The 114,590-nt window shown below is 63.5% G+C and carries 101 protein-coding genes and 2 riboswitches (2 of these 103 cut by a window edge); of the genes, 62 read left to right on the top strand and 39 right to left on the bottom strand.

The window, feature by feature from the left end:
- From M1D87_RS24170 to trhA, 3 genes are all read left to right on the top strand, one after another.
- Nucleotides 1–55 carry the 3' end of a hybrid sensor histidine kinase/response regulator gene (locus M1D87_RS24170; RefSeq protein ID WP_123084786.1) on the top strand. 4,898 nt of this gene lie to the left of the window's left edge, so only the last 55 of its 4,953 coding nucleotides appear in the window; the start codon falls outside the window, past its left edge; the stop codon is at nt 53–55.
- Nucleotides 48–521 carry a chemotaxis protein CheW gene (locus M1D87_RS24165; protein ID WP_123084785.1) on the top strand — a complete coding sequence of 158 codons (474 nt, stop codon included), beginning with the start codon at nt 48–50 and terminating at the stop codon, nt 519–521. The genes M1D87_RS24170 and M1D87_RS24165 overlap by 8 nt, the downstream gene beginning before the upstream one ends.
- 158 nt (nt 522–679) lie before the next feature.
- Nucleotides 680–1,297, top strand: a complete 618-nt coding sequence (trhA, locus tag M1D87_RS24160) for a PAQR family membrane homeostasis protein TrhA (RefSeq protein ID WP_013974522.1) — start codon at nt 680–682, stop codon at nt 1,295–1,297.
- Here trhA and M1D87_RS24155 read toward each other — a convergent pair whose 3' ends face one another.
- Together M1D87_RS24155 and M1D87_RS24150 are read right to left on the bottom strand one after the other, a co-directional pair.
- On the bottom strand, nt 1,298–2,017 hold the full coding sequence (locus M1D87_RS24155; protein ID WP_013974521.1) for a 16S rRNA (uracil(1498)-N(3))-methyltransferase: 720 nt from the start codon (nt 2,015–2,017) through the stop codon (nt 1,298–1,300).
- Between the two features lie 129 nt (nt 2,018–2,146).
- On the bottom strand, nt 2,147–3,553 hold the full coding sequence (locus tag M1D87_RS24150; protein WP_123084784.1) for an adenosylmethionine--8-amino-7-oxononanoate transaminase: 1,407 nt from the start codon (nt 3,551–3,553) through the stop codon (nt 2,147–2,149).
- Between the two features lie 265 nt (nt 3,554–3,818).
- Here M1D87_RS24150 and M1D87_RS24145 point away from each other — a divergent pair, with 265 nt between their 5' ends.
- The 3 genes from M1D87_RS24145 to M1D87_RS24135 all read left to right on the top strand — a co-directional run bounded on the left by M1D87_RS24145 (nt 3,819) and on the right by M1D87_RS24135 (nt 7,057).
- Complete coding sequence (locus tag M1D87_RS24145; RefSeq protein WP_123084783.1) at nt 3,819–5,678, top strand: flavin monoamine oxidase family protein; 1,860 nt, start codon at nt 3,819–3,821, stop codon at nt 5,676–5,678.
- Between the two features lie 214 nt (nt 5,679–5,892).
- Entirely contained in the window at nt 5,893–6,444 is a 552-nt protein-coding gene (locus tag M1D87_RS24140) for a cytochrome b (protein ID WP_123084782.1), read from the top strand.
- A 34-nt stretch (nt 6,445–6,478) separates the two neighbouring features.
- Nucleotides 6,479–7,057: a YceI family protein gene (locus tag M1D87_RS24135; RefSeq protein WP_013974517.1), complete on the top strand. Its 579-nt coding sequence runs from the start codon at nt 6,479–6,481 to the stop codon at nt 7,055–7,057.
- 140 nt (nt 7,058–7,197) lie between these two features.
- On the opposite strand, the gene M1D87_RS24130 is transcribed toward M1D87_RS24135, so the two are convergent.
- From M1D87_RS24130 to ahcY, 5 genes are all read right to left on the bottom strand, one after another.
- Entirely contained in the window at nt 7,198–9,084 is a 1,887-nt protein-coding gene (locus M1D87_RS24130) for a DEAD/DEAH box helicase (protein WP_024087836.1), read from the bottom strand.
- Between the two features lie 219 nt (nt 9,085–9,303).
- Complete coding sequence (locus tag M1D87_RS24125) at nt 9,304–10,092, bottom strand: substrate-binding periplasmic protein (RefSeq protein ID WP_039612481.1); 789 nt, start codon at nt 10,090–10,092, stop codon at nt 9,304–9,306.
- Nucleotides 10,093–10,258: 166 nt separating this feature from the next.
- Complete coding sequence (locus M1D87_RS24120; RefSeq protein ID WP_039612480.1) at nt 10,259–11,329, bottom strand: hypothetical protein; 1,071 nt, start codon at nt 11,327–11,329, stop codon at nt 10,259–10,261.
- Nucleotides 11,330–11,421: 92 nt separating this feature from the next.
- Complete coding sequence (gene metF / locus M1D87_RS24115) at nt 11,422–12,267, bottom strand: methylenetetrahydrofolate reductase [NAD(P)H] (protein ID WP_039612479.1); 846 nt, start codon at nt 12,265–12,267, stop codon at nt 11,422–11,424.
- Between the two features lie 166 nt (nt 12,268–12,433).
- Nucleotides 12,434–13,843: an adenosylhomocysteinase gene (ahcY, locus tag M1D87_RS24110; RefSeq protein WP_013974512.1), complete on the bottom strand. Its 1,410-nt coding sequence runs from the start codon at nt 13,841–13,843 to the stop codon at nt 12,434–12,436.
- Between the two features lie 20 nt (nt 13,844–13,863).
- A riboswitch (S-adenosyl-L-homocysteine riboswitch) is annotated at nt 13,864–13,960 on the bottom strand.
- 178 nt (nt 13,961–14,138) lie between these two features.
- Here ahcY and M1D87_RS24105 point away from each other — a divergent pair.
- Nucleotides 14,139–14,540: an acyl-CoA thioesterase gene (locus tag M1D87_RS24105; RefSeq protein WP_003257757.1), complete on the top strand. Its 402-nt coding sequence runs from the start codon at nt 14,139–14,141 to the stop codon at nt 14,538–14,540.
- 119 nt (nt 14,541–14,659) lie between these two features.
- On the opposite strand, the gene M1D87_RS24100 is transcribed toward M1D87_RS24105, so the two are convergent.
- Both M1D87_RS24100 and M1D87_RS24095 read right to left on the bottom strand, forming a co-directional pair.
- A complete protein-coding gene (locus M1D87_RS24100) occupies nt 14,660–15,895 on the bottom strand; it encodes a cation:proton antiporter (protein ID WP_003257756.1) in 1,236 nt (411 codons plus the stop codon).
- A gap of 142 nt (nt 15,896–16,037) precedes the next feature.
- On the bottom strand, nt 16,038–16,853 hold the full coding sequence (locus tag M1D87_RS24095) for a DUF3800 domain-containing protein (protein WP_421091505.1): 816 nt from the start codon (nt 16,851–16,853) through the stop codon (nt 16,038–16,040).
- Between the two features lie 354 nt (nt 16,854–17,207).
- Here M1D87_RS24095 and M1D87_RS24090 point away from each other — a divergent pair, with 354 nt between their 5' ends.
- Together M1D87_RS24090 and M1D87_RS24085 are read left to right on the top strand one after the other, a co-directional pair.
- The gene (locus M1D87_RS24090) at nt 17,208–18,041 is read left to right on the top strand and encodes an EamA family transporter (RefSeq protein ID WP_123084780.1); all 834 of its coding nucleotides are present in this window, start codon (nt 17,208–17,210) and stop codon (nt 18,039–18,041) included.
- Nucleotides 18,042–18,069: 28 nt separating this feature from the next.
- Nucleotides 18,070–18,456, top strand: coding sequence for an MAPEG family protein (locus M1D87_RS24085; RefSeq protein WP_123084779.1), 387 nt, complete (start codon nt 18,070–18,072; stop codon nt 18,454–18,456).
- A gap of 111 nt (nt 18,457–18,567) precedes the next feature.
- Here M1D87_RS24085 and mltA read toward each other — a convergent pair whose 3' ends face one another.
- Nucleotides 18,568–19,719, bottom strand: coding sequence for a murein transglycosylase A (gene mltA, locus M1D87_RS24080; protein ID WP_039612478.1), 1,152 nt, complete (start codon nt 19,717–19,719; stop codon nt 18,568–18,570).
- A gap of 119 nt (nt 19,720–19,838) precedes the next feature.
- Between mltA and M1D87_RS24075 the strand changes: the two genes are divergently transcribed.
- The gene (locus M1D87_RS24075; protein ID WP_123084778.1) at nt 19,839–20,285 is read left to right on the top strand and encodes a c-type cytochrome; all 447 of its coding nucleotides are present in this window, start codon (nt 19,839–19,841) and stop codon (nt 20,283–20,285) included.
- Between the two features lie 157 nt (nt 20,286–20,442).
- On the opposite strand, the gene M1D87_RS24070 is transcribed toward M1D87_RS24075, so the two are convergent.
- The 4 genes from M1D87_RS24070 to M1D87_RS24055 form a co-directional block, all read right to left on the bottom strand.
- Nucleotides 20,443–20,835: a DUF1090 domain-containing protein gene (locus tag M1D87_RS24070; RefSeq protein ID WP_003257749.1), complete on the bottom strand. Its 393-nt coding sequence runs from the start codon at nt 20,833–20,835 to the stop codon at nt 20,443–20,445.
- Between the two features lie 132 nt (nt 20,836–20,967).
- Nucleotides 20,968–22,668, bottom strand: a complete 1,701-nt coding sequence (gene ligB / locus M1D87_RS24065; RefSeq protein ID WP_421091504.1) for an NAD-dependent DNA ligase LigB — start codon at nt 22,666–22,668, stop codon at nt 20,968–20,970.
- A 145-nt stretch (nt 22,669–22,813) separates the two neighbouring features.
- Nucleotides 22,814–24,004 carry a methionine adenosyltransferase gene (gene metK, locus M1D87_RS24060; RefSeq protein WP_015272060.1) on the bottom strand — a complete coding sequence of 397 codons (1,191 nt, stop codon included), beginning with the start codon at nt 24,002–24,004 and terminating at the stop codon, nt 22,814–22,816.
- Nucleotides 24,005–24,022: 18 nt separating this feature from the next.
- A complete protein-coding gene (locus M1D87_RS24055) occupies nt 24,023–25,015 on the bottom strand; it encodes an ArsR/SmtB family transcription factor (protein WP_015272059.1) in 993 nt (330 codons plus the stop codon).
- A 229-nt stretch (nt 25,016–25,244) separates the two neighbouring features.
- On the opposite strand from M1D87_RS24055, the gene tkt reads away from it, so the two are divergent.
- The 9 genes from tkt (at nt 25,245) to M1D87_RS24010 (ending at nt 34,638) form a co-directional block, all read left to right on the top strand.
- A complete protein-coding gene (gene tkt / locus M1D87_RS24050; protein ID WP_039612474.1) occupies nt 25,245–27,242 on the top strand; it encodes a transketolase in 1,998 nt (665 codons plus the stop codon).
- Nucleotides 27,243–27,392: 150 nt separating this feature from the next.
- Complete coding sequence (gene epd, locus M1D87_RS24045; protein WP_015272057.1) at nt 27,393–28,454, top strand: erythrose-4-phosphate dehydrogenase; 1,062 nt, start codon at nt 27,393–27,395, stop codon at nt 28,452–28,454.
- 12 nt (nt 28,455–28,466) lie between these two features.
- The gene (locus M1D87_RS24040; RefSeq protein WP_013974501.1) at nt 28,467–29,630 is read left to right on the top strand and encodes a phosphoglycerate kinase; all 1,164 of its coding nucleotides are present in this window, start codon (nt 28,467–28,469) and stop codon (nt 29,628–29,630) included.
- Nucleotides 29,630–29,881 carry a hypothetical protein gene (locus tag M1D87_RS24035; RefSeq protein WP_003257743.1) on the top strand — a complete coding sequence of 84 codons (252 nt, stop codon included), beginning with the start codon at nt 29,630–29,632 and terminating at the stop codon, nt 29,879–29,881. Before M1D87_RS24040 ends, M1D87_RS24035 begins: the two co-directional genes overlap by 1 nt.
- A gap of 63 nt (nt 29,882–29,944) precedes the next feature.
- Complete coding sequence (locus tag M1D87_RS24030) at nt 29,945–30,274, top strand: MliC family protein (protein WP_013974499.1); 330 nt, start codon at nt 29,945–29,947, stop codon at nt 30,272–30,274.
- 100 nt (nt 30,275–30,374) lie between these two features.
- Complete coding sequence (fba, locus tag M1D87_RS24025; RefSeq protein WP_003259623.1) at nt 30,375–31,439, top strand: class II fructose-bisphosphate aldolase; 1,065 nt, start codon at nt 30,375–30,377, stop codon at nt 31,437–31,439.
- Nucleotides 31,440–31,662: 223 nt separating this feature from the next.
- Nucleotides 31,663–33,789 carry a putative bifunctional diguanylate cyclase/phosphodiesterase gene (locus M1D87_RS24020; RefSeq protein WP_123084776.1) on the top strand — a complete coding sequence of 709 codons (2,127 nt, stop codon included), beginning with the start codon at nt 31,663–31,665 and terminating at the stop codon, nt 33,787–33,789.
- A 39-nt stretch (nt 33,790–33,828) separates the two neighbouring features.
- Entirely contained in the window at nt 33,829–34,329 is a 501-nt protein-coding gene (locus M1D87_RS24015) for a M48 metallopeptidase family protein (RefSeq protein WP_024087829.1), read from the top strand.
- Nucleotides 34,330–34,341: 12 nt separating this feature from the next.
- Nucleotides 34,342–34,638, top strand: coding sequence for a winged helix-turn-helix domain-containing protein (locus M1D87_RS24010; RefSeq protein ID WP_013974495.1), 297 nt, complete (start codon nt 34,342–34,344; stop codon nt 34,636–34,638).
- Nucleotides 34,639–34,670: 32 nt separating this feature from the next.
- Here the strand turns inward: M1D87_RS24010 and M1D87_RS24005 are convergent, their stop codons facing one another.
- Nucleotides 34,671–35,123: a GNAT family N-acetyltransferase gene (locus M1D87_RS24005; RefSeq protein ID WP_039612472.1), complete on the bottom strand. Its 453-nt coding sequence runs from the start codon at nt 35,121–35,123 to the stop codon at nt 34,671–34,673.
- Between the two features lie 155 nt (nt 35,124–35,278).
- Between M1D87_RS24005 and M1D87_RS24000 the strand changes: the two genes are divergently transcribed.
- Nucleotides 35,279–36,016 carry a substrate-binding periplasmic protein gene (locus M1D87_RS24000; RefSeq protein WP_039612471.1) on the top strand — a complete coding sequence of 246 codons (738 nt, stop codon included), beginning with the start codon at nt 35,279–35,281 and terminating at the stop codon, nt 36,014–36,016.
- Between the two features lie 131 nt (nt 36,017–36,147).
- Here M1D87_RS24000 and yccS read toward each other — a convergent pair whose 3' ends face one another.
- From yccS to M1D87_RS23965, 7 genes are all read right to left on the bottom strand, one after another.
- Nucleotides 36,148–38,331 carry a YccS family putative transporter gene (gene yccS, locus M1D87_RS23995; protein ID WP_123084774.1) on the bottom strand — a complete coding sequence of 728 codons (2,184 nt, stop codon included), beginning with the start codon at nt 38,329–38,331 and terminating at the stop codon, nt 36,148–36,150.
- 221 nt (nt 38,332–38,552) lie between these two features.
- Complete coding sequence (locus tag M1D87_RS23990; protein WP_123084773.1) at nt 38,553–39,734, bottom strand: BaiN/RdsA family NAD(P)/FAD-dependent oxidoreductase; 1,182 nt, start codon at nt 39,732–39,734, stop codon at nt 38,553–38,555.
- A 137-nt stretch (nt 39,735–39,871) separates the two neighbouring features.
- Entirely contained in the window at nt 39,872–41,209 is a 1,338-nt protein-coding gene (dbpA, locus tag M1D87_RS23985; protein ID WP_230396947.1) for an ATP-dependent RNA helicase DbpA, read from the bottom strand.
- A gap of 112 nt (nt 41,210–41,321) precedes the next feature.
- Complete coding sequence (gene mdtD / locus M1D87_RS23980) at nt 41,322–42,749, bottom strand: multidrug transporter subunit MdtD (protein ID WP_123084772.1); 1,428 nt, start codon at nt 42,747–42,749, stop codon at nt 41,322–41,324.
- Nucleotides 42,750–42,876: 127 nt separating this feature from the next.
- The gene (locus tag M1D87_RS23975; protein WP_421091503.1) at nt 42,877–44,196 is read right to left on the bottom strand and encodes a TldD/PmbA family protein; all 1,320 of its coding nucleotides are present in this window, start codon (nt 44,194–44,196) and stop codon (nt 42,877–42,879) included.
- Nucleotides 44,196–45,638: a TldD/PmbA family protein gene (locus M1D87_RS23970; RefSeq protein ID WP_123084770.1), complete on the bottom strand. Its 1,443-nt coding sequence runs from the start codon at nt 45,636–45,638 to the stop codon at nt 44,196–44,198. The genes M1D87_RS23975 and M1D87_RS23970 overlap by 1 nt, the downstream gene beginning before the upstream one ends.
- 32 nt (nt 45,639–45,670) lie before the next feature.
- Nucleotides 45,671–47,473, bottom strand: a complete 1,803-nt coding sequence (locus M1D87_RS23965) for an acyl-CoA dehydrogenase (protein WP_123084769.1) — start codon at nt 47,471–47,473, stop codon at nt 45,671–45,673.
- Nucleotides 47,474–47,845: 372 nt separating this feature from the next.
- On the opposite strand from M1D87_RS23965, the gene M1D87_RS23960 reads away from it, so the two are divergent.
- Together M1D87_RS23960 and M1D87_RS23955 are read left to right on the top strand one after the other, a co-directional pair.
- On the top strand, nt 47,846–48,409 hold the full coding sequence (locus M1D87_RS23960) for a hypothetical protein (RefSeq protein ID WP_039612464.1): 564 nt from the start codon (nt 47,846–47,848) through the stop codon (nt 48,407–48,409).
- 105 nt (nt 48,410–48,514) lie between these two features.
- Nucleotides 48,515–48,856, top strand: a complete 342-nt coding sequence (locus tag M1D87_RS23955; RefSeq protein ID WP_421091502.1) for a hypothetical protein — start codon at nt 48,515–48,517, stop codon at nt 48,854–48,856.
- A 38-nt stretch (nt 48,857–48,894) separates the two neighbouring features.
- Here M1D87_RS23955 and M1D87_RS23950 read toward each other — a convergent pair whose 3' ends face one another.
- Both M1D87_RS23950 and M1D87_RS23945 read right to left on the bottom strand, forming a co-directional pair.
- Nucleotides 48,895–49,878 (bottom strand): IS5-like element IS2000 family transposase, encoded by a 984-nt coding sequence (locus M1D87_RS23950; RefSeq protein WP_123085883.1) that lies wholly within the window; start codon nt 49,876–49,878, stop codon nt 48,895–48,897.
- Nucleotides 49,875–50,261: a hypothetical protein gene (locus M1D87_RS23945; RefSeq protein WP_437390868.1), complete on the bottom strand. Its 387-nt coding sequence runs from the start codon at nt 50,259–50,261 to the stop codon at nt 49,875–49,877. The genes M1D87_RS23950 and M1D87_RS23945 overlap by 4 nt, the downstream gene beginning before the upstream one ends.
- Before the next feature lie 149 nt (nt 50,262–50,410).
- On the opposite strand from M1D87_RS23945, the gene M1D87_RS23940 reads away from it, so the two are divergent.
- Complete coding sequence (locus tag M1D87_RS23940; protein ID WP_371033846.1) at nt 50,411–50,662, top strand: DUF3077 domain-containing protein; 252 nt, start codon at nt 50,411–50,413, stop codon at nt 50,660–50,662.
- A 393-nt stretch (nt 50,663–51,055) separates the two neighbouring features.
- On the opposite strand, the gene putA is transcribed toward M1D87_RS23940, so the two are convergent.
- Nucleotides 51,056–55,009: a trifunctional transcriptional regulator/proline dehydrogenase/L-glutamate gamma-semialdehyde dehydrogenase gene (gene putA, locus M1D87_RS23935; RefSeq protein ID WP_123084766.1), complete on the bottom strand. Its 3,954-nt coding sequence runs from the start codon at nt 55,007–55,009 to the stop codon at nt 51,056–51,058.
- A gap of 94 nt (nt 55,010–55,103) precedes the next feature.
- Nucleotides 55,104–55,292, bottom strand: a complete 189-nt coding sequence (locus M1D87_RS23930; protein WP_148043857.1) for a hypothetical protein — start codon at nt 55,290–55,292, stop codon at nt 55,104–55,106.
- A 74-nt stretch (nt 55,293–55,366) separates the two neighbouring features.
- Here M1D87_RS23930 and putP point away from each other — a divergent pair, with 74 nt between their 5' ends.
- The 9 genes from putP to M1D87_RS23885 all read left to right on the top strand — a co-directional run bounded on the left by putP (nt 55,367) and on the right by M1D87_RS23885 (nt 66,228).
- Nucleotides 55,367–56,845 carry a sodium/proline symporter PutP gene (putP, locus tag M1D87_RS23925; protein WP_123084765.1) on the top strand — a complete coding sequence of 493 codons (1,479 nt, stop codon included), beginning with the start codon at nt 55,367–55,369 and terminating at the stop codon, nt 56,843–56,845.
- Between the two features lie 185 nt (nt 56,846–57,030).
- The gene (locus tag M1D87_RS23920) at nt 57,031–57,867 is read left to right on the top strand and encodes a 23S rRNA (adenine(2030)-N(6))-methyltransferase RlmJ (RefSeq protein ID WP_025340863.1); all 837 of its coding nucleotides are present in this window, start codon (nt 57,031–57,033) and stop codon (nt 57,865–57,867) included.
- 220 nt (nt 57,868–58,087) lie between these two features.
- Entirely contained in the window at nt 58,088–59,845 is a 1,758-nt protein-coding gene (locus M1D87_RS23915; protein WP_013974482.1) for a carbamoyltransferase family protein, read from the top strand.
- On the top strand, nt 59,829–60,959 hold the full coding sequence (locus M1D87_RS23910; RefSeq protein WP_123084764.1) for a glycosyltransferase: 1,131 nt from the start codon (nt 59,829–59,831) through the stop codon (nt 60,957–60,959). The genes M1D87_RS23915 and M1D87_RS23910 overlap by 17 nt, the downstream gene beginning before the upstream one ends.
- On the top strand, nt 60,959–61,855 hold the full coding sequence (locus M1D87_RS23905; RefSeq protein ID WP_039612459.1) for an antimicrobial resistance protein Mig-14: 897 nt from the start codon (nt 60,959–60,961) through the stop codon (nt 61,853–61,855). Before M1D87_RS23910 ends, M1D87_RS23905 begins: the two co-directional genes overlap by 1 nt.
- Nucleotides 61,852–63,255: a PIG-L family deacetylase gene (locus M1D87_RS23900; RefSeq protein WP_123084763.1), complete on the top strand. Its 1,404-nt coding sequence runs from the start codon at nt 61,852–61,854 to the stop codon at nt 63,253–63,255. Before M1D87_RS23905 ends, M1D87_RS23900 begins: the two co-directional genes overlap by 4 nt.
- Nucleotides 63,256–63,303: 48 nt before the next feature.
- Nucleotides 63,304–64,260 (top strand): glycosyltransferase family protein, encoded by a 957-nt coding sequence (locus M1D87_RS23895; protein WP_015272035.1) that lies wholly within the window; start codon nt 63,304–63,306, stop codon nt 64,258–64,260.
- Between the two features lie 65 nt (nt 64,261–64,325).
- Nucleotides 64,326–65,099 (top strand): glycosyltransferase family 2 protein, encoded by a 774-nt coding sequence (locus tag M1D87_RS23890; RefSeq protein ID WP_039612457.1) that lies wholly within the window; start codon nt 64,326–64,328, stop codon nt 65,097–65,099.
- 37 nt (nt 65,100–65,136) lie between these two features.
- The gene (locus M1D87_RS23885) at nt 65,137–66,228 is read left to right on the top strand and encodes a glycosyltransferase (RefSeq protein ID WP_039612456.1); all 1,092 of its coding nucleotides are present in this window, start codon (nt 65,137–65,139) and stop codon (nt 66,226–66,228) included.
- Nucleotides 66,229–66,231: 3 nt separating this feature from the next.
- Here the strand turns inward: M1D87_RS23885 and M1D87_RS23880 are convergent, their stop codons facing one another.
- Nucleotides 66,232–66,837, bottom strand: a complete 606-nt coding sequence (locus M1D87_RS23880) for a serine/threonine-protein kinase (RefSeq protein WP_015272032.1) — start codon at nt 66,835–66,837, stop codon at nt 66,232–66,234.
- 101 nt (nt 66,838–66,938) lie between these two features.
- Here M1D87_RS23880 and M1D87_RS23875 point away from each other — a divergent pair, with 101 nt between their 5' ends.
- From M1D87_RS23875 to hldE, 3 genes are all read left to right on the top strand, one after another.
- The gene (locus M1D87_RS23875) at nt 66,939–68,114 is read left to right on the top strand and encodes an O-antigen ligase family protein (RefSeq protein ID WP_061550412.1); all 1,176 of its coding nucleotides are present in this window, start codon (nt 66,939–66,941) and stop codon (nt 68,112–68,114) included.
- Nucleotides 68,115–68,129: 15 nt separating this feature from the next.
- Complete coding sequence (gene msbA / locus M1D87_RS23870; protein ID WP_123084762.1) at nt 68,130–69,938, top strand: lipid A export permease/ATP-binding protein MsbA; 1,809 nt, start codon at nt 68,130–68,132, stop codon at nt 69,936–69,938.
- Between the two features lie 130 nt (nt 69,939–70,068).
- Nucleotides 70,069–71,490 carry a bifunctional D-glycero-beta-D-manno-heptose-7-phosphate kinase/D-glycero-beta-D-manno-heptose 1-phosphate adenylyltransferase HldE gene (hldE, locus tag M1D87_RS23865; protein WP_025340854.1) on the top strand — a complete coding sequence of 474 codons (1,422 nt, stop codon included), beginning with the start codon at nt 70,069–70,071 and terminating at the stop codon, nt 71,488–71,490.
- A gap of 135 nt (nt 71,491–71,625) precedes the next feature.
- Here hldE and M1D87_RS23860 read toward each other — a convergent pair whose 3' ends face one another.
- The 4 genes from M1D87_RS23860 to M1D87_RS23845 all read right to left on the bottom strand — a co-directional run bounded on the left by M1D87_RS23860 (nt 71,626) and on the right by M1D87_RS23845 (nt 75,116).
- The gene (locus M1D87_RS23860; protein WP_123084761.1) at nt 71,626–72,594 is read right to left on the bottom strand and encodes a metal ABC transporter ATPase; all 969 of its coding nucleotides are present in this window, start codon (nt 72,592–72,594) and stop codon (nt 71,626–71,628) included.
- Nucleotides 72,595–72,644: 50 nt separating this feature from the next.
- On the bottom strand, nt 72,645–73,457 hold the full coding sequence (locus M1D87_RS23855; RefSeq protein WP_013974470.1) for an aldo/keto reductase: 813 nt from the start codon (nt 73,455–73,457) through the stop codon (nt 72,645–72,647).
- Nucleotides 73,454–74,629: an NAD(P)/FAD-dependent oxidoreductase gene (locus M1D87_RS23850; protein ID WP_123084760.1), complete on the bottom strand. Its 1,176-nt coding sequence runs from the start codon at nt 74,627–74,629 to the stop codon at nt 73,454–73,456. Before M1D87_RS23850 ends, M1D87_RS23855 begins: the two co-directional genes overlap by 4 nt.
- 154 nt (nt 74,630–74,783) lie before the next feature.
- Nucleotides 74,784–75,116, bottom strand: coding sequence for a DMT family transporter (locus M1D87_RS23845; protein ID WP_013974468.1), 333 nt, complete (start codon nt 75,114–75,116; stop codon nt 74,784–74,786).
- A gap of 87 nt (nt 75,117–75,203) precedes the next feature.
- On the opposite strand from M1D87_RS23845, the gene M1D87_RS23840 reads away from it, so the two are divergent.
- Both M1D87_RS23840 and waaA read left to right on the top strand, forming a co-directional pair.
- Nucleotides 75,204–76,094: a LysR family transcriptional regulator gene (locus tag M1D87_RS23840; RefSeq protein ID WP_123084759.1), complete on the top strand. Its 891-nt coding sequence runs from the start codon at nt 75,204–75,206 to the stop codon at nt 76,092–76,094.
- Between the two features lie 11 nt (nt 76,095–76,105).
- Nucleotides 76,106–77,377, top strand: coding sequence for a lipid IV(A) 3-deoxy-D-manno-octulosonic acid transferase (gene waaA, locus M1D87_RS23835; protein WP_123084758.1), 1,272 nt, complete (start codon nt 76,106–76,108; stop codon nt 77,375–77,377).
- 152 nt (nt 77,378–77,529) lie between these two features.
- Here the strand turns inward: waaA and M1D87_RS23830 are convergent, their stop codons facing one another.
- Nucleotides 77,530–78,966, bottom strand: coding sequence for a TolC family outer membrane protein (locus tag M1D87_RS23830; protein WP_003258125.1), 1,437 nt, complete (start codon nt 78,964–78,966; stop codon nt 77,530–77,532).
- A gap of 160 nt (nt 78,967–79,126) precedes the next feature.
- Nucleotides 79,127–79,233, top strand: a riboswitch (TPP riboswitch).
- A 154-nt stretch (nt 79,234–79,387) separates the two neighbouring features.
- Between M1D87_RS23830 and thiC the strand changes: the two genes are divergently transcribed.
- Both thiC and cytX read left to right on the top strand, forming a co-directional pair.
- Entirely contained in the window at nt 79,388–81,268 is a 1,881-nt protein-coding gene (gene thiC, locus M1D87_RS23825) for a phosphomethylpyrimidine synthase ThiC (protein WP_123084757.1), read from the top strand.
- 173 nt (nt 81,269–81,441) lie between these two features.
- Complete coding sequence (gene cytX, locus M1D87_RS23820) at nt 81,442–82,725, top strand: putative hydroxymethylpyrimidine transporter CytX (RefSeq protein ID WP_123084756.1); 1,284 nt, start codon at nt 81,442–81,444, stop codon at nt 82,723–82,725.
- On the opposite strand, the gene M1D87_RS23815 is transcribed toward cytX, so the two are convergent.
- Complete coding sequence (locus tag M1D87_RS23815) at nt 82,694–83,440, bottom strand: RsiV family protein (protein ID WP_023660486.1); 747 nt, start codon at nt 83,438–83,440, stop codon at nt 82,694–82,696. The two genes, cytX and M1D87_RS23815, sit on opposite strands and share 32 nt — an antisense overlap.
- A gap of 185 nt (nt 83,441–83,625) precedes the next feature.
- Between M1D87_RS23815 and M1D87_RS23810 the strand changes: the two genes are divergently transcribed.
- From M1D87_RS23810 to M1D87_RS23770, 9 genes are all read left to right on the top strand, one after another.
- Complete coding sequence (locus M1D87_RS23810) at nt 83,626–84,243, top strand: NUDIX domain-containing protein (protein ID WP_024087817.1); 618 nt, start codon at nt 83,626–83,628, stop codon at nt 84,241–84,243.
- On the top strand, nt 84,234–84,686 hold the full coding sequence (locus M1D87_RS23805) for a DUF1249 domain-containing protein (RefSeq protein ID WP_016501905.1): 453 nt from the start codon (nt 84,234–84,236) through the stop codon (nt 84,684–84,686). The genes M1D87_RS23810 and M1D87_RS23805 overlap by 10 nt, the downstream gene beginning before the upstream one ends.
- An 85-nt stretch (nt 84,687–84,771) precedes the next feature.
- On the top strand, nt 84,772–85,572 hold the full coding sequence (gene cpdA, locus M1D87_RS23800) for a 3',5'-cyclic-AMP phosphodiesterase (RefSeq protein WP_082810466.1): 801 nt from the start codon (nt 84,772–84,774) through the stop codon (nt 85,570–85,572).
- 241 nt (nt 85,573–85,813) lie between these two features.
- Nucleotides 85,814–86,422: a YqiA/YcfP family alpha/beta fold hydrolase gene (locus M1D87_RS23795; protein WP_061550595.1), complete on the top strand. Its 609-nt coding sequence runs from the start codon at nt 85,814–85,816 to the stop codon at nt 86,420–86,422.
- A gap of 35 nt (nt 86,423–86,457) precedes the next feature.
- The gene (parE, locus tag M1D87_RS23790) at nt 86,458–88,362 is read left to right on the top strand and encodes a DNA topoisomerase IV subunit B (protein WP_003258137.1); all 1,905 of its coding nucleotides are present in this window, start codon (nt 86,458–86,460) and stop codon (nt 88,360–88,362) included.
- On the top strand, nt 88,359–89,345 hold the full coding sequence (locus M1D87_RS23785) for an esterase-like activity of phytase family protein (RefSeq protein WP_123084755.1): 987 nt from the start codon (nt 88,359–88,361) through the stop codon (nt 89,343–89,345). Before parE ends, M1D87_RS23785 begins: the two co-directional genes overlap by 4 nt.
- Nucleotides 89,342–89,860: a retropepsin-like aspartic protease family protein gene (locus M1D87_RS23780; RefSeq protein WP_123084790.1), complete on the top strand. Its 519-nt coding sequence runs from the start codon at nt 89,342–89,344 to the stop codon at nt 89,858–89,860. The genes M1D87_RS23785 and M1D87_RS23780 overlap by 4 nt, the downstream gene beginning before the upstream one ends.
- 10 nt (nt 89,861–89,870) lie before the next feature.
- Complete coding sequence (gene parC, locus M1D87_RS23775; protein ID WP_061550598.1) at nt 89,871–92,129, top strand: DNA topoisomerase IV subunit A; 2,259 nt, start codon at nt 89,871–89,873, stop codon at nt 92,127–92,129.
- A 172-nt stretch (nt 92,130–92,301) separates the two neighbouring features.
- Nucleotides 92,302–93,012 (top strand): PqiC family protein, encoded by a 711-nt coding sequence (locus M1D87_RS23770; RefSeq protein ID WP_031324184.1) that lies wholly within the window; start codon nt 92,302–92,304, stop codon nt 93,010–93,012.
- Nucleotides 93,013–93,171: 159 nt separating this feature from the next.
- On the opposite strand, the gene M1D87_RS23765 is transcribed toward M1D87_RS23770, so the two are convergent.
- A complete protein-coding gene (locus M1D87_RS23765; protein WP_003258142.1) occupies nt 93,172–94,629 on the bottom strand; it encodes an AhpA/YtjB family protein in 1,458 nt (485 codons plus the stop codon).
- A gap of 135 nt (nt 94,630–94,764) precedes the next feature.
- Between M1D87_RS23765 and serB the strand changes: the two genes are divergently transcribed.
- Entirely contained in the window at nt 94,765–95,979 is a 1,215-nt protein-coding gene (serB, locus tag M1D87_RS23760; protein ID WP_015272016.1) for a phosphoserine phosphatase SerB, read from the top strand.
- A gap of 132 nt (nt 95,980–96,111) precedes the next feature.
- On the opposite strand, the gene asd is transcribed toward serB, so the two are convergent.
- Genes asd through M1D87_RS23745 form a run of 3 tightly spaced genes read right to left on the bottom strand, consistent with a single transcriptional unit; the run spans nt 96,112 to nt 99,374 of the window.
- Complete coding sequence (gene asd, locus M1D87_RS23755) at nt 96,112–96,975, bottom strand: archaetidylserine decarboxylase (RefSeq protein ID WP_013974449.1); 864 nt, start codon at nt 96,973–96,975, stop codon at nt 96,112–96,114.
- 9 nt (nt 96,976–96,984) lie between these two features.
- Entirely contained in the window at nt 96,985–97,794 is an 810-nt protein-coding gene (locus tag M1D87_RS23750) for a rhodanese-like domain-containing protein (RefSeq protein WP_123084754.1), read from the bottom strand.
- Nucleotides 97,795–97,838: 44 nt separating this feature from the next.
- Nucleotides 97,839–99,374 (bottom strand): HDOD domain-containing protein, encoded by a 1,536-nt coding sequence (locus tag M1D87_RS23745; RefSeq protein ID WP_123084753.1) that lies wholly within the window; start codon nt 99,372–99,374, stop codon nt 97,839–97,841.
- Nucleotides 99,375–99,504: 130 nt separating this feature from the next.
- Between M1D87_RS23745 and motA the strand changes: the two genes are divergently transcribed.
- Both motA and motB read left to right on the top strand, forming a co-directional pair.
- Complete coding sequence (gene motA, locus M1D87_RS23740; protein WP_015272014.1) at nt 99,505–100,356, top strand: flagellar motor stator protein MotA; 852 nt, start codon at nt 99,505–99,507, stop codon at nt 100,354–100,356.
- Between the two features lie 3 nt (nt 100,357–100,359).
- Nucleotides 100,360–101,373, top strand: coding sequence for a flagellar motor protein MotB (motB, locus tag M1D87_RS23735; RefSeq protein WP_015272013.1), 1,014 nt, complete (start codon nt 100,360–100,362; stop codon nt 101,371–101,373).
- A gap of 174 nt (nt 101,374–101,547) precedes the next feature.
- On the opposite strand, the gene rsgA is transcribed toward motB, so the two are convergent.
- A complete protein-coding gene (rsgA, locus tag M1D87_RS23730) occupies nt 101,548–102,579 on the bottom strand; it encodes a small ribosomal subunit biogenesis GTPase RsgA (RefSeq protein ID WP_013974444.1) in 1,032 nt (343 codons plus the stop codon).
- A 143-nt stretch (nt 102,580–102,722) separates the two neighbouring features.
- Between rsgA and orn the strand changes: the two genes are divergently transcribed.
- Nucleotides 102,723–103,265, top strand: coding sequence for an oligoribonuclease (orn, locus tag M1D87_RS23725; protein WP_003258152.1), 543 nt, complete (start codon nt 102,723–102,725; stop codon nt 103,263–103,265).
- A gap of 100 nt (nt 103,266–103,365) precedes the next feature.
- Nucleotides 103,366–103,977 (top strand): trimeric intracellular cation channel family protein, encoded by a 612-nt coding sequence (locus tag M1D87_RS23720; protein ID WP_013974442.1) that lies wholly within the window; start codon nt 103,366–103,368, stop codon nt 103,975–103,977.
- A gap of 181 nt (nt 103,978–104,158) precedes the next feature.
- Here the strand turns inward: M1D87_RS23720 and queG are convergent, their stop codons facing one another.
- Entirely contained in the window at nt 104,159–105,223 is a 1,065-nt protein-coding gene (gene queG, locus M1D87_RS23715) for a tRNA epoxyqueuosine(34) reductase QueG (RefSeq protein WP_085720917.1), read from the bottom strand.
- A 65-nt stretch (nt 105,224–105,288) separates the two neighbouring features.
- Between queG and M1D87_RS23710 the strand changes: the two genes are divergently transcribed.
- From M1D87_RS23710 to hflC, 9 genes are all read left to right on the top strand, one after another.
- The gene (locus M1D87_RS23710; RefSeq protein WP_123084752.1) at nt 105,289–106,149 is read left to right on the top strand and encodes an NAD(P)H-hydrate dehydratase; all 861 of its coding nucleotides are present in this window, start codon (nt 105,289–105,291) and stop codon (nt 106,147–106,149) included.
- Nucleotides 106,150–106,157: 8 nt separating this feature from the next.
- A complete protein-coding gene (tsaE, locus tag M1D87_RS23705) occupies nt 106,158–106,610 on the top strand; it encodes a tRNA (adenosine(37)-N6)-threonylcarbamoyltransferase complex ATPase subunit type 1 TsaE (protein ID WP_374987852.1) in 453 nt (150 codons plus the stop codon).
- Nucleotides 106,611–106,621: 11 nt separating this feature from the next.
- The gene (locus M1D87_RS23700) at nt 106,622–108,052 is read left to right on the top strand and encodes an N-acetylmuramoyl-L-alanine amidase (protein ID WP_013974438.1); all 1,431 of its coding nucleotides are present in this window, start codon (nt 106,622–106,624) and stop codon (nt 108,050–108,052) included.
- Nucleotides 108,049–109,944 (top strand): DNA mismatch repair endonuclease MutL, encoded by a 1,896-nt coding sequence (mutL, locus tag M1D87_RS23695; RefSeq protein WP_123084751.1) that lies wholly within the window; start codon nt 108,049–108,051, stop codon nt 109,942–109,944. The genes M1D87_RS23700 and mutL overlap by 4 nt, the downstream gene beginning before the upstream one ends.
- A 1-nt stretch (nt 109,945) precedes the next feature.
- A complete protein-coding gene (gene miaA / locus M1D87_RS23690; RefSeq protein ID WP_013974436.1) occupies nt 109,946–110,917 on the top strand; it encodes a tRNA (adenosine(37)-N6)-dimethylallyltransferase MiaA in 972 nt (323 codons plus the stop codon).
- A 94-nt stretch (nt 110,918–111,011) separates the two neighbouring features.
- Entirely contained in the window at nt 111,012–111,272 is a 261-nt protein-coding gene (hfq, locus tag M1D87_RS23685; protein WP_003258160.1) for an RNA chaperone Hfq, read from the top strand.
- A gap of 12 nt (nt 111,273–111,284) precedes the next feature.
- A complete protein-coding gene (gene hflX, locus M1D87_RS23680) occupies nt 111,285–112,586 on the top strand; it encodes a ribosome rescue GTPase HflX (RefSeq protein ID WP_015272005.1) in 1,302 nt (433 codons plus the stop codon).
- A gap of 96 nt (nt 112,587–112,682) precedes the next feature.
- A complete protein-coding gene (gene hflK, locus M1D87_RS23675; protein ID WP_039612437.1) occupies nt 112,683–113,864 on the top strand; it encodes an FtsH protease activity modulator HflK in 1,182 nt (393 codons plus the stop codon).
- Nucleotides 113,864–114,590, top strand: the 5' portion of a protein-coding gene (gene hflC, locus M1D87_RS23670; protein WP_013974432.1) for a protease modulator HflC. It continues 143 nt past the right edge of the window; 727 of the gene's 870 nt are visible here — the first part of the coding sequence; its start codon is at nt 113,864–113,866; its stop codon lies beyond the right edge, outside the window. The genes hflK and hflC overlap by 1 nt, the downstream gene beginning before the upstream one ends.

Here is a 114,590-nt window from a genome sequence, read left to right as displayed (position 1 = left end):
TCAGGAGTCGGTCCTGTTGCAGAGCATTGCCCACTGGAGCCAGACCCATGCTTGAACTGATCGCCGGCCAACGCAGCAGCCTGACCGGGCTTTTGCTGCCGTTGGGTGACCGTACCCTGGTGTTGCCCAACGTGGCGGTGGCCGAGTTGAGTGGCCAGCGCAACGTGGTGTGCCAACGCGGCGAGCCGGCCTGGCACCTGGGCTGGATCGGCTGGCGCCAGCAGCGCCTGCCGCTGATCGGCTTCGAAGCCGCGTGCGGTGGCGAGACACCCTGCGGCGAGCGGGCACGCGTGGTGGTGCTCAATGCCTTGGGTGATACCGGCCTGCGCTACCTGGCGTTGTTGCTGCAGGACATACCGCGCTCCTGCAAGCTCGACAGCCAGCTGAACTACGTGGACGTGGCGCTGGGCCGTCTGGAGCTGGCGGCGGTGCAGGTGGGTGAGCAGGTGGCGCGGGTGCCGGACCTGGTCGGGCTGGAACGGCTGGTGCGTGACGCGGAACTGCAACCTGAGCTTGGGTAGGATGTAAGACACAGGGCCTCTTCGCGGGTAAACCCGCTCCCACAGGTAGTGCGCCACCCTCTGGTATCGTGGGATCCCTGTGGGAGCGGGTTTACCCGCGAAGAGGCCGGAACAGAAGGGCGCAGGAACCCAGCCCACCTCAGGAGGTCTGTGTTTGCATGTACTACGGTGAACGCTTCAACGCCTGGACCCACCTGGTCGGTGCCGTCCTGGCCTGTATCGGTGCCATCTGGCTGATCGTGGTCGCGGGCCTGCAGGGTGACCCGTGGAAGATCGTCAGTTTCTCCATCTACGGCAGCACATTGCTGTTGCTGTACAGCATTTCTACCCTGTACCACAGCACTCGCGGGCGGGCGAAGGTGATCATGCGCAAGCTCGATCACCTGTCGATATACCTGCTGATCGCCGGCAGCTACACGCCGTTCTGCCTGGTCAGCCTGCGCGGGCCCTGGGGCTGGAGCCTGTTCGGGGTTGTCTGGGGGCTGGCGGTGATCGGCATGTTGCAGGAGATCAAGCCACGTTCCGAAGCGCGCATCCTGTCGATCATCATCTATGCGGTGATGGGCTGGATCGTGCTGGTGGCTGTCAAGCCATTGCTGCACTCGCTCGGCAGCGCCGGCTTTGCCTGGCTGGCTGCCGGCGGGGTGTTCTACACCGTCGGCATCATCTTCTTCGCCTTCGACAGCCGCTTCCGCCACTGGCATGGCATCTGGCACCTGTTCGTGATCGCCGGTAGCCTCATGCACTTCGTGGCGGTGTCGTTCTACGTGCGATAGTTAAAAGTCGCCCCACAGTTGCTGTGCCACCGACAGTGCAACCACTGGTGCGGTTTCGGTGCGCAGCACGCGTGGGCCGAGGCGTGCGGCGTGGAAACCGGCAGCCTTGGCCTGCTCGACCTCCGCTTCGCTCAGGCCGCCTTCGGGGCCGATCAGAAAGGCCAGGGTGGCCGGCTTGGCATGGCTGGTGAGCGGTTCGGCCACCGGGTGCAGGACCAGTTTCAGGTCGGCATTGGCACTGTTCAGCCACTCGGCCAGGGTCACTGGCGGGTGGATGACCGGCAAGGTCGAGCGGCCGCATTGTTCGCAGGCGCTGATCGCCACCTGGCGCCAGTGGGCCAGGCGCTTGTCGGCGCGCTCGTCCTTCAGCCGCACTTCGCAGCGTTCGCTGACGATCGGGGTGATTTCGTTGGCGCCCAGCTCGGTGGCTTTCTGGATCGCCCAGTCCATGCGCTCGCCACGGGACAGGCCTTGGCCGAGGTGCACGTGCAGTGGTGAATCGGCCTGGCCGGCGAGGGCCTGGTCGAGGCTGACGCGCACGGTTTTCTTGCCAACTTCGAGCAACTGGCCGCGGTATTCCTGGCCGCTGCCGTCGAACAGCTGCACGGCGTCGCCGGGGGCCATGCGTAGTACGCGGCCGATGTAGTGGGCCTGGGCTTCGGGCAGGTCATGCTCGCCAAGGCTCAGGGGGGCGTCGATGAAAAAGCGGGACAGTCTCATGGTTGAGCTCAAGCTAAAGGGAGAAGGTGGTCCCTGTGGGAGCGGGTTCACCCGCGAATGCGGCGGTAACTCCACTATTGCATTCGCGGGTGAACCCGCTCCCACAGAGTACGCGGCGGGCTTCCGGGCTTAGCCCGGGTCGCGGAAGTCGGGGTGGAAGTTGGCCGGTACGGCCACGCTGACGCTATCGCGGGTGGCAATGTCGATGCCTTCGCTGGCCACTTCTGCCAGGAAGTCGATCTGATCTGGCGTAATCACATACGGCGGCAGGAAGTACACCACGCTGCCCAGCGGGCGCAGCAGGGCGCCACGCGTCAGGGCATGCTCGAACACTTTCAGGCCACGACGCTCTTGCCATGGGTAGGCGACCTTGCCGGCCTTGTCCTGGACCATTTCGATGGCCAGGGCCATGCCGGTCTGGCGAATCTCGGCCACATGCGTGTGGTCGGCCAAGTGCGCGGTGGCGTTGGCCATGCGGGTGGCCAATGCCTTGTTGGCCTCGATCACGTTGTCCTGCTCGAAGATGTCCAGGGTCGCCAGCGCCGCGGCGCAGGCCAGCGGGTTGCCGGTATAGCTGTGCGAGTGGAGGAACGCGCGCAGGGTCGGGTAGTCATCGTAGAACGCCTGGTACACCTTGTCGGTGGTCAGGCAGGCGGCCAGCGGCAGGTACCCGCCGGTCAGGGCCTTGGACAGGCACAGGAAGTCCGGGCGAATGCCGGCCTGTTCACAGGCGAACATGGTGCCGGTGCGGCCGAAGCCCACGGCGATTTCGTCGTGGATCAGGTGCACGTCGTAGCGGTCGCAGGCCTCGCGCAGCAGCTTGAGGTACACCGGGTGGTACATGCGCATGCCGCCGGCACCCTGGATAAGCGGTTCGACGATCACCGCGCTGATCGAGGCGTGGTGCTCGGCCAGGGTCTGTTCCATGGCCTGGAACATGGTGCGTGAGTGCTCTTCCCAGCTCGTGCCTTCGGGGCGCAGGTAGCAGTCGGGGCTGGGCACCTTGAGGGTGTCGAGCAGCAGCGCCTTGTAGGTTTCGGTGAACAGCGGCACATCGCCGACCGACATGGCGGCGATGGTTTCGCCGTGGTAGCTGTTGGTCAGGGTGACGAAGCGCTTCTTGCCCGGCTTGCCGACGTTCTGCCAGTAGTGGAAGCTCATCTTCAGCGCCACTTCGATACACGACGAACCGTTGTCGGCATAGAACACCCGGTCGAGGCCGGCCGGGGTCATGGCTACAAGGCGCTCGGACAGCTCGATCACCGGCTGGTGGCTGAAACCGGCCAGGATCACGTGCTCCAGCTGGTCGACCTGGTCCTTGATGCGCTGGTTGATACGCGGGTTGGCGTGGCCAAAGACGTTGACCCACCAGCTGCTCACTGCATCGAGGTAGCGCTTGCCTTCGAAGTCTTCCAGCCACACGCCTTCGCCGCGCCTGATCGGGATCAGCGGCAGCTGCTCGTGGTCTTTCATCTGGGTACAGGGGTGCCACAGTACCTTGAGGTCGCGTTGCATCCACTGATCATTGAGGCCCATGGGCACTTCTCCTGGCTTTGCGGCTTGGTTCGACCGCGTAAGCCTAAGCAATGCGGCAGGGCAGGACAACCGCCGCTGTTCATCGGGTTGCCAGCTACGCTTGCTACCGCGTGGAAACGCTGCAGGCAAAAATGTCAGTGGCGAAAAGGACTTGATGTCACTGCGCTGGCAGGGTCGGTAGACCTGACGTATTCTTAACGCATCTCTCCCGGGGCATTCCTGCCTCTCCACGTTTCTGTAACCCCCTGACTCGGAGTTCGCCGACATGGCTGCTGCTTGGGTGCGCCTGTGCGCGTTGGTATTGATTGGTGTGTCCAGCGGCGCCGCGCTGGCAAAGGACAAGACACCTTCGGCGATCGTCGTGGGTGGCGGCCTGGCGGGCCTGACGGCCGCCTACGAGCTGCAGAACAAAGGCTGGCAGGTGACGCTGCTGGAAGCCAAGCCGGGCATGGGCGGGCGCTCGGGCCTGGCTACCAGCGAGTGGATCGGCAACGCCAAGGCGCAGCCGGTGCTCAACCAGTACCTCGACCGTTTCAAACTTGAAACACTGCCGGCACCGGAGTTCGTGCGTACCCCCGGTTACCTGATTGACGGCGAGTATTTCAGTGCCACCGACCTGGCTACCAAGCAGCCGGCCACCGCCGAGGCGCTCAAGCGTTACGAGAAAACCCTCGATGACCTGGCCCGTTCGATCGAAGACCCGCTGAACCCGCAAGCCAACAGCACGCTGTTCGCCCTCGACCAGATCAACGTCTCCACCTGGCTGGACAAGCTGCAGCTGCCGACCACCGCCCGCCAGCTGGTCAACCAGCAGATCCGTACCCGCTACGATGAGCCATCGCGCCTGTCGCTGCTGTATTTTGCCCAGCAGAACCGCGTGTATCGCGGCGTCAGCGACCGTGACCTGCGTGCCGCGCGCCTGCCCGGTGGCAGCCCGGTGCTGGCCCAAGCGTTCGTCAAGCAACTGAAGACTATCAAGACCAGTTCGCCCGTGACCTCCATCGTCCAGGACAAGGACGGTGTCACGGTCAAGGTCGGCAGCGTCGGCTACCAGGCGGATTACCTGGTCATGGCCGTGCCCCTGCGCGCCCTGGCCAAGATCCAGATGACTCCGGGCCTGGACAGCCAGCACCTGGCGGCGTTGAAGGGTACCAACTATGGCTGGCGCGACCAGCTGATGCTCAAGTTCAAAAAGCCGGTGTGGGAAAGCCGGGCGCGCATGTCGGGCGAAATCTTCAGTAACGCAGGTTTGGGCATGCTGTGGATCGAACCCGCGCTCAAGGGTGGCGCCAACGTGGTGATCAACCTGTCGGGCGACAACGCCCGCCTGCTGCAAGCGTTCGGCGACAAGCAGATGGTCGATCAGGTGCTGATCCGCCTGCATGCGTTCTACCCACAGGCCCGTGGCTCGTTCACCGGTTACGAGGTCAAGCGCTACAGCACCGACGCCGGTACCGGCGGCGCCTACCTGGCCTATGGCCCGGGCCAGATCAGCAAGTACTGGCGCCTGTGGGAGCGCCCGGTGCAGCGCATCACCTTTGCCGGTGAGCATACCGACGCCCTCTACCCAGGCACCCTGGAAGGCGCCCTGCGCAGTGGCCAGCGCGCGGCCAGCCAGGTGCAGGACCTGCTGGCCGGCAAGTCGTTCGACCCGGCCAAGGCGGCACCAGTGGCGGCGGCAGCAGCTGCAGGCGCCGTGGCGGCCAAGGAGAGCAAGGGCGGGTTCTTCTCCAACATGTTCGGTGGTTCTTCCGACAAGGGCGACAAGGCTGACAAGGCCCCGGTCAAGGCCGAGCCGAAGCCGGTCGATGAGGCCAAGCAGGATAAGCCGGGCTTCTTCAAGCGCCTGTTTGGCGGGGCGGACAAGCCTGAGGTGAAGGCCGAGCCGATTGCCAAGGCCGAGGAAGTGGCGCCTGCGCCAGCCCCGCAAGCAGCGCCGGCCCCGGTTGCGCCAGCGCCTGTGGTCAAGGAAGCAGCGGCCAAGCCTGCTGCGACCAAGGCTGCATCTGGCAAGCATGCACCGGCGCACAAACCGACCCACAAGTCTGCCGAGACCAAGAAAGCGACTGCCAAGTCCGAACCGGCCAAGAAAGCTGTAGCCAATACCCAAGCCAAGGCCGGTTGATTTATTGACAGTGCCGGCCCTTTCGCGGGTGAACCCTCTCCCACAGGGCCGGCACTGGCAACCGCTGATTACCCAACTATCGTTAATGTTTCCTTAATGGGAAGCTTACAGAATACATATCGTATTTATCGATAATCCAAAGCAGTTTTTTACGCTTTTATTCGATGCGTTACGCGTTAGTCTGTGCACAGCTTTCACGGGGAAACACGTCAACATGCAACTGCGCAATTCACCTTCTCGCTACGGCGTGGTCAGCATCGTCCTGCACTGGGGCGTGGCTCTGGCAGTCTTCGGCCTGTTCGGCCTGGGCCTGTGGATGGTCGGCCTCGACTACTACAGCCCTTGGCGCAAGGCCGGCCCGGACCTGCACAAAAGCATTGGCCTGGTGCTGCTGGCGGTGATGCTGCTGCGGGTGCTCTGGCGCTTCATCAGCCCGCCACCACCGGCACCAGCCAGCCACGGCGCATTCACCCGCCTGGCAGCCAAGTTGGGCCACCTGGCCCTGTACGTTGGGTTGTTCGCGGTAATGATCGCCGGTTACCTGATTTCCACCGCCGACGGTGTCGGCATTCCGGTGTTTGGCCTGTTCGAAGTGCCGGCACTGGTCAGCGACCTGCCCGACCAGGCAGACCTGGCAGGCGTGATCCATCTCTGGCTGGCCTGGGGCTTGGTGATTTTTGCCGTGCTGCATGGCTTGGCAGCGCTCAAGCACCATTTCATCGACCGTGACGCGACCCTGACCCGCATGCTGGGCCGCAAAGCTTGACTCTCAACCTCAATTGCAAAGGAAGGAAGTAAGGATGTTGAAAAAGACTTTTGCCGCTCTGGCGCTCGGTACCGCTCTGCTCTCCGCCGGCCAGGCCATGGCTGCCGAGTACAAGATCGACAAGGAAGGCCAGCACGCGTTCGTTGACTGGAAGATCAGCCACCTGGGCTACAGCTTCATTCACGGTACCTTCAAGGACTTCGACGGCAACTTCACCTGGGACAGTGCAAAGCCTGAAGCCAGCAAGATCAACGTCGACCTGAAAACCGCCAGCCTGTGGTCGAACCACGCCGAGCGTGACAAGCACATTGCCAGCGCCGACTTCCTCGACGTGAAGAAGTACCCCGAAGCCAAGTTCGTCTCCACCAGCGTCAAGCCGACTGGCGACAAGACTGCTGACGTGACTGGCGACCTGACCATGCACGGTGTGACCAAGCCGGTCACCTTCAAGGCCACTTTCAACGGTGAAGGCAAGGATCCATGGGGCGGCGAGCGCGCTGGTTTCAACGCTACCACCACGCTGAACCTGAACGACTTCGGCATCAAGGGCCCGGGCGCTACCTCGCAGACCCTGGACCTGGATATCAGTGTTGAAGGTGTGAAGCAGAAGTAATTCTTACCTGCTGAAAACTGAGGGGGCCGCTTTGCGGCCCTATCGCGACACAAGGCCGCTCCTACAGGGATTTACGTAACCCTGTAGGAGCGGGCTTGTGTCGCGATAGGGCTGCGAAGCAGCCCCCCCCGGTGCTTCTGTCAGCCCTTGCGGGTCAACAGCGCCGGGCGCTCACCGCGCGGGCGGCTCGGCAGGTCATCCAGCTGCTCTGGCGTCGGGTAACGGTCGAGCTTGGACTCCTTGCGGATGATCACTGGCTGTTTTTCCGGCTGGCGCGGGTTGCGCACGGCCGGCTCTTGCCGTGCAGCATCGTCACGGGCCGGGCGACCACGGCCGCCACCATCACGACGGGCGCCGCCACCATTATTGGCGCGGGCCGGACGTTTCTCGCCGCCACCGCTGCTGCGCGGCTGGCCGCTATTGCGACCCTGGCCGCCGGCGTTGCTGCGCTGGCCATTACCCTGGCCCTGACCTTGGCCGGCATTGGCCCCCGGGCGGCGATTGCGGCCCTGGTTCTTGCCCTGGTACGGGCTGACATAGTCGGCACGGTTGCCGAAGTTGTCGATATCGTCATCCAGGAACTCTTCAGGATCACGGTCGACAGGCACTTTCGGCGCACTGCTGTTGCTGGCCTGCTGTTGCTGCTGACGTGGCTTCTTGTCACGCGGCTTGCGTTGCTGCTGTTGCTTGTCGCCGCTCTTTTCCTTGTCGGCCGGCTTGTCCGCAGCCTGTTGCTTGGCCTTGCCTTTATCCTTGCCCTTGTCCTTGCGGCCGCCGTTGGCGTCTTTGCCGCCGTCGCCGCGGGCCTGCTGGTTACGGCCACCACGGCCATTGTTCTGCTGGCGTTCGCGTACTTCAGGCTTTTCGGCTTCAACCTGGCTGGCGTCGAAACCCATCAGGTCGCCGTCAGGAATCTTCTGCTTGGTTACCCGCTCGATGCTCTTGAGCAGTTTCTCTTCATCCGGCGCGACCATGGAAATGGCCTCGCCCGAACGCCCGGCACGGCCGGTACGGCCGATACGGTGGACGTAGTCTTCCTCTACGTTCGGCAGCTCGAAGTTGACCACGTGCGGCAGCTGGTCGATGTCCAGGCCACGGGCGGCGATGTCGGTGGCGACCAGTACGCGCACGCTGTTGGCCTTGAAGTCGGCCAAGGCCTTGGTGCGGGCGTTCTGGCTCTTGTTGCCATGAATTGCGGCGGCGGTCAGGCCGTGCTTTTCCAGGTACTCGGCCAGGCGGTTGGCGCCGTGCTTGGTGCGGGTGAACACCAGTACCTGTTCCCAGGCACCCTGAGTGATCAGGTGCGCCAGCAGCGCGCGCTTGTGGCTGGCGGGCAGGCGGTAGACGCGCTGCTCGATACGCTCGACGGTAGTGTTCGGCGGGGTGACCTCGATACGCTCCGGGTTGTGCAGGAGCTTGTCGGCGAGGTCGGTGATGTCCTTGGAGAACGTGGCCGAGAACAACAGGTTCTGGCGCTTGGCCGGCAGGCGAGCGAGGACCTTCTTGACGTCATGGATGAAGCCCATGTCGAGCATGCGGTCGGCTTCGTCCAGCACCAGGATTTCCACGTGGGCCAGGTCAACCTTGCCTTGGCCGGCCAGGTCGAGCAGGCGGCCCGGGCAGGCGACCAGCACGTCCACACCCTTGGCAATGGCCTGGATCTGCGGGTTCATGCCGACGCCGCCGAAAATGCAGGCGCTGACCAGTGGCAGGTCACGGGCATAGACCTTGAAGCTGTCATGCACCTGGGCTGCCAGTTCGCGGGTCGGGGTCAGGACCAGCACGCGAGGTTGGCGCGGGCCATGGCGCTGCGACTTGTCGGGGTGGCCGGCCGGGAACAGGCGCTCGAGGATCGGCAGGGCGAAACCGCCGGTTTTACCAGTACCTGTCTGTGCGGCGACCATCAGGTCGCGGCCTTGCAACACGGCGGGAATCGCCCGCTGTTGCACGGGGGTCGGCTGGGTATAGCCCGCAGCCTCGATAGCGCGGACAAGAGCCTCGGAGAGACCGAGGGAAGCAAAGGACATGGGCAATCCTGTTCTCGTGTGGGCTGGGCCCGTTTGGGATGTTCTGCCTGGCGCGACGGGCATCGGTGGGATGCGATCGCGTCCGGTCCAGCTGGGCTTTCACTGCACATCCGGGTAGCAGAGGGTGGACGCGAAAGTGCGTCGATGCCGATCGGGATGCCTGTTGCGAGGCCGAGCGTCCGGGCGTGAGCCGGGCGGGAAGGCCCGAGTATAACAGAGCTATCGCGCTGTGCTGCTTTCCTGCTGCTCAACGGCGTTGAGAATGTTTCCGATGTCGCCTGTGTAGCGGTTGTTGATTGCTGCATAGGCCGGTTCCAGCTTGAAGCGCCGTAGTTCCACGGCGAAGGCCTGGGCCAGTGCTTCCCGGCCCGGCTTGCGCGCCAGCCCCAGGTACTGGGCCTGGCGGCTGATCACCAGGGGCAGCTCCTCGACCTGCTGTTGGAGGCCCAGATGCCGCAGCTGGTAATGGCCGACCTTGCGGTCGGTGATTGCCAGGTCGATGCGGCCCAGCATCAGCTTGCCGAAGTTGGCTTCATGGGTAGGTGCAGCTTCGCGCCGGAAATGTACAGCCTCGTTGAAAGCGGCACCGTAGGCGTAGCCGGGTGAGGTGCCGACGGTGAGGCCGGCAAGGTCATCGAGAGTCTTGACGGCATGGCGTCGAGTGCGGGCCTGGAACAGGACGAACTCTACTTCCGACATGGGCTCGGGGGCGTACACCAGGTAGTGCTGGCGCGACTCGTTCTGGAAGATATCCATGATGCCGTCGGCCAAGCCCTGCTCGATCATTGCCAGGCAGCGCTTCCACGGCAGGAACTCCCACTCCACCTCGACGCCAAGGCGTTCGAACACCCGTGTGGTGACTTCGTAGTCGATGCCGCGCGGTTGGCCGTCGTGCTGGTACGCATAAGGTGCCCAGTCGTCGGTCACCAGGCGCAGGCGCTCGCCCAGGGCCAGCGGGCTCAGGCAGGCGAGCAACAGGATCCAGAACAGTCGGGCGATGTGTGGCATGCCCGGAGATTACGCGCTCGGCCTGTTCAAGGCCAGTGAGGATGATGTTCTCCTGTGCCGGCCTCTTCGCGGGTAAACCCGCTCCCACAAGTACATCGCGAGCCTGCAAGCCAGCAGAGATCCTGTGGGAGCGGGTTTACCCGCGAAGAGGCCGGCACAGGTTCACTCAAGTGTGGGATGACCTCAGCAGGTGCGCCTCGATATCCTTGCGCCGCTCGCCCAGCGACAGGCGCAACCCCGGGTGGCGCAGGCACTGGCGCAGTTGCTCGGGCTCCACGTGGCCATGGCGGGCGTTGAGGTTTTCCAGGGCCTTGTCCCACCAGGCCGGCGCGCAGGCGCGGTCGAACTCATTGGGGTAGGGGTAGCAGCCATAAAGCAGCTCGCGGGCGAACTGGCGCTCGTGGCTGGGCAGGGTCATGCTCAGTGCCTTGTAACCCAGGCGTTGCAGGGCCGGCGGCCGTGGCAGCTGGTCATTGACCAGGGACACGTCGGCCAGCGCCGCCTGGCTCAGCGGGTCGTGGCCGTGCTTGCGCAGCCAGGCCTGAATCTTGGCGCGGAACTGCGCCTTGCGGCTCCAGTAGTGGTGGATGACATCTGTGCATTCGGCCAATTCCAGCGTGCGGTAGGCCGCCACCGCCAGGCAGAACTCCTCGAGGGTATACGCTTCGCGAGCCAGGGGGTGGAACTCGTCCATCATGGCGATGGAGCGGTCCAGGGTTCCGGCGTCTTCGACGGTGAGGCCGATCACCCCCGAATTGACCAGTGGCATCTGGCAATCAGCCAGGCCTCTGGACTCGAGGATGGCCAGCAGGTTCTTGTACAGCAGGCACTTCTGGTTGCTGCCGTAGCGCGCACCGATGGCATTGCACAGCAGGCGGCCAGGGGCTACCCGAGCGAACAGCTCCAGCGGCGACTTGCGGAAGAAGGTGTCGGTGTCGATCAGCACTGCCAGCGGGTGTTGCTGCAGCACCTGGCGCAACAGCACATGCTTGCTGCGAAAGTGATAACCGTGAGGCGCGTTCCATGCCTGGCGTGTGGCTTCGTCCAACAGGTGCACGGTGACCGGCAGACCGGCATAGGGCTGCGGGTTGTCGGTGTAAACCTGAATGTCCATGGCTTCGCCCGTGCCCAGATGGGCGAGGGCGCTGATGATGCTGAAGCAGGCTTCCTGATGGTAGGTTGCCGGGCCAAAAGCCAGGTAGACGAGCTGGGGACGCAATGGCTGAGGGGGCTGCATGGCAGGCAAGACCTGTTTAACTGGAAAATGAATAAGGCTTTAGTCTATGACCAAAGCCTTAATCAAATCTTAAACAGATTTTGCAAAAAATTTCAGCGCGGCAGCTGCAGATTGTTCCAGATCGCCAGGCTCGGCTCGGCCTGGTTCAAGGTGTAAAAGTGCAGGCCCGGTGCGCCGCCTTGCAGCAGCTGTTCGCACATGCGGGTGATCACTTCCTCGCCGAATGCCTGGATGCTGGCGGTGTCGTCGGCATAGGCTTCCAGCTGTTTGCGGATCCAGCGAGGAATCTCGGCGCCACAGGCATCGGAGAAGCGCGCCAGCTTGCTGTAGTTGGTGATCGGCATGATGCCGGGTACCACCGGGATGTCCACGCCCAGCTTCTGCGCGCGCTCGACGAAGTAGAAGTAGCTGTCGGCGTTGAAGAAGTACTGGGTGATGGCGCTGTCGGCACCGGCCTTGACCTTGTGCACGAAGTTGGCCAGGTCAGCCTCGAAGTTGCGGGCCTGGGGGTGCATCTCCGGGTAGGCGGCCACTTCCAGGTGGAAGTGATCGGCAGTTTCCTGGCGAATGAATTCGACCAGGTCGCTGGCGTAGCGCAGTTCGCCACTGGCCATGCCCATACCCGATGGCAGGTCGCCACGCAGGGCGACGATGCGCTTGATGCCTGCAGCCTTGTATTCGGCCAGCAGGGCACGCAGTTCGGCCTTGGTGTCGCCTACGCACGACAGGTGCGGCGCGGCAGGTATCTTCACTTCGCTTTCCAGCTGCAGCACGGTGTTCAGCGTGCGGTCGCGGGTCGAGCCACCGGCACCGTAGGTGCAGGAGAAGAAGTCCGGGTTGTAGGCGGCCAGCTGGCGGGCGACGCCCATCAGCTTTTCGTGACCGGCATCGGTCTTGGTCGGGAAGAACTCGAAACTGTAACGGCGTTCCTGGGACATCGGGCGTTCCTCTGGCAGCAAGCTTCAAGCGGCAGGCTGCAAGTAAAAGCCAGATCGGTTATGGCCGGCCTGGCTTGGGCATCGTTCAAGATCCGTGATGCTTGAGCTGCAAGCGGCAACGGCATGGTCTGCCTTTGATTGCCGCTTGAAGCTTCAAGCTGGCCGCTTAGTAGCGGTATGCGTGTGGCTTGAACGGGCCTTCGACGGTCACACCGATGTAGTCGGCCTGCTGCTTGGTCAGCTGGGTGACCACGCCACCGAAGCCGCGGACCATTTCCAGGGCCACTTCTTCGTCGAGCTTCTTCGGCAGTACTTCGACAGTCAGGCGCTCGGCTTTCTTTTCGGGCGACAGGTCGGCGAACTTCTGCTCGAACAGGAAGATCTGCGCCAGTACCTGGTTGGCGAACGAACCGTCCATGATGCGGCTTGGGTGGCCAGTGGCGTTACCCAGGTTTACCAGGCGGCCTTCGGCCAGCAGGATCAGGTAGTCGTCGTTCTGCGGGTCGAAGCTGCCAGCGCCGGTGCGGTGGATCTTGTGCACCTGCGGCTTGACCTCTTCCCAGGCCCAGTTCTTGCGCATGAAGGCGGTGTCGATCTCGTTGTCGAAGTGGCCGATATTGCACACCACGGCACGCTTCTTCAGCGCCTTGAGCATGTTGGCGTCGCAGACGTTGACGTTACCGGTGGTGGTCACGATCAGGTCGATCTTGCCCAGCAGGGCCTTGTCGATGCTGGCTTCGGTACCGTTGTTGATACCGTCGATGAACGGCGAAACCACTTCGAAACCGTCCATGCAGGCCTGCATGGCGCAGATCGGGTCGACTTCGGTGACCTTGACGATCATGCCTTCCTGGCGCAGGGACTGGGCCGAGCCCTTGCCCACGTCACCGTAGCCGATCACCAGGGCCTGCTTGCCCGACAGCAGGTGGTCGGTACCACGCTTGATGGCGTCGTTCAGGCTGTGACGGCAGCCGTATTTGTTGTCGTTCTTGCTCTTGGTAACCGAGTCGTTGACGTTGATCGCCGGGACTTTCAGCTCGCCCTTGGCCAGCATGTCCAGCAGGCGGTGCACGCCGGTGGTGGTCTCTTCGGTCACACCGTGCACGCGCTCCAGCACTTGCGGGTATTTCTTGTGCAGCAGCTCGGTCAGGTCGCCACCGTCGTCAAGGACCATGTTGGCGTCCCATGGCTGGCCATCCTTGAGGATGGTCTGCTCCAGGCACCACTCGTACTCTTGCTCGGTTTCACCTTTCCAGGCGAACACAGGGATACCGGCGGCGGCGATGGACGCGGCGGCCTGGTCCTGGGTGGAGAAGATGTTGCAGGACGACCAGCGCACTTCGGCGCCCAGGGCAACCAGGGTTTCGATCAGCACGGCGGTCTGGATGGTCATGTGGATGCAGCCCAGGATCTTCGCACCCTTGAGCGGTTGCTCGGCCAGGTACTTGCGACGCAGGCCCATCAGTGCAGGCATTTCCGATTCGGCGATGATGGTTTCGCGACGACCCCAGGCGGCCAGGGAGATGTCGGCGACTTTGTAATCGGTAAAACCAGCAGGCATGTTTGCAGCGCTCATGAGAGCCTCCATTCGTAGTGTGCGAATGGGCGCCGTTGTGCGTTAAGCGCCCGCGAGAGCGAGCAACGCCCCATCCGAGCCTGACAGGCCTAGCCTGCTGCAGCGCCCCTCGGACGGGTGGCGGGCATGGCGCCGCTGAGGGCGGCCATGTGAAGCGGCGGAGATTATAGCCGCGCCCGCCGGCTTGCCCAAGGTTTTCTGTCGATTAATCGCGACGATAGTCGATGTTCAATGGAGCGACAGCGGCCGCTCTGCCATCATTGCTACACGTTAGCCAGGCAGGTCAGGAGTACAGATGAACTTTCATACCCGCAAGTGGGTTAAACCCGAAGACCTCAACCCAAACGGCACTTTGTTCGGTGGCAGCCTGTTGCGCTGGATCGACGAAGAGGCGGCGATCTACGCCATCGTCCAGTTGGGCAACCAGCGTGTGGTGACCAAGTACATATCGGAAATCAACTTCGTCAGTGCCTCGCGTCAGGGCGACATCATCGAGCTGGGCATCACTGCCACCGAGTTCGGCCGTACCTCGATCACCCTCAAGTGCGAAGTGCGCAACAAGATCACCCGCAAGGCCATCCTCACGGTCGACAAGATGGTTTTCGTCAACCTTGGCGAGGATGGGTTGCCGGCGGCGCATGGGCGGACCGAGATCAAGTACATCCAGGACCAGTTCCCGGACAGTGCAGTCGAATAGATCTCGGTTGTCGGTGCCGGCCTCTTCGCGGGTAAACCCGCTCCCACAGGTTTTTCACCGTCCGAAAGGTAGCGCAGATCCTGTGGCGGGTTTACCCGCGAAGAGGCCGGCACAATTTCTCAAGGCTGAGCGCTGACTTTGCGCACCACCCGCCCGATGCTCAACCCCTGCACCAGGATCGACGACAGCACCACGATGTAGGTGATCGACAGCAGCAGGTCACGTTCTTCGCCCAGTGGCAGCGACAGTGCCAGGGCAACCGACACCCCACCGCGCAAGCCACCCCAGGTCAGCACCCGTACCGTGCCCTTGGGCACCGGGCGCCAGCGCCGCAGCAGCACGATCGCCGGGGCCACGGTCAGCAACCTCGACAGTAGCACCGCCAGCGCCAGCACGCCGCCGGCTACCATGTGCATCCAGTTGAAAGGCAGCAGCAACAGCTCCAGGCCGATCAACGCGAACAGCAAGGCGTTGAGCATGTCGTCGATCAGCTCCCAGAAGCCGTCCATGTAGCGACGGGTCATGTCGTTCATCGCCAGGTTGCGCCCCAGGTTGCCGATTATCAGCCCGGCCACCACCATGGCGATCGGCGCCGAAACGTGCAGTTCGTAGCACATTGCCGAGCCGCCGATGACCAGCGCCAGGGTCAGCATCACTTCCACCTGGTATTGCTCGACGCTCTTGATCATGCGGTAGGTGGCATAGCCGATCAGGCCGCCGAACAGCACCCCGCCGATGGCCTCGCGGGCGAACAGGAGCGCCGTGTCGGTCATGCTCGGCGTCTCGCCCAACTGGATGATGCCCAGCAACACGGTAAACACCACTACCGCGGTGCCGTCATTGAACAGCGACTCGCCGACGATGGTGGTTTTCAGTGGTTTGGAGGCGTTGGCGGTACGTAGCGCGCCAAGCACGGCGATCGGGTCGGTGGGCGAGATCAGCGCACCGAACAGCAGGCAGTAGATCAGCGGCACTTGCCAGCCGAACAGGGCGAACACCCAGTGCGACAGGTAGCCGATGACGACGGTGGCAATCAGTACGCCGACGGTGGCCAGCAGGCCGATGGGCCAGCGGTAGCTGCGCAGGTCGGAGAGGTTCACGTGCAAGGCGCCGGCGAACAGCAAAAACGCCAGCATCCAGTGCATCAGCAGGTCATTGAAGTCGATCTGGTTCATCAGACCTTCGACGCGAGCTTCCAGGCCAGGGAAGCCGATCAGGCTCAAGCCCTGCAGCATCAGGGAAAACAGCAGCGCCGTGACCATCACACCGATGGCAGGGGGCAGGCCGATGAAACGGTAATTTACATAGGTAAGGAGGGTGGTGAGGCAGATAAACGCGGCAACTAGTTCAAGCATCCCGAATCCTGTAACAGTGGCTTCCAAGTCGTAACCCGAATGGCTCGGGCAGTTCTTTGATGACCTGGCGCGGGGTTCGGGACACACTATTTGACTGTGCAGGTAGACCGCGTTTCTGTTGTGAGGTTTCCATCGGGTTTCATCATGCTTCGGTTCTTGCTGTCGAGCACTCATGGCTTTCTGGCTCGACGGGCTGGTGCTGCAAGCCGGAGCCCGGTAGGGCGACCTCGGCGATTCGTGTCGAGAAGTACCTGTCGAAAGGCTCCCAGTCGGGATATTCCTCGGGCGAGACAGCCATTGCCATCAAACGACCTACAAGGCCGCAGATCCAGTCTGCGCATTGCAGGGTCTGGAAGAGGTGGCTTTCGCCCTGCAGCGGCGGCCCTATCAGGCTCCGACATTTTTCTGCGGGATCCTCGAACATTGCCAGGGTGCAGGCTTCTACATTTTGCTCACGCCACTCGTTGCCAGCACGCTGCTCATCCAGCAGGAGCATGAAGGTTGAGCGGGACTGCGTGCAGTAACGATCGATCGTTCGCACCGCATGCAGCAGTTGGCGTCTGAATGTCTTGGTCGCGTCGTGCTGCCTGGCCGGGCCGGTCTTATGTTCACCCGCATAAATGACATACCCACCAATCTTTCTGATGTGGTTGAGCAGGCGAAACGTTGCCTGTCTCAACGATCGATATTGTGTGACGTTACGTGTCGTGAATAACTTTGAGCCCTTCTTTTCCCATTGATAGGGAGGGAGGCTTCTGGGGTTTTCATGGTTTATATCCCAGGCAAGTAACTGGCATTTCAGCTGATAGAAGAAGATGGCGAACTCCCGTACTTCTTCTGCAGGTAGTAGCACCCCACCCAGCCCGAACACTGGACTGGTCTTGAACTGGGTATGAGTGCGCGAGATGTATTGCCCGACATGGCCGAATTCGTCGAGGTAGGCCACATAATGCGTCATGATTTCTGGGTGTCCTTGGCCCAGAAACACGAAAGCCCGCATGCTTGCGCATCGCGGGCCTCGGAAGGTAGGCACGGGTAACCCCATGCGTTACGGCGATCCTAATCCTGCAAAGCCTGAAGCGTCAATCGCGTTTCGTAAGCGAGTGTGTTTCCGTTTGGGTGGCCGCCTTGAGGTATCACGCGTTTCCATGCGGCACAGCGAGCGCTGAGTGTATTGCGTTTTGGGGTAAGCCCCGGCTTGCAAGGCGTATTGAAACTTCCATAGAGTTTGTAGTCTTTTTCCTTAGTCGTACCTTTTACCCAATGTATAGTGCTGCAAACGAATCTGACTCGAAGGCAAGGACGATTTCGCGTGCTGGCAACTTCCCTGGTGTTGGTCGCTGCCCTGCTGCATGCGACGTGGAATACCCTGATCAAATTCAGCGGCGAGCGCCTGCTGGTGATCGCCAGCATGGATACGGTGGCGTTGGCTTTCGCGGTGCTGGCGGTGCCCTTCGTCGAGGTACCGCCGACTAACATCTGGCCCTGGCTGCTGGCTTCGGCGCTGGCCGAGCAGTTGTACCGCTTCCTGTTGATCCAGGCCTACCGCGTGGGCGACCTGGGGCTGGTCTATCCTCTGATGCGCGGGCTGTCGCCGTTGGTGGTGCTGGGGCTGACCCTGGCCTTTGCCGGCGAATCGCTGAGCCAGCAGCAGATCATCGGCATCCTGCTGATCCCCTGTGGCATGGCCTGCCTGTTGTGGCAGGGCGGTGGCGGTGACCGGCTGCCCTGGTCGATGCTGCCGGTGGTTGTCCTGATTGGCCTGTGTATTGGTTGCTACACCTGGTTCGACGGCCAGGCCGTGCGCTTGTGGGGCAAGCCTTGGGATTACCTGGTATGGCTGACCTTGCTCAGTGCCTGGCCCTTCCCGTTGCTGGCCAGCGTGGCCCGACGTGCGCCATTCATCTTGTTCTGGCGCCTTCAGTGGCGCCTGGGGCTGGCGGTGGGGCTGTGTGTACTGCTCAGTTACGCGCTGGTGCTGTGGGCCATGCACCTGGGGTCGGTGGCCGAAGCGGCGGCGTTGCGCGAGTTGAGTGTGATTCTGGTGGTGCTGCTGGGCATGCGCTACCTGAAAGAACCTTTTGGCGGGCCGAGACTCCTAGCTTGCGGGCTGGTGTTGGCCGGCATGCTGGTAATGAAGCTTTGACCCGAAGACTGAACAAGGAGTCCTGTCCATGACTGTTGCCCTGTGGTGCATCCTGATCGCGCTGCTCTTGCCGCCACTGTGCGCATTGATCGCCAAGGCCGGTAGTGGCCGCTTCCGACTGCGCGACAACCACGACCCGCGTGCGTTCCTGGATACCCTGTCCGGGCTGCCGCGGCGCGCGCATGCTGCCCAGCAGAACAGTTTCGAGTCCTTCCCGGCATTTGCCGCGGCGGTGCTGGTGGCGGATATTGTCGGCAATGCCGAGCAGGTGACCCAGGATGTGCTGGGGGTGATGTACATCACCAGCCGGCTGCTGTACATCATCTGTTACCTGGCCGACTGGGCCATGCTGCGATCGCTGGTGTGGTTTGCCGGAATGGCGATGATCGTGGCGTTCTTCGTGGTTTCCATCTGAAACCGGGTTGCCTTCTTCGCGGGCTTGCCCGCTCCCACAGGTACATCACAGCCCTCGAATCCTGTGGTGTACCTGTGGGAGCGGGCTCGCCCGCGAAGAATCCACCGCCGATCAAGGTACTTTCGGCACCTCGGGCAGCGGCTTGCCCTTAGGCCACAGCATCCAGATCTGCCCCTGCTGCTTCATGTTCCCGGCCAGTTCTCCAGCTTCCGGCCCAGTGCCCCAGAACAGGTCGGCGCGCACCTCGCCAGTAATTGCCCCGCCGGTATCCTGGGCCCCCACCGGGCGTACCACCGGCGTACCGTCCGGGCGAGTGGTGGACAACCACAGCAAGCTGCCCAGCGGAATCACCTTGCGGTCGATGGCCACGCTGTAGCCAGCGGTCAGCGGTACGTTCAACGAACCGCGTGGCCCTTCGTTGCTATCCGGGCGGGTGCTGAAGAACACGTAGCTGGGGTTGCTGGCGAGCAGTTCCGGCACCCGTTGTGGGTTGGCCTGGGCCCAGGCATGAATGGCGCCCATGCTCACTTCTTCCTTCTTCAACTGGCCCTGTTCCACCAGCCAGCGCCCGATCGGCCGATAGGGGTGGCCGTTCTGGTCGGCGTAACCCAGGCGCAGCTGGCGCCCGTCCTCCAGTTGTACCCGGCCGGAACCCTGAATCTGCAGAAACTGCAGGTCCATCGGGTCGGTCAGCCAGGCCAGCACCGGCGCCTTGACGCCGTCACGGTTGATCACCTCGGCGGTGTCGTAGGGCTTGAGCACCCGGCCATCGAGGCGACCGCGCAGGCGCTTGCCCTTGAGTTCGGGGTACACGCTGGCCAGGTCGACCACGATCATGTCGTCGGGGATGCCGTAGACCGCCACGTGGTTGGTTGCCGATTGGCTCAGGCTGCCAGGGTAGACCGGTTCGTAGTAACCGGTGATCAGGCCGTTGGCGTTATTCTCGGCCGAACGCAGGCCGTATACCTGCAGGTTCTGTTGCAGGAAGGCACGCACCTGCAAGGCATTGTCGGGCACGCTGGCGGCTGCTTCGCAGGTGCTGGCCCAGACGGTGTCGCGCTTTAGCTTTTCACAGCCGTTGCGCCAGGCCTGGAAGCCAGCCACCAGGTCGCTGTCGTTGACGGCAGGCAGGTCCTGCCATGTGGCATTGGCGTAGGTGGCGATGGCATGGGGCTCGGGTTTGGCGCTTTCGCCACCGTTGCAGCCGGCCAGCAGGGCCAGCGCCGGGAGTGTCCAGGCCAGATGGCGCAGGGCAGATTTCATGAGTACGTTCCTGTCATGGGTGAACACGGATATTCGCCCCTGTTTTTTATGTGGCTATTGGTCTTTCGCCGCTGGGCAGCGATACTGGCCGCCCATTTGCGTAGGCCGAAGTGACCGTGATGTTGAAGCGATTGACCGTTGTTCTGCTGGCAGCACTGGCCCTGGGTGGTTGTGACCGGGTTGACCCGAACTCCCCGCTGGGCAAGCGCAAGGTGATCTTCAAGGACATGCTCAAGACCAGCGAAGACCTGGGCGGCATGTTGCGTGGGCGGTTGCCGTTCGACGGGGTGAAGTTTGCCGACGGTGCGCTGAAGCTGGACAACCTTTCGCACCAGCCCTGGCAGCACTTCCCACAGGCGCGTGATGGTGGCGACAGTAGTGCGCGTGCTGAGGTATGGGAGCGGCAGACGCGCTTCCATGACCTGGCCCGCCAGCTGGAAGGCGTCACTGGCGAATTGGTCGATGTCACCCGCGGCCAGCCGCTGGACGCTGCGCAGTTGAAGGCGCCGATGGACAACGTCGAAGCGGCTTGCAAGGCCTGTCATACGGAATTCCGCAATCATTGATGGACTGCATTGCCCTGTGTAGGAGCGGCCTTGTGTCGCGATAGGGCTGCGCAGCGGCCCCAGGATTTCAGCTGATGCACAAATCGCCGGGGCCGCTTTGCGGCCCATCGCGACACAAGGCCGCTCCTACAATGATCGCGTTTGCCCGGTCGGGGCCTCAGCGATCCAGATCCTCCACCGCTTCCTGCAGTTCCTTGCGCGACTCGGCCAGCTTGTCCTTGCGCTTGTTGATCTTCTCCGAATCGCCTTTCTTCTCGGCTTTCTTCAAGTCCTTTTCCCGCTGCGCCACTTCGTGACGGGCGTCGAGCACCTTCTGCTCACGTTCCTTGCGCAGGCTGGCATCGGTGCAGTTGTCGACCCCTCGCAGTGCCTCTTCAAGCCCTGCGGCCTGTTCGTTGTTGCCGTGGTCACGGGCAATCTTCAACTGGTTCTCGATGGCGCTACGCTTGGCGGCGCAACCGGTCAGGCCGGCGTCCGGCTGGGCGGCTTGTACGGCACCAGCGGCCAGGCCCAGTGTCGCGATCAGGAAAAGGGTCGAAATACGTTTCATGAAAAGCCTCCTTGAGGGGGCGGGGCAGCAAAAGTTGGGGGAAATCCTGCCTTGGTTTTGCTCATTTAGAAACCCTTGTTGGGGTTTTCCAGCTTAATCTCGGGATTTTCCCACAGGTAAATTGGTAAATAATCATTGCTCGATGCTTTGCCTGTCGATCCGGAATCCATCGATCCCTGCCGTGGCCAGTTGCGTTGCAATGGCTTGAACCTCGGTGGTTGCAAAAAATCCAGCAAGCTGTTGCCCGCGCTTTTCGCCGATACCGGGCATGGCTTGCCATTCAAGATTCGTGCGGGCAGCCAGCTCCAGCCAGTCGCCTGTTACCTGCATGCCGGTGGGTGTAGGCGCGCCGAGTCCGCGAAGCCATTGCGCAAAAGGCCGTGATCGGGCTTGGTCGAAACTGCCCAGCAACTGCGAAGCCGTTGTGTCACTGATGCCCGCTACCTGGGCCAGGCGCTCGGCATCCAGATGCAGCCAGTCGGTCATCGAGGTCACCAGCCCTGCAGCCACCAGTCGGCGCCAGGTACCAGGGCCGGTGCGCGGCAGGGCCAGCCCCTGCTTGCCGCTGAGCCAGGTGAGACGAGCAATGAACTGCTCTTCGCAGCCTTCGCTGATCTGCCAGCAGCTGTGGGCATGATGCTGGCCGGGCGCTGGTGCGATCACCGGTTGGCGCTCGGCGGCGCGGTGCACCACTTGCTCCAGGCGTGGGATGGTCAGCCCGGCAAGGCTGACGGCCACCTGGTCACCGGGGCGGATGTCGAGCTTGAGCCAACGTGCCAGCGATCCCAGGCTCACGTGGGTGATTCGCCGGTCATCCAGGGTAACCGGCAGTATATGCAAGACTGGCGTAACCCTGCCGGTACGGCCGACGCGGAAGCGTACGTCGCGCACTTCGGCCAAGGCCTGCGTGTACGGGTGCTTCCACGCCGCGATCCAGTAGGGCGCCTTGGCCTGCCAGCGCTCGGACGGAGGCCGGACGCCTAGGCGCAACACCACGCCATCGGTGGCGAAAGGCAGGGGTGAGCGGTACCAGTACTCACGCCAGTGCGCTGCATCGTCCGCTGTTTCTATGGCGACGCTGTAATCCTGGCTGTGCGCAAAGCCCAGTTCCGCCAGCTTCGCGAGGCGTTCGGCTTGCTGTTCGGGGCCTTGCGGCCAGTCCCACACGAACAGGCCGATGCGCTCACCTTTCTCACGACCCAGCTGCTTGCGAGCCAGCAGCCCGGCTACCGTCCCTCGGGCGTTGGCGCTGCCTGCCCGGGCTTGCACATGCGCGTCCAGGCGCAGGTACAGTTCGCCCTGGAGTTGCAGGTCAATGGCCTGGGGCAGCTGCCGGTTGATTGCGTCGAGCAGGGGGATGTGGCGGCTCCAGTCCTGCCCCTGCACGCCGTCCCCCCGGCTGATCAACTGCACCAGCCGGCCCTGTCGGTAGATGAGGGAGACTGCTACGCCATCGACCTTTGGTTGCACCCAAACATCTGCCTTGCCGGCCAGCCAGCGTTCTACAGCCTGACGGTCGGCCAGCTTGTCGACGCCGGTGTGCGGCACCGGATGCGGAATTGGCCCGCCAGCGCTGGCCAGCGGGGACGGGGTAGTCGTGATGCCAAAGTATTGCTGCAGGTGCGCCAGGTGCTGGCGGCTCTGGTCGTATATTTCATCGGCCACCAATGCGATGCCCTGACGATGATAATGGTCGTCCCAGCGGGCAAGCGTGGCGCGCAGTCGGCTCACTTCAGCCTCGACTTGTTGCGGGTTCCAGGTGGGGCATGTGGCGGCACGGACAAGGGGAGCATTCAACGTCAACATCAGGGCGAACAGCAGCATGAGCGGCATGGCCAGCATCCTTGCATGGCAGGTGGGAGCCCTCAGCCTAGGCAGGTAGCGTGCGCGTCGCCATGCAGCGTTTGTCAGCCCATATGTCACAAAAAAGCCCCCGCCGATTGCTCGGCAGGGGCTTTCGCCTGGCGCTGTAGGAAACTTACAGGCCGGCAGCGTCACGCAGCGACTGGGCGCGGTCGGTACGCTCCCAGGTGAAGGTGGTGAAGGTGTCGTCGCCGACCGTCTTCTGCTGCGGGGTACGGCCGAAGTGACCGTAGGCAGCGGTTTCCTGGTACATCGGGTGCAGCAGGTCGAGCATGGTGGTGATGGCGTAAGGACGCAGGTCGAAGCACTCGCGCACCAGCTGGATGATCTTGTCGTCGGAGACCTTGCCGGTACCGAAGGTGTTGATCGAGATGGAGGTCGGCTGGGCCACGCCGATGGCGTACGACACCTGGATCTCGCAACGCTCGGCCAGGCCGGCGGCGACGATGTTCTTGGCCACGTAGCGGCCGGCGTAGGCGGCGGAACGGTCGACCTTGGATGGGTCCTTGCCGGAGAACGCGCCACCACCATGGCGGGCCATGCCGCCGTAGGAGTCGACGATGATCTTGCGCCCGGTCAGGCCGCAGTCACCCACCGGGCCACCGATGATGAAGTTGCCGGTCGGGTTGATGTGGTACTGGGTACCCTTGTGCAGCAGTTCGGCAGGCAGGGTGTGCTTGACGATCAGCTCCATCACGGCTTCCTGCAGGTCTTTCTGCGAAACCTCAGGGTTGTGCTGGGTCGACAGCACCACGGCGTCGATGCCGACCACCTTGCCATTTTCGTAACGGCAGGTGACCTGCGACTTGGCGTCCGGACGCAGCCATGGCAGCAGTTTCGATTTGCGCGCCTCGGCCTGGCGCTCGACCAGACGGTGCGAGAAGCAGATCGGTGCCGGCATCAGCACATCGGTTTCGTTGCTGGCGTAGCCGAACATCAGGCCCTGGTCACCGGCGCCCTGGTCTTCCGGGCGGGAACGGTCGACGCCCTGGGCGATGTCCACCGACTGTTTGCCGATGATGTTCATCACGGCGCAGGTGGCGCCGTCGAAACCGACGTCGGAGCTGTTGTAGCCGATGTCGATGATGACCTTGCGCACCAGCTCTTCCAGGTCGACCCAGGCGGAGGTGGTGACTTCGCCGGCGATGATGGCGACGCCGGTCTTGACCAGGGTTTCGCAGGCTACGCGGGCGTATTTGTCCTGGGCGATGATGGCATCAAGGACGGCGTCCGAAATCTGGTCGGCGATCTTGTCCGGATGCCCTTCGGACACGGACTCGGAGGTGAAAAGGGAGTATTCGCTCATCTCGAAGGTTCCTGAAATTTACCGATGGTGTATGTCGCCAGCCGTCCGCTGGAAATGGCGGACCTGGATCTGGAAACCGTTACGCAAGCCCACGTACAGGCTGTCCCCGGGGGCCAGCCCGGCGTCGTTGGCCCAACGGGCCAGGTCGTCCTGTTCGAAGCCAAGCCACAGGTCGCCGCAGGCTTCGCGCGCCCACCCCTGGTCATGGCTGCACAGTTCGGTTACCAGCAGGCTGCCGCCTGCCTTCACCCGTTTGGCCAGCTGGCGCAAGGCCAGGGCCGGGTCGCTGAAATGGTGCAGCACCATGTTCAGCACAACGCAGTCGGCGGCCACATCCGTTGCACCCAGTGCATCGGCCAACTGCAGGTTCACGTTGTCGAGCCCTTCGCGCTGGCACACCTGGCGCGCCAGTTCGAGCATGGTCGGGCTGTTGTCCAGGGCGGTGACCTGGGCGAAGCGCCGGGCCAGGTCGGGCAGGAAGCCACCGTCACCGGGGCCGACCTCCAGGGCGCTGGCGGCCGGGTCGAAATTCAGTTTGTCGAGCAGCGCCAGCAGGCTTTCGCGGTACTGCGGCAGGCCGGCGATCAGGTCTTGCTGGGCGCGGAACTTCTCTTCCACGCGCAGGAAGAAGTCCTGGCTGGTGGCTGCGCGGCGTTGCTGCACCTGGGCAATGCGCGCCTGCACGTCAGGCGGAAGAGTCAGGTCGTCCACCTCTTCGAGCAGCGCCGCGTGCAGTCGACCTCCCAGGCGCAAGCTGTCGGGCAGGGCGCGGCGGTAGAAGATGGCATTGCCCTCGCGGCGGGTCGCCACCAGCTCGGCCTGGGCCAGCACTTTAAGGTGGTGGCTCATGCCCGACTGGCCCACGTCGAAGATCTGCGCCAGCTCCAGCACGCCGAACGAGTCGTTGGCCAAGGCGCGCAATACGTTCAGGCGCAGCTCGTCGCCACTGGCTTTGCACAGGGCAGCCAATGCTTCGCGTTGCTCGGGGATCGATTGCGCACGGAGGTTCATGGTGCGGCAGTCTAGACAGGCATCGTTGCCCTAGCAAGGGCAATATCAAAAAGTTTTGATATTGAGTGATGAGTGGGGTGGTTCTCCCGTTTTTACCCCGAGTTGAATGCCAATCGCAGGAAAATCCCCCGACTGCGACCATACGTCATTGCCCCAAGCCCCCCCAGTGGGCGAAAATGGCCGCCTTTTTTCGTGACACCACCTATTCAAGCCCCCCAGGAGATCAGCGATGCCCAGCCGTCGTGAACGTGCCAACGCCATTCGTGCCCTCAGCATGGATGCCGTGCAAAAGGCCAACAGCGGCCACCCAGGTGCCCCCATGGGCATGGCGGATATCGCCGAAGTGCTTTGGCGCGACTATCTGAAGCACAACCCGAGCAACCCGAGTTTCGCCGACCGTGACCGCTTCGTACTGTCCAACGGCCACGGTTCGATGCTGATCTACTCGCTGCTGCACTTGACCGGCTACGACGTCACCATCGATGACATCAAAGGCTTCCGCCAGCTGCACAGCCGCACCCCGGGCCACCCGGAATACGGCTACACCCCAGGCGTCGAGACCACCACCGGCCCGCTCGGCCAGGGTATCGCCAACGCCGTGGGCTTCGCCCTGGCCGAAAAAGTGCTCGCTGCCCAGTTCAACCGTGACGGCCACAACATCGTCGACCACAACACCTACGTGTTCCTCGGCGACGGCTGCATGATGGAAGGTATCTCCCACGAAGTCGCCTCGCTGGCCGGCACCCTGGGCCTGAACAAGCTGATCGCCTTCTACGACGACAACGGCATTTCCATCGACGGCGAAGTGCACGGCTGGTTCACCGACAACACCCCGGCGCGCTTCGAAGCGTACAACTGGCAGGTGATCCGCAACGTCGACGGCCATGACGCCGACGAGATCAAGACCGCCATCGAGACCGCCCGCAAGAGCGATCGCCCGACCCTGATCTGCTGCAAGACCATCATTGGTTTCGGCTCGCCAAACAAGCAGGGCAAGGAAGACTGCCACGGCGCACCGCTGGGCAACGACGAAATTGCCCTGGCTCGCAAGGAACTGAACTGGAACCACGGCCCGTTCGAAATCCCGGCCGAGATCTACGCCGAGTGGGACGCCAAGGCTGCCGGTGCCAAGGCCGAAGCCGAATGGAACCAGCGCTTCGACGCCTACGCCAAGGCCTACCCGGAGCTGGCTGCCGAGTTCAAGCGCCGAGCCGCCGGTGACCTGCCTGCCGATTTCAGCGAGAAAGCCCAGGCCTACATCAACGAAGTGGCCGCCAAGGGCGAAACCATCGCCAGCCGCAAGGCCAGCCAGAACGCCCTGAACGCCTTCGGTCCGCTGCTGCCGGAGTTCCTCGGCGGTTCGGCCGACCTGGCCGGTTCCAACCTGACCCTGTGGAAGGGTTGCAAGGGTGTCGAAGCCAACGACGCCAGCGGCAACTACGTGTTCTACGGTGTTCGCGAGTTCGGCATGACCGCCATCATGAACGGCGTTGCCCTGCACGGTGGCCTGGTACCTTACGGCGCGACCTTCCTGATGTTCATGGAATACGCCCGCAACGCCGTGCGCATGTCGGCACTGATGAAGCAGCGCGTGATCCACGTCTACACCCACGACTCCATCGGCCTGGGCGAAGACGGCCCGACTCACCAGCCGATCGAGCAGCTGACCAGCCTGCGCAGCACGCCGAACCTGGACACCTGGCGCCCAGCCGACGCGGTGGAATCCGCCGTGTCCTGGAAAAGCGCTCTGGAGCGCAAGGACGGCCCTTCGGCGCTGATCTTCTCGCGCCAGAACCTGCAGCACCAGGACCGCGACGCCCAGCAGATCGCCGACATCAGCCGCGGCGGCTACGTGCTCAAGGACTGCGCCGGCGAGCCTGAGCTGATCCTGATCGCCACCGGTTCCGAAGTGGGCCTGGCTGTTCAGGCGCACGCCAAGCTGACCGAACAAGGCCGCAAGGTGCGCGTGGTTTCCATGCCGTGCACCAGCGTGTTCGATGCCCAGGACGCTGCCTACAAGCAGTCCGTGCTGCCGCTGGAAGTGGGTGCGCGTATCGCCATCGAAGCCGCTCACGCCGACTTCTGGTACAAGTACGTCGGCCTGGAAGGTCGTATCATCGGCATGACCACCTACGGTGAGTCGGCGCCGGCTTCGGCACTGTTCGAAGAGTTCGGCTTCACCCTGGAGAACATCCTCGGTACTGCCGAAGAGCTGCTGGAAGACTGATACAAGGAAGGCGAGGGCCTCTGGCCCTCGTTCGCGGCACAAGGCCGCTCCTACAGGGTATTGCGTACGCCGTCCCCTGTAGGAGCGGCCTTGTGCCGCGAATGGGCTGCGCAGCGGCCCCGTTCAACTGCCGGAGTTCAAGAGCTACCTATGCCCCACCTGCGTCCCTACAAAGTTGCACTCAACGGTTATGGCCGTATCGGCCGCTGTGTCCTGCGCGCGCTGTTCGAGCGGGGGGCAAAGGCCGGTTTCGAGATCGTCGCGCTGAACGACCTGGCCGACCAGGCCAGCCTTGAATACCTGACACGCTTCGACTCCACCCACGGGCGCTTCCCCGGTGAGGTGAAGGTCGATGGCGACTGTCTGCATATCAATGGCGACTGCGTGAAGGTGATGCGCAGTGCCACCCCCGAGGGCATCGACTGGGCCGCCCTGGACATCGACCTGGTACTGGAGTGCTCCGGCGCCTACCACACCCGCGCCGATGGCCAGCGCTTCCTCGACGCCGGCGCGCCTCGGGTGCTGTTCTCGCAGCCGATGGCCAGCGAGGCCGATGTCGATGCCACGGTGGTCTACGGCGTCAACCAGGCCTGCCTGACCGGCAGCGAGCGCCTGGTGTCCAACGCCTCTTGCACCACCAACTGCGGCGTGCCGCTGCTGCGTGTGCTGGACCAGGCATTCGGTATCGAGTACGTGCAGATCACCACTATCCACTCGGCGATGAACGACCAGCCGGTGATCGACGCCTACCACCACGAAGACCTGCGCCGCACGCGCTCCGCCTTCCAGTCGGTGATCCCGGTGTCCACTGGTCTGGCGCGTGGCATCGAGCGCCTGCTTCCGGAACTTGCCGGGCGAATCCAGGCCAAAGCGGTACGCGTACCGACCGTCAACGTCTCGTGCCTGGATATCACCCTGCAGACCGCTCGCGATACCAGCGCGGCCGAAGTCAACCGGGTGCTGCGCGAGGCGGCGCTGGAAGGCCCGCTCAAAGGCTTGCTGGCCTACACCGAGTTGCCCCACGCCAGCTGTGATTTCAACCATGACCCGCATTCGGCGATCGTCGATGCCAGCCAGACCCGTGTTTCCGGCCCTCGCCTGGTGAACCTGCTGGCCTGGTTCGACAACGAATGGGGGTTCGCCAACCGTATGCTCGACGTTGCCGAACACTATCTGCACGTCGTCCACCCAACCCGCAACAAACAGCCCTGAAGGACTGCATTCATGACCGTGTTGAAGATGACCGACCTCGACCTGCAAGGTAAGCGCGTACTGATCCGCGAAGACCTCAACGTGCCTGTGAAGGACGGTGTGGTAGCCAGCGACGCGCGTATCCTGGCAGCGCTGCCGACCATCAAGCTGGCCCTGGAGAAGGGTGCAGCGGTAATGGTCTGCTCGCACCTGGGCCGCCCGACCGAGGGTGAATTCTCCGCCGAGAACAGCCTCAAGCCGGTCGCCGACTACCTGAGCAAGGCCTTGGGCCGCGACGTGCCGCTGGTTGCCGACTACCTGGACGGTGTCGAGGTCAAGGCTGGTGACCTGGTGCTGTTCGAGAACGTGCGCTTCAACAAGGGCGAGAAGAAGAACGCCGACGAGCTGGCGCAGAAATACGCCGCCCTGTGCGACGTGTTCGTCATGGACGCTTTCGGTACTGCCCACCGTGCCGAAGGTTCGACCCATGGTGTTGCCAAGTTTGCCAAGGTCGCTGCTGCTGGCCCTCTGCTGGCAGCCGAGCTGGATGCCCTGGGCAAGGCCTTGAAGGCCCCGGCCAAGCCGATGGCGGCCATCGTTGCCGGTTCCAAGGTCTCCACCAAGCTGGATGTGCTGAACAGCCTGAGCTCGGTGTGCGACCAGCTGATCGTCGGTGGTGGCATCGCCAACACCTTCCTGGCCGCAGCCGGCCACCCGGTAGGCAAGTCGCTGTACGAGCCTGACCTGGTCGATACCGCCAAGGCCATCGCTGCCAAGGTCAGCGTGCCTCTGCCGGTCGATGTCGTGGTTGCCAAGGAGTTCGCCGAGAGCGCCGAAGCCACCGTCAAGGCCATTGCCGACGTTGCCGCTGACGACATGATCCTGGACATCGGCCCGCAAACCGCAGCCCACTTCGCGGAGCTGCTGAAGTCGTCGAAGACCATCCTGTGGAACGGCCCGGTCGGCGTGTTCGAGTTCGACCAGTTCGGTAACGGCACCAAGGTGCTGGCCAAGGCCATCGCCGACAGCGCCGCGTTCTCCATCGCAGGTGGCGGTGACACCCTGGCTGCCATCGACAAATATGGCGTTGGCGCCGATATCTCCTACATTTCTACCGGCGGTGGCGCCTTCCTCGAGTTCGTCGAGGGCAAGGTACTGCCGGCCGTGGCGATCCTGGAAGAGCGGGCCAAGGCCTGATGACGTCGGCGCTTGGCAAAGGGAGCGGCCTGATGGTCAAGCAATTGCCTGTGATGATGCTGGCTGGCCTGCTGAGCGCATGCGCCGGCAGCCCGGCCTCGGATACCGACCCGGCGCAGCCGCCAAAGGGCGGTTGCTACCAGTCCGAGTGGCAGGCCGAGACCGTGCCGGTAATCAGCAAGCGCGTGGGCCCGGAGGGCCTGGAAAAGTACGACGAAGACCACCAGCGCAAGGCGCCTGGTTGCCCTTGAAACCGGCATTTCGTCGGGTCGGGCAACCAAGCGGCCGCTGCATGGTCATCTAGAGGATATGTAATGAAAGCGCTTTTGGCCGTGACGGCCCTGGCGACACTGGCAGGATGCTCGCTGCTGAAGCCGGCGCAACCCGCTCCGGCAGACGACTGGACCCGCTGGGTCTGCGACACTCAGGCTGAAGTGCTGTGGCGCTTCGCTGATGCGCAGCGCGATCAGGTCGATGTGCGTCTTGGTGGCGGCGACCAGGTCTACCGGCTCAAGGCCGAGCCGGGTGCCTCGGGTGCGCTGTACAGCGATGGCATGCTGGCCTTCCATACCAAGGGCGAAGAAGGCCTGGTGTACTGGGTGGCAACCAACGATCTGATTGGGCGGGGCTGCAAGGCACCGTGACTGGCCGGGCCGCGAGGGTGGCCCACACTACTTGAACAGCAACCGCCCCTGCGGCAGGCTTGCACGAAACAAACGACGCTTGTCGGGAGAGAGATACACAATGGCACTCATTAGCATGCGCCAGATGCTGGACCACGCCGCCGAGTTCGGTTACGGCGTACCAGCTTTCAACGTCAACAACCTCGAGCAGATGCGCGCCATCATGGAAGCGGCCGACAAGACCGACTCCCCGGTGATCGTCCAGGCTTCGGCCGGTGCCCGCAAATACGCCGGTGCCCCGTTCCTGCGTCACCTGATCCTGGCGGCCATCGAAGAATTCCCGCATATCCCGGTGTGCATGCACCAGGACCACGGCACCAGCCCTGACGTCTGCCAGCGCTCGATCCAGCTGGGCTTCAGCTCGGTGATGATGGACGGCTCGCTGGGTGAAGATGGCAAGACCCCGACCGACTACGAGTACAACGTTCGCGTTACCCAGCAGACCGTTGCCATGGCGCACGCCTGCGGTGTTTCGGTAGAGGGCGAGCTGGGCTGCCTGGGTTCGCTGGAAACCGGCATGGCCGGTGAAGAAGACGGCATCGGCGCCGAAGGCGTGCTGGACCACAGCCAGATGCTGACCGACCCGGAAGAGGCTGCCGACTTCGTCAAGAAGACCCAGGTCGACGCCCTGGCCATCGCCATCGGTACCAGCCACGGTGCCTACAAGTTCACCAAGCCACCAACCGGTGACGTGCTGGCCATCGACCGCATCAAGGAAATCCACAAGCGCATCCCCAACACCCACCTGGTGATGCACGGTTCGTCCTCGGTGCCGCAAGAGTGGCTGGCGATCATCAACCAGTACGGCGGCGACATCAAGGAAACCTACGGTGTACCGGTCGAGGAAATCGTCGAAGGTATCAAGTACGGCGTGCGCAAGGTCAACATCGACACTGACCTGCGTCTGGCTTCCACTGGTGCCATGCGCCGCCTGATGGCGCAGAACCCGAGCGAGTTCGACCCGCGCAAGTTCTTCGGTGAAACCATCAAGGCCATGCGTGACGTGTGTATCGCTCGTTACGAAGCCTTCGGCACCGCTGGCAATGCCTCGAAGATCAAGCCGATCTCCCTGGAAGGCATGTACCAGCGCTACCTGAAAGGTGAGCTGGCCGCCAAGATCAACTGATCTTCTGGTATTGATGAAAAAGCCCGCAGCGATGCGGGTTTTTTCATTTTTGGGTGTTAGAACTTTGCGCGGGCACATATTCCCGGCAAAGCGACCGTTAGTCGGCTACCGTATAGTTGAGGCACTGATAGCGTTCTGATTGCATTGCGTGTTATCCGCTCAGGTCTAGAGTACTAGTGGATCCAACCGTATCTTGAAGTCGGTCACATAATAGAGAAGCAGCATGGATGGCGCTCAACCTCACCCTCAGCCACTGGATGGCAACTCGGTTCTTCTGGTGGTAGACGATTACCCCGAAAACCTCATCAGCATGCGGGCATTGCTGGCCCGTCAGGATTGGCAGGTGTTGACGGCAAACTCGGGGATGGAAGCCCTGGGTGCTTTGCTTGAACACGATGTCGACCTGGTGCTGCTGGATGTACAGATGCCGGAGATGGACGGCTTCGAAGTCGCCCGACTGATGCGCGGCAGCCAGCGCACCCGGCTGACCCCGATCATTTTCCTCACCGCCAATGAACAGTCCGAAGCGGCCGTGCTCAAGGGTTACGCCAGTGGCGCCGTGGACTACATGTTCAAACCGTTCGACCCGCAAATTCTCAAGCCCAAGGTCCAGGCCCTGCTCGACCAGCAGCGCAATCGGCGCATGCTGCAGCGCCTGACCCGTGAGCTGGAAACGGCCAGGGCGTTCAACGCGTCGATCCTGGAGAATGCTGCCGAAGGCATTCTGGTGGTGGATGCCCAAGGCATCATCAGCTTTGCCAACCCGGCCATTTCCCGTTTGTTGTCAGCGCCAGTCCAGCAGTTGCAGGGCGCCCATCTGCTCGATTTGGTGCAACTGGCCAGTGCCTGCTTGTGGAACGAGTCGGAGTTCTACCAGGCTTACCTGGGGGGGCGCATCTTCCGTGTTCACGATGCCCAGCTGCGCACCCTTGGCGGGGAGCTGGTGCCGGTGGCGTTGTCCTGTGCTCCACTGCCGGCCGAGCAACAGGCCATGGTGGTCACCGTGCTGGACATGTCGGTGGTGCGCAACCTGCACCAGCAGCTGGAGTACCAGGCCGTCACCGACCCGCTTACCGGCCTGCTCAACCGCCGCGGGTTCTACCAGGCCGCCGAAGGTGCGCTGCTGCGCAACGAGCGCTCGGACAAGGCACAGGCGCTGATGTACATGGATCTGGACGGCTTCAAACGCATAAACGACTCGCTCGGCCACGACGCGGGCGACCGGGTGCTGCACTGGGTGGCCGAACAGCTCAAGGATTGCCTGGGCAGTGAAGCGCTGCTGGCGCGCATGGGCGGGGACGAGTTCACTGCACTGTTCGACAGCCTGCCTTACCCGGAGCAGGCCGGGCGCTATGCCGAGCGATTGCTGGAACGCATTTCCATCAGCCACCAGGTGGAAGGGCTGGATGTGAGCCTTGGGGTGAGCATTGGCATCGCCACTTATCCGGATTGCGGGGCCAATGTCGAAGGCCTGCTGCGCGCGGCCGATGCGGCGATGTACGCAGCCAAGCAGGCCGGGCGCCAGCAATATCGCTTCTACGATCAGGAACTCAATGGCAGGGCACGTTCGCGGCTGATGCTCGAGGACAGCGTACGCACGGCCGTGGAGCAGCAAGACTTCACTCTGGTTTATCAACCGCAGGTCGGCTTCATCGATGGCCGCCTGCGTGGCTTCGAGGCCTTGTTGCGCTGGCAGCATCCCAGTGTCGGCGACGTACCGCCGGGGCTGTTCATCCCGTTGCTGGAAGAGGCGCGCTTGATCAACCGCCTGGCCAGCTGGATCTACCGCCAGGGCGCGGCCCAGCGCCAGGCCTGGTGCCAGCGTTTCTCGGCGGACCTGGTGCTGGGTATCAGCCTGAGCCGCGCGCAGTTCGCCATGCCCAGCCTGGTAGACGAACTGCGCCGGGTCATCCAGCTTTACCAGTTGGACCCGGCGCAGCTGGAAGTGGAAGTGGCGGAAACCTCGCTGATGTACAACATCGATGCGGCGGTGAAACAGATACACCGCTTGCGCGAGCTGGGTGTGCGGGTGGCGCTGGATGACTTTGGTGCCGGCGACTGTTCGTTGCGCATGTTGCGCGACCTGCCGATCGATACCCTCAAGCTTGACCGCCACCTGGTGGCGCGCTTGCCCGACTCGGTGGTGGATGCCGCGCTGGTGCGCAGCGTCATCGGCCTGTGCCTCGACTACAGCATCACGGTGATCGCCGAGGGGGTGGAAACCCCGGCTCAGGCAGCCTGGCTCAAAGCCAATGGCTGTGAGTACGTGCAGGGGTTCCTGGTGGCTTACCCGATGACCGCCACGGATGCCAGCAGCTTCCCGGCGATTTTCTCCTGGCCGGGGCCATGATTGGCTAGAATCGGCATTCGTTACACCGAATGCAGCGCCATGACCGTATTACGATATTTGCAAGCCTATCCGCCGCACCTGCAGCAGCAAGTGCGGCAGATGATCGACAGCGACCGCCTGGGCGAGTACCTGCAGCGCCGCTACCCCGACCGCCATGACGTGCAGAGCGACAAGGCGTTGTACGGCTACGCCCAGGATTTGCGCCAGCAATACCTGCGCAGCGCGCCCAACCTGGACAAGGTGCTGTTCGACAATCGTCTTGACCTGACCCATCGGGCCCTGGGCCTGAATACGGCGATATCAAGGGTGCAGGGCGGCAAGCTCAAGGCGAAGAAGGAAATCCGCATTGCCTCGCTATTCAAGGAGGCCGCGCCGCAGTTCTTGCGCATGATCGTGGTGCACGAACTGGCACACCTGCGCGAGCGCGACCACAACAAGGCGTTCTACCAGCTCTGCCAGCACATGGAGCCGGACTACCACCAACTGGAATTCGACCTGCGCGTCTACCTGACCTATCGGGAGCTGCCGGGCAACTGTTAAGGACCACGCAGCATGGAAGTGAGCAAGACCAAGAGCAGCTTCTACCGCCGCCTGTACGTGGCCTGGCTGATCGACAGCCAGACCGCGACCAGCGTTCCGGCACTGATGGAAGCCACCGGCATGCCCCGGCGCACCGCCCAGGACACCATTGCGGCACTAGCCGACCTGGATATCGTCTGCGAGTTCGAACAGCAGGAAGGCGCGCGCAACCACGCCGGGCATTACCGCATTCATGACTGGGGGGCGATCGACAAACAGTGGATCATCCAGCACCTGCGGCAGGTTCGCGAAGTGCTGGGGTATCCCTGATCCACTGCGGGCTGCTTTGCAGCCCGGCGATCTCATCCCTTGCGCATCCCGATATGCGGAATGTCGTCCTCAAGATATTCCTCGCCCACCACAGCGAACCCATGCCGGGCATAGAACGCCTGCAAATGCGCCTGCGCCGACAGATAAACCGGCACCCCCGGCCAACAATGCTCCGCTGCCTCCAACCCCTTGAGCAGCAAGGTATGCCCCAGCTTCAGCTCGCGCGCCGCAGGTGCAGTCACTACCCGCCCGATCACCACATCCCCTCCTTGGGATTGCGGGTCGAGCAGGCGCAGGTAGGCCACCAGCTTGTCATCCTGCCAGCCCATCAGGTGCAGGGTATCGCCGGTCAGGTCTTGGCCATCGACTTCCTGGTAGGCGCAGCGTTGCTCGACCACGAACACTTCCGTGCGTAACTGCAGAATGGCGTAGAGCTGGTCCTTGCTGAGATCGGTGTGGTGCTTGCAAAGCCAGTCGATGGACATTGGTGCGAACTCCTTGAGTGGACCGTCGATCATCGCATGATGCACGTGCCACGGCCAAAATAGAGGCTAAATGACACTATTGGCCGCTGCCCTCGGCGACGCCTTTGTGTAATCTCTTCGGCAGTGTGTGCCCTCCATTGCGAAAGGACGTGAGCATGCGGCCACTGTTTTGTGTGTTGGGATTGCTGGCAATGATGCTTGCAACACCCGCCCTGGGGCGTGAAAAGCTGCGTCTGGTGGCCGACAATTGGCCGCCGTTCACCGATGCCAGCATGCCGGGCGGTGGCCTGGCGACCAGCATCGTCACCACGGCGCTGGCCCGGGCCGGCTACACCAGTGGGGTCGAAGAGGCACCTTGGGCGCGGGCTCTGCTGGGGGTGAGCGAGGGGCGTTACGACGTGCTGATCAACGCCTGGTACAACGACTCGCGCGCCAGCATCGGGCAGTTTTCCGAAGCCTACCTGGTCAACCGCATTCGCCTGTTGCAACGCAAGGGCGAGGCGTTTCGCTACAAGCGCCAGTCAGATTTGTACCCCTACAGCATCGCTGTGGTGCGTGATTACGCCTATTCCCCCGCGTTCGACCGCGACACCCGCCTGCACAAGGTGGCGGTGCGCAACTTTCCCTCTGCGGTACGCATGCTGGCAGCGGGGCGGGTGGACCTGGCGGTGGAAGACGAGTACGTGGCTCGTTACAACTTGCAGCGCGAGCTGCCGGAGGTACGCGATGGGGTGATGCTGGTGGAGCCGCCGTTGGGAGAGAACACCCTGCATATCCTGGTCAGCCTGAAAAACCCGGAGCATGCGCGGATCGTCGAGCGGTTCGAGCAGGCGATTGCGGCGATGAAGGCGGATGGCAGCTATGCGCGGCTCATGCGCCAGCATGGCTTCTGATCTATATCGCCTGTGCCGGCCTCTTCGCGGGTAAACCCGCTCCCACAGGTATCTCACAGGACTTGAGATTTGTGATGTTCCTGTGGGAGCGGGTTTACCCGCGAAGAGGCCGGCACAGGCGATAGTACAACTCAGGCCGGTGCACCTTCCTTGATCAAATGCGCTGCCAAGGTCCGCAGCGGCCCCAACTGCCGGCAGATCAACGCCAACTGTGTCTGCACCAGCCGCTGGTGCTCGTCCAGCTCTTCCGGCATCTGCTCCAGGGCATTGGCCAGCGCCTCTTCGGCATCACTGTGAATCGCCACTGGTAGCCGCGCGGCCAGGCCGTTGGCAATCTCGTCCAGGCTGCTGGCCAGGCTTTGCCCGGCACCTTCGATCAATTGCTCCTGCACCTCCGCCGGCAGGGCCGTGTCGCGGTGCGCGCCCAGCCCCGAGAGGTAGCTGAGCAAGGTATGCGACAGCACCAGGAAGCGGAAGCCGACGTCGGCCTCCTTCCGGAAATGCCCCGGCTCCATCAGCATGTTGGCCAGGGTGGTGGACAGCGCCGCGTCGGCGTTGTGGGCGTTGCGCCGGGCCAGGCGGTATGCCAAATCATCGCGCTTGCCATGGGCATACTGCTGCATGATCTGCCGCAGGTACACGCTGGCGCAGGCCAGCGTATTGGCCAGCGCCTTGTTCAGCCGCCGCCCCTGCCAGTCGGGGAGGAACAGGAACACCGCGAGGATGGCGATCAGGCTGCCGACCAGGGTATCGAACAGGCGCGGCAGGAACAGGCCATAGCCATCGCCGATCTGGTTGAAGCAGAACAGCACCATCAGGGTGATCGCGGCCGTGGCCAAGGTGTAGCGGGTGGTGCGGTTGACGAAGAACACCACCCCGGCGACCACGGCGAACAACGACTGGATGACCGGGTTGGGGAACAGGTCGAACAATGCCCAGCCCACCGTCAGGCCGACGGCGGTGCCGGCTATCCGCTGCACCAGCTTGCGTCGGGTCGCACCGTAGTTGGGCTGGCATACGAACAGCGTGGTGAGGATGATCCAGTAGCCCTGGGTGGGGTGGATCAGGTGCACCATGCCATAGCCGATCGACAACGCCAGGGGTAGGCGCAGGGCATGGCGGAACAGCAGCGAGGTCGGCGTCAATTGGGTGCGCAGGCGGGTCCACACGTCCTTCAGCGAGCGTGGAGAGCGGTCGAGCAGGCTGCTATCGCTGGTGTCGGCCAGGCTGTCCGGGTTGCTGGCGGCGCTGAGCAGGCGGTCGAGCGTCGCCAGGTTGGCCGCCAGCGCCCGCAGCGAGCGAAGCAGGCTACGCCAGGCCGGGTTGTTCTGCGTGCGCAGGTGTTCCAGCGAGGCGTTGAGGTCTTCGAGGGCTTCGGGGTAACCGCTGGCCAGCACGAACGGCTGGCGCAGGCGGATAGAGCGGGCCAGCTCCTGGCAGGACGAGCCCTGCTTGCGCAGCAGGCGCTGGCAGCGGAACATCACGTCGCTGTGGAAAAAAGCCTCGGTCAGGGCGTTGTAGGGATAATGCGAAGCACTGACCCGTTCATGGATGTCCTGGGCCAGGAAGTACAGCTTGAGGTAGCGGCTGACCTTGGAGTTCGGCTGGCTGTTGCCCACCCGGTGCAGGATGATTTCCTTGGCCGCGTTGAGCGCCGCCACCACCTTGCCGTTCTGCTGGGCCAGCTCCAGGCGCCGGGCTTCGACGTCTAGGGTGCGGACGGGTTCGAACAGGCTGGCCTTGAGCTTGAGGTAGCTGCCCAGCTCGAAAAACAGCTTGGCCAGGCTCTGCTGCACCGGCTGGTTGGAAAACAGCGCCTGCCACAGCACCGACAGCAGCCCATACCAGGCTGCGCCCGCCACCAGCAGTAGCGGTTCGTGCCAGAAATCGGTGACTTGGCCGCCGCGCTGGTCCACGCCGATCATGGTGTACACCGCTGTGATCAGGGTCGCTGAAGCGATGGCGCCATAGCGTTCGCCCAGGGCACCGAGCATCGTCAGGCAAAAGGCCGCCAAGGCCAGGGCAATGACGAATACCCACGGGTAGGGGAACAGCAGTTCGACCGCCAGTGCGGCGATGGCAAAACACACCAGGGTGACGGCCAGGGCGCTGAGGCGGCCCTGCCAGCTGTCATCGGTTTCGGCCAGGGCGCTGGCGATGATGCCGAGGAACAGCGGAATCAGCAGGGCCATTTCGTTCTGGTACCAGCACAGGGCGAGGCTGCCGGTGAGGGCGATGGTGACCCGGATGCTGTAGCTGAACTTGTCTTGACCCCACAGGCGACGCAGTGACTGACGGAACGAGCTCGATGACATGATGGCCTGCTAGGCAGTGATCAGAGAAATACCGTTCGAGGCCGTGTCATTGGGGCCGCTGTGCGGCCCATTCGCGGCACAAGGCCGCTCCTACAGTCGATCGCGTCCCCTGTAGGAGCGGCCTTGTGCCGTGAATGGGCTGCATGGCAGCCCCATGCGAATTTCGGCACTCCCAGCACGGGCCAGCAAGAAGCATTCCGTGCTGCTGAATGGATTCTACTCTACACGAACTGCGCCGCGGCGTTGGCGGAGGCCCAGGCCCACTGGAAATTGAAACCGCCCAAATGGCCAGTCACATCCAGCACTTCACCAATGAAATACAACCCAGGGCTCTTCAGCGATTCCATGGTCTTGGACGACACCTCGCGGGTATCCACGCCACCCAGGGTCACTTCGGCAGTGCGGTAGCCCTCGGTGCCGGCCGGTACCAGCTGCCAGTTCGCCAGCTTCTCGGCGATCTGTGCCAGTTCCGCCGGTGTGTACTGCTTCATGGGCCGGGACTCGAACCACTGCTCGGCCAGCAGGTTGGCCAGCTTGCGGGTAAATACCTCGCCCAGCACGGTTTTCAGCTCGGCGTTGGCGCGTTCGGCCTGCATCTGTTGCAGCCAGGTCAGTGCATCACGGTCGGGTAGCAGGTTGATCTCGACCGTGTCGCCTGCTTCCCAGAATGAGGAAATCTGCAAAATCGCCGGGCCGCTGAGGCCGCGGTGGGTAAACAGCAGGTTCTCGCGGAAGCTGGTGCCGTTGCAGCTGGCGGTGCAATCCAGCGATGTACCGGACAACTCGGTGCACAGTGCCTTCAGTTGGGGCTCGGTGATGGTGAACGGCACCAGCCCGGCGCGGGTTGGCAGCAGGGTATGGCCGAACTGGCGGGCCACCTGGTAGCCGAAGCCGGTGGCACCTAGGGTCGGGATCGACAGGCCGCCGGTGGCGATCACCAGCGACTGGCAGGCGAACTGGCCGCCGCTGGTCCGCAGCAGGTAGCCCCCTTCGGTCTTCTCGATCTGCTCGATGCTGGTGTGCATGCGGATCTCGGCGCCGGCCTCATCGCATTCGGCCAGCAGCATGTCGAGGATGTCACTGGCCTTGTTGTCGCAAAACAGCTGGCCGAGTTTCTTCTCGTGGTAGGCCACGCCGTGCTTGCACACCAGCTCGATGAAGTCCCACTGGGTGTAGCGAGCCAGGGCCGACTTGCAGAAATGCGCATTCTGCGAGAGGAAGTTGCCCGGCTCGGTATACATGTTCGTGAAGTTGCAGCGGCCGCCGCCGGACATGAGGATTTTCTTGCCCGGTTTGTTGGCGTGGTCGAGCACCAGTACCCGGCGGCCACGGCGGGCGCTGAGCTGTGCGCACATCAGGCCGGCGGCGCCGGCGCCGAGGATGATCACGTCGGTGGAGTGCACGGTGTTACCTCTTCAGGATTGCTGGGGGCTGCTTTGCAGCCCTCTCGCGACACAAGGCCGCTCCTACAGGAGTTTGCGATCCCCTGTAGGAGCGGCCTTGTGTCGCGAAAGGGCCGCAAAGCGGCCCCAAAATTAGGTCAGACGATGCGGACTTTCAGGGAACGCCCCTTGATCTTGCCGCTGTTCAAGCGCTGCATCGCCTGCTTGGCGAGCGGCCGCTCAACGGCCACGAACGCCTGGAAATCGAAGATCGCAATCTTGCCCACCTGCTTGCCGGGGATGCCGGCATCACCGGTCAGCGCCCCGAGGATGTCACCCGGACGCAGCTTGTCCTTGCGCCCGGCGGCGATGCACAGGGTGCTCATAAGCGGCAGCAGCGGTTCGCCACCCTTGTGCTTCAGGCTGTCCAGCTGGTCCCAGCGCAGCGGGCTCTTCTGCAGGTCTTCGATGGCCTGGGCGCGGTGGCCTTCGGCCGGTGCCACCAGGCTGACCGCAATGCCTTTCTCGCCAGCACGGCCGGTGCGGCCGACACGGTGCACATGGATTTCCGCATCACGCGCCAGTTCGACGTTGATGACCATGTCCAGGCCATCGATGTCCAGGCCGCGGGCGGCCACATCGGTAGCCACCAGTACCGAGCTGCTGCGGTTGGCGAACATGGTCAGCACCTGGTCGCGGTCGCGCTGCTCCAGGTCGCCATGCAGGGCCTGGGCAACGATGCCCTTGGCGGTCAGGTGGGCGACCACATCCTCGCACTGCTGCTTGGTGAAGCAGAACGCCACGCAGGACTGCGGGCGGTAGTGGCCGAGCACGCGGGTGACCGCCTCGAGGCGTTGTTGCGGGTCGATCTCGATGAAGCGCTGCTCGATCTGGTTGTCGGCATGCAGGCTCTCGACCTTGACCTGTTGCGGGTTGCGCATGAAGTCGGCGGCCAGTTGCTTGATGCCGGCCGGGTAGGTGGCCGAGAACAGCAGGGTCTGGCGGCGCGACGGGGTCTTGCCGATGATGCTGGCGATGGCATCGAAGAAGCCCATGTCGAGCATGCGGTCGGCCTCGTCCAGCACCAGGGTGTTCAGCCCGTCGAGCACCAGGGTGCCCTTGTCCAGGTGCTGCTGGATGCGCCCTGGGGTGCCGACGATGATGTGTGCGCCGTGCTCCAGCGAAGCGATCTGCGGGCCCAGCGAAACGCCGCCGCACAGGGTCAGGATCTTGATGTTGTCCTCGGCGCGGGCCAGGCGGCGCAGCTCTTTGGCCACTTGGTCGGCGAGCTCGCGGGTAGGGCACAGCACCAGCGCCTGGCAACCGAAGTAGCGCGGGTTGATCGGGTTGAGCAGGCCGATGCCGAAGGCGGCGGTCTTGCCGCTGCCGGTCTTGGCCTGGGCGATCAGGTCCTGCCCCTTGAGGATGACCGGCAGGCTCTGGGCCTGGATCGGTGTCATCGAGGCATAGCCGAGGGCGTCCAGGTTGGCCAGCATGGCAGTGGACAGCGGCAAGGTGGCAAAGGCGGTGGATTCGGTGGTCACGAGGCGGGCCTGCGGTGCGAAGCGAAAAATGCCGCATAGTCTACCAGCCTCATGGCCATTCGCCCTACGACTCCATGTGTTCTTCCGGACGACGGGCACGCCTTCCGTCCGTCGGCGACAGCTGCAGGAATATCGCCGCCGCCAGCATGGCCATCACGCCGATGGTGACGAAGGTCAGCTGGAATGCACCCAAGGTGGTTTCCACGCCGTCGGCGTTTCCGGCTGCGGTAAAGCCGCCGAGCAATGCCCCCGCACATGCCACGCCCAGGCTCAGGGCCAGCTGCGCGACCACCGACAGCAGGCTGTTGCCGCTGCTGGCGCTGGCGTCGTCGAGGTCGATCAGGGTCACCGTGTTCATCGCGGTGAACTGCATCGAGTTGACTGCCCCGAGCAGGCCCAGCTGAATCAGCAGCACGGCATAGGGCGTCTGCTCGTCGACCAGCCCGAGGCTGGCCAGCAGCAGGCCCAGCAGCAGGGTGTTGCCGGTGAGGATGATGCGGTAGCCAAAGCGTTCGATCAGTGGTCGGGCAATGGACTTGGCCAGCATCGCCGCAGCCGCCAGCGGGATCATGCTCATGCCGGCCTGGGCCGGCGAGTAGCCCAGCGCCACTTGCAGCAGCAACGGCACAAGGAACGGCAGCGCGCCGCTGCCCAGGCGGGCGAACAGGTTACCGAGAATACCGATGGCAAAGGTGCGCACGCGGAACAGGCTGGGTGAGAACAACGGCTCCGGGTCGCGCCCGGCGCGCAGCCAGTAGGCCGCCAGGCAGGCCATGCCGGCGAACAGCAGCAACATCACCCGCAGGTGCGGCAGGTGCAGTTCGCCCAGGCCTTCCATGGCGATGGTGATCAATACCATCGCTGCGCCAAACAGCAGGAACCCGGGGCCGTCGAACGTGGTGCGCTCGGCGCCGCGCAGGTCGGGGATGAACTTCCAAACGGCGTAGCAGCCGATCAGGCCGACCGGCAGGTTGAGCAGGAAGATCCAGTGCCAGCTCAGTATTTCCACCAACCAACCGCCAACCGTAGGGCCCAGTAGCGGCCCGAGCAGGCCGGGGATGGTGATGAAGCTCATGATGCGCACCAGCTCGGTGCGCGGGTAGGCACGTAGGACTACCAAGCGCCCGACCGGCAGCATCAGCGCACCGCCCAGCCCTTGCACGACACGGGCAAAGATCAGGAAACCGAGGCTGTTGGCGGCGGCGCACAGCAGCGAGCCGAAGCTGAACAGCAGGATGGCGCTGAAGAAGATGCGCTTGGTGCCGAAGCGGTCGGCGACCCAGCCTGAGGCGGGGATCAGCAGGGCCACGGTGAGCATGTAGGCGATGATCACGCCCTGCATGCGCAGCGGGTCTTCGGCCAGCGACCGGGCCATGGCTGGCAGTGCGGTGTTGAGGATGGTGCCGTCCAGGGACTGCATGAAAAAGGCGATGGCCACCACCCAAGGGATCCAGCGGGCGGTGACGGGGTCCAGCGGGGTGCGTTCGGGCATGACTTCCTCGTTTGTCAGTGCCGGCCTCTTCGCGGGTGAACCCGCTCCCACAGGGATATCACCACATTCAAGGGCCGTGGAGACCCTGTGGGAGCGGCTTTAGCCGCGAAAGGGCCGGTAAGTCCAGTCACAATGTCAGGGTCAGGCCTTTGACCAGTGCCCCCGGCAAATGACTCGACCCGGTACTGCGCTGTCCATAGGTACTCGTCGACAGGATCATCTCGCGCTCGCTTGTCAGGTCCTCCAGCTGGCTGCCGAGCAAGCTGTACAGGCTGTCATCGAAGCGCATGGTGCTCACCGGGCCCTGGATCTGCCCGTTCTCCACCCAGAAGGTGGCGAAGCGGGTCAGCCCGGTCATGCGTGCCGCCGGCAGGTCGGAATAGTTCAGGTACCACAGGTTGCTGATGTACAGCCCGGTACCGAGCCGCTCCAGAATCTGCTCGCTCGGCAGGCTACCTGCTGCCAGGCTCAGCGCACACGGCGACTCGTAACTATCGGCGCCATTGGCCAGCAGCTCGAACTCGGCCGCACTGCGCGCACTGATCAATCGCTGCCGGGCCTCGCCTTGCTGGATCAACGGCACATCCAGGCGCGGCGAGCCTTCATCGGAAAACGCAGGGCTCAGCGAACCGCTGACCTGCTGGGTGAAACTCACCAGCGGGCTCAGCCGCGCATCGCCGTTGTACAGGCGCTGCAGGGCACTGTTGCCAGTGGCCAGGGCCTGTGCGGAAAAACCGCCCCAGCACAGCATGCCGGCTATTTCGTCCATGGCCGCCGGGGCCAGGTAGGCGCGGTAGCTGCCAGGCTTCAGCGTGACGGCAGGGCGGCCAAGGAAACCCAGCTGTTCCCGCGCCTGGCGCAGGCGTGCGGTGAAGTCGTCGGCGCTCCACACTTGCCCGGCATAATTGGCCTTCACCGCCTCGCCGTTTTCGTGGAACAGGCTCCAGTCGAAGTTGAAGCTGTTGGCCTGGTGCCAGCCGAAGGCCCCGAACGAGCTGGCGAAGCCCCGGCAGATGGGGCCGGCGGCGTAGATGCCGACAAGGTCCAGGTCGCCGGCTTCACGCTCGAGCAAGGTCAGCACATCGCTCAGTTCGGGCAGCGGCTGCTCCTGCTGGCTGTGGCTGTGCCAGGCGCTTTCGTCCAGGCGCAAGTACGGGTCGACCGCCAGCAATGGCAAGGTCTGGCGCAGTTGCTCCAGGGCCGCGAACAGGCGCTGGCTATCCAGTTGCGTGTCACCACTCAAGGTCACCTGTTGCTCTGCCTGGCGGCCATCGCGGATCAGCCGCAGTTGCGCGCCGGCCTGGTTCACGGTGCCGGCCTGGCGCACCTTGGCATGGTTGAAGCGCACGAATTGCGACTGTTCGGCGCTGTAGCCGAGGGTGAACTGTTCGCCCGTCTGCAGGGCTTTGCGCACATCCCCGACCAGGGTTTCGAAAGCGTGTTTCATCAGGCGTCTCCTCCGAATACGTCGATCTGGCGGAACACGCAGGCCGGCGAGGCATGCCCCACCCGTACCACCTGATTGGGTTCGCCCTTGCCGCAGTTGGGCGTGCCCAGCACCTGGAAGGTACTGCTGTCGCCGACCGCCGCCAGGTTGCGCCAGAACTGCGCGGAGATGCCACGGTAGTTGGGGTTCTTGACGATGCCCTTGAGCTCACCGTTTTCGATCAGTTGGCCCCATTCACAGCCGAACTGGAACTTGTTGCGAGCATCATCAATGGACCAGGAACGGTTGGTGCGCATCAGGATGCCGTGCTCGATGCCCTTCACCAGCTGATCCAGGCTCTGGTCGCCCGGCTCGATGTTGAGGTTGGCCATGCGGTCGATCGGCGCACGGTTCCAGCCGCAGGCGCGGCTGTTGGCCACGCCGTCGAGGCCGGAGCGGAACTGCGACAGCGCACCACCCAGCGGGCGCAGCAGCAGGCCATCGCGGATCAGGAACTGCTTGCTGGCCTGGGTGCCGTCATCATCGAAGCTGTAGCTGGCCAGCTCTTCGCCGATGGTCGGGTCGAAGGTCACGTTGAGCAGCGTGGAGCCGTACTGCAGGTGGCCGAAGTCATCGGCTTTGACGAAGCTGGTGCCTGCGTAGTTGCGTTCGTCGCCGAGAATGCGGTCCATCTCCAGCGGGTGGCCGATGGATTCGTGAATCTGCAGCATCATCTGGTCCGGCATCAACAGCAGGTCGCGCGGGCCGCTGGGGGTATTCGGTGCCTGCAGCAGCTGCAGCGCCTCGTCGGCCACCCGGCGGGCAGCGCCGACCAGGCCGCAGCGCTCGATGACCTCGAAGCCGCCCTGTTGGCCAAAGTTGTCGCGGCCCAGGCTGCGGCTCTGGCTGTCCTGGCCATCGCTGGCGGTCACGCCCAGGCCCGGGAACAGGAAGCGCTGGGCGTGGCGCAGCTCGGCGCCGGCCGAGTTCAGGTAGGTCTGCTCGACCAGGCTCAGGCCCAGGCTGGCCTGCCAGTCCACCAGGCGGCTGTCCTTGGGCACGCTGGCCGATTCTGCAGCGAGCAGGCCGAGGCAGTCGGCAAGGTTGGGCACGGGTTGGTCGAAGTTGGGCGAAATGTGGTCGTGGCGTGCGCTGGTCACCGGTTGCTCGCGCAGGTCCAGCAGGTTGTACCGGGCGATCTGCCGGGCCAGCGCCTCGGCCCGCTCCAGCGCGCGCTGCAGGCCGGCCTGGGACAGGTCGGCGGTGGCGGCATAGGCTTCCACGCCATTCACCCGCACGGTGAGCATGGCGCCCTCGTCCTGGCTGAAGAAGGGTGGTTCCGCGACGTTGCGGCGAACCGACAGCGCCTGGTGCGACTGTTTCACATGGCGCAGGGAAAACAGCTCGGCCGTACTGCGCAGCGCGGCAAAGCGCTGGCGCAGCAGGGCGCTGGTATCGAACATGTGGAAGCCTCCGTGTACACGGTGGCTCCCCCTTAGAACCACTCGTCCTGCATGGCGAGGCAAGTGTCGTCGCGCGCCTCGAGCAATGCCAGCTCATTATGGCAGCCAGGTACCTCCCAGGTCAGGAAATAACGCGCGGCCTGCAGCTTGCCGAGGTAGAAGTCCCGGTCGGCGGGTTTGCCCTTGAGCAGGCCGAGTTCGGCATGGATCGCCTGTTCCAGCCAGCGCCAGCCAATCACGCAGTGGCCGAAGGCCTTGAGGTAGAGGGCCGAGTTGGCCAGGGCGCCGGCGACTTTGCCCTCGGCCAGGTCACCCATCAACGCCAGCGTCACACCTTGCAGGCGGTTGACCAGTTGCTCCAGCGGCTGGCGCAGTGGGTCGAGGTTCGCATGGTGGCTGGCGCGCTCACCGGTGGCAGCGATCGACCGGATCAACTGCTTGAGGCCGGCGCCATTGTTCTGCGCCAGCTTGCGGCCCAGCAGGTCGAGCGACTGGATGCCCTCGGTGCCTTCATGGATCGGGTTCAGGCGGTTGTCGCGGTAGTACTGTTCAACCGGGTACTCGCGGGTGTAGCCGTGGCCCCCGAGGATCTGGATCGCCAGTTCATTGGCCTTGAGGCAGAACGTCGAGGGCCAGGATTTGACGATCGGGGTCAGCAGGTCGAGCAGCTCCTGCGCCTGCTTGCGGGCGTTGTCGTCGCTGGCAGTCTGGGTGTCGTCGAACAGGCGCGCGGCATACAGGCCCAGGTCGAAGGCGCCCTCCACGTAGGCCTTCTGTGCCAGCAGCATGCGTTTCACATCGCTGTGCTCGATGATCGGCACCGCGGGGCTGTGCGGGTCTTTGTTGTCCGGCAACCGACCCTGCGGGCGCTGACGGGCGTATTCCAGCGAATACAGGTAGCCGGCGTAACCGAGCATCACTGCGCCCATGCCGACACCGATGCGTGCCTCGTTCATCATCTGGAACATGCAGGCCAGGCCCTGGTGCGGCTGGCCGACCAGGTAGCCGACGCACTGGCCGTTGTCGCCGAAGTTCAGCGCGGTGGAGGTAGTACCGCGCCAGCCCATCTTGTGGAATAGCCCTGCCAGCAGCACATCGTTGCGCGGGCCACGGCTGCCATCTTCGTTGACCAGGTACTTGGGTACGATGAACAGCGAGATGCCCTTCACGCCGGGCGGAGCATCCGGAAGCTTGGCCAGAACCATATGCACGATGTTCTCCGACAGCTCGTGATCTCCGCCGGAGATGAAAATCTTGTTGCCCTTGAGCCGGTAGCTGCCGTCACCGGCAGGCTCGGCGCGGGTACGGATATCGGCCAGTGAAGAGCCCGCATGGGGTTCGGTCAGGGCCATGGTGCCGAAGTAGCGGCCTTCGATCATCGGCTGCAGGAACAGGCGCTTCTGTTCATCGCTACCGAAGCTCTCGATCAGGTTGGCCGCGCCCATGGTCAGGAACGGGTAGGCCGTGGTGCCAGCGTTGGCCGCCTGGAAGTGGGCGAAGCAGGCCTGCGAGACCAGGCTCGGCAGCTGCATGCCGCCGACTTCGAAGTCGCGGTTGGCGTTGAGGAAGCCGGCTTCGAGAAAGGCGTCGACGGCGGGTTTCACTTCAGGGATCAGTTCGGCTCGGCCGTCCACGTAGCGCGGCTCGTTTTCGTCGGCCTTGCGGTTGTGCGGGGCGAAGAACTTTTCGGCGATGGTGCGGGCAGTTGAAAGCGCCGCATCGAAGGTTTCGCGGCTGTGCTCGGCGAAGCGTGGGCGCTGGGTCAGGGCCTCGGCGTCGAGGACTTCGTAGAGTTCGAAGGCGAGGTTGCGGGGGCTGAGCAGGGTCTCGGGCATGGTCGCGGTCCTGAGGCGGGATGCTGCGAGTGTAGGAGGGTGGTGGGGTGGGGGACAGGTTAATAGGTTTGGGTGATATGGGTTGAGAATTCCGGGATGCCTGGTGGTTGGTCGAACAGATCACGCGGGGTGGGGCAGTTGTTGTTTTGCCTGTTCGGGCCCTTTCGCGGGTAAACCCGCTCCCACAAGTACTGCGCAGCCCCAGCCATCAACGCTGCACCTGTAGGAGCGGGTTTACCCGCGAAAGGGCCGGAGCAGGCGCAGGAAAATGTAGAGACGTTTCCCACAAGTCCGAGTGGAACTGGACTACTGCGGATCGAATGCCATTTGGCCTTGAATGTGTGCTTTGGTGTTCGCAATGAGGCTTTTCTGATGAGTGATGTCCACAAGAACGACTTGACTGATTTCGAGGGCAAGCAACTTCCCTTCTTCGTAGTCTCGCCCCTGAAGTTTGGCGTAATGACCTTCTTCACCCTTGGTTTTTACTGGCTGTATTGCTTTTATCAGAGCTGGAAGCTGTATGGAGTGAGGACAGGAGAAAAGGTCAGTCCATTCTGGCGAAGCGCTTTTGCAGTGTTCTTCATCTACCCGTTATTGAGAAGGGTGAATGATCATATTCGCGAGTCAGGCAGAACCTACCCTTGGTCCATTCTGGGGCTCACGCTGGGCTACTACGGTATGTGTGCTGCCTGGGTGGCTGCCAGTGTGATTCTGGATGATCAGTTGTGGGCGGCGTATTTTGCGGGTGTAGTCATTCAAGCAGCTTGGTTGGTCATTCTGGTGCCCATGCAGAAAGGCGCCAATTTCAGCGCGGGGGATGAGGCAGGAGTGGCCAACAGCCGTTTCACGCTGGCCAATTGGTTGTGGATGCTGCTGGCTGCCGTAATTACAGCAGCGCAGCTGTTTGCTTTGATCACACTTTCGTCCATGGCTTGAGCAGCGTCGCAGCAGAATTTGCCGGGGCCGCTTTGCGGCCCTTTCGCGGCGAAAGGCCGCCCCTGCGAAGCTCGGTATTCCGGCGCGGTTCGAAGAGGGAGCATATTGAAGAACTCGAACTTGAGCTGGCATGCGATCGCTTTCCTGTTCTGGGGAGGCATGGACGCGTTCTACATCTGCCTTTATGTTTTCCGCAGTACGGAGCGAGTTGCCATACCTTTCTGGACGGATTTCAAGGACGCATTGAGCAACATGCAGATCTGGGGAGGAGGGCTAGAGCTAATCGTCTGGCTAGGCCTGATTCTGCAGCTTTCGTTGATAGCGACCTGCGGGTTGTTACTTATGCGTTGCCGGTTGGCTGTCTACTTGGGAAACTCCGAACAAGTTGCTCATCAGTCGGAAATGTGCGGTTTAGGGATGCCGAAAAGCCCGCTTTTCAGTCGCTGATTATTGGATAACCAAGGCAAAGCCTTGGTTATCTGGACTCACGGGCGCACCTCTCCCGCAGCAGGCAATAATTGCCGGCGCACCATCCACAGATTCGACAGGGCAAACAGCGTGGTCAGTTGCGCCGTGTTCTTGGCCAAGCCGCGAAAACGAGTCTTTACATAGCCGAACTGGCGTTTGATCACCCGGAACGGGTGCTCCACCTTCGCACGCACTTGCGCCTTGGCCTTTTCGATCTTGCGCTTGGCTTGGTAGAGCACGCTGCGTTTGTTCAAGTGTTTGTAGGTGCTGCGGCGGGCAGCGACCTGCCATATCACCTGCCGTCCCTCGTGTTCTGGCCGCTTTTCCACGCCTGTGTAACCCGCATCCGCACACACGACATTCTCTTCGCCATGCAATAGCTGAGCGACCTCCGTCACGTCAGCTACGTTCGCGGCGGTGCCATGAACGTGATGCACCAGACCCGATTCAGCATCCGCGCCGATGTGGGCCTTCATGCCGAAATAGTACTGGTTGCCCTTCTTCGTTTGATGCATTTCAGGATCGCGCTTGCCTTCCTTGTTCTTGGTCGAACTGGGCGCGTGGATGATGGTAGCGTCGACAATGGTGCCCTGGCGCAACGACAGGCCCTTGTCTTGCAGGTAATTGTTGATGGTTTCCAGAATGCCGACTGCCAACTGATGCTTCTCCAGCAGGTGCCGGAAGTTCATGATCGTCGTGTCTTCGGGGATCGGAGCGCTGAGCGTCAGACGAGCGAACTGGCGCATCGAAGTGATCTCGTACAGCGCCTCTTCCATGGCGGGATCGCTCAAAGAGAACCAATTCTGCAGCAGGTGAATGCGCAGCATGGTTTCCAGAGGATAAGGCTTGCGGCCACCGCCAGCCTTTGGGTAGTGAGGCTCGATCAACGCCACCAGTCCACTCCACGGAACCACCTGTTCCATCTCGGCCAGGAAACGCTCGCGACGGGTTTGCTTGCGCTTGCCGGCGTACTCGAAATCGGAAAAGCTCATCTGACTCATGGGATGGCGGACTTGTAGAAGGCAGTTGGACGGAGGGCTATTTCAGCACAGGTCAGATGGCCTGTGCTGACTTGATCGGAGAATCCCTTGGCGATGGTGCAGATCCCCTTTCGCATCTTTTTTATCGTTCCGTCGATATCCATAATCCTGTTGTTGCCGATGCTGGCTTCCAGTATCAGTAACTCGGTGTGGATTGGGCTGATGCTGACTTCGGAGGCTGGGAAAGGCTGGTGCCTATTGTGGCTCTGGCGAAAGCGCGGGTAACGGTGTGCGCCGGGTTTTTTGGATTTTTCTACCGGTCTGTCAACCCATGCACAGCTGCCACCCTCTTGTTTGACAGCAGGTGGTGATAGTTCCTGATCCACCCCTGAACGCAGATTCACTCGAAGATCCTAATCTAGGTCGCGAACTTCGCACTGAGGCTTAATGATGTGTCGCCTGAGCCGGCCCTTTCGCGGGCATGCCCGCTCCCACAGGTACGGTGCAAGTCATGAAGCTTGTGGTGATCCTGTGGGAGTGGGCGCGCCCGCGAATAGGCCCGGCCAGGCACTCGAGAATTATCAGGGGGTTGAACAATGACAACAGAAGACACCCAAGCCGCATCGAGCCTGGCATCCCGTGCAGGGACGCCCGTGAGCAGTCGTCGGAGTTGATGGGTTATGTCCGCGAATTGACCATTACCGGGCTGATGGATGAGAAGCCGATGATGATCTGGGCTGCCCATTACCTGAGTGCGATGGCCAAGGCACCGATGGATGATGCTGAGTTGGGGATGAAGCAGTGAGGGTTTGGCTTCAGGTTGAATGAAGGCCTCCAGGTGTTCGCCGCAAGCATCTTCAGCGCCTATGAGATCGAGCGCCGCCCGCGCGGCGCTTCGCAGCACAAGGCTGCTCCTACATCTGTTTCGGGCCAGTCTTTCCTGGGGATTTGCGCGCGACCGCCTTGGTGCATGCTTCGAGATTTCGTCTTACAAACAAGGCGGCCGCGTGCGCCTGGCACAGGCGATATTGGCCCGAAATAGATGTAGGAGCAGCCTTGTGCTGCGAAGCGCCGCGCGGGCGGCGCTCGATATCACAGGCGCAGAAAATGTTGTGGCGAACACCTGTCAGCCCAACCCCAGCCCCCATAAAAAAAAGGAGAGCCGAAGCTCTCCTTTTTTCGTTAACAACCCTCAACCTCAGCCAATGGTCATCAGGCTGGCATTACCACCGGCAGCAGCAGTGTTCACACTCACTGCCCGCTCGATCACCAGGCGCTCCAGCGCAATCTGGTGGTCGCCGCTGGACAGCCCGTGCACACCCACGATCGCCCCGGCACGCTTGGCCACCTGCTGGCACACGCCGCGCAGCTGGTCCGAGTCGCCATGGTGGATCACGGCGTCGAACGCCACTTCATCCTTGTTCCAGTCCGCCACCAGCTTGACCTTGGCCTGCAGCTCTCGCGGCAGGCGGGTACGCAGGGCTTTGCCCGGCTCGCCGTCCGCCCATACCGCCGAGCTGCCAACGGCCAGCACTGCGGCGAACTGCGCCAGCAGGTCGGCTTCGTTGTCGGCCAGGCACAGCACGTGCTCACGCGGCAGGATGGTGTAGCTGTTGCGCTCGCCGGTCGGGCCTGGCAACAGGCGGGCGATGCCGCTCTGCGACTGGCTGGCGAACTGGCTGCACAGCGCGGCCAGGTCGGCCAGCTGGTTGCTCTCGGCCCAGGCCTTCAGGCCATGCAGTGGCTTGATCAGCTGTTCGTGCAGGGCGCGGTCAGGCTTGCCTTCGCCGTCCTGCTGCTGGAAGTGGCGGCCAATCGCGTCGGCCGGGCGGGTCGACAGCAGGCGGTACAGGTACAGCGGGCCGCCGGCTTTCGGGCCGGTGCCGGACAGGCCTTCACCACCGAACGGCTGCACACCCACCACTGCACCGACGATGTTGCGGTTGACGTACATGTTGCCGGCGTTGGCGGTTTCCACCACCTTGGCGATGGTTTCGTCGATGCGGGTGTGCACGCCGAGGGTCAGGCCGTAGCCGGAGTTGTTGATCTGCTCGATCAGCTGGTCCAGGTTGCGACGGTTGTAGCGCACCACGTGCAGCACCGGGCCGAAGATTTCACGCTTGAGCTCGTCAAAGCTTTCCAGTTCGATCAGGGTCGGCATGACGAAGGTGCCGCGCTTGAGCTCGGCAGCATCGGCAATAGCTACCTGGTAGACCGAGCGACCTTTCTCGCGCATGCCCTGGATGTGCTTCTCGATGCCGGCTTTGGCTTCGGCGTCGATCACCGGGCCAATGTCCACGGCCAGGCGGTCCGGGCAGCCCAGGCGGCTTTCTGCCATTGCGCCCTTGAGCATTTCGATCACGCGGTCGGCGGAGTCTTCCTGCAGGCACAGCACGCGCAGTGCCGAGCAACGCTGGCCGGCGCTGTCGAAGGCCGAGGACACCACATCGATCACCACCTGCTCGGTCAGTGCCGAGGAGTCGACGATCATCGCGTTCTGGCCGCCGGTTTCGGCGATCAGCGGGATCGGGCGGCCCTGGTTGTCCAGGCGGCCGGCGACGTTGCGCTGCAGCAGGCGGGCCACTTCAGTGGAACCGGTGAACATCACGCCCTTGACGCGCTCGTCACCCACCAGGCCGGCACCGACGGTTTCACCGCGGCCAGGCAGCAGCTGCAGCACGCCTTCAGGAATGCCGGCTTCCAGCAGCAGGCGAACGGCCTGGGCAGCGATAAGTGGGGTTTGCTCGGCCGGCTTGGCCAGTACGGGGTTGCCGGCGGCGAGCGCTGCGGCTACCTGGCCGGTGAAGATCGCCAGCGGGAAGTTCCACGGGCTGATGCACACCACCGGGCCCAGCGGGCGGTGGGCGTCGTTGCTGAAGTCGTTGCGTGCCTGCACCGCGTAGTAGCGCAGGAAGTCCACGGCTTCACGCACTTCGGCGATGGCGTTGGCGAAGGTCTTGCCGGCTTCGCGGATGAGCAGGCCCATCAGCGGCTGGATTTCGGCCTCCATCAGGTCGGCGGTGCGCTCCAGAATGGCGGCGCGCTCGGCCGGCGGGGTGGCCTGCCAGATCGGTGCAGCATTCAGTGCGCACTGGACGGCATTGTCGACGTCGGCGACAGTGGCTTCCTGAACATGGCCGACCACGTCGCGGTGGTCCGCCGGGTTCAGGACCGGTGCGGCGGCGCCTTCGCTGGCAGCGCAGGCCAGCAGTGGCGTGGCTTTCCAGTCGTTATGAGCGGTCGCCAGCATGGCGCAGGACAGCGATGCCAGGCGGTGTTCGTTGGCCATGTCGATGCCGGCCGAGTTGGCCCGCTCGCTGCCATACAGTTCACGCGGCAGCGGGATGCGCGGGTGCGGCAGGCCGATGCTGCCTTCCTGGGTGCCCATGCGCTCGATGCTGGCGACCGGGTCGGCGACCAGTTCCTGGATGGAGATCGAATGGTCGGCGATGCGGTTGACGAACGAGGTATTGGCGCCGTTTTCCAGCAGGCGACGCACCAGGTAGGCCAGCAGCGTTTCGTGGGTGCCGACCGGTGCATAGACACGGCACGGACGGTTCAGCTTGCCTTCGGAAATCTTGCCGACCACCTGCTCGTACAGTGGCTCGCCCATGCCGTGCAGGCACTGGAACTCGTACTGGCCCGGGTAGTAGTTCTGACCGGCAATGTGGTAGATGGCCGACAGGGTGTGGGCGTTGTGGGTGGCGAACTGCGGGTAGATGGCTTCTGGCACGGCCAGCAGCTTGCGGGCGCAGGCGACGTAGGACACGTCGGTGTACACCTTGCGGGTGTAGACCGGGTAGCCTTCCAGGCCTTCGACCTGGGCGCGCTTGATTTCGCTGTCCCAGTAGGCGCCTTTCACCAGGCGGATCATCAGGCGGTGGCGGCTGCGCTTGGCCAGGTCGATGACATAGTCGATCACATACGGGCAGCGCTTCTGGTAGGCCTGGATAACGAAGCCGATACCGTTCCAGCCGGCCAGCGAAGGCTCGAAGCACAGGCGCTCGAGCAGGTCGAGCGACAGTTCCAGGCGGTCGGCTTCTTCGGCGTCGATGTTCAGGCCGATGTCGTACTGCTTGGCCAGCAGGGTCAGCGACAGCAGGCGCGGGTACAGCTCTTCCATCACGCGCTCGTACTGGGCGCGGCTGTAGCGCGGGTGCAGCGCCGACAGCTTGATCGAGATGCCCGGGCCTTCATAGATGCCACGGCCATGGGAGGCCTTGCCGATCGAGTGGATGGCCTGCTCGTAGGACGCCAGGTACTTCTGTGCGTCGTGCTCGGTCAGTGCGGCTTCGCCGAGCATGTCGTAGGAATAGCGGAAGCCCTTGGACTCGAAGCGGCTGGCATTGGCCAGGGCTTCGGCGATGGTTTCGCCAGTGACGAACTGCTCGCCCATCAGGCGCATGGCCATATCGACGCCCTTGCGGATCATCGGCTCGCCGCTCTTGCCAATAATGCGGGTGAGCGAGGAGGTGAGGCCGGATTCGTTGTGGGTAGACACCAGTTTGCCGGTCAGCAGCAGGCCCCAGGTGGCGGCGTTGACGAACAGCGACGGGCTGTTGCCCAGGTGCGGCTGCCAGTTGCCGGTGCTGATCTTGTCGCGGATCAGCGCGTCACGGGTGCCCTTGTCGGGGATGCGCAGCAGGGCTTCGGCCAGGCACATCAGTGCCACGCCTTCCTGGGACGACAGCGAGAATTCCTGCAGCAGGCCCTGAACGATGCCGGCACGACCGCCAGCGCTCTTCTGGTTACGCAGTTTTTCGGCGATGCCGGCGGCCATCTTGTTGGTCGCTTCGGCCAGCGGGGCGCTCAGGCGCGCCTGCTCCAGCAGCATCGGTACCACTTCCTGTTCGGGGCGGCGGTAGGCGGCGGTGATCGCCGAGCGCAATACCGACTGCGGCAGGATGCTCTCGGCGAACTCGAGGAAGCACTGATGGCTGTGGTCGGGTTGGACCTCACCGGCGTCGTCGGCCAGGTTGCTGGCATGGCCGTTGAGTTCGGTCAGGGTGGCACCACCCTCGAGCTTCTCCAGGTAGTTGAAGATCGCTTGCTTGATCAACCAGTGCGGGGTGCGGTCAATCGACTGCGCAGCTGCCTTGAGTCGCTCACGGGTCGGGTCATCGAGTTTGACCCCAAGGGTGGTCGTCGCCATTTCTTATCCTCGTTATTGCCACGGTTGTGGCCTAAGCTGACGCCAAGAGTAGCTGTAGGACAATTCGGGTGCAACCAGGTGCAACCCGAATTTTTCATGGAAAAGGTGCAACTCGTCCGACAGCCATTTCCATGTCCTGAAAAGGGTGGTTTTCGGTGTGTTTTATTCTGAAAAACGGGTTTTTTGCTCCAAAAGGGAGCAAAAAATCAGATTTTTCGGAAAATGCACGGGGAGGTGCAACTTGCAAAGGAAAAATGGTTGCACCCGCTTTGCGTTGTTGCATACGATTCGCCGCCTGGGTGCAACCGCCATTGCCGCGGTTGTGCATGACATAAAAACAAACGCCAGGGCACACGCATGGGCAATCCACTAACGATCACTTTCGTGGTCTATATCGCCGCAATGGTGCTGATCGGCTTCGCCGCCTATCGCTCCACCAATAACCTTTCCGACTACATCCTTGGCGGTCGCAGCCTGGGTAGCGTGGTCACCGCGCTTTCCGCCGGAGCTTCCGACATGAGTGGCTGGCTGCTGATGGGCCTGCCGGGCGCCATCTACTTCTCCGGCTTGTCCGAAGCCTGGATTGCCATCGGCCTGACCGTCGGCGCCTACCTGAACTGGTTGTTCGTTGCTGGCCGCCTGCGCGTGCAGACCGAGCACAACGGCGATGCACTGACCCTGCCGGACTACTTCTCCAGCCGCTTCGAAGACAACAGCGGCCTGCTGCGGATCATCTCGGCCATCGTGATCCTGGTGTTCTTCACCATCTACTGCGCCTCCGGCATCGTTGCCGGTGCCCGTCTGTTCGAGAGCACCTTCGGCATGCCGTACGAAACCGCCCTGTGGGCCGGTGCTGCTGCGACCATCGCCTACACCTTCATCGGTGGTTTCCTGGCGGTGAGCTGGACCGATACCGTGCAGGCTTCGCTGATGATCTTTGCGCTGATCCTCACTCCGGTGATCGTGCTGATCTCCACTGGCGGCTTCGATACCACCTTCGCTGCCATCGATGCGGTCAACCCGGCCCACTTCGACATGTTCAAGGGCGCCACCTTCATCGGCATCATCTCGCTGATGGGCTGGGGGCTGGGCTACTTCGGTCAGCCGCACATCCTGGCGCGTTTCATGGCTGCCGACTCGGTGAAGTCGATCGCCAAAGCCCGCCGCATCTCCATGACCTGGATGATCCTGTGCCTGGTCGGTACCTGCGCCGTAGGCTTCTTCGGCATCGCCTACTTCTCGGCACATCCTGAGCTGGCAGGCCCGGTCACCGAGAACCACGAGCGTGTATTCATCGAGCTGGCCAAGATCCTGTTCAACCCATGGGTCGCCGGTGTGCTGTTGTCGGCCATCCTGGCGGCGGTGATGAGTACCCTGAGCTGCCAGCTGCTGGTGTGCTCCAGCGCCCTGACTGAAGACTTCTACAAGGCGTTCCTGCGAAAGAACGCTTCGCAGGTCGAACTGGTGTGGGTCGGCCGCCTGATGGTGCTGGCCGTCGCCCTGATCGCCATCGCCATGGCCGCCAATCCGGAAAACCGCGTGCTGGGCCTGGTAGCTTATGCGTGGGCCGGCTTCGGTGCTGCCTTTGGTCCGGTGGTGCTGATTTCGGTACTGTGGAAAGGCATGACCCGTAACGGCGCACTGGCCGGTATCGTGGTGGGCGCACTGACCGTGATCCTGTGGAAGAACTTCGACACCCTCGGGCTGTACGAAATCATCCCGGGCTTCCTGTTCGCCAGTATCGCCATCGTCGTGGTGAGCAAGCTGGGCAGCCCGTCGCAGGCAATGGTCAAGCGCTTCGAGACTGCTGATGCGGCGTATCACGCTGACAAGTAATACCCGTTGAGTCGGCGGCGCCTGCTTCGCGGGTGAACCCGCTCTTACAGGGATTGCACAGAACTCAAATTCTGTGAGGTGCCTGTGGGGGCGGGTTTACCCGCGAAGAGGTCACCGCCGATCAGCAGCCAGGCCTGACTCCGCCTGCAAGGCAAGGTAAACTTGCCACCCCCGCAGGAGTTGCCATGAACTATCGTCACGCCTTCCACGCCGGCAACCACGCCGACGTCCTCAAACATATCGTGCTGACCCGCCTCATCGCCCTGATGTCGCGCAAGGAGCAGCCGTTCGCCTATATCGATACCCATGCAGGGCTCGGCCTTTACGACCTGCAGGGCGACCAGGCAACCCGCACCGGCGAGTACCTGGAAGGTGTCGCCCGCCTGTGGAATCGCGATGACCTGCCGGCCATGGCTGACGACTATTTGCGAATCATCAAGCGTCTGAATGCCGATGGCGAGCTGCGCTACTACCCCGGTTCGCCCGAGCTGGCTCGCCGTCTGATGCGCCAGCAGGACCGCGCCCTGCTCAACGAGAAGCATCCCGAGGACGGGCCGCTGCTCAAAGAGAACATGAAGAAAGACCCGCGCGTGGTCGTGCACCTGGGCGAAGGCTGGCATGTGCCGCGGGCCTTGCTGCCCGTGCAGGAAAAGCGCGCGATCATGCTGATCGACCCGCCGTTCGAACAGGCTGACGAGCTCAAGCGCTGCACTACCGCCATGAAAGAGGCGATCAGTCGCATGCGCCAGACCGTCGCGGCCATCTGGTATCCGATCAAGGACCAGCGTTCGCTGACCCGCTTCTACCAGGACCTGACCAGCACCGGCGCACCGAAACTGCTGCGGGTCGAGTTGTATGTGCACCACCAGGACAGCCCGCAGGGGCTCAATGGCTCCGGTCTGGCCATCGCCAACCCGCCGTGGGGGTTGGAAGAAGAGCTCAAGGAGCTGCTGCCATGGCTGGCCAAAGAGCTGGCGCAAACCGCCGGCAGCTTCCGCATGGACTGGCTGATCGCTGAATAATATTGCTTGCCTGTACCGGCCCCATCGCCGGCAAGCCAGCTCCCACAGGTACAGCGCGGGCCTCAAGGTCGGCGGTGTACCTGTGGGAGCTGGCTTGCCGGCGATGAGGCCAGTACAGGTTGCCGCGTTGCGCACATGTTTGCGTTATAATCCCGCCCTTTAGCCGCCACCCGCCCAAGAGGCCGCTGGCGCATTTCTACCGAATGAAGAGGCTAATCCCTTGGCATTGACGATTCTTGGCCTGTCCGGCGCCCTTAGCCATGACCCTTCCGCGGCCTTGTACATTGACGGCAAACTGATTGCCGCCGCCGAAGAAGAGCGCTTCGTGCGTGACAAGCATGCGAAGAACCGCATGCCCTACGAGTCGGCGAAGTTCTGCCTGGAACAGGCAGGCATCAAGCCATCCGACGTCGACGTGGTAGCCATCCCGTTCGCCCCGATCAGCCTGTTCGGCAAGGCGCGCTGGCACTATGCCAAGCGCTACTGGTACGCCCCGGACCGCGCCCTCGACGCCATCCTGATGGGCAACCGTCGCTACAAGCGCTACCGCAAGAAGATTGTCTGGTGCCTGGAGCAACTGGGCTTCGACCCGAAAAAGGTCAAGATCGAGCCGGTCGAGCACCACCTGGCCCACGCCTCCAGTGCCTATCACTGCTCGGGCTTCAAGGAAAAAACCGCAATCCTCGGCATCGACGGTAAAGGCGAATACGCCACCACCTTCTTTGGCTACGGCGAAAACGGCAAGATCCACAAGATCAAGGAGTTCTTCGACCCGGACTCGCTGGGCGGCCTGTACGGCGCGATCACCGAGTTCCTCGGCTTCGAGATGCTCGATGGCGAGTTCAAGGTCATGGGCATGGCGCCGTATGGCGACGCCAGCAAGTACGACTTCTCGCGCCTGGCCAGCTTCGAAAACGGCGAACTGGTGATCAACACCGAATACGCCAACGTCATTGGCCTGCGTCGCTATAAAGAGAAGGGCAAGGGCTTCTACTTCTCGCCGAAGCTGATCGAGTGGCTGGGCCCCAAGCGCGAAGGCGACATCGCCGACGAGCCGTACATCCATTACGCGGCCAGCATGCAGGCGCTGTTCGAAAAGATCGCCCTGCAGATGATCGACCACTACCTGGGCGACGTGCTGCGTGAAACCGGCAAGCTGGCCTTTGCCGGCGGTTGCGCGCTGAACGTCAAACTCAACCAGAAGATCATTGCCCGCCCAGACCTGAAAGAGCTGTTCGTTCAGCCGGCTTCCGGTGACGCCGGTACCGCCGTGGGTGCTGCCGCCTACGTTTCCCACGCCCGTGGCGTACCGGTCGAGAAGATGGAACACGTCTACCTCGGCCCTTCGTACTCCAACGAAGACGTGATCGCTGCCTGTGCCCGTCACCCGAACGCGCCGAAGTGGCGCAAGCTCGACGACATGCCGCAGCGCATCGCCAAAATCATGGTCGACGGCAACCCGGTGGCCTGGTTCCAGGGCCGCATGGAATTCGGCCCTCGTGCCCTGGGCGGCCGTTCGATCATCGGTTGCCCGAGCGTGCCTGGCGTAGCCGACCGCATCAACGAGCAGATCAAGTTCCGCGAACGCTGGAGACCTTTCTGCCCGTCGATGCTCGACACCGTCGCCCCGCAAATGATCAAGGTCGACCACCCGGCGCCGTTCATGACCTTCACCTTCGAAGTGGCTGAAGAGTGGAAGACCCGCGTACCGGAAGTGGTCCACGAAGACGGCACTTCGCGTGCCCAGGTGCTCAAGCGCGAGTACAACCCGCGCTACTACGACATGATGAAGGCGCTGGAAGACCTGACCGGCAACGGCGTGTCGCTGAACACATCGCTGAATCGTCGTGGTGAACCGATGATCTGCTCGCCGACCGATGCCCTGAACATGTTCTTCGGCTCAGACCTGCAGTACCTGATCATGGAAGACATCCTGGTTGTGAAGGACGGCGCGGCCCCGTATGACCAGCCGCTCTGAACCGCGCATCCTGCAGTTCTGCCATGGCTATGACGGGCCGTTCCTGGACTGCGCCCGTCAGTACGCCAGCCTGTTCCAGGGGCGTGGCTACCAGGTCACCACGGTGTTCCTCACCGGCGCCGCCGACCCGCTGGTAGCGGCCGGCTGCGCCTCGGACGAGGTGCTGTTCCTGGAGTTCAGCTCCAAGGCCGTGCGCGGCCTGAAACTCGGCGCCATCCGTGCATTGCGGCGGATCGCGGCCGAGCGCAATTTTGCCTTTTGCATTGCCCATCGCTTCAAACCGATCTACGTGGCGTTGCTGGGCACCGGCTTGCCGGTGATCGGCGTGCACCATGCTTTCGGTGACTACGAGCGCAAGGGGCGACGCATCTTCGCCAACCTGTTCAGCAAGCGTCTGAGCTTGCTGGGCGTGTCGGACGCAGTGCGTGACGATATGCGCCGCTGTCTGTCGCAGTGGCCGGCAGATCGTATCCAGACCTTGTATAACCGCATCGACATCGACGCCCTGCAAGCAGCCCTGGTTCCACGCGCCGAGGCCCGTCAGGCCTTGGGCCTGGATGCACAGGCGTGGATTGTCGGTAACGTCGGGCGTCTGCACCCGGACAAGGACCAGGCCACCCTGCTGCGTGGCTTTGCCGAAGCGCTACCGGGGCTGCCGGCTGGCGCCCGCCTGGCAATCCTGGGCAAGGGCCGCCTGGAAGCCAGGCTCAAGGCACTGGCCGCCGAGCTGGGCATTGCCGGGCAAGTGGACTTCCTTGGCCAGGTGCCGGATGCGCGCCGTTACTTCCAGGCATTCGACGTATTCGCACTGAGCTCCGACCATGAGCCGTTCGGCATGGTCCTGCTCGAAGCCATGGTCGCCGGTGTGCCGGTACTGGCCACAGCCTGTGGTGGTGCCCGCGAAGTGGTGGAGGGTGTTGGCATGCTGTTCCCGCTGGGCGATGCGGGGCAATTGGCCCAGGGTCTGAAACACATGGCTGTGCTCGATGGGCAGCAACGCCAGGCCTGTGCCGAGCACATGCTGCAGCGCCTGCGTGAACGCTTTTCCGACCAGGCGGTGCGCGAAGCATTCTGGCAGCTGCCGCAAGTCCGCGCGCTGGTGGGGCAGGCCTGATGCTCAACCGTATCCAGGCCTTCCGCGAACGCGGTTGGCAAGTTATCGACGGCAAGGCCTATGCCGAGGCATGGGCCCGGTTTGGTGGCAGTGTCGCCACCCATCCCCAGGTGGTCGAGCAGCTGGCGGACCTGGCGCAGATCCCTGTGCGTTACCTGGGCTGGCACCAGGCCGGCGAGCTGAAAGCCGCCATTCCTACCTGGGGGCGCCACCTTGCGCTGTCCAAGGACGTGCTCAAGCGTGCCGGCAAAAAGGCCCTGTTCGACCTGGGCAACGCCGAGATCATCCTGCCGGCGGCGGCCGATGCCGCTGCACCGTTGCGCCATGCCGCGCGCTACCTGTCCGAACTGAACCTGGGCCGCTTCAGCGGCCTCAAGGCGCAGAAGGAACAGCTGGCCATGGCCCGCGCCCATGAAGACCTGTCGAAGAAGTTCCGCTACAACCAGCGCCGCGAACTACGCCTGCTGGAAGAGGCGGGCGGTGTGGTGCGCCCGATCAGCGACTTCAGCGCGCAGGAAATCGCCAGCATGTACTGCGACCTGTTCCAGCGCCGCTGGGGCTTCCCTGCCACCGGCGCCGAGCGCATGGCCGAGGTGCTGGAACGCCTGCGTGAGCTGCTGATCGGCTCGGTGCTGCTGCTGGACGGCAAGCCGATTGCCATCCAGCTGGTATACCGTGTCGAAGCGCCGGAATGGATCAGCGTCGAGTACATCAATGGCGGTGTCGACCCTGAAACCAAGGCCTTCAGCCCCGGCAGCGTGCTGAGCTTCCTCAATACCCAGGCCGCCTGGGAAGATGCCCGTGCACGCAACAAGCCGCTGCGGTTTTCGTTCGGCCGTGCCGACCGCGAGTACAAGGACCGCTGGTGCAACCCCGTACCGGTGTATCAGGCGTGAGTCGCAAGCAGCAGTTGCTCAAGCGCCACCGGCGCAACAAGCGCCTGGGCCTGTTGGCGGGCCTGGTCGCGCTGGTGGCCATAGGTGCGTTCAGCTGGTGGTGGTTGCCACTGCTGCTGTTGCCGCTGTTGTGGGCGGCCCACGAGGCCTGGTTTGCCGACCACCTGTTCTACGCGCCAGGCGAGGACTACGCCTACGACTTCGGCGAGCAGACCCGGGAGGCTCCTGCCAGCCTGAGCGGCGGCTTGCTCAAGGCTGAGTGCGTGCTGCAGGGCAACGAAACCCTGGTCCTCGAACTGCGGGTAAAAAGCAGCTGGCTGGGGCGCTTCCTGGACCCGCAGGTCGAGCTGGTGGCTGGCGAGCAGGCCGACCGGCAAACCTTCGAGCGCGGCGTCGATGGCGTGCGCTTCCTCAACCTCACCGGCCTCGCCGCACCTCTGCAGGCTGGCGCGTTGCGCCTGCGTGGTCGGCATTGCCGGCTGGCGGGCCAGCCGCGCTTGTGGATAACCCCGCCGGTCGAGCTGCAACGGCGCCGGGTGATGGTGATCGCGCCGCATGCCGATGATGCCGAGCTGGCCGCTTACGGCCTTTACAGCCAGGCCGACGAAGCCTGGGTAGTGACCCTGACCGCTGGTGAAATCGAGGCCGAGCACTATCAGCAGATGGGCTTGGCAAAGGCCGAGGCCGCGCGCCTGAAGGGCCGCCTGAGGGCCTGGGATAGTGTTGCCGTGCCACGCTGGGCTGGTGTGGCGGAATCGCGTTGCGTGCAGCTGGGCTACTTCTGTCTGCAACTGCCTGCCATGCAGGCTGCGCCAGACCAGCCGGCCGCTTCTCGCGAGGCCGACCTCGCCGACATTCGCGTATTCCGCCGATTCAACCCGTTCCCGCTGCCGGCCGATGTCGATGGCGCGCCGACCTGGCGCAACCTGCTCGCCGACCTGCGGGCCTTGCTGGAAATGGCCAGGCCAGAGGTGCTGGTGATGCCGCACCCGCAGCTCGACCCGCACCCCGACCACATCTGTGCCCAGGCAGCGGTGCTGGAAGCCTTGCAAGGCCTGGCCTGGCAGCCGCAAACCCTGCTGTGCTACGCCAACCACCTGCATGACAACGACCGCTGGCCGATGGGCGACAGTGGTGATGGCGTGGCCCTGCCGCCACAGCAGGACGCTGTCCAGGCCTGGGCTCCTTGCAGCCTGGTACTGGACCTGGCGACCCAGCGCGACAAGGCCATGGCCCTGGGCATGATGCACGACCTGCAGCCGCCAGCACCGTTCAAACGCCGCCTGCGCCGCTTGTTGCAGCGCTGGTTGGCCGGGCGGCGGTCGTCGCCTTACGGCGAGAACGAATTCTTCCGCAAGGCCGTGCGCCGACATGAACTGTTCTGGCGGCGTGAGCTGTAGCCGCGCCCCATGGTTGACCGCGATGGCGCAGAGCGCCCAAGGAACCCAATGAAAGTCCTATTTCTGGTGCAGAAGGAACAGCGGGCGATTCTCGACCGCCTGTACGATGGCGTCGCGGCCAACTGCGAGTGCGACCTGCGCTGGTTGACCAGCGAAGACCAGCGCAACCTGCGCCGCTATTTCAAGCGTGAAGTGCAGGTCGAGCGTTATGACCGCATTGTTTTCTTCCTGCGTTTCAAACAGGAAATCCGTCAGGCAGCATTCATCCGTACGGTGCCGAACCTGGTCATCCTCGAGCACGATGCCTACCAGAACTACATCCCGTGCAAGTACACCGGCAAGTTCAGCGCCCATTACCGCAAGCTGCCCTGGGCGCGGGTGATCAGCTCCGGCTACATGGTCAGCGAGCGCCTGCGTCAGGAAGGTTTCGACGCAGTCTTCGTGCCCAAGGGCTACGACGAGCAGTTGCTGGCCGACCAGGGGCGTGAGCGCGACATCGAACTGGCCTTCGTCGGCAGCACCAACAGCGTGGCCTACAGCGGCCGCAAGGCACTGCTGGACGAGCTGGGCCGGGTCGAGAACCTGGTGGTGACCCGTACCAAATCGGGTGAAGACTACTGCAACACACTCAACCGGATCCGCTTCTTCGTCAGTGCCGACGTCGGCATGGGCGAATACATGATCAAGAACTTCGAAGCCATGGCCTGTGGCTGTGTGTTGCTGGCGTATGACCAGGGCGAGGAAGAGAACCGCGCACTGGGCCTGCAGGACATGCACAACGTGGTGTTCTATGACAGCATCCCGACCCTTCAGGAAAAGCTCCGCCGTTTGCGCGCGGACCCTGAACTGGCCCGGCAGATTGCAGAAAATGGTCGCCACCTGGCGGTTTCCCGTTTCAGTTTCGGGGCTGTTGGACGTAGCATCGTCGACCACATGCGCCCGGCGCTCAGGCCCCATCCGCCGTTGTCTGCATGGCAGCGGCTGCGCCTGAAGCTGGGCATCTAACATAAGAACTTTCGCGCCTGTGGAACGGGCGTTGGAAGTCGAAGTCGCAATGCGGAGGGAGTCCGGTGCGCTTTTCAAATGAGAGTGATGTCACGCTCGTCGTGACCAGTTGTGGGCGGTTCGATCTGCTCAAAGATACCCTTGAGAGTTTCGATCGCTACAATACCGCGCCCATTCGCGAAGTGTTCATCACCGAAGATTCCGGTGACGATGCAGTGCATGCCGCTGTGCCTGAGCACTGGAAACCGCACTGCAAGGTGTTCGTAAACCGGCCCAAGTTGGGCCAGTTGCCGTCTATCGACCTGGCCTACAGCCACGTCAAGACGCCCTACATCTTTCACTGCGAGGACGACTGGCACTTCTATCGCCAGGGCTTCGTCGAAGACTCCCGGGCCATTCTGGAGGTCAGCCCTGATCTGTTGCAGGTGTGGCTGCGCAGCCATGCCCATGACCTGGCCATCCACAGCCCTTACATTCACCTGGGTGATCGCCGGGTGATCGCCGGGGTGCCTTGCTACCCACTGCTGTCCGATAAGGCCGAGTGGCAGGCGTTTTCGCTCAACCCCGGGTTGCGCCGTTTGAGCGATTACCAGCGTTGCGCGCCATTTGCCGCCTATGCTGGAGAGAAGGCACTTTCCCGGCGTTATTCTGAGTTAAACCTGACAGCGGTCACCTTGGAGGGTGATGCAGTATTGCACACTGGATTTGGTAATCACGTGACCTTGCCCATCGAAGTGGAACGCAAGGCCAAACGTCGTAAACGTGATCGGATAAAGTTGGCATTGACGCTGGTGGCGGGTGCCGTGATTGGCATGGGAATCACCATTTTTGTTCAGTGAAGTCGCTGTCCCACCTGACATGAGCGGGAGAGGGCCCATGAACATCGTCAATGTGATGTGGGCGGGTGGAACGCCGTACATGTCCATCCACAAGGTGCATCGGCAGGTGCTGTCGCACGCGGGTGCCGATGCCCGGATCAGTAACTGGCTGCTGCTGGGTAGCGGGCTTTGCTGTGGGCTTGGCTCGACCCGGGAGTGGCATATGCCGTCACGGGCGCTGAAAGGGCGGCACTTCTGGCGCCTGTTGCGCCCATGGTTGCGCATGCGCTTGCGCAAGGCGCTGAACGAGGCCCAGGCTGAAGTCGTGCTGCTCGACGGTGTCGGTGTGGCGCGGTTGGTGTTGCCGTTGTTGCAGCAGGTTCCGCAGGTGCGTGCCAAGGTGCTGTTCCACGGCAAGACGCGCCTGAGTGCCAGCGATGTTCGCCTGCTGCGCATGTTTCCGGCCGAGCGTCTGAGCATCGCCGCCGTTTCACAGACACTTGCCACGTCACTCGAACACGACCTGGGCAGGCCAGTGCGGACCTTGCGCATGGCCCTTGACCCGCTGGCTTTCGCCGAACCGTTGTTGAGTCGGGACGCAGCCAGGCAGGCCCTGCAGTTGCCACAGGTAGCAGGGGTAATGCTGGGCGCGGTCGGGCGGCTGGTGGAGAGCAAAGGTTTCGAGATGCTGATCGAGGCGTTCGCCAAGGCCAGTGCGCGCCAGTCGGACCTGCAATTGGCAATCATCGGCGAAGGCCCTCTGCGTGCGGTGCTGCAGGCTCGTATCGACGCGCTTGGCCTGGCTGGTCGTGTTCACCTGAGTGGTCACCGAGACGACCTGCAGCAGCTGTACCGGGCATTCGACTGGCTATTGGTGCCTTCGCGCTCCGAAGGCCTGGGGCTGGTGGTGCAGGAGGCGGTCATGGCCGACGTGCCGGTGGTATGCAGCGACCTGCAGGTGTTCCGCGAGCAGTTGCAGGACACCGGTGGCTACCTGCCCGTTGCCAATGAAAATGCCTGGGCCGAGGCGATCGAGCGTTGCTCGGTGCTCGGTGCCCCGGCGGTAGCTGCCCGGCAGCGCCAGGCGCTGGCCCCGGAGCGGGCCTGGCAAGCATTCTGCAATGGCTCGCAAAGCCTGCTGCGCAGTTGATGCTCAGCGTGCCAGCAGGGCTGCCTCGAAGGCGGCAAGGGGGAACCGGTCACCCAGGTTCTCCCGCTCGATATAACGCACCATATGCTGCACATTGCGCCGAATCATGCGCGCCGACAGCGGCGGGCGCAGGAAGCGCATGTCGGCAACGTCGATCAGGCCCAGTTGCTGGTCGGGGGTGACCACCACATTACCCAGGTGCAACGAGCGGAAGTACACGCCGCTGCGATGCAACTGGCGAATCAGTTCGATCAGGCGCGGCAGGTAGGTGTCCCAGCTGAAACCCTCATCGCGCGACATCTGCAGCAAGGTGCGCCCTGGCAGCGGGCGGTACAGCACGGCGGTACGCCCTGGCAGGTCGAGCTTGTGCTGGCTGATCACCTCCAGGGTGGGGATGCCCAGCTGTGCAAGGCGTGCGGCGTTGTCGACGAAGCGCTGCGAGTACGGGCGCAGCAGTGCAGATGAAATCAGCCGCTTCCTACGAAAAACCTTGAGGAAATTACCATCCGCGAGCAGGTAGACTTTGGCGCCATGGCTATCTGCCTCAAGCACCTGTGCGCCTTGTGTCAGCTGATCGAAGTCGACCTGGGGGAGCCGGGAGCATTGCATGAATAGAGCCTTGTCGTCGGGCGAACAGAATGACCGGCAATAATGCCGAAAATAATGTTGTAGCACCATTGGATGGTGTCTTTGATTCATCGGGGGAAAGGATGTTGTATCAAAAAAACTGGGCGCAAGCCTGGTTGGGGTTTGGTCTGGTCTGGTTCCTGGCAGCGATTGCCCTGGCACCGAGCAACAAGGTCTATCAGCAAGGCCTGGTGCTGTTCCTGTGGTTGCCGACGCTGGTAATGGCGTGGTCCGCAAGGCAGGTAATAGTGCAGGCCTGGCGGCGTCAGCCGGCCTTGTGGGGGAGTGTGTTGCTGCTGCTGGCGTGGAGCGGGCTCAGCCTGGTCTGGTCGGCCGCAGAAAACCCGGGGCGCGAGGCCAAGCGCCTGCTCTACATCCTGGTATTCCTGCTGGCGTTCCCGCTGCTGGGCCAGCTTGGCCAGGCCCGCATTCGTCAACTGTTGCTGGCCGGCAGCGCCTTGCTGGCCGTTGCCGCATTGATCTCGGTAATCCATTTCTACGGCGTGCTGGGCATGCCATTGCTGGCCCGGCTGGAGGGCATCGGCGAGATATCGCACCCGATCCTGGGCGCCTATGTCATCGGTTCGGCCGTGCTCTTCCTGCTTTACGAGCCGCCGCGGCAACGTGGCCTGCAGTTGTTGTGGCTGGTGGCGCTGGTGTGTCTGGGTTTGTTTGCCATGCTCAGCCAGAGCCGTGGGGCAATCCTGGCCCTGGTGCTCACCGTGATCCTGGCCCCGTTGTGGTTCCGTGACCGCCACAGCCGGGTGTTTGCCGTGCTGGCGGCCATTGCCACCTGCCTGGCCTTCTATCTCGTGTACGACCTGATCGCCCAGCGCGGTTCGTCCTACCGGCCGGAAATCTTCCACGCCGTGGTCGACATGATCGCCGCACATCCCTGGACCGGCCTTGGCCTGGGCGCTGCCTACGACGTCAGTGCAGTGGGCAAGCACTTCGACCATACCCACAACATGTTCACCCACATCGCAGTGGAGTTGGGCCTGCCCGGCATGCTGCTGTGGGTCATGGTGTGGCTGTACACCCTGGGCGAAATCGTCCGCGCACGTGGCACGTTGTTCGGCAAGATCCTGCTCGGTTTCTGGGTGTACTCCACCCTGGCCATGCAGTTCGATGCCGCCAGCCTCACTGGTACGCCACGTGCCGAATGGTTCATCAGCTGGCTCCCCGTGGGCCTGGCCATGTTGCTGCCATGGGGGAGTGCCGAAAATGATGCCTGTGGTAAAATTTCCGGTTCAACCTGAACAGCGAGCTTGATAATGGCCGAAACACCGCGACCGGCGGAACACACCTCCAGCCTGAAGATCTACTTCCGGCTGCTGAGCTATGTGAAACCCTATGTCGGCATTTTCCTGCTGAGCATCATCGGTTTCGTGATCTTTGCCTCGACCCAGCCGATGCTGGCCGGGATCCTGAAGTACTTCGTAGATGGGCTGAGCAACCCCGAAGCGGTGTTGTTCCCAAACGTCCCCTACCTGCGCGACCTGCAACTGCTGCAGGCGGTGCCGTTGCTGATCATCCTGATCGCCGCGTGGCAGGGCCTGGGCTCGTTCCTCGGCAACTACTTCCTGGCCAAGGTTTCCCTGTGCCTGGTGCACGACCTGCGTGTGGAACTGTTCAACAAGCTGCTGGTGCTGCCTAACCGCTACTTCGACAACCACAACTCCGGGCACCTGATCTCGCGCATCACCTTCAACGTGACCATGGTCACTGGTGCTGCGACCGATGCGATCAAGGTGGTGATCCGCGAAGGCCTGACCGTGGTTTTCCTGTTCGGCTATCTGCTGTGGATGAACTGGCACCTGACACTGGTGATGGTCGCCATCCTGCCGGTGATCGCAGTAATGGTCAGCGTCGCCAGCAAGAAATTCCGCAAGCAGAGCAAGAAGATCCAGGTGGCCATGGGCGACGTCACCCACGTTGCCTCGGAAACCATCCAGGGCTACCGCGTGGTGCGCAGCTTTGGCGGTGAGGCCTACGAAGAGCAGCGTTTCGGCAAGGCCAGCCAGAGCAACACCGACAAGCAGCTGCAAATGACCAAGACCGGCTCGCTGTACACGCCGATGCTGCAACTGGTGATCTACACCGCCATGGCCGCGCTGATGTTCCTGGTGCTGTTCCTGCGCGGTGATTCCACTGCCGGTGATCTGGTGGCATACATCACCGCCGCCGGCCTGTTGCCCAAGCCGATACGTCAGCTTTCGGAAGTCAGCTCGACCATCCAGAAGGGCCTGGCCGGCGCCGAAAGCATCTTCGAGCAACTGGACGAAGAGCCTGAAGTGGATACCGGTACCGTCGAGAAGGAGCGGGTGGAGGGGCGCCTGGAAGTGCGCAACCTCAGCTTCACCTACCCGGGTACCGAGCGTGAGGTGCTGAGCGATATCAGCTTCGTAGCCGAGCCAGGGCAGATGATTGCACTGGTCGGCCGCTCCGGCAGTGGCAAGTCTACGCTTGCCGCGCTGATACCACGCTTCTATCACCACGACCAGGGGCAGATCCTGCTCGATGGCGTGGAGATCGAGAACTATCGCCTGCGCAACCTGCGTCGCCACGTTTCGCAGGTGACCCAGCATGTCACCCTGTTCAACGATACCGTGGCCAACAACATCGCCTATGGCGACCTGGCCGGCGCCCCGCGCGCCGACATCGAAGCCGCTGCGGCCGATGCCTATGCCAAGGAGTTCGTCGACCGGCTGCCGAAAGGCTTCGATACCGAAGTGGGTGAGAACGGCGTACTGCTCTCCGGCGGTCAGCGCCAGCGTCTGGCGATTGCCAGGGCACTGCTGAAGAATGCGCCGCTGCTGATCCTCGACGAAGCCACTTCGGCGCTGGATACCGAGTCCGAGCGGCATATCCAGGCTGCCCTGGACCATGTGATGCAGGGCCGTACCACGCTGGTGATCGCCCACCGTCTGTCGACCATCGAGAAAGCTGACCAGATCCTGGTCATGGACCAGGGGCGCCTGGTCGAGCGCGGCACCCATGCCGAGCTGCTTGCGGCCAATGGCCATTATGCCCGCCTGCATGCCATGGGCCTGGATGAGCCGGCCAAGGCCGATATCACCTGAACCCTCGTTGATCGGGGCCATCGCGGCCCCGATTGTCACGGGAATTTTCCTGGGGTGATCTGGCCATAAAGCCGTCGTCTACCCTGTGCTAATATCCTGCCCCTGTTCATTATTTCCATATGGGTTGCCCATGAAGTTGTCCATGCCGCGTTTCGATCAAGCCCCGGTACTGGTGGTCGGCGATGTCATGCTCGACCGCTACTGGCATGGCGGTACTTCGCGTATCTCGCCTGAAGCGCCAGTCCCGGTGGTCAAGGTCGATCAGATCGAGGATCGCCCCGGCGGCGCGGCCAACGTTGCCTTGAACATCGCCGCCCTGGGTGCACCGGCTTCGCTGATTGGCGTCACCGGCCAGGATGAGGCCGCCGACAGCCTGGCCAACAGCCTGCAAGCTGCAGGCGTGCGCTCGGTGTTCCAGCGCATCGCGCATCAGCCGACCATCGTCAAGCTGCGGGTCATGAGCCGTCACCAGCAGTTGCTGCGCATCGATTTCGAAGAGCCATTCGCCACCGACCCGCTGTCGCTGGGTGCGGAGGTCGACAGCCTGCTCGAGGGCGTCAAGGTGCTGGTCCTGTCCGACTACGGCAAGGGCGCACTGAAAAACCACCAGAGCCTGATCCAGGCCGCGCGGGCCAAGGGCATTCCGGTGCTGGCCGACCCCAAGGGCAAGGATTTTTCCATCTACCGTGGCGCCAGCCTGATCACCCCCAACCTGAGCGAGTTCGAGACCATCGTCGGCCGTTGCGTTGATGAGGCCGAGCTGGTCGCCAAGGGCCTGCAACTGCTGCAGGACCTGGACCTTGGCGCCTTGCTGGTGACCCGTGGCGAGCACGGCATGACCCTGCTGCGCGTTGGCCAGCCGGCGCTGCACCTGCCGGCGCGGGCGCGTGAAGTGTTCGATGTGACCGGTGCCGGTGATACCGTCATCTCCACCCTCGCCGCGGCCATCGCTGCCGGCGAGGACCTGCCCCACGCGGTGGCCCTGGCCAATCTGGCAGCGGGCATCGTGGTCGGAAAGCTGGGTACGGCTGCGATCAGCGCCCCCGAGCTGCGCCGGGCGATCCAGCGTGAGGAAGGCTCCGAGCGGGGCGTGCTGGGCCTGGAGCAACTGCTGCTGGCCATTGATGACGCGCGAGCGCACAAAGAGAAGATCGTCTTCACCAACGGCTGCTTCGACATCCTGCATGCCGGGCATGTCACCTACCTGGAGCAGGCGCGGGCCCAGGGCGATCGCCTGATCGTCGCGGTCAACGACGATGCCTCGGTCAGCCGCCTGAAAGGGCCGGGCCGGCCGATCAACAGCGTCGACCGGCGCATGGCCGTACTGGCCGGGCTGGGGGCGGTGGACTGGGTCATCAGCTTCCCCGAGGGTACACCAGAGAACCTGCTGAGCCAGGTCAAGCCGGACGTGCTGGTCAAGGGTGGCGACTATGGCATCGACCAGGTGGTGGGTGCCGATATTGTCAAGGCCTATGGCGGTACCGTGAAGGTGCTGGGGCTGGTCGAGAACAGCTCGACCACGGCGATTGTCGAGAAGATTCGCAAGAACTGATCGATCCCGGGGCCGCTTTGCGGCCCATCGCGACACAAGGCCGCTCCTACAGCAGGTCACGCAACTTCAAGGCTTGCGCGATCCCCTGTAGGAGCGGCCTTGTGTCGCGATGGGCTGCGAAGCAGCCCCAGAGTCTTACTTGTGCAATGAGGTCCGCGCCCGCTCCAGCAGCGCTCGCGCCTTGTCGCCAAACCGCTGCAGGTGCGATGCCCGCACCGGCTTGTTCTCCACCAACCCCTGCTGCTTCACCCAATCCTTCCAGCGCACCCGCTCGTCCGTGACCACCCAGCCATCCTGCCGGGCAAAACTTTCGGCCAGGTACAGCCCGCGCGTGCTTGCCGGCACCAGTTCGTCCTTCTTCACGGTATACAGCTCAGCCAGTGGCTGGCCGTCCTTCAATGGCATCAGGTACAGGTCTGGTCGTTTGCGGTTTAGCCGCGCCACCAGTTGGTCGCCCTCCAGCCGCTCATCAACGTGGAACAGGCTGAGCTTCTTGGCGTCCCGGGGTACCTGCAGGCGCATGTCGTAGATCAGTTGCAGCGAGGCGGTGGGCAAGTGCACATACGCCCGCGGCCGTTCCAGCAGCATCAGCTTGCCGCAGTGCACCGGGCGCGCGGCACCCGACTCCGGGGCCAGCACGAAGTGCGGCGTTTCGCGGTAGTGCAGGGCGGCAGCGTAGGGGACCGGCAACCAGGTGTCGTTGAAGCGCCCGCCCAGCCAGCCTTCCGGGGTTTCCAGCAAGCATTCCTCGGCCACTTCCTGCACGGCCGTGTGCAATGGCAGGTTCAGCTCCTGCGCCGGCACATAGCCGGAAATCAGTTTCAGCACCACATCGCCACGGTCTTGCCGGCGCTGACGTACCAGCACCCAGTAATCGCGGTTCTGCCAATGCAGGGTCAGCCGTACCGACACGCCAAGGTTGGCCAGTTCGACCACGAAGCGCTGCACGTCGGGCAACTGGATAGCCTTGCGCCGTTGTTGGATCTGGGCAAAATTCAGCGGCATACCGATGCTCTGGTAGATCAGACCTTCGGGCGTGGCCTCGACATGTAGCGGTAGTGTCTTGAAGTTGCTCGGGTTCTTGCGGATCAGCGTTCGCGCCACGAGGCTCCTCCTTGCGTCGGGTCAGTCCAGGCCCATGGGCCTGGGGCAACTCAATGCTGGCCCAGAATACGGGCGACGGTGGCCACGTTGTGGGCCAGGTGCAACGGATTGATGGTGCCGACGATAGCACTGCTCACGCCCGGGTGGGCGAACAGCAGCTCGAAACTGGCTTGTACCGGGTCAACGCCCGGGGCAAGGCAGATATGCCCACTGGCCAGTGCCTTCTTCACCAGGATGGCCTTGCCGTGTTCGGCAGCGTAGTCCAGCACCGGGCGTTCTGCCTGTTCGTTGAGGTTGTAGGTGACCATGGCGCAGTCGCCTTGCTCCAGTGCCTTCAGGCCGCCGGCGACGGTCTTGCCAGACAGGCCGAAGCCGAGGATCTTGCCCTCCTGCTTGAGCTCGGCAAGGGTCTGGTAAACCTCCTGCTGTTCGAGGATCGCCAGGTCGTTGCCGTCCGAATGCACCAGCACCAATTCGATGCGGTCGGTTTCCAGGCGCCGCAGGCTTCGCTCCACCGAGCGGCGGGTATGGGCGGCGCTGAAATCGAAGTGCGATTGGCCGTTGTCGAACTCTTCGCCAACCTTGCTGACGATCACCCATTCATCGCGCTGGCCGCGCAGTAGCGGGCCCAGGCGTTCTTCGCTGCGGCCGTAGGCTGGGGCGGTGTCGATCAGGTTGATACCCAGCTCGCGGGCCTGGGCCAGCAGCAGGCGGGCTTCGTCGTCGCCGGGGATGGTGAAACCGGTAGGGTACTTCACGCCCTGGTCGCGGCCCAGCTTGACCGTGCCCAGGCCGAGCGGCGAAACCTTGAAGCCGGTGCTGCCCAAGGGGCGATGGAAGTCGTGCAGGGTCGGCAGGCTCATGGCAGCAGTTGCTCCCAGGCCGGTACGCCCAGCGGTGGGCGTGGCAGGTCAGCCAGGTCGGCCTGCGCCTGTGGGCGGATACCGTCGCGCTCCAGGTGGCTGATGACCCGGTCGCTGAAGTCCGGTGCCAGGGCCAGCTTGGTTGGCCAGCCGACCAGCAGGCGTTGCTGGTCGGCGAGGAAGGCGTTGTCCGGGCGTACCAGGCCCGATTGCGCCGGTTCCGCTCGGTCGACCCGCAGGGTGGCCCAGCGCACTTGGCTCTGGTCGACCCATGGCAGCAGGTTGGCGATTTCTTTCTGTGCCGCGGCGATTTGCGCAGCCGGCTCGCGGGCAACGCCGTCGGCTTCGGCCAGGTCGCCACCCAGGTACCAGACCCACTGGCCATCGGCGGCCGGGTGGGTGGTCACCGTCACCCGTGGCTTCGGCCCGCCGCCCAGGCAATGGGCGTAAAGCGGTTTAAGGTTGGCACCCTTGGCCATCACCATATGCAGCGGGCGTGTCTGCATGGCTGGCTGGTTCAGGCCCAGGGCATGCAGCAGCTGCTCGGTGCCGGCGCCGGCGCTGAGCACGATACGCTGGGCGCGGATGTCGCGCTCGTCGACGCGCAGGCCGACCAGGTCGTCGCCCTCGCGCAGCGGCTCGATGTGCTCACCGGCCAGCAAGCTGTTGCCTGCCAGCTCGGCCAGGTTGGCCAGCAGGCTGGGCACGTCGATGACCAGCTCGGCCAGGCGATAGACCTTACCCTTGAAGGCGCGGTCCTGCAGCGCCGGCGGCAGTTGCTCGCCCTTCACCTGGTCGACCCGGCCGCGCACGGCCTTGCTGGCGAAGAAACTGGTGAGGTTGCCGGCCAGGGTGCCAGGGGACCACAGGTAATGGGCGTCGGACAGCAGGCGAGTGCGGGTCAGGTCCAGCTCGCCGCTGCCGCTCAGCGCTTCGCGCCAGCGTCGCGGCATGTCGGCGATGGCTTCCGAAGCGCCGGTGAGGGCGCCATGCAGGGCGTACTTGGTGCCGCCATGGATGATGCCCTGAGACTTGATGGTCTGCTCGCCGCCAAGGCTGGCGCGTTCCACCAGTACTGTCGAGTAGCCCAGCCGGCGCAGGCGGGCATTGAGCCAGAGGCCTGCGACCCCGGCGCCGACGATCAGCACGTCAGTGGAAATGGCAGATGGCATGGCGGTACCTCGAAGACTGGGACAGCTGGCAAGTATACAGGGTATACCTGTGATGGCCCTATCGCCGGCAAGCCAGCTCCCACAGGGATGGTGTTGACCCTGCGGCCTGTATCAACTCTTTGGCTTTCCGGCGATGAGGCCCGTACAGGCTGCCTCAATGCCCAGCCGTCTTCGAAAACAGCTGAATTACCACCACCCCGCCCACAATCATCGCCATGCCCAGCATCGCTGGCACATCCAGCTTCTGCCCATAGATCACCAGCGCTGCCACACTGATCAGCACAATCCCCAGCCCCGACCAGATGGCATAGGCGATCCCCACCGGAATGCTGCGCACCACCAGGGTCAGCATCCAGAAAGCAATGCCGTAACCAACCACCATCAGCAGCAACGGCACGGGCGTGTTCAAGCCTTTCACCGCTTTCATGGAAGCGGTGGCGATGACTTCGGCGCAGATGGCGATGGCGAGGTAGGTGTAGGCATTCATGGCGAGATCCTCCGTTAGCTGGCTGCAGATTCTAGTCCCACCCAGAATGGGGTAAAGTCATTACCTATCACTATGCGAGATAGGTCGATGGCCGAGCACTGGAACCTCGAACAGTTGCGTACTTTCCTGCGCGTTGCAGAACTGCGCTCGTTCTCTGCCGTGGCCCGCGAGCAGCGCAAGGCCCAGTCGGCAATCAGCAGCGCGATCGCCCTGCTCGAAACCGACCTGGGGGTAACCTTGTTCGAGCGCAGCAGTGGCCGGCAACCCAAGCTGACCGAGAACGGCAGCGCCCTGTTGGAAGATACCCGCGAACTGTTGCGCCAGTGCGAGCGTCTGGATGGCCGTGCGTTGGCGCTGATGCGCGGGCAGGAGGCCTTGTTGCGGGTCGCCCAGGACGAAGCCATGCCCTATCAGCCGGTCATTGACAGCCTCGACGAACTGGCCAGCCGCTACCCGTTCCTGGAGGTGCAGCTGGCCAGCGGTGCCCAGGGCGATGTGGCGCGCAAGCTGGTGGAGCGGCGCGCCGATCTTGGACTGTTCTTCCACCACGAGAGCATCCCGGCCTCGCTGGAGCGGCGCGCCTTGGGCAGTGTGGAAATGGTCACGGTCTGCGCGGTCGGTCACCCGCTCGCCGGCGAAGGCCGGGTTACCCGGCAGCAACTGGCGCGCCACCGGCAATTGCTGATTGCCCCGCAGCAAAGCGGCTACCCCGGCGGCGAAGCGATCAGCCCGCAGGTATGGCGCGCCGACAGCTTCTACGCCATGGCCGAACTGCTGATGCGCGGCCTGGGCTGGGCCTGGCTGCCGCGGCACGTGGTGCAGTACCCGACCTACCAAGCGCACATGGTCGAACTGGATAGCGAGTGGCGGCCACCGGCCTTGGTGGTGGAACTGGCTTGGCGTCGTGACGAGCCGCTGGGGCCTGCCGCGCAATGGCTGGCCGAGCGCTTTGCGGTGCACCTGCGCGCGATCGGGTAAACTCCGCGGCCATGAACAGAACTCTCTATACCTTGTTGTTTCACCTGGGCCTGCCGCTGGTTGCGCTGCGCCTGTACCTGCGCGCGCGCAAGGCGCCGGCCTATGGTCAACGCATTGGCGAGCGCTTTGCTTTCAGGCTGCCGGTCATGCGCCGGGGCGGCATCTGGGTGCATGCGGTATCGGTGGGCGAGAGCATTGCGGCGGCACCGATGGTGCGCGCCTTGCTCAAGGCCTACCCGGAATTGCCGATCACGCTTACCTGCATGACCCCGACCGGTTCAGAGCGCATTCGTGCCATGTTCGCCGACGAACCACGCGTGCAGCATTGCTACCTGCCCTACGACCTGCCTTGGGCGGCAGGGCGCTTTCTCGACCATGTGCAGCCGAAGCTGGGCATCATCATGGAAACCGAGCTGTGGCCCAACCACATCCACCAGTGTGCGAAGCGCGGCATTCCGGTAGCGCTGGCAAACGCACGCTTGTCTGAGCGCTCGGCCCGTGGCTATGGGCGCTTTGCCAGGCTGACCCGGCCGATGCTGGCCGAGATGAGCCTGATTGCCGTGCAGACCGAAACCGAGGCCCAGCGCTTCCGTGACCTGGGCGCGCGTCCGGATTGCGTACAGGTCACCGGTTCGATCAAGTTCGACCTGAAGATCGATGAGCAACTGTTGCCGCGTGCCAAGGCATTGCGTGAACAGTGGGGGGCTGCACAGCGCCCGGTGTGGATCGCGGCCAGCACCCACGAAGGTGAAGATGCGTTGATCCTGCAGGCACATCGGCAATTGTTGCAGGTGCATGGTGATGCCCTGCTGATCCTGGTGCCGCGCCACCCCGAGCGATTCGCTGCGGTGCATGCGCTGTGCAGCGAACAGTTCACCACCGTGCGGCGCTCTGCCGGCACGCCGGTTGATGCGCAGACTCGCGTATTGCTCGGCGATACCATGGGCGAACTGCTGTTCCTCTATGCCCTGGCCGACATTGCCTTTGTCGGTGGCAGCCTGGTGGCGACCGGCGGGCACAACCCGCTGGAGCCCGCGGCGCTGGCCTTGCCGGTGCTGATGGGGCCGCATGTGTTCAACTTCCTCGAAATCAGCGCGATGCTGCGCGAGGCGGGGGCGTTGCAGCAGGTGGATGATGCCGAGGGGCTGGCCGAAGCGGTGCGGCGGCTGGTCGAATTGCCGCAGGACGCGCAGCGCATGGGCGAGGCGGGCAGGGCGGTAATGCGGGCCAATCAAGGGGCATTGCAGCGCTTGCTCGATGGCCTGGGTGCACTTATCCGCTGAGTCTGGTGTTGGATTTTCTGGCCTCATCGCCGGCAAGCCAGCTCCCACAGGTACTGCACGAGGCTTAAGGCCATTGGAGAACCTGTGGAAGCTGGCTTGCCGGCGATGAGGCCATCAAAAGCAACCCACCCTGCGGAAAATACATCCCTATCTCAGGGGCGACGCTCGAAGTTCTTCGCCGCTGCAGCCGCCAGGTCCGGCGGCAGGAAGTCCTTGTCCGGGTTGTAGTCCGGTTTGAGGTACCGCTTGAGGTCCTGCAGGTCCTGCGGGCTCAAGGTGCCGGCTGCCTGCTTGAGGCTCAGGTTGTCGAGGATGTAGTCATAGCGGCTGTTGTTGTAGTCGCGCACCGAGGTGTACAGCTGACGTTGGGCGTCAAGCACGTCGACGATATTGCGGGTACCCACCTGGTAGCCGATCTCGGTGGCTTCCAGCGCGCTCTGGTTGGAGATGATCGACTGCTTGCGCGCCTGCACCTGTTCCACGTCGGTATTCACTGCGCGGTGCAGGTTGCGGGTGTTTTCCACCACCTGGCGGCGCAGGCTTTCACGCTGCTGCTCGGTCTGGCTCAGGCGCTGGTAGGCCTCGCGCACCTGCGAACTGGTCAGGCCGCCGCTGTAGATCGGGATGTTCAACTGCAGGCCGATGCTGGTCTGCTCGACGTCGCCGCTATAGCGCGTAACGGGGGCCGGTGCGGGGTTGGTGAAACCGAAGTTGTCGTTGTCACCCTTCTGATACTTGGCAACTGCGTCCAGGGTCGGCGCGTGGCCGGCCTTGCGCTGGCGCAGGGTTTCCTCGGCAGCGACGACCGCGTGGTTGGTGGCCAGCAGGTTGAGGTTCTGGCGCCCGGCGGTTTCGACCCAGGCCTTGGCGTCGTTGGGCGTAGGCACCTGCACTGGCAAGGTATGGACCACGCCTTGAATCGACGTGTATTCCCGGTTGGTCAGGGTCACCAGGGCCTCGAAGGCATCCTGTACCTGGCGCTCGGCAATGATTCGGTTGGCCCGCGCCGTGTCGTAGCTGGCCTGGGATTGCAGCACGTCGGTCTTGTCGGAGAGGCCGACGTCGAATCGTTCGTTGGACTGGTCCAGCTGGCGCTTGAAGGCCGCTTCCTCGGCCTTGGTCGCGGCCAGGTTGTCCTGGGCACGGAGCACGGCGAAGTAGTTCTGTGCGGTTTGCAGAATCAGGTTCTGCTCGGTCGCCGACAGCTCCAGCGCCGCCTGTTCGTTGACCGCCTCGGCCGCCTGCAACTGGAACCAGCGATCAGCGCGGAATATAGGTTGCGCCAGGGTTGCGCTCCAGGTGTTGCCGCTGCGGTTGCTGGTGGCCGATGGTTCGTCCAGCTTGGTGCGGGTGTTCAGCATTTCGGCACCGGCCGACAGGTTAGGCAGCAACCCGGCGCGAGCCTGCGGTACCACTTCGCGGCGGGCGCCGTAATCGGCGCGGGCCGCAGCCAGGTCAGCGTTGTTGTCGACCGCTTCCTGATAGACGCTGACCAGGTCGGTTTTCACTGTAGTGGGCACGTCCGCTGCCCAGACCACTCCGTTGGACGCACAAGACACGGCTATTGCCAGTGAGAGTTTGCGCAGCATAGAGGCAATCCTTGTACGAAATTTAATTACTGAACTGTTGAGTATCGAGCGACGGGCCAGTGTAGTGCCATGCGCACCCGGCAACAATCGCTCGGGGTGCCTTTCATCATCCGCGCATTTACCTGCTTGGCTTTGCCGACCACTCCAGTCTAGACTGCGCATGTTCTTGTCGGGGTGCCTTGAAGCAAAGGCTGAGATCGCAAAGTTGCGGATCCCGTTGAACCTGATCAGGTTAGCGCCTGCGTAGGGAACAAGATTGCTCGCCTTCCCGGGGAGCCTCTTGTGCCAGGTCCGGGAATGTCGCAGCTACATGCAGCTTCAGGCACCCCCATATCCGGCACTGCACCCATCAAGGGTGCGTCCGCGCCTTTCAGGTTCACCCCGACATTCCACTGCTAGGAAGCCGTCTGGAGAGCCTGTGATGACCAAACAAGAAAAAGCGATCAACCTCAGCGAATCGGCACAAGTCGATCAGCAGTCCGTGCAACCATTCCCGCGTTCGCGCAAGGTGTATGTCGAGGGCTCGCGCCCGGACATCCGCGTGCCCATGCGTGAAATCAGCCTGGACGACACCCCGACCGATTTCGGTGGCGAGTCCAATGCCCCGGTGCTGGTCTACGATACTTCCGGCCCGTACACCGACCCCAACGTTGTCATCGACGTGCGCAAGGGCCTGGCCGATGTGCGTTCGGCGTGGATCGAGGCACGCGGTGACACCGAGCGCCTGGCCGGCCTGAGCTCGGACTTCGGCCAGCAGCGCCTGAACGATGCCGAACTGGCCAAGCTGCGTTTCGCCCACGTGCGCAACCCGCGTCGGGCCAAGGCTGGTGCCAACGTCTCGCAGATGCACTATGCCCGCCAAGGCATCATCACTGCCGAGATGGAGTACGTGGCCATCCGCGAAAACATGAAGCTGCAAGAGGCACGTGACGCTGGTCTGCTTGACGAGCAGCACGCCGGCCATAGCTTCGGGGCCAACATCCCGAAAGAAATCACTCCTGAGTTCGTCCGCCAGGAAATCGCCCGTGGCCGCGCGATCATCCCAGCCAACATCAACCACCCGGAAGTGGAACCGATGATCATCGGCCGCAACTTCCTGGTGAAGATCAACGGCAACATCGGCAACAGCGCCCTGGGTTCCTCGATCGAGGAAGAAGTGGCCAAGCTGACCTGGGGCATCCGCTGGGGTTCGGACACGGTCATGGATCTGTCCACCGGCAAGCACATTCACGAAACCCGTGAGTGGATCATCCGCAACTCGCCGGTGCCGATTGGTACCGTGCCGATCTACCAGGCCCTGGAAAAAGTCAACGGCGTGGCCGAGGACCTGACCTGGGAGCTGTTCCGTGACACCCTGATCGAGCAGGCCGAGCAGGGCGTGGACTACTTCACCATCCATGCCGGCGTACTGCTGCGTTATGTGCCGCTGACTGCCAAGCGTGTCACCGGTATCGTCAGCCGTGGTGGCTCGATCATGGCCAAGTGGTGCCTGGCACACCACAAGGAAAACTTCCTGTACACCCACTTCGAAGAAATCTGCGAAATCATGAAGGCCTACGACGTCAGCTTCTCGCTGGGCGACGGCCTGCGCCCCGGCTCGATTGCCGACGCCAACGATGCCGCGCAGTTCGGTGAACTGGAGACCCTCGGCGAGCTGACCAAGATCGCCTGGAAGCACGACGTGCAGTGCATGATCGAAGGCCCCGGCCACGTGCCGATGCAACTGATCAAGGAGAACATGGACAAGCAGCTGGAATGCTGCGACGAGGCGCCGTTCTACACCCTCGGCCCGCTGACCACCGATATCGCTCCTGGCTACGACCACATCACCTCGGGCATTGGTGCGGCTATGATCGGCTGGTTCGGTTGCGCGATGCTCTGCTACGTCACGCCCAAGGAACACCTGGGCCTGCCAAACAAGGATGACGTGAAGACCGGCATCATCACCTACAAGATCGCCGCTCATGCCGCCGACCTTGCCAAGGGCCACCCGGGTGCGCAGATTCGTGACAACGCCTTGTCCAAGGCACGCTTCGAGTTCCGTTGGGAAGACCAGTTCAACCTCGGCCTGGACCCGGACACTGCCCGTGCCTACCACGACGAGACCCTGCCGAAGGAATCGGCCAAGGTCGCGCACTTCTGCTCGATGTGCGGGCCGAAGTTCTGCTCGATGAAGATCACCCAGGAAGTGCGTGAATACGCCGCCAAGATCGAAACCGTGGATGTGACGGTCGAGCAAGGCATGCGTGAGCAGGCCGAGCGGTTCCGCCAGGAAGGCAGCCAGCTGTATCACAAAGTCTAAGTCGCAGCGCTGACCCCTGTAGGAGCGGCCTTGTGTCGCGATGGGCCGCGAAGCGGCCCCGGAAATTTCAGCCGCGAAGCTGAAAACCTGGGGCCGCTTTGCGGCCCTTTCGCGACACAAGGCCGCTCCTACAGCGACCGCGTCCAATCCAATACCTTGCCGAGTGTCAAAGCATGACCACCCCCAGCCAATTCTCCCCCGACCACCCGGTCCCCACCGCCCAGCGCATCTTCGGCGCCCGCGACTTGTTCTCGCTATGGTTCTCCCTCGGCATCGGCCTGATGGTGCTGCAGGTCGGCGCCATGCTGGCCCCTGGCCTGGGCCTTGCTGGCGCGGTGCTGGCCATCGCCCTGGGCACCGGTGTGGGTGTGCTGCTGCTGGGGGCTGCCGGTGTCATCGGCAGCGATACCGGCCTGTCGGCCATGGGCACGCTGAAACTGAGCCTGGGTGGCCATGGCGCTCGCTTGCCGGCGCTGCTCAACCTGCTGCAACTGGTGGGCTGGGGCGCGTTCGAGATCATCGTCATGCGCGATGCCGCCAGCCTGCTGGGCACGCGGGCGTTCGGCGAAGCCAGCGCCTGGAACAGCCCTGTGCTCTGGACCCTGTGCTTCGGCGCCCTGGCCACCTTGCTCGCAGTCGGTGGGCCGCTGGCGTTCGTGCGCAAGGTGCTGCGCACCTGGGGCATCTGGCTGCTGCTGGGCGCTTGCCTTTGGCTGACCTGGAACCTGTTCGCCAAGGCCGACCTGGCGGCACTGTGGGACCGTGCCGGCGACGGATCGATGTCGCTGGCCGTGGGCTTCGACATCGCCATCGCCATGCCGCTGTCCTGGTTGCCGCTGATCGCCGACTACTCGCGTTTTGCCCGTAACGGCAAACATGTATTCGGCGGTACGGTGCTGGGTTACTTCATCGGCAACACCTGGCTGATGAGCCTGGGCGTGGGTTACACCCTGGCCTTTGCCGACAGTGGCGAAGCCAACGCCCTGCTGCTGGCCCTGGCGGGCGCTGGCATGGGCATTCCACTGCTGCTGATTCTGCTGGACGAGTCGGAAAAGGCTTTTGCCGACATTCACTCGGCGGCCGTTTCCACCGGCGTGCTGGTGCGCCTGAAGGTCGAGCACCTGGCGCTGGCCATTGGCGTGCTGTGCACGCTGATCGCCTTGCTGGCGCCACTGGCACAGTACGAGAACTTCCTGCTGCTGATCGGCTCGGTGTTTGCACCGCTGTTCGGTGTGGTATTGATGGACCATTACGTGATCCGTCGCCGCCGCTTGCCAGCACAGGTGCATGGCTTGCACTGGCAGGCACTGCTGGCCTGGGCGGTGGGCGTTGCCGCGTACCATCTGATCGCCGCGCAAGCGCCGGACCTGGGTGCGACCCTGCCGGCATTGCTGCTGGCAGGGCTACTTCACGGGCTGCTGAGCTTCAGCCGCGGCCGGGAAACAGCTCGGGCTTGAGCACGCCATTCAGGCGTGGGTACGGGATCTTCAACTCCACGTGGCCCATGGAGTAGGGCGCGATGGAATAGACCTCGTACTTGACCACCACCGCGCCGTACGTCAGGGCGACGTGCGGCGACTGCTTGAACGGCCAGGTCTTGATGAACTCGGCATCCTTGTCCATGCCTACGCTGATCAGCCAGGCGTGGTGCGATTCCTCGACGGTTTTCCAGAAGGTGTCTTCCTGGCCGGGCACCAGCATGTCCTGCAGGGTCAGCACCTTGTCCAGCTTGCGCGAATAGTTGATGAAACCACGCCCGGGCATGCCATGAGCGCCGCCGCTGTCCAGGTAGCTGGACAATTCGATGATCACCAGTCCGTCATGCTGCTCGCGTACCTTGGCCTGCAGGTAGCTGCTGTTGCGCTTGTCGGCACTGGCCAGGTACTGCTGCTCGTAGGCTTGCAGGGTGGTCGGTGCGTTGCCGCGCTGGTTGTCTTCGGTCAGTTGCAGCAGGCGTTTCTCGACGATGCCATCGAGCTTGGGCAAGGCCGGGAAGTGGATCATGTCGATGTTCACCAGCGGGCAGTCGCTTTCGCTGCAGCCGGGTTTGACATGCTCCCAGGCATCGCGCTTGACCTCGAGCGGCGCCCGGTAGTTGGGCGTAAACAGGCTTTGGCAGGCACCCAGGGCCAGGGCCAGCACAGCCACGGAAGTCAGTTTGACAAGTGTCATGAGGATCCTTGCAGAACAGGGAAAAGTCGGCCTTTGACCGTCTGCGCGGCCTTCAGTTCGCCACTAAGCTAACAGAGAGAAGGCGCGCTGTCCCGAGTGCGCGAACGGTTGCCGGAAAGGGGTGAAACCGGCAGGCGTGCAGAGTAGGATGGCGCGATGCGGTATTCGAGGTAATGAGGATTTCCATGTCAGACGCGTTGAACTCAGTGCCCAAGGGCTTCGAAATCATTGAGCGGGCCAACTGCTTCCAGGGCTTTTACAAGCTCGACAAGCTACGCCTGCGCCACGAGTTGTTTGCCGGGGGCATGGGCCGCGAGATCAGCCGTGAACTGTTCGTGCGCCATGATGCGGTGTGCGTGCTGCCGTACGACCCGTTGCGCGATGAAGTGGTGCTGATCGAGCAGTTCCGCGTTGGTGCACTGGGCAAGGTCGACAACCCCTGGCTAATCGAGATGGTGGCCGGGCTGATCGACAAGGACGAGCAACCCGAGGAAGTCGCCCACCGCGAAGCCGAAGAAGAAGCCGGCCTGGCCTTTAGCGCCCTATGGCCGATGACCCGTTACTTCCCGTCGCCCGGCGGCAGTGACGAGTACGTTCACCTGTTCCTCGGCCGTTGCAGCAGTGAAGGGGCGGGCGGCCTGCATGGCCTGGAAGAAGAGGGCGAGGACATTCGCGTGCGCGTGTGGTCGTTCGAGGATGCCATGCAGGCGGTGCGCGACGGGCGCATCTGCAACGCGGCGACCATCATCGGCCTGCAATGGCTGGCGCTGAACCGTGATGAAGTACGAGGTATGTGGAAGTGAACCTGCTGCGCGAGCGTTATCGGGTCGACCTGGTCGGGCTGCAGGCAGCCTGCGAGGCCAACTACGCCCGGCTGATGCGCCTGTTGCCCGACATGCGCACCACCCAGAGCTCGCGCCGCATCGGCATGACCCAGGGCGACCAGATGCTCGGCGTGCTGGTGCTCGACGTGGTGCTGGCCTGCCCGTACACCACCACCCTGCACGTGCGCCAGGAGCACAGCCTGCCGTGGTTGCCGGTACCGCACCTGGAAGTGCAGGTGTACCACGATGCGCGCATGGCCGAAGTGGTCAGTGCCGAACACACCCGGCGCCTGCGCAGCATCTACCCCTATCCCAACGAAGCCATGCACCAGCCGGACGAAAAGGCCCAGCTCAACCTGTTCCTCGGTGAATGGCTGAGCCATTGCCTGGCCTGTGGCCACGAGCTGGCAAGCGTTCGCTGAATTGTGACGTGGTTTGGGTACGGGTGTTTGCTCGCACCCGTTGTACAGCCATAATTCGCGCTGAATCCGTTCGAGGAGACGGCCGTTGCCGCAGCCAGACCAATCGCGCCCCGTGCATGTGGTGCAACTGACCGATGCCCACCTGTTCGCCGACCCGGCCGGCAGCATGCTGGGCCTCAAGACCCGTGACAGCCTGCGCCATGTAGTGGCCCAGGTGCGGCGGGAGCAACCGCTTGTCGACCTGCTGCTGTGCACTGGCGACCTGTCCCAGGACGCCAGCGTGGCGTCCTATGAAGCATTCCGTGAGCTGACCGCACCGTTTGCCGTGCCCACCCGCTGGTTGCCTGGCAACCATGACGAGGCCCGAGTCATGGCGCAAGTGGCACCGGAGCTGGTACAGGCGGTGACCGATATCGGTGCGTGGCGCATCGTCATGCTCAACACGGCCGTACCCGGGGCGACGCATGGGCTGCTGGAGGATGACCAGCTGGCAGTGCTGGAAACGGCCTTGCGAGAGGCGGGTGAACGGCATTGCCTGGTGTGCTTCCACCATCAGCCGGTGGATATCGGCTGTGCCTGGATTGCGCCGATCGGCTTGCGCAATGCCCAGGCGCTGTTCGATATCGTCGAGGGTTATCCACAGGTGCGGGCGCTGCTCTGGGGGCATGTGCACCAGGAATGGGATGAAGTGCGCGACGGTCGTCGCCTGCTGGCCACTCCGTCGACCTGCATCCAGTTCGCGGCGCGCAGCGAGGATTTCAAGGTGAGCGAGGAGCAGCCTGGATACCGCTGGCTGCGCCTCCACACCGACGGGCGGTTGGAGACCGGGGTGGAGCGGGCAGTGGATTTCCAGGTGAAGCTCGACTTCGATAGCCCTGGCTATTGAGGATTTTGGGGCTACTGCGCAGCCCTATGGCGACACAAGGCCGCTCCCACAGGGGTACGCGATCTCCTGTGGGAGCGGCCTTGTGTCGCGATAGGGGCGCAAAGCGCCCCCGGCACTCTCAAAGCTGTTGAAGAATTTGTTGCTAAAACCCCTGTGCGGCGCCAAAACCCGGCGAACGCGCTACACTGCGCGTCCCTGCGCCCATATCACCGGGCGCGAAGCCACAGATTCCGGGGGCAGCATGTCGGGTTCCATCCTCTATATCCATGGCTTCAACAGCTCGCCACTTTCGACCAAGGCGCGCCAACTCGAGGCCGTGATGCAGCAACTGGGCCTGTCGGCCCGACTGCGGGTGCCCGCCTTGCACCACCACCCACGGCAGGCCATCGCCCAGCTCGAAGCGGCCATCGCCGAACTGGGCGCACCATTGTTGGTAGGTAGTTCGCTCGGCGGCTACTATGCCACCTATCTGGCCGAGCGCCACGGCCTCAAGGCCTTGCTGGTGAACCCGGCGGTAACACCGCACAAGCATTTCGACGGCTACCTGGGCACCCAGCACAATCACTACACCGGTGAAGCGTGGGAGCTGACCCACGATCATGTGCAGGCCCTGGCCGAGCTTGAGGTACCAGCCCCGGTGGATGCCAGCCGCTATCAAGTGTGGCTGCAGACCGCCGATGAAACCCTGGACTATCGCCATGCCGAGCGCTATTACCGTGCTTGTGCCCTGCGCATCCAGGCCGGTGGCGACCACAGCTTCCAGGGCTTCGCCGAGCGCCTGCCGGCACTGCTGGCCTTCGCCGGCATTGCCCGTGGGCAGTACGCAGCGCTCGATTTTTCTGTATTTTGACTTTTTTGCATTCACCAGACTGACGACGAGACCCTATGGCCACTCCCAGCGCTAGCGCCTATAACGCAGACGCCATCGAAGTCCTCTCGGGCCTTGACCCGGTCCGCAAGCGGCCGGGCATGTACACCGATACCAGCCGCCCCAACCACCTGGCCCAGGAAGTCATCGACAACAGTGTCGACGAAGCCCTGGCCGGTCACGCCCGTTCGGTGCAGGTCATTCTCCATGCCGACCACTCGCTGGAAGTCAGCGATGATGGCCGCGGCATGCCGGTGGACATCCACCCGGAAGAGGGCGTGTCCGGGGTCGAGCTGATCCTCACCAAGCTGCACGCCGGCGGCAAGTTCTCCAACAAGAACTATCAGTTCTCCGGTGGCCTTCACGGCGTGGGCATCTCTGTGGTCAACGCCCTGTCGACCCAGGTGCGCGTGCGCGTAAAACGTGACGGCAACGAATACCAGATGACTTTCGCCGATGGCTTCAAGGCCAGCGAGCTGGAAGTGGTCGGCACGGTTGGCAAGCGCAATACCGGCACCAGCGTGTACTTCAGCCCCGACCCCAAGTACTTCGATTCGCCGAAATTCTCCATCAGCCGCCTCAAGCATGTGCTCAAGGCCAAGGCCGTGCTGTGCCCGGGCCTGCTGGTCAGCTTCGAGGACAAGGCCAGCGGCGAGAAAGTCGAATGGCACTACGAGGACGGCCTGCGCTCCTACCTGGTCGACTCGGTAAACGAGTTCCAGCGCCTGCCCGACGAGCCGTTCTGCGGCAGCCTGGCCGGTAACAAGGAAGCGGTGGACTGGGCCTTGCTGTGGCTGCCCGAAGGCGGCGACAGCATCCAGGAAAGCTACGTCAACCTGATCCCTACCGCCCAGGGCGGCACTCATGTCAACGGCCTGCGCCAGGGCCTGCTGGATGCCATGCGTGAATTCTGCGAGTTCCGCAACCTGCTGCCGCGCGGTGTGAAGCTGGCGCCGGAAGACGTCTGGGAGCGCATCACCTTCGTGCTGTCGATGAAGATGCAGGACCCGCAGTTCTCCGGGCAGACCAAGGAGCGCCTGTCGTCGCGCGAGGCGGCTGCCTTCGTTTCCGGCGTGGTCAAGGACGCGTTCAGCCTGTGGCTCAACGCCCACCCCGAGCTGGGCATGCAACTGGCGGAGCTGGCCATCAGCAACGCCGGGCGCCGCCTGAAGGCCAGCAAGAAGGTCGAGCGCAAGCGCATAACCCAGGGCCCGGCACTTCCCGGCAAACTGGCCGATTGCGCCGGCCAGGACCCGATGCGCGCCGAACTGTTCCTGGTCGAGGGTGACTCGGCCGGTGGCTCGGCCAAGCAGGCTCGCGACAAGGAATTCCAGGCGATCCTGCCGCTGCGTGGCAAGATCCTCAACACTTGGGAAGTGGACGGTGGCGAAGTCCTGGCCAGCCAGGAAGTGCACAACATCGCCGTGGCCATTGGCGTCGACCCGGGGGCCACCGACCTTGCGCAGCTGCGCTACGGCAAGATCTGCATCCTCGCCGACGCCGACTCCGACGGCCTGCACATCGCCACGCTGCTGTGCGCACTGTTTGTCCAGCACTTCCGCGCCCTGGTCGAGGCCGGGCATGTGTACGTGGCCATGCCGCCGCTGTACCGCATCGACCTGGGCAAGGAAATCTACTACGCCCTCGACGAGGCCGAGCGTGACGGTATCCTCGATCGTCTGGTTGCCGAGAAGAAGCGCGGCAAGCCACAGGTCACCCGCTTCAAGGGCCTGGGCGAGATGAACCCGCCACAGCTGCGCGAGACCACCATGGACCCGAATACCCGGCGCCTGGTGCAACTGACCCTGGACGACGTGCAGGCCACCTGCGAGCTGATGGACAAGCTGCTGGCCAAGAAGCGCGCGGGCGACCGCAAGAGCTGGCTGGAAACCAAGGGCAACCTGGCCGAGGTCATGGTTTGATTCGGCGGCTTCTGGCTGCCTGCCTGGCGCTGGTTGCCCTGCCGAGCCTGGCGGGCAACTGGCCAGAGTTGAAGCTGAGCGCCGAGCACCCGATCGAAGGCATGCGCGGTGGCAACCTGTCTGGCCTGGTGGAATGCCGGGGCGGGCTGTGGGGCGTATCCGACCGCGACGACGACCGCATCTACCGCTTCGACCAGCAAAACCCGACCTGGCGCGCGCAGCCGCTCACCTTCACCCCGCCAGCGGTGCCGGAAAGTGGCTTGCCGTGGGGCCTGAGGTCGCGCAACTGGGCGGCGTCGTATATTCGTGGTGGCGAGCTGGATTTCGAAGGCATCAGCTGTGACCAGGCGGGCAACCTGTACCTGGTCAGCGAAGCTCATGCCGCTGTGCTGCAACTGCCGCTGGAAGGCGAGGCGGACTGGTTGAAGATCGACCCGGCCATGGTTCGTCAGGCCCGGGCCAGCGGCATGCTGCTGAACTTCAACGCCTTGTTCGAAGGCCTGGCGATCAACCCGGCGGGTGACCGCCTGTGGCTGGCCGCCGAGCGCGAGCGCCGTGGCCTGGTGGCCATCGAGCGCCAGCAGTCGGTGTGGACCTGCGGCCGCAGCTGCGTGTTGCTGAGCGAGGCCGGGGTCGAAATGCAACCGGCACAGATGCCCAATGCCCAGGCACTGTCGCGCGACTTCTCCGACCTGGCCTGGTTCGAAGGCAAGCTGTTCACTCTCGAACGCAATGCCTACCGCGTCTGTCGTCGGGATACCGACAGCGGCATGGTCGAGCGCTGCTGGTCGTTCGCTGCCGATGCCCTGGTCGAGTCGCGTCGCTACCAGCAGCCGTTCGGTCTGGCCGAGGCCCTGGTGATCGATGCCAAGGGCGCCTGGATAGGCGTGGACAACAACAACGGCGCCCGCGCTGATGGCGAAGCACGCCCGATCGTCTGGCGCTTCGATGCGCCGGAAGGCGGATGGAGCGCCAAGCCATGAGCCAGGCACCGGGCAAGCGGGCTGGCAAAGTATTGATGATCGTCGCCTGGGCGGCGGCGCTGTTCCTTGCCACGCGTTTCTTCGGCCAATGGGAAGACAGCCAGCGCAACCCCAATGCCCAGGTGCAGTCGTCGCATGGCGAAGGCTTTATCGAGGTGCGCCTGCTGGGCAACGGCCAGGGCCACTTCGTGATGGATGGCGCAATCAACGGCCAGGTGGTGCATTTCATGCTCGACACAGGTGCCACCGACGTGGCCATCCCGGAGGCGCTGGGCCGCGAGCTGGGCCTGGAGCGTGGCAGCCCGGTGCAGCTCAGTACCGCCAACGGCCGTACCGAAGGCTACCGCACGCGCCTGGCCAGCCTGCAGCTGGGGGATATCCACCTGCAGGACGTGCGCGCCATCGTGGTGCCGGGCCTGGACGGGCAGACCGTATTGCTGGGCATGAGTGCCCTGAAACAACTTGAATTTACCCAGCGCGGCGGCACCATGCTGCTGCGCCAGAACCTGAAATGACGAGGCCCGCATGAGCGACTCACTGGAACTCAGCCTGGATGGCGTAGAACGCCGCTCGCTGGCTGACTTCACCGAACAGGCCTACCTCAACTACTCCATGTACGTGATCATGGACCGCGCCTTGCCGCACATCGGCGATGGCCTGAAGCCGGTGCAGCGACGCATCGTCTACGCCATGAGCGAGTTGGGGCTCGATGCCGATGCCAAGCACAAGAAGTCGGCGCGTACCGTCGGTGACGTGCTCGGCAAGTTCCACCCCCACGGCGACTCGGCCTGCTACGAGGCCATGGTGCTGATGGCCCAGCCGTTCAGCTACCGCTATACCCTGGTCGACGGCCAGGGCAACTGGGGTGCGCCAGACGATCCGAAGTCGTTCGCCGCCATGCGTTATACGGAAGCGCGTCTTTCGCGCTACGCCGAAGTGCTGCTCAGCGAAGTCGGCCAGGGCACCGTGGACTGGGTGCCCAACTTCGACGGCACCCTGCAGGAGCCGGCCGTGCTGCCTGCGCGCCTGCCCAACATCCTGCTCAACGGCACCACTGGTATCGCCGTGGGCATGGCCACTGACGTACCGCCGCACAACCTGCGTGAAGTGGCCACGGCCTGTGTGCGCCTGCTCGATGAGCCCAAGGCCACCATCGAGCAGCTGTGCGAGCACATCCAGGGGCCGGACTACCCGACCGAGGCCGAGATCGTCACGCCGCGGGCAGAAATCCTCAAGATGTACGAAAGCGGTCGCGGCTCCATCCGTATGCGCGCCGTCTACCGCGTCGAGGATGGCGACATCGTCGTCACCGCGCTGCCGCACCAGGTCTCCGGGGCCAAGGTGCTGGAGCAGATCGCTGCGCAGATGCAGGCCAAGAAGCTACCTATGGTCGCCGACCTGCGTGACGAGTCGGACCACGAGAACCCGTGCCGCATCGTCATCATCCCGCGCTCCAACCGTGTGGATACCGATGAGCTGATGCAGCACCTGTTTGCCACGACCGACCTGGAGAGCAGCTACCGGGTCAACGTCAACATCATCGGCCTGGACGGCCGGCCACAGCTGAAGAACCTGCGAGCGCTGCTGCTGGAATGGCTGGAGTTCCGTACCGCTACCGTCCGTCGCCGCCTGCAGCACCGCCTGGACAAGGTGGAGAAGCGCCTGCACCTGTTGGAAGGTTTGCTGACCGCGTTCCTCAACCTGGATGAAGTTATCCACATCATCCGTACCGAAGACCAGCCCAAGCAGGCCCTGATCGCCCGTTTCGACCTGACCGAAATCCAGGCCGACTACATTCTCGAGACCCGCCTGCGGCAGCTGGCACGCCTGGAAGAGATGAAGATCCGCGGCGAGCAGGATGAATTGCTGAAGGAGCAGGCCAAGCTGCTCGCCCTGCTGGGCAGCGATGCCAAGCTGCGCAAGCTGGTACGCAGCGAGCTGATCAAGGATGCTGAAACCTATGGCGACGACCGCCGCTCGCCGATCGTCGAGCGTGCCGAGGCCAAGGCGCTGTCGGAAAACGAGCTGATGCCGACCGAGCCGGTTACCGTTGTGCTGTCGGAGAAGGGCTGGGTGCGCTGCGCCAAGGGCCACGACATTGATGCCACCGGCCTGTCGTACAAGGCCGGCGATGGCTTCAAGGCCGCAGCCGCCGGGCGCTCCAACCAATTTGCCGTGCTTATCGACTCCACTGGCCGCAGCTACTCGCTGGCCGCTCACAGCCTGCCGTCGGCGCGTGGTCAGGGCGAACCGCTGACCGGCCGCCTGACGCCCCCACCGGGGGCCACCTTCGAGTGCGTTCTGTTGCCGGACGACGATGCGCTGTACGTGGTGGCTTCGGACGCCGGCTATGGCTTCGTGGTCAAGGGTGAAGACCTGCAGGCCAAGAACAAGGCCGGCAAGGGCTTGCTCAGCCTGCCCAACGGTGCCAAGGTCATGACCCCGCGGCCGGTGGCCAACCGCGAGCAGGACTGGCTGGCGGCGGTTACCACCGAAGGCCGTCTGCTGGTATTCAAGGTCAGCGACCTCCCTCAGTTGGGCAAAGGCAAGGGCAACAAGATTATCGGGGTGCCGGGCGACCGGGTGGCGAGCCGTGAAGAATTTGTTACCGATCTGGCCGTGATTGCAGATGGCGCGACGCTTGTATTGCAAGCCGGCAAGCGTACCCTATCTCTGAAAGCGGACGACCTGGAGCATTACAAGGGCGAGCGCGGACGGCGCGGCAGCAAGCTGCCACGCGGGTTCCAGCGGGTCGATGGGTTGCAGGTGGAAGTGCCGGCGTAACCGGTTGAAATGTCTGGAACGGCAATTTCAGCGTCGTTCCGGGCAGAAATGCTGGAGTCGGACGGTTATTTCGCGGATGATATGGCCCTTGCGGTGCCGGCGTGGCCGTGTGCCCGTTTGAATTTATGTGTATCACTGCGGTTGGCCTTTTGGCGACCGCCTGGATGGGATGATGAAATTTCTGCGCCTTCCATTTGCGCTGTTGATGACTGGCCTGCTGGGCCTTGGCGGGTGCACCATGCACCAGCCGGTTGCCCTGTACCAGCTCGACAGTGGTGATCCTGGCCAGCCTTCGCAGAGTGCGGGCATGGCCGTGGTGCTCGGCCCGGTATCGGTTGCCGATTACCTGCAACGTGAGACGTTCCTGCAGCGTCAGGCCGATGGCAGCCTGAGTTCAGCGACCGACGGTCGTTGGGCCGGCAGCCTTTCGTCGGATATCGACCAGCTGCTGGTGCGCCAGCTCGCCTGGCGCCTGGACAGCCAGCGCGTGGTGCTGGCCCCGGCGGCTGCCGGGTTCAACCCGGATGTACAAGTGCTGCTGTCGATCACTCGCCTGGACTCGGGCAAGGACCAGCCGGCCGTCCTGGATGCCCAGTGGCGCCTGTTGGACCGTCGTGGCCATGTGCGTGACAACCGCATCGTTCACCTCGAACAGCCACACGCGGGCAGCGAGGCGTCGCAGGTGCAGGCCCAGGGCCAGTTGCTTCAGAAACTGGCCGAACAGCTGAGCACAGCGGTCAAGCCTCTGGCTAACCAGCCGGCGATTGCCGAAGAGTCGCCTAAAAAATCGGCTGCTCCGGTGCAGGTGAAGAAGACGCCTGAGAAATCCAAGATCCCGATGGCTGCGCCGATTCGAACCGATATGGAAGTCTACCGGTTCTGATCTAACTGCCAGATACGAAAAAGCCCGCATCATTGCGGGCTTTTTCGTATCTGCAGTTTTTGTACTGTATGTGCTGGTCTCTTCGCGGGTGAGCCCGCTCCCACAGGTTGGTGCAGGCCCTGTGGGAGCGGGTTTACCCGCGAAGAAGCCAGCCCGGTATCAGGCCCGGCGTTCGTGCATCCGCGCCAACTGCCGCTCCAGCATCGACGGGTAGGGCTCCATCAGGCGCTCCACGCAGCAGGCGCCCTCAGGGCTGGCAATCGGGCGAATGCGGGCGCGCTGGCGAATCAGCGTGTCATCGCTGATCTGCCGTTCTACCAGCAACAAGTTGCGACTGTGCTGCGACAGTGCCAGAGCGTCCTGGGCCTTTTCGGCCATCAGCAGGTCTACCAGCTCCAGCCCTTGCAGGTCGTTACCCAGGGCAAGGCCCAGCTGCAGCTGCAGGGTAATGCCGCTGTCCGCTACCTCGATCTGCAGGGCATGGCCCAAGGCGCGCAACAGCTCGCCGCAGCAGATGGCGTTGGTCAGGTAGTCCTCGCCGCAGTCGCGGCTGTGGAACAGCACCAGGGTGCTGCCGTCGTTGAGCGTGTGAGTTTCACCGTCGTAGAGTGAGGCGGCATGTTCCAGGCAATCGCGGTAGCGCTCGGTCAGTTCGGTCAGGCGCGTGCGCGGCAGGCGACGCAGCTGCTCCTGCGAGCCCAGTTGCACGGCAAGCACGGCGCTGTACTGCGGCTCGTCGGATTCGACCACGGCGGCCTTGGGCGCGCTTTCGTCGTCCAGCAGGCCGGCGAAGGCTTCATCGTCATCCTCGTCCGCCTGGGCGGCAAGCTTGGCGCGCGGTGCGACCTTGGCTGCCGGGGCAGCGTCGTGCAGGTCGTCGAACTGCTCGTCTTCTTCTTCTTCGGGCTCCGGCTCAGGTGGCGGCGGCGGGGCCAGGCGCGCGTGCAGCTGGCGGGCGATGTCGCCGATCTCGTCCTGGCGGTCGGTGGCCGGGGTATAGGGTTGCGGGTCGCGCAGCCACACCCGCAGCTGCAGCAACGGCAGGGTGATGAAGCGGCCCTGGCGCAGGCTCAGGGTCAGCGCCAACACCAGCAGGATGGCGGCAAGGATGCCCATGCTCTGCAGACTGATCAGCATCGGCTGCTGGAACTGGCTCATGTCCAGGCTGATGCGCAGTTGCCCGGCGGTCACGTCCTGGAAGGTGATCTTGGTCTGGTACAGGCCTTCGGCCTCGCCCAGCAGGCTGTTGCGCGGGCGCTGGCCGGCTTCCGCGAGGATGCGGTTGTCCACGCTGTAGATCGCCGCATGGGCCACCAGTGGGTTTTTCACCAGGTTGCCGAGCAGAACGTTGAGGCTGAGGATGTCGTTGGCCACCAGCAACTCGGTCGCCGAGGTGGCGGTCTGGGTGGTCAGGCTCTGGCCCAGGGCATCGGCCTGCTCGTGCATGGCCTGCTTGAACTGCAGGCCCATCACGCAGGCGTAGATCACCAACGCCAGCGCCACCAGGAAAATGTTGGTGCAGGCGATGCGTAGTGCCAGCGGCACGCGACGTTGACTCAGGGCGCGATAGATCATCAGGAAGAAGTTGTCTGCTTTGACGGGCGTGGGCCGGTTCACTGAGCTCGGCTCTTAATGGCATGAAAGTGTGGGGCAGTATAGCGAGCCGGGTTTTGTCGGCAAAGTATCGTTGGCGCCCGACGGTCACGGAAAATCGGTAGAATGCGCATTTTTCATCGAAGTCGGAGCCAGGTTGTGCGCGAAATCGTCCTGATCAACATCACCGGTGAGGACCGTCCCGGTCTCACTGCGGCTATCACCGGCGTCCTGCTGCAGGGCGGTGTGAGCATCCTCGACATTGGCCTGGCAGTCATGCACGGTACCTTGTCGTTCGGCATCCTGGTCGATATCCCGGACAACGAAGTGGCCACCTCCCTGCTGCAGAGCGTGCAGGCCAAGGCCCACGAGCTGAACCTGCAGGCCCGCTACACGCCGATTTCCGAGGCGGACTACCAGCACTGGGCCGATGGCCAGGGCGAGGCGCGCCACATCGTCACCTTGCTCAGCCGCAAGATCACTCCAGAGCAACTGCAGCGGGTGAGTGCGGTGATCAGCCGGTACGGCCTGACCATCGAGCGCATCGAGCGCCTGTCGGCCCGTGTGGCGCTGGATGCCGAGACCGACAAGGGCAAGGCGGCCATCGAGATCTCTGTGCGCGGCGTGCCGAGCGATGCCGAGGCTCTGCGTGCCGACTTCTTCGCCCTGGCCGAAGAGCTGAGCATCGACATTGCCTTCCAGAAGGACGACCTGTTCCGCCGCAACCGTCGCCTGGCGGTCTTCGACATGGACTCGACGCTGATCGAAGCCGAGGTCATCGACGAACTGGCAAAGGCCGCTGGCGTGGGTGAGCAGGTTGCCGCCATCACCGAGCGCGCCATGCGCGGCGAGCTGGACTTCCGCGCCAGCTTCAAGGAGCGCATGGCGCTGCTCAAGGGCCTGGATGTGGGCGTGTTGGATGAGATCGGGGCGTCGCTGCGTCTGACTGAAGGTGCCGAGAACCTGTTTGCCGAGCTCAAGCGCCTGGGTTACAAGACCGCGATCCTGTCCGGTGGCTTCACTTACTTTGCCCGCCAGGTGCAGGCGCGCCTGGGCATCGACTATGTGTTCGCCAACGAGCTGGAAGTGGTCGATGGCAAGGTGACCGGCGTGGCTGTGGAGCCGATCGTCGATGCCCAGCGCAAGGCCGAGCTGCTGCAGAAGCTGGCCAGCGAAGAAGGCTTGCAGCTGGAGCAGACCATTGCCGTGGGTGACGGTGCCAACGACCTGCCGATGCTGTCGCTGGCCGGCCTGGGTGTGGCGTTTCGTGCCAAGCCGCTGGTACGCCAGTCGGCCAAGCAGGCGATTTCTACCCTGGGATTGGATGGAGTGTTGTATCTGCTGGGCCTGCGCGACCGCGACGCGCGCGGCTGATCTGCAAATTTGGGGCTGCTTCGCAGCCCTTTCGCGACACAAGGCCGCTCCTACAGGGAATCGCATATCTCCTGTAGGAGCGGCCTTGTGTCGCGAAAGGGCCGCAAAGCGGCCCCAGGTTCCATCAGGCAATCAAGCCTGCACAGGCGCCGCCAACTGCTGCCCCATGCGCACCGCTGAACCCGCACCCAGGTTCTCCGCCCACTTCACCTGCTCCGGCCCGAACAGCACGATAGCAGTCGACCCCAGCTTGAAGCGGCCTAGTTCGGCACCTTTCTCCAGGTGGATCGGCGCGCGGCTGGCTTCGTCGTAGCGGAAGGTCTTCAGTTCACGCTTGGGTGGCGTCACCAGCCCGGCCCACACGGTTTCGATCGAAGCGACGATCATCGCGCCCACCAGCACCACGGCCATCGGCCCGCGCTCGGTATCGAACAGGCAGACCACGCGCTCGTTGCGGGCGAACAGCTCGGGGACGTTCTCTGCGGTGGTCTGGTTGACCGAGAACAGGCGGCCCGGCACGTAGACCATTTCACGCAGGGTACCGGCCAGCGGCATGTGCACGCGGTGGTAGTCCTTGGGCGACAGGTAGATGGTGGCGAACTCGCCGCCCATGAACGGCGCGGCCATGGCCGGGTCACCGCCCAGCAGCTCCTGCGCGCTGAAACCGTGGCCCTTGGCCTGGAAGATGCGGCCGTGCTCGATCGGGCCAAGCTGGCTGACGGCACCGTCGGCGGGGCACAGGATGGCGCCCGGGGTCTCGTCCAGCGGGCGGGCACCCGGCTTAAGGGCGCGGGTGAAGAATGCATTGAAGTGCTCGTAGGCGCTCAGGTCCTCGACCAGCGCTTCGCTCATGTTGACCTGGTAACGCTTGGCGAACCAGGCGGTGAAGGCATTCTTGAACCAGCGCACGCGGCACTCGGCTATGCAGCCGGCCAGCCGCGACAGCAAGTGGTGCGGCAGCAGGTACTGGCTGATGATGAACAAACGGGATTTCATGCAGGTTCCTTAGACTTCTACAGGCGTGTCCGGGTGGTTGCCCCATTCGCTCCACGAGCCGGCGTAGGCCTTGACCCGTGGATAGCCGAGGGCCTTGGCCACCAGGTAGGTGAAACCGGAGCGACGGTGGGATTGGCAGTGGGTAATGACTTCCTTGTCAGGAGTGATGCCCAGTTTCTGCAGGACTTCGGCGATATCCTTGCGTATGCGCAGGTGGTCATTGAGGTCCATGCCGGACGTCCACTCGAAGTTGATCGCGCCGGGAATGTGGCCGCCCCTGGCTGCCAGTACTTTCTCGCCGCGGAATTCCTGCGGGCCACGAGCATCCCAGATGACCAGATCTTCCGCGCCCAGGCGGCTTTGCAGGTACTCTCGGGTGGCTGTGGGTGCCGTGTCGATGCGCAGCTGCACGGGGGAATTAGCTCTGGCGGGCGCTTCGGTGGAGAGCTTGTCGGCCGGCCAAGCCTGGATGCCGCCGTTCAGGTAGTGATAGCGCTTGTGCCCGATCACATCGAGCAGCCAGATGAAGCGCCCGGCCCAGCCGCCACCTTCATCGTCGTACACCACATACACCGCATCCTCGCGGTGGCCGAGTTCACTGAACAGCTTCTCCAGATCGGCCTGGGCCGGCAGCAAGCCGGGCGCAGGCGGCTGGCCGAGCTGAGTACGCTTGCCTTCGACAAAGCGTGCGCCGGGGATATGCCCGCTGACATAGCGGTTGGCGCTGCTCAGGTCGACCAGGATCAGCTGTGGCGAATCCAGGCGCGGCAGCAGGTCCGCGGCTTCGATCACCAGGGGCAGGCCGGAAAAGTCAGTCATCCACGGTCTCCAGTGTGGAAAGAGGGGCGATTGTAGCGCAAGGCTCAGGCCTTGCGGTTGGCAAACACCGACAGCGCCCGTTCGGTGCACTGTGCGGTCTTGCCGAAGGCTTGCACGCTGATATCGGCCAGCGGCCGGCAGCCCTGGTCAGCGACCATCAGCATCAGCACCTGGTCCGCCACCGCCAGCGAGCGCAGCAGCACGTGCTCGCTGCGGAACAAGGCACGCAGCGGGGCCGGCAGCAGGGCCGAGAACTGGCTGTGGTTTTCCGGGGTGATACGCAATTGCCCGGCCTTGGCCAGCAGCTTTTGCAGCAGTTTGTTCTGCGCCACCGGCAGTACCAGCGCCCCGGCTTCCTTGGGCAGGCCGGCCATCTGCTGCACGCGCAGCTGGTCGTTGGCCTTGTCCAGGCTCAGCAGCAGTATCCGCTGCATGCCAGAGGCCAGAAGGGCCTCGATAACCTGCGTGGCCAGGTGCACGCTGTTGGTGAACGGGCTGGGCTGGGCCAGAAGGTCTTGGCACAGCTTGCGCCAGCGCGCCAGTTCGTCGCTTGTGGGAGGTGGCGGAGCCAGCATGTCTGGGTGCGGACGGCGCTGGTGCCAGGGCCAGATCAGCGCTTCGGCCGGGTGGAACAAGGCATGCTGGGCATGGCGGCGGGCGCTGGCCGCAGCCTGCTGGTGCACCTGCTGCTGCACGTCGTCCAGCGAGGTCTGCAGGTACAGTGCGGTCAGCAGCTGCCAGCGCAACAGGTGCGGGTTGTCCCAGCCCACTTGTGCCGCCAGGGCCAGGTTGTTTGCCAGCAGCACGGTGTTGGCCGGCTGGTTGAACCAGCGGCGCAGGCCAGGCTCGGCGTCCAGGCGGTGTTGCTGGCTGAGCAGATCCGGGTCGCGGGCGATACTGAGCACCTGGGCCAGTTGTTCGCGCTCTTCCAGCAGCAGGCGGTAACCCTGGGTCACCCATTGTGGCAGGCGCCAGTACTCCGCCATGGTCTGGCACAGCTCCATGATGCGCACGCCAAACAGTTCTTCCTCGACATGGGCGGCGTCTTCGCCCTTGTGGATAACCCGCAGCTCCCAGGTATCGAGCAGCTTGGGGTAGGCCAGCGCCAGCGGCCAGAGTGGCGACAGGAACAACAGGCTGCCCCAGTGGATTTCCTGCCACAGCCGTGCCAGGCGGCTTGCGAACAGGCCGCTGGCCTGCTGCGAGGCGTGCTGGCTGATCAGCTGAAACTGGCACAGTACCGGCGGGATCTCTTCGACGGGCACGGCTGGCAGGCGCTTGAGCAGCTGTTCGCTGCGCTCCAGGCCCAGGCGGTTGAGGGCGACTTCCAGGCTTTCGGCGGGCTCGGCCAGGCTGGCATTGGTGGGGTGATTGGCTTCGCGCATCACCGACAGCACCAGTGCCGGGCTATCCTGCATCAGTTCGGCGATATCGCGCAGCGAGCGGCGGCTATCGTGGATGGCGGCCATGACCCGGTCGTAGCTGTGCTTCGGCACGGGGATGCGAACACTCTCGAGCAGCTTTACCCAGGCCTCTAGCGTACGTGGAGCCTGAGCGGGCACCTTGGTTTCAATTGGCATTTTGACATCAGTCCGAACTGGCTTTTCGCATTGAGTGGCTATAGTCTGGCGCAGTTCTGCCGATAAGTAGAAGAAGAGTTTTAAAGCTCCCGTCTCTTCCCCTGACCACGACAGCAAGTGCTTTGAACCTATGGCTAAAATTATCGGCATCATCGTCGTATTCGCGAGCGTGCTCGGCGGATACGTGCTTTCCCACGGCAAGATCGCGGCACTGATCCAGCCGTTCGAAGTACTGATCATCGGCGGTGCGGCCTTTGGTGCATTTCTGCAGGCCAACCCTGGCCACATGACCATGCACGTCATCAAGAAGTCGATGAAGATGTTCGGCTCGCGCTTCACTCACGCCTTCTACCTGGAAGTGCTGGGCCTGGTGTACGAAATTCTCAACAAGAGCCGGCGCGAAGGCATGATGGCCATCGAGGCCGATATCGAGGATGCCGCCGCCAGCCCGATCTTCGCCAAGTACCCGACGGTGCTGGCCGATGAGCGCATGACCGCGTTCGTCTGCGACTATCTGCGCATCATGTCCACCGGCAACATGGCCCCGCACGAACTCGAGGGCCTGTTCGACATGGAACTGCTGAGCATGAAGGAAGAACTGGAGCACCCGTCCCATGCGGTGACCGGCATCGCCGACGGCATGCCTGGCTTCGGTATCGTTGCGGCGGTACTGGGTATCGTGGTGACCATGGCCTCGCTCGGCGATGGTGACCAGGCCTCCATCGGCCTCCATGTGGGTGCGGCGCTGGTGGGTACTTTCTTCGGTATTCTGGCGGCCTACGGTTTCTTCGGCCCGTTGGCCAAGTGCCTGGAGCACGATGCCAAGGAAGAGCTGAACCTCTACGAATCGATCAAGGCTTCGCTGGTGGCCTCGGCCTCGGGCATGCCGCCTTCGCTGGCGGTCGAGTTCGGGCGCAAGGTGCTATACCCCAAGCACCGCCCAAGCTTCGCCGAACTGGAACAAGCGGTTCGCGGTCGCTGAGTCATGGAGAACAATCAGCCCATCATCGTCAAGCGCGTCAAGCGCTTTGGCGGCGGCCACCACGGCGGCGCCTGGAAAATCGCCTTCGCCGACTTCGCCACGGCGATGATGGCGTTCTTCCTGGTGCTGTGGCTGTTGTCCACGGCCACCCCGGAACAGAAGATCGCCATTGCCGGCTACTTCAAGGACCCGATCGGCTTCTCGGAAAGCGGAACGCCCTACGTCATCGACCTGGGCGGCTCGCCTCAGCTGGCGCCGGAAAAGACCATCAACCCCGAAGCCAAGTCGGAGCCGACGCCTGATACCAGCATTCAGCTGGACAAGGACCAGGTGGAGACCATGGCCGAGCAGGTCGAGCGTGAGCGCCTGGAGTTGCTGCTGCAGGAACTGCAGAACAAGGTGGAAGAGAACCCGCAACTGCAGAAGTTCAAGGACCAGATCCTGTTCGAGATCACCCAGGACGGCCTGCGCATCCAGATCATGGACGCCGAGAACCGGCCGATGTTCGACATTGGCAGCGCGCGCCTGCAGCCGTACTTCGAGGACATCCTGCTGGCGATGGCCGACACCATCAAGGCGGTGCCGAACAAGATCAGCATCAGTGGCCACACCGACGCCAAGCCCTATGCCGGCAGTGGCGAGTTCGGCAACTGGGAATTGTCGGCCAACCGCGCCAACGCCGCGCGCCGTGCACTGGTGGCCGGCGGCTACCCGGATGGCCAGGTGGCGCGGGTGGTGGGTTATGCCTCGTCGTCGCTGTTCGACCGCAAGGACCCGTTCAACCCGGTCAACCGCCGCATCGACATCATCGTGCTGACCAAAAAGGCCCAGCGCAATATCGAAGGCGAGCAGGGCGCGCCGGAAGCACCGGCTGCCGAGCCCGCGCCGCCGGCCGCTGCGGCACCGGCTGTGCCAGGGGAGGCCGGGCAGGCCCCCATGCAGCCGCGTGAATTGCGCCAGAAGCTGAACATCTTCGAAGAGGGGACGCTGAAGATGGATGAGGCCAAGGACCAGTAAACCTTGCAGGATCGCGCTGTAGCTGAAGCCAGCGCGTACCCTGTGGGAGCGGGCTTGCCCGCGAACACGGGCGAAGCCCGTGCCAACCACCGAGGTGCCTGCTTCGCGGGCACGCCCGCTCCCACAGGATTGGCGTAGCCCTCGAGTCTTGTGCAGAACCTGGGGTGCAAGCGGTCAGTAAGCGTCTTCCGGCAAACTGGCAATGATCGAGCGGTAGCTGTTCATCCGTTGCTGCTTGATACGCCCCTCGTCCAGCGCCTTGAGCAGCGCGCAGCCCGGTTCGCGATCATGCTTGCAGTCGCGGAAGCGGCAGGTGCCGAACAGGTCGCGGAACTCGATGAAACCATCCTCCACATCACTGCGGCTGACGTGACCCAGGCCGAACTCGCGGATGCCCGGTGAGTCGATCAGGTCGCCACCATTAGGGAAGTGGTACAGCCGCGCGGTGGTGGTGGTGTGGGTACCCTGGCCAGACCATTCCGACAGGTCGCCGACACGGGTGCCGGCCTCCGGCAGCAGGCTGTTGACCAGCGACGACTTGCCCACCCCCGACTGGCCGACGAACACGCTGATGTGGCCGTCGAGCATCTGCTGCAGGCGTTGCATGCCGTCACCGTGATGTGCCGAGACCTCGAGCAGCGGGTAGCCGAGCTCGCGGTAAACCTCCAGCAGCGCATGCAGGCCCGGGCCGTTCTCTTCGTTGATCAGGTCGGCCTTGTTCAGCAGCAGCAGCGGGCGAATGCCGGCGTGCTCCGCAGCCACCAGGTAACGGTCGATCAGGTTGGGGTGCGGTTCGGGCGCGGGGGCAAAGACGATCACGATCAGGTCGACGTTGGCCGCCACCGGCTTCAGCTGGCCGTGGTTGTTAGGCCGGCACAGCTCGGTGCTGCGCGGCATCTGCGCGACGATCACACCAATGCCCTGGTTGCCCGCCCGCCATACCACGCGGTCGCCGGTAACCAGCGCCGGCAGGTTGGCGCGCAAGTGGCAACGGAACACCTGGCCCGCGGCTTCGCCGTCCTGGGCTTCCACTTCTACCTGCACACCGAAGTGCGCAATCACCAGGCCCAACTGCTCTGGTCCAAGGTCGCCACCCTCCAGTTCCTGCAGCACGTGCTGTTCGCGTTTGGCCGCACGCGCGGCGCGCTCGTTCTGGATTTTTTCGATGCGCCAGTTCTGGCGGCGATTGAGCTGGCGTTTGGCCATGAAGGTTCCGTGCGTGGGGGCAGGTTGAAAACGGCAGGCAGTTTAGCACGCCAGGCGCCGGACCATTTGGCTTACCTTCGCACCGTGAATGGGCGTGCCTTGGCCACTACGCTACTATGACGGCCTATACGAGGAGCCCCCGCATGCAAAACCCACAGAACCTGATCTGGATCGACCTGGAAATGACCGGCCTGGATCCGGACAGCGACGTCATCATCGAGATGGCCACCATCGTCACTGATAGCGAACTGAACACCCTGGCCGAAGGGCCGGTGATTGCCATCCACCACAGTGACGAAGTGCTGGCGCGCATGGACGAGTGGAACACCCGCACCCATGGCGCTTCGGGCCTGACCCAGCGCGTTCGCGAGAGCAAGGTCGGCATGGCCGAAGCCGAGGCGCAGACCATTGCCTTCCTCGAGCAGTGGGTACCGAAAGGCAAGTCCCCGATCTGTGGCAACAGCATCTGCCAGGACCGCCGCTTCCTCTACCGGCACATGCGCAACCTGGAAAACTACTTCCACTACCGCAACCTGGATGTTTCGACCCTGAAGGAACTGGCTGCACGCTGGGCACCTGATGTGCGCGACAGCTTCAAGAAGGGCAACACCCACCTGGCGCTGGACGACATCCGCGAATCGATCGCCGAACTGCGCCACTATCGCGAGCACTTCATCAAGGTGTGAGCCGAAAAGGCGCAGATATTGTATCTGCGCCCTCTTTTGGTGCCATGGGCAACTGGTTAGACTGCGCGCCTTTCTCGCACGCCCGCACGGACCCCGCACCATGTTGTTGATGCTCTACCTCATCGCCATCACCGCCGAAGCCATGACCGGCGCGTTGTCTGCAGGCCGCCGCGGCATGGACTGGTTCGGCGTGGTGCTGATTGCCTGCGTCACCGCCCTGGGTGGCGGCTCGGTGCGTGACGTGCTTCTCGGGCATTACCCGCTGACCTGGGTGAAGCATCCTGAATATCTGGTGCTGACCAGCTGTGCGGCGCTGCTGACCATTTTCATCGCGCCGATGATGCGCCGCCTGCGCTCGCTGTTCCTGGTGCTCGATGCCCTGGGGCTGGTGGCCTTTACCCTGATCGGCTGCATGACCGCGCTGGAGATGGGGCAGGGCATGCTGGTGGCGTCGATCAGCGGGGTGATCACCGGGGTATTTGGCGGGATCTTGCGGGATATCTTCTGCAACGATATTCCCTTGGTGTTCCGCCGCGAGCTGTACGCCAGTGTGTCGTTTGCCGCGGCGTGGTTCTACCTGGGGTGCGTGTATTTCAAGGTGCCGGCGGAGCAGGCGATGCTGCTGACCTTGTTTGGCGGGTTCCTGGTGCGGCTGCTGGCGATTCGGTTCCATTGGGAAATGCCCAAGTTCCACTACAACGACCAGCAGTAGCCTTGACATGCGCCCCCTGTGGGAGCGGCTTTAGCCGCGAACACCGGCGTAGCCGGTGCCATGCACCGCGTTGGATTCTTCGCGGCTAAAGCCGCTCCCACAGGGTACGAGGATCGCTTGCGAATTCAGTTATCTGTGCGATAACGCAGCCCAAAGGGCTGGACAATCTACCTCAGGGGGGCTACGAAATGCCGTGCTGCGCCAGCGCCCACTCCACATGCTCCCTCACCAGCTCAGAGGCATCCTCGCGCCGCGCCTTCAGCGCTTCGATCACCGGGATAGTCGATGGCGCATTGCCAAGCCCAACCGCCAGGTTGCGCAACCAGCGCTCATACCCGGCCCGGCGCAATGGCCCGCCTTCGGTCTTGCGCAGGAAGGTCTTTTCATCCCACAGGAACATCTCCGCCAGCTCGGCATTCTCCAGCCCGTGCCGTGGCTGGAAGTCCTGTTCCTGGCTGTGCCTGGCAAAGCGGTTCCACGGGCAGACGATCTGGCAGTCATCGCAACCGAACACCCGGTTGCCCATCTTCGAACGCAACTCGACGGGGATCGGCCCCCGCAATTCGATGGTCAGGTAGGAGATGCAGCGCCGTGCATCCAGCACATACGGCCCGACGAAGGCCTGGGTCGGGCAGATGTCCAGGCAGGCCTGGCAGCGCCCGCAGTGTTCGCTCGTGGTGGCTTCGTCCACCGGCAGCGGCAGGTCGACGAAAAGCTCGGCGAGGAAGAAGTAGCTGCCCGCCTTGCGGTTGAGCAGCAGGGTGTTCTTGCCGATCCAGCCCAGCCCGGCCTGCTCGGCCAGGGCCTTTTCCAGCACCGGAGCGCTGTCGACGAAGGCGCGGTAGCCGAACGGGCCGATGGCTTCCTGAATGCGATCGGCCAGGAACTGCACGCGCTTGCGCACCAGCTTGTGGTAATCCCGGCCCAGGGCGTAGCGCGATACGTAGGCTTTTTCGGGCTGTGCCAGGCGCTGCGCCATCTGTGTGTCGCCCGGCAGGTAGTCCATGCGCAGCGATACCACGCGTACCGTGCCAGGGATCAGTTGCTCTGGGTGTGCACGCTTGCTGCCGTGGGCACCCAGGTAATCCATCTCGCCCTGGTAGCCGGCGTCGAGCCAGCGCTGCAAATGGTGTTCGTGTTCGCCAAGGTCTACCCCGGCGATGCCAACATGGGCAAAACCGAGTTCTTGGCCCCAAATCTTGATGGATTGGGCCAGTTGGGCGAGGTCAGGCGTACAGGCGGACATGGATGGGCAAGGCAATACGGGCTCAGGTGCGTATAATTCTGCCAGACATTGGAGCCTTTGACCCCATGCCGCAGACCAAACACCCCAGCCATACCCCTCAATTGCTCAGCAGCGTGACTGTCGCGCACCTGCCGGCACGGCATGCGCATGCCCATAAAGGCGACTTCGGCCATGTACTGGTGGTCGGTGGCGACCTCGGTACCGGCGGCGCGGTGCTGCTCAGTGCCGAGGCCGCCCTGCGCTGTGGCGCGGGGCTGGTCAGCGTGGCGACCCGGCCTGAACACGTGACTGCCAGCCTGGCGCGCCTGCCCGAGGTCATGTGCCAGGGCGCCACTTCGGCCAACCAGCTGATGGGCGTGCTGGAGCGCGCTTCGGTGCTGGTGGTCGGCCCTGGCCTGGGCCAGGCAGCCTGGGGCCGCAGCCTGCTGTCGGCGGTGGCCAATGCCGAGCGCCCACAGGTGTGGGACGCCGATGCCCTGAACTTGCTGGCGCGCACCCCGCTGGCCCTGCCCAGTGGCAGCATCCTTACCCCGCACCCAGGGGAGGCAGCGCGGCTGCTGGGCATTTCCACCGAGGCTGTACAGGCGGATCGCCCGGGCGCTGCACGCAAGCTGGCGCGGCGTTACAACAGCGTCTGCGTGCTCAAGGGGGCCGGCACTCTGGTAGCCGACCCGGCCGGGCAACTGCTGTTGTGCGAACGTGGCCACCCGGCCATGGCCGGTGCCGGCCTGGGCGATGTGCTGACCGGCGTGCTGGCGGCGCTGTTGGCCCAAGGCCTGGATGCCTGGCATGCCGCGGGGCTGGGGGTATGGCTGCACGCCTGTGCCGGCGAGCGTCTGGGCGTAAAAGGTAGAGGCCTGGCTGCCAGCGATCTGGCGCCGGTCATTCGTGAGTTGTTGGAGGAGCATTCTGCGTGTCTGGCTTAAACCTGTTTCTGGCCGATGAAGCGGCCACGGTCAAATTCGGCGCACAACTGGCCGAGGTGACCAGCGGTCACGGCGTGATTTTTCTGGAAGGTGACCTGGGCGCGGGCAAAACCACGCTGTCGCGTGGCCTGATTCGTGGCCTGGGCCATACTGGTGCAGTGAAAAGTCCGACCTTCACCGTAGTCGAGCCTTACGAGATCGGTGAGGTGCGGGCGTTCCATTTTGACCTGTATCGCCTGGTCGATCCGGAAGAGCTGGAGTTCATGGGCATTCGTGACTATTTCGAGGGCGACCCGCTGTGCCTGTTCGAGTGGCCACAAAAGGGAGCGGGCGTTTTGCCAAAGCCCGACCTGACCATTACCATAAGCCCCCAAGCGGGCGGACGCTCGCTGAACCTTTCGCCGCAGGGGGCTCGCGGCGAGGCCTGGTGCGTGGCACTGGCCGAACACTATAAACAGTAAGTGGGGTAGGTATGCGCATACGCGCACTGGTCGCCATCGTTGGGCTGCTGCTGACAACGGTGACCGTTGACGCTCTGGCCGTCACTCAAGTCAAGAGCATGCGCCTGTGGCGCGCGCCGGACAACACGCGGCTGGTCTTCGACCTGTCTGGCCCCGTGCAGCACAGCGTCTTCACCCTGAGCGCACCTGATCGCCTGGTTATCGACATCAATGGCGCGACCTTGGCCGCGCCACTGAACGTGGCTACCTCCAATACGCCGATCAGCAGCGTGCGTTCGGCTCAGCGCACCCCGACAGACCTGCGCGTGGTGGTCGACCTGAAAAAGTCGGTCACCCCAAAAAGCTTCACCCTGGCGCCCAATGCCCAGTACGGCAACCGCCTGGTGGTCGACCTGTACGATCAGGAGGCTGACGCCATCGCGGCCAGCGCGCCGACTCCGGCCCCGACTCCGGCACCAACGCCTGCAACCACGCCAGCAGTACCGGTGACCCCGGCCCAGCCTGCCATCAAGCTGCCGCCGGTTCCCAACGGCAAGCGTGACATCGTGGTTGCCATCGACGCCGGTCACGGCGGCGAAGACCCGGGTGCATCCGGCTCGCGTGGCCAGCATGAAAAAGACATCGTGCTGCAGATCGCCAAGGAACTGCAGCGCCAGATCAACAGCGAAAAAGGCTTCCGGGCCGAGCTGACCCGTACCGGCGACTACTTCATCCCACTGCGCAAGCGCACGGAAATCGCCCGCAAGAAGGGCGCCGACCTGTTCATCTCGATCCATGCCGACGCCGCGCCATCCCGCGCCGCCTTTGGCGCCTCGGTGTTCGCCCTGTCCGACCGCGGCGCTACCTCCGAGACCGCGCGCTGGCTGGCCGACACGGAAAACCGTTCCGACCTGATCGGTGGTGCCGGTAACGTCAGCCTCGACGACAAGGACCGCATGCTGGCCGGCGTGCTGCTCGACCTGTCGATGACCGCCACGCTCAGCTCCAGCCTCAATGTCGGGCAGAAGGTGCTGGGCAACATGGGCCGCATTACCTCCCTGCACAAGCAGCGGGTGGAACAGGCCGGCTTCATGGTGCTGAAGTCGCCGGATATTCCGTCGATCCTCGTTGAAACCGGGTTCATCTCGAACAACAACGAAGCTGCCAAGCTGGCCACCGCCAGCCATCAGCAGGCCCTGGCCCGTTCGATCCATACCGGTGTGCGCCAGTACTTCCAGCAGAACCCGCCGCCAGGCACCTACATCGCCTGGCTGCGCGATACCGGCAAGATCGCCGCTGGCCCGCGTGAGCATACGGTGCGCCCTGGCGAGACCCTGGCGATGCTTGCCGTTCGCTACCAGGTCAGCGTCACCAGCCTGCGCAGCACCAACAGCCTCAAGACCGATGAGCTGAAGGTCGGCCAGCGCCTCGATATCCCTGCTACCACGTTGGCCTCCCAATGAGTGGCGGTTCGCGCATCCAGCTGCTCAGCCCGCGGCTGGCCAACCAGATTGCCGCCGGCGAGGTTGTCGAGCGGCCGGCCTCTGTCGCCAAAGAGTTGCTGGAGAACAGCCTGGACTCCGGCGCCCGGCGTATCGACGTGGAAGTTGAGCAGGGCGGCGTCAAGCTGCTGCGAGTGCGAGACGATGGCAGCGGCATCTCCGCCGACGACCTGCCGCTGGCCCTGGCCCGTCACGCCACCAGCAAGATCCGTGAGTTGGAGGATCTGGAAGGGGTCTTGAGCCTGGGCTTTCGTGGTGAGGCCCTGGCCTCGATCAGCTCGGTGGCGCGCCTGACCCTGACCTCGCGTACCGCCAGCGCTACCGAGGCCTGGCAGGTAGAAACCGAAGGCCGGGACATGACCCCGCGGGTGCAGCCGGCGGCGCACCCGGTGGGTACTTCGGTGGAAGTGCGCGACCTGTTCTTCAATACCCCGGCCCGGCGCAAGTTCCTCAAAGCCGAGAAAACCGAATTCGATCACCTGCAGGAAGTGATACGGCGCCTGGCGCTGGCGCGCTTCGATGTCGGCTTCCACCTGCGCCACAACGGCAAGAGCATCCTCAGCCTGCACGAGGCCCACGATGAAACCGCCCGTGCGCGGCGGGTAGGCGCCATCTGCGGTCCGGGCTTCATGGAGCAGGCGCTGCCGATCGACGTGGAACGCAACGGCCTGCGCCTTTGGGGTTGGGTCGGCCTGCCGACGTTCTCGCGCAGCCAGGCAGACTTGCAGTATTTCTTCGTCAACGGCCGTGCGGTGCGCGACAAGCTGGTCGCCCACGCCGTGCGCCAGGCCTACCGCGACGTGCTGTTCAATGGTCGGCACCCGACTTTTGTGCTGTTCCTGGAGCTGGAGCCCAACGGCGTCGACGTCAACGTGCACCCGACCAAGCACGAAGTGCGTTTCCGTGAGGGGCGCTCGGTGCACGACTTCTTGTATGGCACCCTGCATCGCGCCCTGGCCGATGTGCGCCCGGAAGACCAGTTGGCGGCGCCAGTTGCCGTACCCGAAGTGGTCCGCCCCACGGGCCCGCAGGCCGGTGAGTTCGGCCCCCAGGGCGAAATGCGCCTGGCCTCGCCGGTGCTCGAGCAGCCGCGTGGCCTGCAGCAGTCATTCTCCAGCGGTGGTAGTGGTGCGGGTTACCAGTACCAGTACACGCCGCGCCCCTCGCAGCCGCTGCCGGCCGCCGAGGCACAGGCGGTGTATCGCGAGTTCTACAAACCGCTGGATGAAGGCGCGGTGCCGACGACGCTGCCTGAAAGCCAGGGCGATATTCCCCCGCTGGGCTACGCGTTGGCGCAGCTCAAGGGTATCTACATCCTGGCCGAGAATGCCATTGGCCTGGTGCTGGTAGACATGCACGCCGCTCACGAGCGCATCATGTACGAGCGCCTCAAGGTGGCCATGGCCAGCGAAGGCCTCAGCGGCCAGCCGCTGCTGGTGCCCGAGACCCTGGCCCTGAGCCAGCGTGAAGCAGACTGCGCCGAAGAGCACGCGCAGTGGTTCCAGCGGCTGGGTTTCGAACTGCAGCGTCTGGGCCCCGAGACCTTGGCTATCCGCCAGATCCCGGCTTTGCTCAAGCAGGCTGAGGCCAACCGCCTGGTGCAGGATGTACTCGCCGACCTGATGGAATACGGCACCAGCGACCGTATCCAGGCGCACCTCAACGAGCTGCTCGGTACCATGGCCTGTCACGGTGCCGTGCGCGCCAACCGGCGCCTGGCGATCCCCGAGATGAACGCCCTGCTGCGTGACATGGAAAACACCGAGCGCAGCGGCCAGTGCAACCATGGTCGCCCCACCTGGACCCAGATGGGCCTGGACGACCTGGACAAACTCTTCCTGCGCGGTCGATGAAATGAGTGGCAAGCCCCCTGCAATATTCCTGATGGGCCCGACGGCGGCCGGCAAGACCGACCTGGCCATCGAGCTGACCAAAGTACTGCCGTGCGAGCTGATCAGCGTCGATTCGGCGCTGGTCTACCGCGGCATGGACATCGGTTCGGCCAAGCCCTCCAAAGAAATCCTCGCCGCCCACCCGCACCGGCTGATCGACATTCGCGACCCGGCCGAAAGCTATTCGGCTGCGCAGTTCCGTGCCGATGCCCTGGAAGCCATGGCCGAGATCACCGCACGCGGCAAGATCCCGTTGCTGGTGGGCGGCACCATGCTCTATTACAAGGCGTTGATCGATGGCCTGGCCGATATGCCGGCGGCCGATGCCGCGGTGCGTGCCGAGCTGGAAGCCCAGGCCGAAGCGCTGGGGCTGGCCGAGTTGCACCGCCAGTTGGCCGAGGTTGACCCTGAGTCGGCGGCGCGTATCCACCCCAACGACCCGCAGCGATTGATCAGGGCGTTGGAGGTTTACCGGGTGAGTGGCGAGAGCATGACGGCACATCGACAGCGTCAATTCGCGGAAAGTCGCGGCGCAGACGCAGGCGCTGGCGGACATTTGCCCTATACTGTCGCGAGTTTGGCGATTGCTCCTACAGATCGTCACATTTTGCATCAGCGAATTGCGTTACGATTTTCACAGATGCTGGAACAGGGCTTCGTCGACGAGGTCCGATCGCTGCGAGCCAGAAGTGACTTGCACGCCGGGCTGCCGTCTATACGGGCAGTGGGGTATCGGCAGGTCTGGGATTACCTGGACGGCAAGCTGACTGAGAATGAGATGCGTGAACGCGGTATCATTGCCACCAGGCAGCTGGCCAAGCGGCAGTTCACCTGGTTGCGTGGCTGGCCTGAAGTACACTGGCTTGACAGCCTGGCCTGCGACAATCTGTCCCGCACCTTGAAATACCTTGGGGCCATCTCCATATTGAGCTGAGTCCCTGCTGATTGCCGTCTATTCTTGCGAAGGGGCGGCCTAATTTATCGATTTTCTTGATTTTCTATTATTTATCCTTACAGGAGTGCGGCATATGTCAAAAGGGCATTCGCTACAAGACCCTTACTTGAACACCTTGAGAAAAGAAAAGGTCCCGGTATCCATCTATCTGGTCAACGGCATCAAACTGCAGGGTTCGATCGAGTCCTTCGACCAGTTCGTGGTACTGCTGAAGAACACCGTCAGCCAGATGGTCTACAAGCACGCCATTTCGACCGTGGTTCCTGCCCGTCCGGTTCGTCTGCCAAGCCCGTCCGATTCCGAACACGGCGACAGCGAGCCAGGCAACGCCTGATAGGAGCCTGCATTGTTCTTTGAGCGCCACGGTGGTGGTGAGCGGGCGTTGCTCGTTCACTTGGAAGGTCAGAACCCTGAGGCGCGCGAAGACCCGCAGGAGTTTCAGGAGCTGGCATTGTCGGCCGGTGCCGACATCGTCTCGCTGGTCACGGTGGCAAGGCATCAGCCTTCCGCCAAATACCTGATTGGCAGTGGCAAGGTCGAAGAGTTGCACGACCTGGTCCATGCCGAGCAGGTAGACCTGGTGATTTTCAATCACACCCTCACGCCCAGTCAGGAGCGCAACCTCGAACGTGTGTTCGAGTGTCGTGTGCTCGACCGCACCGGGCTGATCCTCGATATTTTCGCCCAACGGGCGCGTACCCATGAAGGCAAGCTGCAGGTCGAACTGGCCCAGCTCGAGCACATGAGCACGCGGCTGGTGCGCGGCTGGACCCACCTTGAGCGACAGAAGGGTGGTATCGGCCTGCGCGGCCCGGGTGAAACCCAGCTGGAAACCGACCGCCGCCTGTTGCGGGTGCGCATTCGCCAGATCAAGTCACGCCTGGAGAAGGTGCGCAGCCAGCGCGAGCAGGCACGCCGCGGGCGCAAGCGTGCGGACATTCCGTCGGTATCGCTGGTGGGTTATACCAACGCCGGCAAGTCCACGCTGTTCAACGCCCTGACAGAATCCGAGGTGTATGCCGCGGACCAGCTGTTCGCCACCCTCGACCCGACCCTGCGCCGGCTCGAGCTGAACGACCTGGGGCCGATCGTGCTGGCCGACACCGTGGGCTTCATTCGCCACCTGCCGCACAAGCTGGTCGAGGCATTTCGGGCTACGCTCGAAGAGTCGAGCAACTCCGACTTGTTGCTGCATGTGATCGACGCCCATGAGCCGGAGCGCATGGAGCAGATCGAGCAGGTGCTGGCGGTGTTGGGCGAGATTGGTGCCGAAGGGTTGCCGATCCTCGAGGTGTATAACAAACTCGACTTGCTCGAAGATGTCGAGCCGCAGATCCAGCGCAATGCCGATGGCAAGCCGGAACGGGTCTGGGTATCGGCACGCGATGGGCGTGGCCTGGAGCTGGTCGGCCAGGCGATTGCCGAGTTGCTGGGGGATGATCTGTTTGTCGGTACCCTGTGTCTGGAGCAGCGTTTTGCCCGCTTGCGCGCGCAATTCTTTGCCTTGGGTGCCGTGCAGAGTGAAGAGCATGATGAAGAAGGGCGCAGCCTGCTGAGCGTGCGACTGCCCATGGTCGAACTGAATCGCCTGGTCAGCCGCGAAGGCATGGAGCCGCAAGTGTTTGTCGAGCAACACACTTTGCAATAAATGCTCGTCGAGGTCGCCGGGCAGCAGTGACAGGCATTCTGTAGCATTGGACGGCGCGCCGTGGGCGCGTCTTTGCTTTATCAGATGGAGAGCGCTATGGCTTGGAACGAGCCGGGTGGCAACTCGAACAATCAGGATCCCTGGGGCGGTCGCCGGAATGGCGGTGGCGGCGGTGGTGACAAGAAAGGTCCACCGGACCTGGACGAGGCCTTCCGCAAATTGCAGGACAGCCTGAACGGCATGTTCGGCAGCGGCAAGAAACGTGGCGGCAGCGACCGCAATATCGGCAAGGGCGGTGGCCTGGGCTTGCTGGGCATCGGCCTGGCGGTGCTGGCTGCAATCTGGCTGTACAGCGCGGTGTACGTGGTGGACGAGCAGGAGCAGGCCGTGGTGCTGCGCTTCGGCAAGTACTATGAGACGGTCGGTCCCGGCCTGAACATCTACTTCCCGCCGATCGATCGCAAGTACATGGAGAACGTCACGCGCGAGCGTGCCTATACCAAGCAGGGCCAGATGCTGACCGAAGACGAGAACATCGTCGAGGTACCGCTGACCGTCCAGTACAAGATCAGCAACCTGCAGGACTTCGTGCTCAACGTCGACCAGCCTGAGGTCAGCCTGCAGCACGCGACCGACAGTGCCTTGCGCCACGTGGTGGGTTCCACCTCGATGGACCAGGTGCTGACCGAAGGCCGTGAACAGATGGCCGTGGATATCCGCGAACGTCTGCAGCGTTTCCTCGATACTTACCGCACCGGTATCAGCGTTACCCAGGTCAACGTACAGAGCGCGGCAGCCCCGCGTGAAGTGCAGGAAGCCTTCGACGACGTGATCCGAGCCCGTGAAGACGAGCAGCGTGCCCGCAACCAGGCCGAGTCCTACGCCAATGGCGTGGTGCCGGAAGCCCGCGGTCAGGCCCAGCGCATCATCGAGGACGCCAACGGTTACCGCGACGAAGTCATTGCCCGCGCGAAGGGTGAGGCCGATCGCTTCACCAAGCTGGTCGCCGAGTACCGCAAGGCACCTGACGTGACCCGTCAGCGCCTGTACCTGGAGACCATGCAAGAGGTCTACAGCAATTCGAGCAAGGTCATGGTGGCAACCAAGGACGGGCAGAACAACCTGCTCTACCTGCCGCTGGACAAGATGGTCGAAGGCAGCCGCAACCCGTCCGCGCCGACCACCAGCGTGTCGCCATCGGTCAACGATGCGGCCGCCCGTGCGGCGCAGGACCTGCAACAGCAACAGCAGCCGCTGCGCACTAGGGAGAGCCGCTGATGAGCAACAGATCGCTGATCGCCCTGATCGCCGCCGTGGTCCTGGCCATCGTGGCCTGGAACAGCTTCTACATCGTGTCCCAGACCGAACGTGCGGTACTGCTGCGCTTCGGTAAGGTGGTCCAGGCGGATGTACAGCCGGGCATGCACGTGAAGATTCCGTACGTGAACCAGGTGCGCAAGTTCGACGCCCGCCTGATGACCCTCGACGCCCCGACCCAGCGGTTCCTGACCCTGGAGAAGAAAGCGGTGATGGTCGACGCCTACGCCAAGTGGCGCGTCAAGGACGCCGAACGTTTCTACACCGCCACATCCGGCATGAAACAGATCGCCGACGAGCGTCTGTCGCGTCGTCTGGAAAGCGGCCTGCGTGACCAGTTCGGTAAACGTACCCTGCACGAAGTGGTTTCCGGTGAACGTGACGCGCTGATGGCTGACATCACTGCTTCGCTGAACCGCATGGCCGCCAAGGAGCTGGGTATCGAGGTGGTCGACGTGCGCGTCAAGGCCATTGACCTGCCGAAGGAAGTTAACCGCAGCGTGTTCGACCGCATGAGCACCGAGCGTGAACGTGAAGCCCGCGAGCACCGCGCCAAGGGTAACGAGTTGGCTGAAGGTATCCGTGCCGATGCCGATCGTCAGCGCCGCGTACTGCTGGCTGAGGCCTATCGCGAAGCAGAGGAAACCCGCGGTGACGGCGATGCCCAGGCGGCTGCCATCTACGCCA

The organism is Pseudomonas sp. SA233 (assembly GCF_054792385.1).
This window is presented reverse-complemented; position numbering and strand designations above follow the sequence as displayed.

Coding starts and splice junctions, on each gene's coding strand:
- M1D87_RS23975 (WP_421091503.1), bottom strand. CDS start 44,196: ATGAAACACGCTTTCGAAACCCTGGTCGGGGATGTGCGCAAAGCCCTG.
- hflK (WP_039612437.1), top strand. CDS start 112,683: ATGGCTTGGAACGAGCCGGGTGGCAACTCGAACAATCAGGATCCCTGG.
- putP (WP_123084765.1), top strand. CDS start 55,367: ATGGGCAATCCACTAACGATCACTTTCGTGGTCTATATCGCCGCAATG.
- miaA (WP_013974436.1), top strand. CDS start 109,946: ATGAGTGGCAAGCCCCCTGCAATATTCCTGATGGGCCCGACGGCGGCC.
- M1D87_RS24075 (WP_123084778.1), top strand. CDS start 19,839: ATGTTGAAGCGATTGACCGTTGTTCTGCTGGCAGCACTGGCCCTGGGT.
- fba (WP_003259623.1), top strand. CDS start 30,375: ATGGCACTCATTAGCATGCGCCAGATGCTGGACCACGCCGCCGAGTTC.
- M1D87_RS23780 (WP_123084790.1), top strand. CDS start 89,342: ATGAGCCAGGCACCGGGCAAGCGGGCTGGCAAAGTATTGATGATCGTC.
- M1D87_RS24105 (WP_003257757.1), top strand. CDS start 14,139: ATGAACTTTCATACCCGCAAGTGGGTTAAACCCGAAGACCTCAACCCA.
- M1D87_RS23810 (WP_024087817.1), top strand. CDS start 83,626: ATGTCAGACGCGTTGAACTCAGTGCCCAAGGGCTTCGAAATCATTGAG.
- M1D87_RS23905 (WP_039612459.1), top strand. CDS start 60,959: ATGCTCAACCGTATCCAGGCCTTCCGCGAACGCGGTTGGCAAGTTATC.
- M1D87_RS23745 (WP_123084753.1), bottom strand. CDS start 99,374: ATGCCAATTGAAACCAAGGTGCCCGCTCAGGCTCCACGTACGCTAGAG.
- mdtD (WP_123084772.1), bottom strand. CDS start 42,749: ATGCCCGAACGCACCCCGCTGGACCCCGTCACCGCCCGCTGGATCCCT.
- parE (WP_003258137.1), top strand. CDS start 86,458: ATGGCCACTCCCAGCGCTAGCGCCTATAACGCAGACGCCATCGAAGTC.
- M1D87_RS23895 (WP_015272035.1), top strand. CDS start 63,304: ATGAAAGTCCTATTTCTGGTGCAGAAGGAACAGCGGGCGATTCTCGAC.
- M1D87_RS23965 (WP_123084769.1), bottom strand. CDS start 47,473: ATGCCCGAGACCCTGCTCAGCCCCCGCAACCTCGCCTTCGAACTCTAC.
- M1D87_RS24030 (WP_013974499.1), top strand. CDS start 29,945: ATGAAAGCGCTTTTGGCCGTGACGGCCCTGGCGACACTGGCAGGATGC.
- M1D87_RS23885 (WP_039612456.1), top strand. CDS start 65,137: ATGAACATCGTCAATGTGATGTGGGCGGGTGGAACGCCGTACATGTCC.
- thiC (WP_123084757.1), top strand. CDS start 79,388: ATGACCAAACAAGAAAAAGCGATCAACCTCAGCGAATCGGCACAAGTC.
- trhA (WP_013974522.1), top strand. CDS start 680: ATGTACTACGGTGAACGCTTCAACGCCTGGACCCACCTGGTCGGTGCC.
- M1D87_RS24095 (WP_421091505.1), bottom strand. CDS start 16,853: ATGACGCATTATGTGGCCTACCTCGACGAATTCGGCCATGTCGGGCAA.
- yccS (WP_123084774.1), bottom strand. CDS start 38,331: ATGTCATCGAGCTCGTTCCGTCAGTCACTGCGTCGCCTGTGGGGTCAA.
- metK (WP_015272060.1), bottom strand. CDS start 24,004: ATGAGCGAATACTCCCTTTTCACCTCCGAGTCCGTGTCCGAAGGGCAT.
- M1D87_RS23880 (WP_015272032.1), bottom strand. CDS start 66,837: ATGCAATGCTCCCGGCTCCCCCAGGTCGACTTCGATCAGCTGACACAA.
- rsgA (WP_013974444.1), bottom strand. CDS start 102,579: ATGGCCAAACGCCAGCTCAATCGCCGCCAGAACTGGCGCATCGAAAAA.
- ligB (WP_421091504.1), bottom strand. CDS start 22,668: ATGCCGCTCATGCTGCTGTTCGCCCTGATGTTGACGTTGAATGCTCCC.
- M1D87_RS24005 (WP_039612472.1), bottom strand. CDS start 35,123: ATGTCCATCGACTGGCTTTGCAAGCACCACACCGATCTCAGCAAGGAC.
- asd (WP_013974449.1), bottom strand. CDS start 96,975: ATGAAATCCCGTTTGTTCATCATCAGCCAGTACCTGCTGCCGCACCAC.
- M1D87_RS24165 (WP_123084785.1), top strand. CDS start 48: ATGCTTGAACTGATCGCCGGCCAACGCAGCAGCCTGACCGGGCTTTTG.
- M1D87_RS24150 (WP_123084784.1), bottom strand. CDS start 3,553: ATGGGCCTCAATGATCAGTGGATGCAACGCGACCTCAAGGTACTGTGG.
- M1D87_RS23970 (WP_123084770.1), bottom strand. CDS start 45,638: ATGTTCGATACCAGCGCCCTGCTGCGCCAGCGCTTTGCCGCGCTGCGC.
- parC (WP_061550598.1), top strand. CDS start 89,871: ATGAGCGACTCACTGGAACTCAGCCTGGATGGCGTAGAACGCCGCTCG.
- M1D87_RS23750 (WP_123084754.1), bottom strand. CDS start 97,794: ATGACTGACTTTTCCGGCCTGCCCCTGGTGATCGAAGCCGCGGACCTG.
- M1D87_RS23920 (WP_025340863.1), top strand. CDS start 57,031: ATGAACTATCGTCACGCCTTCCACGCCGGCAACCACGCCGACGTCCTC.
- M1D87_RS24035 (WP_003257743.1), top strand. CDS start 29,630: ATGACGTCGGCGCTTGGCAAAGGGAGCGGCCTGATGGTCAAGCAATTG.
- mutL (WP_123084751.1), top strand. CDS start 108,049: ATGAGTGGCGGTTCGCGCATCCAGCTGCTCAGCCCGCGGCTGGCCAAC.
- M1D87_RS24000 (WP_039612471.1), top strand. CDS start 35,279: ATGCGGCCACTGTTTTGTGTGTTGGGATTGCTGGCAATGATGCTTGCA.
- M1D87_RS23855 (WP_013974470.1), bottom strand. CDS start 73,457: ATGAGCCTGCCGACCCTGCACGACTTCCATCGCCCCTTGGGCAGCACC.
- M1D87_RS23845 (WP_013974468.1), bottom strand. CDS start 75,116: ATGAATGCCTACACCTACCTCGCCATCGCCATCTGCGCCGAAGTCATC.
- M1D87_RS24100 (WP_003257756.1), bottom strand. CDS start 15,895: ATGCTTGAACTAGTTGCCGCGTTTATCTGCCTCACCACCCTCCTTACC.
- M1D87_RS23850 (WP_123084760.1), bottom strand. CDS start 74,629: ATGCCATCTGCCATTTCCACTGACGTGCTGATCGTCGGCGCCGGGGTC.
- M1D87_RS23840 (WP_123084759.1), top strand. CDS start 75,204: ATGGCCGAGCACTGGAACCTCGAACAGTTGCGTACTTTCCTGCGCGTT.
- M1D87_RS23770 (WP_031324184.1), top strand. CDS start 92,302: ATGAAATTTCTGCGCCTTCCATTTGCGCTGTTGATGACTGGCCTGCTG.
- M1D87_RS24125 (WP_039612481.1), bottom strand. CDS start 10,092: ATGCCACACATCGCCCGACTGTTCTGGATCCTGTTGCTCGCCTGCCTG.
- M1D87_RS23795 (WP_061550595.1), top strand. CDS start 85,814: ATGTCGGGTTCCATCCTCTATATCCATGGCTTCAACAGCTCGCCACTT.
- M1D87_RS23950 (WP_123085883.1), bottom strand. CDS start 49,878: ATGAGTCAGATGAGCTTTTCCGATTTCGAGTACGCCGGCAAGCGCAAG.
- cytX (WP_123084756.1), top strand. CDS start 81,442: ATGACCACCCCCAGCCAATTCTCCCCCGACCACCCGGTCCCCACCGCC.
- M1D87_RS24135 (WP_013974517.1), top strand. CDS start 6,479: ATGTTGAAAAAGACTTTTGCCGCTCTGGCGCTCGGTACCGCTCTGCTC.
- M1D87_RS24085 (WP_123084779.1), top strand. CDS start 18,070: ATGACTGTTGCCCTGTGGTGCATCCTGATCGCGCTGCTCTTGCCGCCA.
- M1D87_RS24040 (WP_013974501.1), top strand. CDS start 28,467: ATGACCGTGTTGAAGATGACCGACCTCGACCTGCAAGGTAAGCGCGTA.
- M1D87_RS23875 (WP_061550412.1), top strand. CDS start 66,939: ATGTTGTATCAAAAAAACTGGGCGCAAGCCTGGTTGGGGTTTGGTCTG.
- M1D87_RS24155 (WP_013974521.1), bottom strand. CDS start 2,017: ATGAGACTGTCCCGCTTTTTCATCGACGCCCCCCTGAGCCTTGGCGAG.
- motB (WP_015272013.1), top strand. CDS start 100,360: ATGGAGAACAATCAGCCCATCATCGTCAAGCGCGTCAAGCGCTTTGGC.
- queG (WP_085720917.1), bottom strand. CDS start 105,223: ATGTCCGCCTGTACGCCTGACCTCGCCCAACTGGCCCAATCCATCAAG.
- hldE (WP_025340854.1), top strand. CDS start 70,069: ATGAAGTTGTCCATGCCGCGTTTCGATCAAGCCCCGGTACTGGTGGTC.
- M1D87_RS23815 (WP_023660486.1), bottom strand. CDS start 83,440: ATGACACTTGTCAAACTGACTTCCGTGGCTGTGCTGGCCCTGGCCCTG.
- M1D87_RS24130 (WP_024087836.1), bottom strand. CDS start 9,084: ATGTCCTTTGCTTCCCTCGGTCTCTCCGAGGCTCTTGTCCGCGCTATC.
- hfq (WP_003258160.1), top strand. CDS start 111,012: ATGTCAAAAGGGCATTCGCTACAAGACCCTTACTTGAACACCTTGAGA.
- mltA (WP_039612478.1), bottom strand. CDS start 19,719: ATGAAATCTGCCCTGCGCCATCTGGCCTGGACACTCCCGGCGCTGGCC.
- M1D87_RS23700 (WP_013974438.1), top strand. CDS start 106,622: ATGCGCATACGCGCACTGGTCGCCATCGTTGGGCTGCTGCTGACAACG.
- M1D87_RS24140 (WP_123084782.1), top strand. CDS start 5,893: ATGCAACTGCGCAATTCACCTTCTCGCTACGGCGTGGTCAGCATCGTC.
- M1D87_RS24070 (WP_003257749.1), bottom strand. CDS start 20,835: ATGAAACGTATTTCGACCCTTTTCCTGATCGCGACACTGGGCCTGGCC.
- M1D87_RS23960 (WP_039612464.1), top strand. CDS start 47,846: ATGAGTGATGTCCACAAGAACGACTTGACTGATTTCGAGGGCAAGCAA.
- M1D87_RS24010 (WP_013974495.1), top strand. CDS start 34,342: ATGGAAGTGAGCAAGACCAAGAGCAGCTTCTACCGCCGCCTGTACGTG.
- tkt (WP_039612474.1), top strand. CDS start 25,245: ATGCCCAGCCGTCGTGAACGTGCCAACGCCATTCGTGCCCTCAGCATG.
- M1D87_RS24020 (WP_123084776.1), top strand. CDS start 31,663: ATGGATGGCGCTCAACCTCACCCTCAGCCACTGGATGGCAACTCGGTT.
- M1D87_RS23830 (WP_003258125.1), bottom strand. CDS start 78,966: ATGCTGCGCAAACTCTCACTGGCAATAGCCGTGTCTTGTGCGTCCAAC.
- dbpA (WP_230396947.1), bottom strand. CDS start 41,209: ATGCTGGCCAACCTGGACGCCCTCGGCTATGCCTCGATGACACCGATC.
- epd (WP_015272057.1), top strand. CDS start 27,393: ATGCCCCACCTGCGTCCCTACAAAGTTGCACTCAACGGTTATGGCCGT.
- putA (WP_123084766.1), bottom strand. CDS start 55,009: ATGGCGACGACCACCCTTGGGGTCAAACTCGATGACCCGACCCGTGAG.
- M1D87_RS23720 (WP_013974442.1), top strand. CDS start 103,366: ATGTTGTTGATGCTCTACCTCATCGCCATCACCGCCGAAGCCATGACC.
- M1D87_RS24120 (WP_039612480.1), bottom strand. CDS start 11,329: ATGCAGCCCCCTCAGCCATTGCGTCCCCAGCTCGTCTACCTGGCTTTT.
- M1D87_RS23930 (WP_148043857.1), bottom strand. CDS start 55,292: ATGCAACAACGCAAAGCGGGTGCAACCATTTTTCCTTTGCAAGTTGCA.
- ahcY (WP_013974512.1), bottom strand. CDS start 13,843: ATGAGCGCTGCAAACATGCCTGCTGGTTTTACCGATTACAAAGTCGCC.
- M1D87_RS24145 (WP_123084783.1), top strand. CDS start 3,819: ATGGCTGCTGCTTGGGTGCGCCTGTGCGCGTTGGTATTGATTGGTGTG.
- M1D87_RS24015 (WP_024087829.1), top strand. CDS start 33,829: ATGACCGTATTACGATATTTGCAAGCCTATCCGCCGCACCTGCAGCAG.
- M1D87_RS23910 (WP_123084764.1), top strand. CDS start 59,829: ATGACCAGCCGCTCTGAACCGCGCATCCTGCAGTTCTGCCATGGCTAT.
- M1D87_RS24055 (WP_015272059.1), bottom strand. CDS start 25,015: ATGAACCTCCGTGCGCAATCGATCCCCGAGCAACGCGAAGCATTGGCT.
- M1D87_RS23710 (WP_123084752.1), top strand. CDS start 105,289: ATGCCGCAGACCAAACACCCCAGCCATACCCCTCAATTGCTCAGCAGC.
- msbA (WP_123084762.1), top strand. CDS start 68,130: ATGGCCGAAACACCGCGACCGGCGGAACACACCTCCAGCCTGAAGATC.
- motA (WP_015272014.1), top strand. CDS start 99,505: ATGGCTAAAATTATCGGCATCATCGTCGTATTCGCGAGCGTGCTCGGC.
- orn (WP_003258152.1), top strand. CDS start 102,723: ATGCAAAACCCACAGAACCTGATCTGGATCGACCTGGAAATGACCGGC.
- waaA (WP_123084758.1), top strand. CDS start 76,106: ATGAACAGAACTCTCTATACCTTGTTGTTTCACCTGGGCCTGCCGCTG.
- metF (WP_039612479.1), bottom strand. CDS start 12,267: ATGTCCCAGGAACGCCGTTACAGTTTCGAGTTCTTCCCGACCAAGACC.